This window comes from Bradyrhizobium shewense, from assembly GCF_900094605.1.
Taxonomy (GTDB): domain Bacteria; phylum Pseudomonadota; class Alphaproteobacteria; order Rhizobiales; family Xanthobacteraceae; genus Bradyrhizobium; species Bradyrhizobium shewense.
Window position 1 is genome coordinate 536,045 of record NZ_FMAI01000001.1, and the last position, 115,343, is coordinate 651,387.

Genomic DNA, 115,343 nt, shown 5'->3' on the forward strand with positions numbered 1-115,343 from the left:
CGGCGACCGCATCGACATGCTGATCGCGCGCATCGAGAAGCCCGAGACGATCGAGGCCGCGCTCGGCAGCCGCCATCGTAAGCCAGGGTAACTGCTACGCCGCGAGCCCAGTCTCCACCGGAGCAAACTCCAGCCCGAGGCTCTCCGCCACCGCCCTGTTGGTGATGCGGCCGCGATGGACGTTCAGTCCGTTGCGCAAATGCGGGTCTTCCAGTACCGCGGCAAAGCCCTTGTTCGCGAGCATCAGGCCGAACGGCAGCGTCGCATTGTTCAGCGCCTGGCTCGACGTTACCGGTACCGCGCCCGGCATATTGGCGACGCAATAGTGCACGACGCCGTCGACCTCGTAGGTCGGGTCGGTGTGCGTGGTCGCGTGCGAAGTCTCGAAGCAGCCGCCCTGATCGATCGCGACGTCGACCAGCACCGCGCCCGGCCGCATCGATTTCAGCATCGCGCGCGTGACCAGCTTGGGGGCGCTGGCGCCCGGCACCAGCACCGCACCGATCACGACATCGGCGGTGAACACCTCGTCCTCGACCGATTCGATGGTCGAGAAGCGGGTACGCACGCGTCCGGCAAAAAGATCGTCCAATTGGCGCAAGCGCGGGATCGAGCGGTCGATCACGGTAACTTCGGCACCGAGGCCTGCGGCCATGCGCGCCGCCTGCGTTCCGACCACGCCGCCGCCAAGCATGACGACGCGCGCCGGCTGCACGCCGGGCACGCCGCCCAGCAGCAGGCCGCGGCCGCCTGCCGAGCGCTTGAGCGCGGCGCCGGCGGCCTCGATGGCGAGGCGGCCGGCGACTTCGCTCATCGGGGCGAGCAGCGGGAGGTGACCGTTCGCGTCCGTGACGGTTTCATAGGCGATCGCGGTACAGCCGGAGGCAAGCAGGCCTTTGGCCTGCTCCGGATCCGGCGCAAGATGAAGATAAGTGAACAGGATCTGGCCGTCCCGGAGCTGGGCCCATTCGCTCTTCTGCGGCTCCTTTACCTTCACGATCATGTCGGACTTGGCAAAGATGTCGCGGGCGCTCTCGGCAATGGTGGCCCCTGCCCGCCGATACACCTCGTCGGACGCGCCGATGCCGCCGCCGGCGCCGGTCTCGACCGTGACCTGGTGCCCGGCCGCGACATATTCACGAACCGCGCCCGGGGTGAGCCCGACGCGATATTCCTGCACCTTGATCTCCTTGGGCACACCGACGCGCATCTTCCGGGCTCCTTTGCCACCTTGATTCTGTTCCTCATCGTAGCGACGGGGCCGGTTTGGTTTCGTGCAAATATCCGCTAGTTTCGGTTGGCCCGCGCCGGTTTCCGGCGCCAAGCTGCCCTTTCACGCTGGAAACGAAACATTGGCCCTCGACCGGAAAGACCTCACGATCCTCGCGGAACTCACGACCAATGCACGTGCCAGCCACACCGAGCTTGCCAACAAGGTGGGGCTCTCCAGCACGGCGTTGGCCCGGCGGCAGAAGGCACTGGAGGACGAGGGCTACATCCAGGCCTACCAGGCCGCACTCGATCTCTCGCAGTTCGGCCTCACCACCACCGTGTTGGTGCGCATCGCACTGGAGAGCCAGAGCGACGACGCATTGAAGGCGTTCGAGACGGAGGTGGTGAAATGCCCTTCCGTCGTGCGCTGCTTCCTGATGTCGGGAACCGACGACTACATCCTGATCGTGCTGGCCCGCGACATCCAGGATTTCGAGCGCATTCACCGCACCGAGTTGTCCCGCCTGCCGCGCGTCGCGCGCGTGCAATCGAGCTTCGCCCTGCGCGAAATCGTCAACCGCGCGGTGCCGACGGTGGTGTTCGGCGAAGCGAAGCGCTGACCTCGTCTATCCGGTCGGGAGAATCGGTCTGGAACCAAGCAACGCGTCATCCGTTGGGCGCTATCGGCCAGCGGCGGCAGCGCATTCTTGCGTCACTTCCACAATTTGCCTAGCTCGGCCTTTCCGCAAGGAATTAGGACATGGCCGACACTACGATCCCCGAACGCATTCCAATCAACCTCGTCGTCAATGGCGAAAGGCGCGCGCTCGAGGTCGTGCCGTGGACCACGCTTCTCGATGCGCTGCGTGACCGCCTGGAGTTGACCGGCACCAAGAAAGGCTGCGATCACGGCCAATGCGGCGCTTGCACCGTGCTGGTCGACGGAAGACGGGTCAATTCCTGCCTGACCCTCGCGGTCATGAAGGATGGCGCCGAGATCACGACGATCGAAGGCTTGGCCAGGGACGGCACGTTGCATCCCCTGCAACAGGCCTTCATCGACCACGATGCCTTCCAGTGCGGCTATTGCACGCCGGGACAGATTTGCTCTGCCGCGGGCTTGTTGGCCGAAGGTCGGGCGCGCGATGCCGACGAGATCCGGGAGTTGATGAGCGGAAATCTCTGCCGCTGCGGCGCATATCCCAACATCGTGGCTGCGATCGAGCAGGCAATGAGCCGGTCATGAATAATTTTCAGTATTCCCGCGCCAACGATGTCGCCGACGTGATCCGCCTTCTGGCCGCCGATCCTGGCGCAAAACTGATTGCCGGCGGGACCAATCTGATCGACCTGATGAAGGAGAACGTCGAACGCCCCTCGCGGCTGATCGACATCTCCCGCCTGCCGCTCCGCAACGTCGAGGAGACACCCGATCAGGGGCTGCGCATCGGCGCCCTGGTGCCGAATTCGGACCTCGCTTACCATCCGTTGATCGAACAGCGCTATCCCCTGCTCGCCAGCGCCATCCTCGCCGGCGCCTCCGCGCAATTGCGCAACATGGCTTCGGTCGGCGGCAATCTGATGCAACGAACGCGTTGTGCCTATTTCTATGATACGACGACGCCTTGCAACAAGCGAGAGCCCGGCAGCGGCTGCTCGGCGATCGACGGTCTCAACCGCAACCACGCGATCCTAGGCGCCAGCAATTCCTGCATCGCGACCAACCCATCCGACATGAGCGTGGCGCTGGCCGCGCTCGGCGCGCTGGTGCACATCGCAGGCCCCACCGGTGAGCGCACCATCGCGCTGACAGATTTCCATCGGATTCCAGGCGACAAACCTCACGTCGATACCAATCTCAGCACCGGCGAGATCATCACCGCGATCGGGCTGCCGCCGCGCGGCTTTGCCCGGAACTACAGCTATCTGAAGATCCGTGACCGGCTGTCGTACGCCTTCGCCTTGGTCTCGGTCGCGGCTGCGCTCGAACTGGAGGGCAACGCAATCAGCGAAGCGCGCCTGGCACTCGGCGGTGTGGCTCACAAGCCGTGGCGCAGGCTCGAAGCTGAAGCGGCGTTGCGCGGCCAGGCGGCAACGCCGGATCATTTTGGACGCGCTGCCGATCTGCTGCTGGAGGGAGCGGTCGCTGGTTCGCACAACGGCTTCAAGCTCGAACTCGCACGCCGGGCCGTCGTGCGTACGCTGATGCAGGCCGCAAGCGGCACACCACAGTCACAAGCTCACAAGAAGATCGCGTGAGGGACCGATGAACGGCTATGTCGGAACACCAACGTCCCGCGTCGATGGCCGGGCCAAAGTCACTGGCGCCGCCAAATATGCCGGCGAATTCGCGGCAGACGGCCTCCTCCATGGCTTCATCGTCGATGCAACGGTTCCGCGCGGGCGCATCACTCGGCTCGACACCAGCGACGCGCTGAAGGTGAAGGGCGTGGTCGACGTGCTCACGCATACGCATCGCGTGGCCCTCGCCGACAAGGATGAGGCCTGGAAGGACGAGGTGGCGCCGGAGAAGGGTTCACCCTTCCGCCCGCTTTATGACGACAGGGTCAAGTTCAACGGTCAGCCAATCGCGCTCGTCATCGCGGAGGACTGGGAAACTGCCAAATTCGCGGCAACGCGCGTGCGTGTCGAATACGAGCAGGAGGCGTTTGCGACCGATCTCGAAACCGAACGCGGCACATCCGCCAAGGTGGACCAGCCGCACAAGCCGCGCGGCGACGCCGCAGCGGCGCTGGCTGGGGCAGCGGTTCGCCATGAGGCCGACTACGTCCTCCCGACCGAGCACCACAACCCGATGGAGCTCTATGCGACGACAGCGGTCTGGGACGGCAGCGGCAGCCTCACGGTCTACGACAAGACGCAGGGCGTCCAGAACGTCCATAAATATCTCTGCGGCGTGTTCGACATGAAGCCGGAGGACATCCGCGTGGTCTCGCCCTATGTCGGCGGCGCCTTCGGCTCCGGCCTGCGGCCGCAGCACCAGGTGGTGCTGGCAACGCTTGCCGCCCTCGCGCTGAAGCGATCCGTTCGTGTCGTATTGACGCGGCAGCAGATGTATGGGCTCGGCTACCGGCCGATGACCATCGAGCGCGTCGCGCTCGGCGCAAAGTCGGACGGCACGCTCGATGCGGTCACGCACGAAGCCATTGCCGTCACCTCGCGCTACGAGGATTTCTCACGCAATGACACCGGCTGGGCGGAGCAGCTCTACAAGAGCCCCAACAGTCGCCTCTCCCACAAGCTCGTCCACCTCGACGTCGCCACCCCCTGCGACATGCGTGCGCCGGGCGCGGCAACCGGCGTCTGCGCACTCGAATGCGCCATGGACGAGCTGGCCGTCGCGCTCAAGCTCGATCCGATCGAGCTGCGCCTGAAGTGCTACTCGGATCGCGACCAGAGCGAAGACCTGCCTTTCAGCAGCAAGCAGCTGCGCGAATGTTACGCCCGTGGCGCGGAAGCCTTCGGCTGGGCCCGCCGCAATCCCGCGCCGCGTGCGATGCGCGATGGCAAGGACCTGGTCGGCTGGGGCATGGCGACAGGGGTGTGGGAGGCGCTGCAGATGCCGGTCGCCGTGCGCATTGTGCTGACCGCCAACGGCCACGCCGAGGTATCCTGCGCCGCGTCCGATATCGGCACCGGCACCTACACCATCATGGCGCAGGTCGCGGCCGACGCCCTCGGGCTGCCGATCGGGAATATCGACGTGAAGCTTGCCGATTCAACCCTGCCCCAAGCGCCCGTCGAGGGCGGCTCCTGGATGGCCGCTTCGAGCGCACATGCGGTCTTGGGAGCGGCCGAGGACATTCGCCAGGAGCTCGCGCGTCTGGCCAAGGCGATACCTGACTCGCCACTTGGCGGCCTCAATGCATCCGAAATGGTTCTTGTTGACGGCACGATTTCCAAGGCCGGCGACAAGAGCCGCGCCGTCGCGATCGCCGATGCGATGCGTCACGGCAAGCTCGAGCGGATCGAGAAGCAGAAGCTCAACCAGTTCGCGGAGGACAAGTCGCACGCCCGCAACACGCATTCGGCTGTCTTCGCCGAGGTGAAGGTCGACGAGGAACTCGGCGTCATTCGGGTCACGCGAGTCGTGAGCGCCGTCGCGGCCGGGCGGATCCTGAATACCAAGACAGGCCGCAGCCAGATCATGGGCAGCGTGGTCTGGGGGATCGGAATGGCGCTGCACGAGGAGACGGTGATGGACCACCGCTTCGGCCGCATCATGAACGCGAACATCGGCGAGTACCACATCCCGGTGAATGCCGATATTCACGACATCGACGTCATCTTCGTCGACGAGCCGGACGACCGAATCAACAAGCTCGGCGTCAAGGGTCTCGGCGAGATCGGCATCGTGGGCGTGCCTGCGGCAATCGCGAACGCCGTCTATCATGCCACCGGCAAGCGTGTCCGGCACTTCCCGATCACGCTGGACAAGCTGCTCGGCTGACGTGCCTTGTCATCCGAGCCATGCTTGGATCGGGCCAGTGTCATCCAGCTGTCATCGAATGTGTCGATGAGCTGTGTCTCTGGCACATTCAGGACCCGACATGGACTATTTCAAGCGCTTCAACTTCCTGTTCGCCGCACCAGTGTTCGACGCCGACGATCTCGAAGGCGTCCGCTTCAACCAGATCATCGAGGAGATCCAGCGTTCCGGCTTCGAGGTGGTCCGGGCCCGCAAGCTCGAGGATGCCGAGATGGCGGTGCAGACCGATGCCGCGATCGGCTGCATGGTGGTGGACTGGGGCAAGAAGGGCCTGGAGGGCAAGACCTCGGCGCTGATCAACCTGATGCGCCGCCGCGGCCTCGATTTCCCGATCATCCTCCTGATCCGGCGCAAGCGCTTCGAGGACCTGCCGGTCGAGGTGCTCGATTTCATCGACGGGTATGTCTTCCTGTCCGAGGAGACGCCGACCTTCATCGCCAAGAATCTGATCAGCCGGCTCAAGCAATATGCCGAAACGCTGAAGACGCCGTTCTTCGGCGCCCTGGTCGACTATGCCGAGGAAGGCAACCAGCTCTGGACCTGCCCGGGGCACAATGGCGGCGTGTTCTACAACCGCAGCCCGATCGGCCGGGTCTTCGTCGAGCACCTCGGCGAATCCGTGTTCCGCGACGACCTCGACAATTCCGTGCTCGATCTCGGCGACCTCCTCACCCATGAAGGGCCGGCGCTGAAGGCGCAGAAGGAAGCCGCGCAGATTTTTGGCGCGGAGAAGACCTATTTCGTGCTCAACGGCACCTCAACCTCGAACAAGGTCGCACTCGGCGCCCTCGTCACCGACGGCGACCTCGTGTTGTTCGACCGCAACAACCACAAGGCCGCCCATCACGGCGCCCTGATGATCAACGGCGGCGTCCCGGTTTACGTGCCGACCATCCGCAACGCCTGGGGCCTGATCGGCCCGATGCGCTGGGATGTGCTGGACGAGAAAACCTTGCGCGAGGCGATCCGCAATCACCCGCTGGTCACGGACAAGGAGGCCTGGCGCAAGGAGCGGCCGTTCCGCGTCGCCGTCGTCGAACAGTGCACCTATGATGGGACGATTCACAGCGCCGAGATGATCCTGAAGCGCGTCGGCCATCTCTGCGAGTACATCCTTTTCGACGAGGCCTGGGCCGGCTTCATGAAATTCCACCCGCTCTATGCCGGCCGCTTCGCCATGGGGCTGGCGAACCTTCCGCCGGAAGCACCGGGCATCATCGCGACGCAATCGACCCACAAGCAGCTTGCGAGCTTCTCGCAGGCCTCACAGATCCACATCAAGGACCGCCACATCCGCGGCCAGAAGCGGCGCGTCGAGCACCGCCGCTTCAACGAGAGCTTCATGCAGCACGCCTCCACCTCGCCCTTCTATCCGCTGTTCGCCTCGCTCGACGTCGGCGCCCAGATGATGAAGGGCCGCTCGGGCGAAGTGCTGTGGGACGACACGATCCGCCTCGGCATCGAGCTGCGCAAGAAGATCCGCGCGATGCGCAGGGAGTTCGAGGAGAAGGAGCAGAACGCCGATCGGCGCTGGTTCTTCGAACCCTTCGTTCCCGACCGCGTCGCCATTCCCGATGTCGGCCGCCCCGGCGCCGCCCACAACGTCGCCTGGGAAACCCTCTCCACCGATGAGCTCGCCACCAACGCCGCGCTGTGGCAGCTCTCGCCCGACACCAACTGGCACGGCTTCCCCGGCATGGCCGAAGGCTTTGCCATGACCGATCCGAACAAGCTGACGCTGCTCACCCCCGGCTTCGACCGCTCCGGTGCCTATGCCGAGCACGGCATCCCCGCCCCCGTCGTCGCGCAATATCTGCGCGAGAACCGCATCGTCCCCGAGAAGAACGACCTCAACTCCCTGCTCTTCCTGCTCACCCCTGGCGTCGAGGCGAGCAAGGCCGGCACGCTGATCTCCGGCCTCGTCGCCTTCAAGCGGCTGCACGACGACAATGCGCTGCTGTCCGACGTCATTCCGGAGTTCTACCAGCGGCGGCAGGCGCGCTATGCCGGCGTGCGCTTACGCGATCTCTGCGGCGAGATGCACCGCTTCTTCCGCGCCGCCGACGTGAGCGCGCTTCAGGCCCGGCAGTTCATGCCCGAGCACATGCCTGAGATCGCGATGTCGCCTCGCGATGCTGCCCGCTATCTGTTCAAGAACGATGTCGACTATTTGCCGATCGAGGCCATCGCAGGCCGCATCGCGACCACGCCCTTCGTGGTCTATCCGCCGGGCATCGCCACCATCGTGCCCGGGGAGCGGCTGACGGAACGGGCCAAGCCCATGGTGGATTATCTCAAGATGTTCGAAACCTGCTTCAACACATTTCCGGGCTTCGACGTCGAGATCCAGGGCGTCTACAAGGAGATCGATGCCCAGGGGCGCATCGGGCTCTATACTTACGTCGTTGCCGAGTAGGTGCGAATGAACGAAACAGCTGCGCGCGCGAGCGACGAAGCCGTCCTGGTCAGGCCGTCACGCGAGAGCGATGTCGAGGCGATGCTGGCGATCTACCGCCATCACGTCAGTAACGGCGTGGCGCGCGACATCGAGGGAACCGGCGCGCCCGAGCCGGACGATCTGCGCGACCGGCGCAAGAACCTCAAGCAGACCCGCCTGCCGCATCTGGTCGCGACCTTTCGCGGCGAGGTGGTCGGCTATGCCTATGCGGTGCTGTTCCGCAAGCGCCCGGCCTATCGCTACACGGCCAAGCACTCGATCTACGTCCACCATGAGCAGCTCGGCCGCGGGATCGGACGGCTGTTGCTGCAGGAATTGATCGATGCTTGTGCGGCTGCCGGCTTCCGCCAGATGATCGGCTATATCGACGCCGACAACGCGCCCTCGCTGGCGCTGCACGAGAAGTTTGGCTTCGCGCGCGCTGGCCTGCTTTGCGGCGTGGCCTATCGCCACGGCCGCTGGTCCGACACCGTCATGGTGCAGCGATCGCTCGGCGCGGGGACCACGGCGCCCCCACCCGTCATGGCGCCGGGCCGGTAAACCTCAGGACGGAAAGTCGGCCGCTCTCACATGGATGCGGTCGGCATGCAGCGACCAGTGATGCAGGGCCTGGTCCTTGCAGAACCTGGCCTTCGCCCGCTCCCTGGCCTCGTCCTCGTCGGAGGCGTCGATTTCCAGCGTCCCCTGGCAAATCTCGCTCTGCCGGCCGTACTCGCCGAGCACATCCTTCATGAACTTGACGACATAGGTTGACATGGGACCTCCCTGCTGCCCCGGCCGCACTCTAGTCCCATTTAAGCCGGACCGGGAAAGGAGATTTTGACGCGGATCAAGCCCGGCAAAGTTCCCGCCGCCCATTCAGGCGGCAGCCCTCATGTGGTGATGTCGAGCAGCGACTCTGTCGTTTCCGCGTAAGCCTGAGTGACTTTCGCATTGGCAATGAAGCTGTACTTGGCGGCCGCCAGTTGAACGAATTCGTTGGCGATATCGACATTCGGCGCGGCGACCAGCCCATCCTGGTTTGCGAAGGAAGCGCTTGGGTCTGATTGCGCGGTATAGCTCGGCGATACCGTCGACACCTTCGCGATCGTGCCGCCCGGCGTCGAGCCGCTCGATTGGTCGACCTGATCGACGCGCAATGGCACGTAAGCCGCGGGAAACGTCGGAGCAATGCCCGGACTGCCTGTAACGGCCGACGGGCTCGACCCGCCCGACGCCGGCAGCGGGCCGGTCGTTTGAACATTGGCGATGTTGCTCGCGGCGACGTTCACGCGCAAACTCGCCGCATAAAGTCCGGATGTCGCAATCGAGAAGATGCTCATGGACTTTCAACTACAGGACAAGTGATACGCGTTCACTTACCCGCTCGATAAGATGCGGCGCTTTGCCTTTCCGTCGTGGTAACCAATGATCAGAGCGCGCTGACCCTTCGCGCCCCTACCCCGGCGTCACCCCGAACGCCTGCTTGAAGCGCTCCGCATAACGCGGCCAGACCTCGGGATTGATGATGCGCGGCGGGCGCTTGCCGTCGAGCGTGTCCAGCACCTGCTCGGCCGCGATCCGGCCCATATTCCGCCGTGCCTCGATCGTGACGCCGGCGGTGTGCGGGCTTGCCAGCACGTTGTCGAACTGGAGCAGCGGATGCTCTGGCGGTGGAGGCTCCTTGGACCAGACGTCGAGGCCGGCACCGGCGATGCGCTTGTCGCGCAGCGCCTGGAGCAGCGCATCCTCGTCATGGATGAAGCCGCGCGCCGTGGTGATGAAATACGCATGCGGCTGCATCAGCCCGAACTCGCGCACGCTGATCATGTTGCGGCTGCCCTTGTTGAGCGGGCAGGAGATCGAGACGAAATCGGCGCGGCGCAACAGCTCGTCGAGCTCGACCTTCTCCCCGCCCCGCTCCGCCATCACCTCGGCCGTGAGGTACGGATCATAAGCCAGCACCCTCATGCCGAGCAGGCCCTTGCACAGCGCGGCAATGCGGCGGCCGACATTGCCGAGGCCGATGATGCCGACGGTCTTGTGCTCGACCTCGTTGCCGACCAGATCGTTGCGGTTGACGTCGCGCTCGCGGCGCAGTCGGCGATCGGACTGGATGATACGTTTGGACAAGGTCAGCATCATCGCCAGCGCGTGCTCGGCGACTGAATGGGCATTGCCGCCGGACTGATTGACGACGAGCACGCCCGCATCCGTGCAGGCTTCGACATCGACAGGGTCGAAGCCCGCGCCATTGCTGGAGACCAGCAGCAGGTTCGGCGTGCGCTTCAGGAAGGTGGCATCGACATGGAAATGCGGGGCGAGTTCGTCCCGGGCGGCGCCGATCTGGTAAACGTGCGCCGCATTCAGGATCGGCGCGTAGACATCTTCGGGACTCCCGTTTTCGATGCGATCGAGCCGGACGTCAGGCCGCGCCTTCAGGATGTCGACATAGATCGGATTGGCCAAATAATTGGAGTAGAAGACACGCTTGCTGTTGACGGACATTGGGACCCTTCCGGCTCTCTCGAGGAGAGACGCAAGGTCGGCGCGATGCGCGCCCGTCCGTGCCCCCTCCCGTTTTCTCGTTGTCGCCGCTTATGACATGGCGGTGCCGACCACGACAGGCCGTTCAGCGCAGATCACGGTGCGGCCCGGACATGTTGACAATCCCGCCCGCTCCGTCAAGTTCGACCGATCGCGCGACGGCCAGAACCAAGAAGCATGCGCGGCCCAAGAAAATACGCCAAGGGAGAACGCAATGGCGATTGCGGAACAGCGTACTCAGGCGGGACAGGCGTCCGGCGACAACAGCTGGCACGGCATCGTCCTGCAAACCCTGAAGCGGAACGAGATCAGCCTCATCCCTTACGTGCCCGACCGGGTGCTGACGCCCCTGATCAAGAGCCTGCACGCCGATCCCTTCTTCACCACCTTCGCCACCGCCCGCGAGGAGGAAGCCGTCGGCATCGTCTCAGGCGCCTGGATGGGTGGGCGGCGCGGCGCAGTCCTGATGCAGACCTCCGGCTTTGCCACGCTCGCCAACGTGCTCGCCTCGCTCGCAGTGCCCTACCAGATCCCGCTGATCATGTTCGTGTCCGAGCGCGGCACGCTCGGCGAGTTCAATTACGGGCAATCGCTGGTCTGCCGCACCATGCGCCCAGTGCTGGATTCGCTGGCGCTGGAGCACCACACCATCACCCGGCTCGACGAGCTCGAATTCATCACCGACCGCTCGATCAAGCAGGCCGTCACGACGCAGGCGCCGGTGGCGCTGATCCTCAACCCGCTGCTCACCGGCGGCAAGGTTTTCGACAAGTGAGCGCCACCATGAACACGCGCAATACCAAGGTGATGAACCGGTTCGATGTGACCTCGCGCCTGATCGGAAAGCTCAAGCACGAGGAAGCCGTGATCGGCGGCATCGGCAACACCAATTTCGACCTCTGGTCCGCCGGCCACCGCCCGCAGAATTTCTACATGCTGGGCAGCATGGGCCTCGCCTTCCCGATCGCGCTCGGCGTGGCGCTGGCGCAGCCCGACCGCCGCGTCTTCGCGCTCGAAGGCGACGGCTCGCTGTTGATGCAGCTCGGCGCGCTCTCGACGATCGCGACGTTGAAGCCGAAGAACCTCATCATGATCGTGATGGACAACGGCATCTACCAAATTACCGGCGCACAGCCGACGCCCGCGGCAAGCGTCGCGGACATCGTTGCCATCGCGGCAGGCTCTGGCCTTTCCAACAGCACCTGGGCCGCAGACGAGGAGGATTTCGAGCGGTTGGTCGATGCGGCGATGTCCGCCGCCGCGCCGAGCCTGATCGCGGTCCGCATCGACGACAAGCCCGGCGTCGGCACCACAAGGCGCGATCCCGTACAAATCCGGGAGCGCTTCATGCACGGGCTCGGCGTGCGCGAGCCGCTTTAACATTTTGTCATTAACTACACAGCGATCTGATGGAGGGACTGTACCGGTCCGCTGCCAATCTGTGCTAAGCGAACCGGATGTCCATTTTGATCCGTTCATTTGCCTGGCTGCTCGCTGCCGCCGTTACTTTCGCCACCCTCGGTCCCCCCGGCCTGCGACCCCATTCCGACCTCGGCCAGGACGGCGAACATGCGCTCGCCTTCATCCTGGTGGGACTGGCCTTCGGCCTCGCCTATCCGCGGCGGCGCCTGCCGGGCGCAGGAGCTGCGGTCGTCCTGATTGGCGTGCTCGAGCTGATGCAATTTTGGGCACCCGGACGCCACGCCCGGCTGGAGGACTTTCTGGTCGACGCGCTCACGGCCTGCCTCGGCTTTGCGCTCGCGGCGATCACCGATTGGGGTGTGACGCGCTTTCGCGCAAGCCCCTCTGCAGCAAGCGAAGGCCCCGCGGAGTAAAGCTCCGCAGGGCCCTTTTCTCTCCACACCTGTGGTCGGCTTGGATCAGTCGATGATCTTGACCACGCGACGCGTGCGCGGCTCGACGATCACGCGGCGATCGTTCACGACCGCATAGCGATACTCAGTGTAGTTCGGTACGGGGCGGAGCACCACGGTCGGCGGCAGCGGCTCGCCTACCACGACGCGCTCCTCGACCACGACGGAATCGCTGCGAGGAATTCCGCCAAGGACCGCATTCGGAATCTCGAGGCCGGCGCCCACGGCCGCACCAACGGTGCCGCCAACCATGGCGCCGATCGGGCCGCCAATATCGCCGCCCGCACGCGCGCCGTCCCTGGCGCCTTGTTCGGTCGTCGACTGAGCAAAGGCTGCGCTCGACGCCAGCAGCGACGCTGCAGCCAACGTAATCGCAAGACGGGTTTTCATGTTGCTTTGTCTCCAGTGATTGTCCTGCGCCTTCAACCGTGGGGCCGGAGCATTGTTCCGGTTCCCCCGAAGCGAAGACGCCTCAAAAACTGGAGACTGTTACTGCGTAACAGTTCAGGCTGCGGCGATCTCGTGGCCTGCCATCAGTTCCAGTGCCCGCACCATCGCGGAATGATCCCAGCCCTTGCCGCCATGCGCAGTGCAGGCCGAGAACAATTGCTGCGCCACCGCCGTGCTCGGCAACGACAGGCCCAGCGAGCGCGCACCTTCGAGCGCGAGATTGAGATCCTTCTGATGCAGCTCGATGCGGAAGCCGGGATCGAAATTGCGCTTCACCATGCGCTCGCCATGCACTTCGAGGATGCGCGAGGAGGCAAAGCCACCCATCAGCGCCTGCCGCACCAGCGCCGGATCGGCCCCGGCTTTCGATGCGAACAACAACGCCTCGCTCACCGCTTCGATCGTCAGCGCGACGATGATCTGGTTGGCAACCTTCGTCGTCTGCCCGTCGCCATTGGCGCCGACGCGGGTGACATTCTTGCCCATCTTGTCGAACACCGGCTTCATGGTGCCAAAGGCCCGCTCCGGCCCGCCCACCATGATGGTGAGGCTCGCCGCCTTGGCGCCGACCTCCCCGCCCGACACCGGCGCGTCGAGATAGTCCGCCCCGAGTGCCTCGATCTTCTTCGCGAACTCCTTCGTCGCCAGCGGCGAGATCGAGCTCATGTCGACGACGATCTTGCCTTTCGAGATGCCGCTCGCAACACCATCCTTGCCGAACAGCACCGCTTCGACATGCGGCGTGTCCGGGACCATGATGATGACCGCATCGGCCTCCTCGGCGACCTGCTTGCTCGACTTGCAGGCAACTCCGCCCGCAGCGATCAGCTCGGGCGCGACCGGCGCGACATCATGCAGGAGCACGCGATGGCCCGCGCTAAGGAGATGGCCGGCCATAGGCCGTCCCATGGTGCCAAGTCCGATGAAGCCGATGTCGATCATGTCTCATTCTCCAGATTTAGGCCAAGTCGATCCACAAGCTCGGTGCACCTCTCCCGCTTGCGGGGAAGGTCGGCGCGCAGCGCCAGGTGGGGGCTCTATCCGCTTGGGTCTTTCAGCGCATCTCGATCGAATCTTTTCGCGGAGATACCCCCACCCCAGCCCTCCCCCGCAAGCGGGAGAGGGAGCGCACCGCTGCTACGTCTCGAACGTCTGCGCTGCGTGCCACGAAAGCCCTTCCAGCGTCGTGGTGCGCGGCTTGTATTCGCAGCCGACCCAGCCGCGATAGCCGATTGCGTCGAGATGGCGGAACAGGAAAGGATAGTTGATCTCGCCGGTGCCGGGCTCGTGGCGACCCGGATTGTCGGCGAGCTGGATGTGGGCGATCTGGGGCAGATATTCCTGCATGGTGCGGGCGAGATCGCCCTCCATGATCTGCATGTGATAGATGTCGTACTGGACGAACAGATTGTTCGACCGCACCTCGGAGATCAGCTGTATCGCCTGCTCGGTGCCGTTGAGGAAGAAGCCGGGAATGTCGAGCGTGTTGATCGGCTCGACCAGCAGCTTGATGTTCTCACGTGCCAGCGTGGAGGCGGCAAAGCGCAAATTTCCGACCAGCGTCTCGTTGAGTTCGTGCGGATCGGCATCGGCAGGCGCAATACCCACGAGGCAGTTGAGCTGCTCGCAATCGAGCGCCTTGGCATAGTCGATGGCGCGAAACACGCCGTCGCGGAATTCAGCGGTGCGATCGGGCAGGATCGCAATGCCGCGCTCGCCCCCGGCCCAGTTTCCGGCCGGCAGATTGTGCAGCACCTGGGTCAGGCCGTGGGCTTCCAGCTGCTCGCGCAGCTGCGCCTTGTCGAAATCATAGGGGAAGAGATACTCAACCCCAGAAAAGCCCGCCGCCTTCGCCGCTGCGAAGCGGTCGAGGAACGGCATCTCGTTGAAGAGCATGGTGAGGTTGGCGGCGAATTTCGGCATGATGAGGTCCTCTCCTATTCCGCCGGCTGCAGCACGCCCGGGCGCGCCCGCTCGACCTCGTCGAGCGGAAGGTCCAGCACCTCCTCGAACTCGACGATGTTGTCGATCTCCGTGCCCATCGCGATGTTGGTGACGCGTTCGAGGATGAACTCGACCACCACGGGCACGCGGTGCTTGGCCATCAGCTCACGGGCGGTCGCGAATGCAGCCTGCGTGTCCTTCGGATCGGTGACGCGGATCGCCTTGCACCCGAGGCCTTCGGCGACCGCGACGTGGTCGACGCCGTAGACGCCGATCTCGGGCGCGTTGATGTTCTCGAAGGAGAGCTGGACGTGATAGTCCATCTCGAAGCCGCGCTGGGCCTGGCGGATCAAGCCGAGATAAGAATTGTTCACGACGACGTGGATGTAGGGCAGATTGAACTGCGCCCCGACCGCGAGCTCCTCGATCAGGAACTGGAAGTCGTAGTCGCCGGAGAGCGCGACGATGTCGCGATCCGGGCACGCGGCACGCACGCCGAGCGCGGCGGGCAGCGTCCAGCCGAGCGGACCCGCCTGCCCGGCATTGATCCAGTTGCGCGGCTTGTAGACGCCGAGGAACTGGGCGCCGGCGATCTGCGACAGGCCGATCACGGTGACGTAGCAGGTGTCGCGACCAAAGGCCTTGGTCATCTCCTCATAGACGCGCTGCGGCTTGATCGGGACGTTATCGAAATGGCTCTTGCGCAGCATCGTCTTCTTGCGATCGCGGCAGGAAGCGGGCCACGCCTGGCGCTCGCGCAGCTTGCCTGACCGGCGCCACTCCCTGGCGACGGTGACGAACAGCTCGAGCGCGGCCTTGGCGTCCGAGACGATGCCGAGATCGGGATTGAACACGCGCCCGATCTGGGTTGGCTCGATGTCGACATGCACGAAGGTGCGGCCCTTGGTGTAGGTCTCGACCGAGCCGGTGTGGCGGTTGGCCCAGCGGTTGCCGATGCCGAGCACGAAGTCGGATTCGAGCATTGTGGCGTTGCCGTAGCGGTGGCTGGTCTGAAGGCCGACCATGCCCGCCATCAGCACGTGATCGTCGGGGATCGCGCCCCACCCCATCAGCGTCGGCACCACAGGCACGTTGGCGATCTCGGCGAATTCGACCAGGAGGTCGGAAGCATCGGCATTGATGATGCCGCCCCCCGCAACGATCAGCGGCCGCTCGGCGGCGTTGAGCATCTCCAGCGCCTTCTCGACCTGCTTGCGCGTCGCTGTGGGCTTGTAGACCGGCAGCGGCTCATAGGTCTCATCGTCGAACTCGATCTCGGCCAGCTGCACGTCGAGCGGCATGTCGATCAGCACCGGCCCCGGCCGGCCCGAGCGCATGACATGAAACGCCTGGCTGAACACGCGCGGCACCAGCGCCGGCTCGCGCACGGTCACCGCCCATTTGGTCACAGGCTTTGCGATCGACTCGATGTCGACAGCCTGAAAGTCTTCCTTGTAGAGCCGCGCCCGCGGCGCCTGCCCGGTGATGCAGAGGATCGGAATGGAATCGGCGATCGCCGAGTAGAGGCCGGTGATCATGTCGGTGCCCGCCGGCCCCGAGGTTCCGATGCAGACGCCGATATTGCCGGCCTTCGCCCGCGTATAGCCCTCGGCCATGTGCGAGGCGCCCTCGACGTGGCGCGCCAGGATGTGCCGGATCGAGCCGCGCTTCTTCAGCGCCGAGTAAAGCGGATTGATCGCGGCCCCGGGAACGCCGAAGGCGGTGGAGATGCCTTCCTTCTCCAGAATTCGCACGGCAGCATCGATAGCTCGCATCTTCGCCATATCGGACCTCGCTCAAGTTGCGTCAGCGAGCGAGATCATCGGGTGCGCAGAAGCCGATCTCAACGAGATCGATTTTATTTTCCACGATGCGGCAGCCGCGGAAAAATCGTGGGCGTCTCAAGCGGTTAGATCGAGAGTCGCGTGAAAGCGGATCACTCGAACAGCGGCGCCAGTTCCATCTGCGGCACCAGCACGAGGCCCTTGTCGGTGATGCGAATTTCCGGAATGACCGATAGGGGAATCAAATTGAAGCCCATGTAGGGAATGGTGCAGCCGGCCTCGGCCCATTCCTTCTTCAACGCCTTGACCTCTTCGGCCACCTCCGTGACGCGCTTGTCAGAGAGAAGCCCCGCGATCGGTAGCGGAACCAGCGCCCTTACCTTGCCATCGGCGACGACGCAGACGCCGCCCTGCTGGTCCTTGATGGCAGCGATCGCGACTTGCATATCGGGCTCGTTGGTGCCGGCGACGATGATGTTGTGGCTGTCGTGCCCGACGCTGGAAGCGACCGCGCCGCGCTTCAGACCAAAATCCTTGAGCAGGCCATGGGCAACATTGCCGGCGGATTTGCCGTGGCGCTCGACGACGGTGACGAAACACAGACCGTAGCGCGTGAACAGCGACGGCCAATCCTTTCCTGGCTCGATCGCGACCTTCTCATGGATCAGCGTGATGCCCGGCAACGCCGTCTTGATCGCATTGACGGTGCAGGCCTTCGCCGGCAGATCCGGCGTCAGCTTGACCTTCTCCGGCAGCTTCACCGTCGCATAGGCCGCCTTGGGATATTGATAGCGCTGCGACAGCGCCTGATCGAGCAGCCCGGTGATCTTGCGGCTCTCGACCACGAGCTCGCCGCCATACCAGGTGCATTGCGGCTTGAGCTGGTCGTCCATCAGGACGAGATCGGCGCGGCGGCCGCCGCCGAGGCCACCGATGTCGCCATCCATGCCGAAGCGCGTGGCGCCATGCAGCGAGCCCATCGACCAGGCCTGCTCCGGCGACATCCCGGCCTTCACGGCTTCGCGCACCACCCAGTCGAGACCGAACATCAGGAGATCGTCGGCGTCGCGGTCATCGGTGCACACGGCCGTGCGCTTGTGCGAGGCGCCGAGCTCGGTGACGGTGCGGATCGCCTGCGGCAGCGAGTGCCAGGGCGTGGTCGGCGGGCCGCCACGCAGGAACACCCACACGCCGGCGTCGAGCAGATCGTCGGCGATGTCGCGGTCGATCGCCTCATGGGTGTCGGTGACGCCTGACGCCGCATAGGCCGCGACGAATTCACGGCCGTAAACATGGCCGGACACGGGACGACCACGCTTCAAGGCAGCCGCAAGGATGGCGTGGCTGCGCTCGTCGCCCATCGTGACCGGAACAAAATCCATCTTCTCACCCAGCCCCACGGCTTCGGGCCAGCGGTCGAACAGGCCGGCGATCTTGTCCGGTGTGAGGTCGCCGCCGGCCGTTTCCAATTCAGCCGACGTTGCCGGCACCGTGCTCGGCACCGTCAAAAAGATCGAGAGCGGCGCCTCGCGTGCGTCCTCCAGCATGGCCTCGACGCCGGCGACGTCCATGACATTTCCGATCTCATGGCTGTCGCAGAAGATCGTCGTGGTGCCGTTGAGCAGCGCAGCTTCCGCGTAGGCACAGGCCGTCACCATCGAGGATTCGATGTGGATGTGCGGATCGACCAGCCCCGGCGCGACGATGCCGCCGGCGGCATCGTAGAGCGGCACGTTGGGCCAAAGTTTCTTCGCCGCGCCCGATGGCTTCACTGCCGCGATGCGACCGCCGGTGATCCAGACCTCCCGACCAGGATGAATGCGCTCCGAATAGGTCGAGAGCACCCGCGCTCCGGTAATGACCAGATCTGGCGCGAGGCGCGCAGAAGCGACGTCGGCCAGGCGCCGGGTCATCGCATGCAGCGGGGCGACGGTGAAGCGGGTGAGTTTGGTCATCGGGACCCTCGCGCGGCGTTACGGCCCAGCGATGGTTACGCCCTGCACCAAACCGGGCAAGTGCAAATATGACGGCACGCCCTGCTTACGCCTTAGGCGCCGCGCCGCCTGCCCCCGACCTGGCAGGCCGGCGCGGGTTCCGCGTTCTTGCCGGCGGTGCAGCAATGGGCTTGACCCGAATCCGCATCGACCGGCCCTTCGGCTCATCGATCTCGAACGAATTCGTCTTCCGCACGAGGTCGCTCAGCTTGCGGAAGCCGTAGGTCCTCGGATCAAAATCGGAAGCGAGATTGGCGAGCTGCCGTCCGACTTCACCGAGCGCGACCCAGCCGTCCTCGCTCTCCATCTGGGTGATGACCTTCTTGATGATGGGCGTGGCGGCATCGGGCGGCTGAAGCGGCGCTGAGCGTGAGGATGCGTCCTGGGTGGTCGCAGTGCCGGCAAGCAGGTTCTCCGTGTAGACGAATCTGCGACAGGCCTGCCGGAAGCTTTCGGGCGTCTTCTGCTCGCCAAAGCCAAAGACATCGATGCCCTGCTCCCGGATGCGGGCGGCCAGACGGGTAAAGTCGCTGTCGGATGACACCAGGCAAAAGCCGTCGAACCGGCCGCTGTGAAGCAGGTCCATGGCGTCGATGACCAGCGTGATGTCTGATGCATTCTTTCCGGTCGTGTAGGCGAATTGCTGCTGCGGGATGATGGCGTGTTTCGACAGAATGTCGGACCATCCCTTGGACCGCGCATTGGAGAAGTCGCCGTAGATGCGGCGAACGCTGGCCTCGCCGATCTTGGCAATCTCCTCGAACAGTCCGTCCGCGATTTTTGCCGACGCATTGTCGGCATCGATCAGGACGGCGAGACGGGGCGAGCGAAGTTCTGACGGCATGGCATGTCCCTACGGATGGACGCAGCATCGAAAATGCATGCGCCGGGATGACTAATCCTCGGTCGCTTTGAACCGCCCGAGCCCCTTCAGCACAAAGGGCGCCAGCAGCGCGATCAGCGCCAGCGCCAGCAGCGTCGCCGAGATCGGGCTCTGCAACAGCGTCATGGGATCGCCGAGGCTGATCGCGAGCGCCCTGCGCAACTGGCTCTCGGCGATCGGACCGAGGATCAGGCCGACCACGACGGGCGCGATCGGAAAATCGAACCGGCGCATCAGGAAGCCGAGCACGCCGAAGCCGGCCAGCATCGACAACTCGACCACTGACGGCTTTGCGGCGATGGTGCCCATGGTCGCGAACACGAGGACGCCTGCATAGAGCCACGGCTGCGGGATCGCGAGCAACCGCACCCAGAGGCCGACCAGCGGCAGGTTCAGCACCAGCAGCATGCAATTGGCGATGAACAGGCTGGCGATCAGACCCCACACGAGGTCGGGCCGCTCGGCAAACAGCAGCGGTCCCGGGTTGAGGCCGTATTGCTGGAAGCCCGCCAGCATCATCGCGGCCGTCGCCGAGGTCGGCAATCCCAGCGTCAGCAGCGGCACCAGCGTGCCGGCGGCGGAGGCGTTGTTGGCGGCTTCCGGCCCCGCGACACCTTCGATCGCGCCCTTGCCGAACTCTTCGGGGTGTTTCGTCAGCCGCTTCTCGGTCGAATAGGACAGGAAGGTTGGGATCTCCGCACCGCCGGCCGGCAACGCGCCGATCGGAAAGCCGAACATCGTGCCGCGCAGCCACGGCTTCCACGAACGCTTCCAGTCCTCCCTGGTCATCCACAGCGAGCCGCGCACCGGCTCGAGCTTCTCCTCGCTGTGGTGGCGTCGCGACGCGACATAGAGCGCCTCGCCTACCGCGAACAGGCCGACAGCAAGCGTCGTCACCTCGACGCCGTCGAGCAATTCAGGGACGCCGAACGCCAACCGCGCTTGGCCGGTCAGCTTGTCGATGCCGACGAGACCGAGCGTCAGGCCGATGAACAGGCTGGTCAGGCCGCGGATCGGAGAATCCCCGAAGGTCGCCGATACCGTGACGAAGGCGACGCACATCAGCGCGAAATAGTCCTCCGGGCCAAAGCGCACAGCGAAATCGACCAGCCAGGGCGCGAGGAAGGCCAGACCGATGGTGGCGATGGTTCCGGCAACAAAGGAGCCGATCGCGGATGTCGCAAGCGCTGGTCCGCCGCGGCCGGCCTTGGCCATCTTGTTGCCTTCGAGCGCGGTCGCCATCGAGGCGCTCTCGCCGGGCGTGTTAATCAGGATCGCGGTGGTGGAGCCGCCATACATGCCGCCATAATAGATGCCGGCGAACATGATCAGCGAACCGCCGGGGTCGAGCTTGTAGGTGACGGGCAGCAGCAGCGCGACCGTCAACGCGGGGCCGATGCCGGGCAGCACGCCCACGGCGGTGCCGAGGAACACGCCGATCAGCGCGTAAAGCAGATTCATCGGCTGGACGGCGACCGCCATGCCGTGGGCCAACGCGGCAAAGGTGTCCATCACAGCAGTCGCTCCAGCGGGCCGGCCGGAAGGCTGAGCGTGAGCAGCCGGTCGAACGCGAGATAGATGAGGGTCGACATCACGAGAGCGATGATGCTGTCGACGAGCATGGCACGGCGCCCGAACGCGGCCGACGTCGTCACGAACAGCGCCGACGTCGCCAGGATGAAGCCGCCGCCAAATCCGATGATGGCAATCAGCAGCGCAAGGCCGACCAGGATCAAGACCACCGGCACGGGATCGGCGCTCTCGCGCGCCGGCAAATTGCCGCGCAGCGCGTCGATGAAATTGCCGATCGCAAGCAGCGCAAGGCCGCTGGCAACCACGACCGGCATCGCCTCCGGCCCCATGCCGTACATCGCGGTGGATGACAGGCCGCGTGCGTCGAAGACCAGCACCGCGGCGAGGCCAGCGAGCAGTGCAGCGATGACGATGCCGGCGCGATCGACGCGCCGCGGCGGCTGAGCCGGATCGCCTGAGGTCATGACTTGACCAGGCCGACCGATTTCAGCACGTCGGTGACCCGCACGGTTTCCTTCTTCAGGAAGTCGGCGAAGGCGTCACCGCCGAGATAGGCGTCTTCCCAGCCCTTCTGCTTGAGGATCTCCTTCCAGGCGTCCGACTTCACCATCTTCTCGACCGCATCGCTCAAGGTCTTGCGCTGCTCCGGCGTGATGCCGGGGGGCGCCACCACCGACCGCCAGTTGGCGATCACGAGGTCGATGCCCTGCTCCTTGAAGGTCGGGATGTCGCTGCCCGGGATGCGCTCCTCCGAGGTCACGCCGAGCGCGCGCAGCTTGCCGGACTTGATCTGCCCTTCATATTCGCTGAGGCCCGAGATGCCCGCGGTGACCTTGCCGCCGAGGATCGCCGCCAGCGACTCGCCGCCGCCGGAGAACGGGATGTAGTTGATCTTCTTGGCGTCGGCACCGACCGCGCCGGCGAATAACGCCGCCATCACATGGTCGACGCCGCCGGCCGAGCCGCCGGCGAAAGTCACCTTGGCGATATCGGCCTTCACCGCGGCGGCCAGATCCTGCGCAGTCTTGATCGGCGAATTCGCGGGAACCACGATCACCTGGATTTCCTCGGTGAGGCGCGCGATCGGCGTCACCTGCTCGAGCGTGACCGGCGACTTGTTCATGGCGAGCGCGCCCACCATGACGAAGCCGTTGACCATCAGCTGGTTGCCGTCACCCTTGGCACCATTGACGAACTGCGCGATGCCGACGCTGCCGCCGGCGCCGGGAACGTTGGTGACCTGCACGCTGCGCGCGACGCCCGCGGCCACCAGCGCCTGCTGCATGGAGCGCGCGGTCTGGTCCCAGCCCCCGCCCGGGGCCGCCGGCGCCATCAGTTTGAGCTCGAGTTGCTGGGCAGGGGACGGCGTCGCTGCAGCAAGGGTCAGCGCGACGGCTGCGCCGGCAAGGCGCGCGGAAAATTGAAACATGGGGACGCTCTCCAAGCTCATGCGGACGTTTGCCGCATTGTGTCGTTTGGTCGCATATCAGCCAAAACGGCCGATGCTGTCCAGCGACAGTGCCCGGGTTCCCCAGTTAGCGCGGCGCGGGCATCACCCCGCCGAGCGCGACCGTCAGCTCGCCGGCGACGTCGCGCACGATTTGGCCGATTTCCGGCAGCCTGTCGTCGGTCAGGCGGCTGGTCATGCCCGAGACGGAAATCGCCGCGAGCGGCTCGGCGCAATCATTGTAGACCACTGCGGCAATACAGCGCAGCCCCATGCAGGCCTCCTCATCGTCGAGCGCAAAACCCTGCTTGCGGATTTTTTCGAGCTCCTTGAACAGGTCGCTCGGCCGCACGATCGACTTCTCGGTCAACCGGGGCATGCCGTGATGGCGGATGACGGCGCCGACGTCCTCATCGGAATAGGTTGCGAGCACGGCCTTGCCGACGCCCGACGTCACCATGGGAACGCGGCCGCCGACCTGGGTCAGCGAACGCATGATCTCGCGGCTTTCCATGCGGGTCAGCACGATGATGAACTCGTCGTCGACCACGGCGAGATTGGCGGTCTCGCGGGTGAGATCGCGCAGCTTGCGCAAGTAAGGAATCGCCTGTGTGGAGAAATTGCGCCGCCGCGCAAAGCTCGCGCCCACCGTGAACGCGCGCGAGCCGACATGCCATTTTGATTGCGTGCGGTCGAACTGCACGAAGCGGCGGCTCTCCAGCGTTGCGAGCAGGCGATGCACCGTGGAAGCCGACAGGCCGGTGCGCACCGCGAGATCGCTGAGGCGATAGCCTTCGTCGTCCTCGGCCAGCGTTTCGAGGATCGACAGCGCGCGATCGACGGACTGCACGCCGCCGTCGCGCGTGTCGTTATCGGCCTCCGATGCCGATCGAGGCTCGAGCGATTTGCGCCGGATCACGTTCTTGCTCATCGCGACCTGCCGCTTATGCATCCGTCATTCCGGGATGGTGCGCCGGGACTGCGCGCAGCGCGGGCCTGGCGTACCAGACCCGGAATCTCGAGATCCCGGGTTCGACGCTCCGGGCCGCGCTTGCGCGGTCCCGTCGCATCGCCCCGGGATGACAGGAGAGGTAACGCTCAGAGCAGCCCTGCCCCGCGCGCCCACTTATACTTGGCGCCGAGGACCTCGACTGGCAGCTCGGTCGAGTAGGCGTAGGCCGGGATGCCGTTCTGGTAGAGATATTCGGCGGCTTCCTCGACCTCGACGTCGCCGGCGAGCGAGGCGACGATCGGCTTCACGAAGCCTTTCGCCTCCATCTCCTTCTTCACCTCGACCATGTTGCGGGCGAAGACCATCGGCGGCGTGACGATGGTGTGCCAGTAGCCGAGGATCAGCGAATGGATGCGCTCATCGGAGAGGCCGAGCTTCACCGTGTTGACGTAGGTGATCGGCGGCTCGCCACCGGTGATATCCACAGGATTTCCGGCAGCCCCGAACGGCGGGATGAACTTGCGGAAGGCCGCATCCAGATCCGCCGGCATCGACATCAGCGACAGGCCGTTGTCGACGCAGGAGTCCGACAGCAGCACGCCGGAGCCACCCGCACCAGTGATGATCAGCACGTTCTCGCCCTTCGGCGTCGGCAGCACCGGCACACCGCGGGCGAATTCGAGCAGTTGCCGCAAGCTACGAGCGCGGATCACGCCGGACTGCGCCAGGACGTCCTCGTAGATCTTGTCGTTACCGGCGAGCGCGCCGGTGTGCGACGAGGCCGCCTTGGCGCCCGCAGAGGTGCGGCCGGCCTTGAGCACGACAACCGGCTTCTTCTTGGAGACGCGTTTTGCGGCTTCCGCAAAGGCGCGGCCGTCCTTCAGGTCTTCGCAATGCTGCGCGATGATCGCCGTGTTCGGATCCTGCTCGAAGAAGGCGAGCAGATCGTCCTCGTCGATATCGGATTTGTTGCCGAGGCCGACGATCGCCGACACGCCCATTTTCGCCGAGCGCGAGAAGCCGATGATCGCCATTCCGATGCCGCCGGATTGCGACGACAGCGCCGCCGAGCCCTTGACGTCGTAGGCCGTGCAGAAGGTCGCGCAGAGATTGGCGGGCGTATAGTAGAAGCCGTAGATGTTCGGCCCCATCAGGCGGATGTCGTATTTCTTGCCGACCTCGACGATCTCGGCCTGCAGTTCCGGCGCGCCGGCCTCCGCAAAGCCCGACGGAATCAGCACCGCGCCCGGGATTTTCTTCTCGCCGCATTCGGTCAGCGCGGCCGCCACGAACTTCGCGGGGATCGCGAACACCGCCGTGTCGATCACGCCAGGCACGTCCTTGACGCTCTTATAGGCCTTGTAGCCGAGGATCTCGGTGGCTTTGGGATGAATCGGATAGATGTCGCCCTTGTAGCCGCCGTTGATGAGGTTCTTCATCACGGAGTTGCCGATCTTGCCGTCCTCGGCGGAGGCGCCGACCACGGCGACCGCCTTCGGCTGCATGATGCGGCTCATCGCCGCGACGATCTCCTCGGTCGGGCGCGGCTTCGGCTTCGGCACATAGGCGAAGTCGACGACGATGCGCACGTCGGCGGCGGTCGCGCCCTTCGCCGTCGCGAACACCGGGTTGAGGTCGAGCTCGACGATTTCAGGGAAATCGGTGACGAGCTGCGAGACCTTGACGATGACATCGGCGAGGGCGTTGCGGTTGACCGGCTCGCCGCCGCGCACGCCCTTCAGGATCTCATGCGCCTGGATGCCGTCGAGCATCGAGAGCGCGTCTTCCTTGGTCGCGGGCGCGAGGCGGAAGGTGATGTCCTTGAGCACCTCGACCAGCACGCCGCCGAGGCCGAAGGCGACCAGCTTGCCGAACGAACCGTCGGTGATCGAGCCGACGATGACTTCGGTGCCGCCGGCCAGCATCTGCTGCACCTGGACGCCGTCGATCTTGGCGTCGGCCTTGTACTTCCTGGCGTTGCCGAGAATGGTCTCGTAGGCCTTTTCGGCATCTTCGGCGGTCTTGAGGCCGACGATGACGCCGCCGGCTTCGGTCTTGTGGAGAATGTCCGGCGAGACGATCTTCATCACGACCGGGAAGCCCATCGACGAGGCCATCTTGCCGGCCTCGCCCGCCGACTTCGCCACGCCCTCCTTCGGCACCGGAATGCCATAGGCGTCGCAGACCAGCTTGCCTTCCGGGGCCGTCAGGCTGGTGCGGTTGTCCGCCTTGACCTGGTCAAGCACCTTGCGGACGGCTTCTTTGGAATTGGACATGTGGCTTCTCCCTTGACCTCAGTTCGTTCTTTTCAAAGCGCGCGCGTGGTTTTGCGGCTGCCCGTGATGCTTGCCATTCGCCGCGCTCTGCTCCATTCCGCGGAACGGAGCGGCATAAAGCGCCAGACTACTCCGCCGCCGTGGATCAAAAATGGCTGGCGATGGCATTTGGTATGCCAGAAGCCAACTTGTCAAGCTGCAGCATTGCTTAGAACGCCGCAAAAAATAGCCAGCTTGACATTCTGGCATGTGGTATGCCAAAAACTTTCCCGTTAATAATCCTGTAAAAGACGACTCCCACTGGAGGAGATTCGTCGTGTCACTGCGGAAACCAACCAAGGCGTTGCCGAACATGGCCGAGGCAGATATCGCAATCGTTCGTATTGCCCCGGAGAGCAGCTTCAAGAACAAGGCGTATGACGCCTTGAAGGAAGCCATCCTCAGGATGGACATCTATTCGACGCCCGAGCCGGTGATGCTCGACGAGCGCGCGCTGTCCGAACGTCTGGGTGTCAGCCGCACCCCGATCCGCGAAGCGATCGCAATGCTCGAGCAGGACGGCTTCGTGAAGACGGTGCCGCGCCGCGGCATCATGGTGGTGCGCCGGACCAAGAGCGAGATCGTCGACATGATCCGCGCCTGGGCAGCGCTGGAGAGCATGGCCGCGCGCCTCATCACCACCACTGCGCGCAAGAAGGACATCACGGCGCTGCGTGACTACTTCAAGGATTTCGGCAAGGACCGCCTGCCCGAGGATCACGTCGAGGAATATTCGCGCGCCAATATCGCCTTTCATCAGGCGCTGATCTCGCTGTCGGAATCGCCGGTGCTGGTCGATCTCACCAACGACCTGCTGCTGCACGTGCGCGGCTATCGCCAGCTGACCATCGGACGCAAGGACCGCACTGCGACCTCGCTGCCCGAGCATCTCGGCATGATCGAAGCACTGGAGGCGCGCGACACCGAGCTCGCCGAGAAGCGTGCCCGCGACCACACTCTCGGCCTTGCCGCTTACGTCGAAGCGCACGGCCAGGAACTGTTTACTTAACCAAGCAACGTTCACCAGAAGGGCGAACAATTCGCCCCACTATCTGAGACCAGGGAGACAAGGCCCATGCTGAATACCGCGACCAAGTCCGAGGCACCGGGCACCGAGCAGGAGCTGACGGATGGCTTCCATCTCGTCATCGACGCGCTCAAGCTGAACGGCATCACCACCATCTATAATGTGCCGGGCATCCCGATCACGGATTTGGGCCGCATGGCGCAGGCCGAGGGCATTCGCATGATCTCATTCCGCCACGAGCAGAATGCCGGTTATGCGGCGGGCATCGCCGGCTACCTCACCAAGAAGCCCGGCATCTGCCTCACCGTCTCCGCGCCCGGCTTCCTCAATGGCCTCACCGCGCTCGCCCACGCCACCACCAACTGCTATCCGATGATCCTGATCTCGGGCTCATCCGAGCGCGAGATCGTCGACCTCCAGCAGGGCGACTATGAGGAAATGGACCAGCTCGCGATCGCAAAACCGCTGTGCAAGACGGCCTATCGCGTGCTGCACGCGCAGGACATCGGCATCGGCCTGGCCCGCGCCATCCGCGCTGCTGTCTCGGGCCGTCCGGGCGGCGTCTATCTCGACCTGCCGGCCAAGCTGTTCGGCCAGGTGATGAACGCCGATGCCGGCCAGAAGTCGCTGGTCAAGGTGATTGATGCTGCGCCCGCGCAGATCCCCTCGCCCGCTTCCATCAAGCGTGCGCTCGACGTGCTCAAGGGCGCCAAGCGTCCGCTCATCATCCTCGGCAAGGGCGCGGCCTACGCGCAGGCCGACGAGGAGATCAAGACCTTCGTCGAGAAGAGCGGCATCCCCTTCCTGCCGATGAGCATGGCCAAGGGCCTCCTCTCCGACACGCATCCGCAATGCGCAGGTGCTGCCCGCTCGACGGTGCTGAAAGAGTCCGATGTCGTGCTGCTGATCGGCGCGCGGCTGAACTGGCTGCTCTCGCACGGCAAGGGCAAGAACTGGGGCGAAGCGCCCAAGAAGTTCATCCAGGTCGATATCGAGCCGCGCGAGATGGACTCCAACGTCGAGATCGTCGCGCCCGTCGTCGGCGACATCGGCTCGGTCGTCTCCGCCTTCAACCAGGCGATGGCTTCGGGCTGGACCGCACCGCCTGCCGAATGGACCAAGGCGATCTCGTCCAAGCGCGAAGAGAACGTCGCCAAGATGGCGCCGAAGCTCATGAACAACAAATCGCCGATGGACTATCACGGCGCGCTCGGCGTGCTGAAGAACGTCATCAAGGAGCATCCGGAGGCGATCCTCGTCAACGAAGGTGCCAACACGCTCGATCTCGCCCGCGGCGTCATCGACATGTACCGGCCGCGCAAGCGTCTCGACGTCGGCACCTGGGGCGTGATGGGCATCGGCATGGGCCAGGCGATCGCGGCCGCACTCGAGACCGGTCACCCCGTGCTCGCGGTGGAAGGCGACTCGGCTTTCGGCTTCTCCGGCATGGAGGTCGAGACCATCTGCCGCTACAACCTGCCGATCTGCGTCGTCATCTTCAACAATGACGGCATCTATCGCGGCACCGACGTCAACGGCGCCAACGCCGATCCCGCGACGACGGTATTCGTCAAGGGCGCGCGCTACGACAAGATGATGGAAGCCTTCGGCGGCGTCGGCGTGAACGCGACCTCGCCGGACGAGCTCAAGCGCGCCGTCAACGAAGCCATGAAGTCCGGCAAGCCGACGCTCATCAACGCGGTGATCGATCCGGCCGCGGGCTCGGAGAGCGGCCGCATCGGCAATCTCAATCCGCAGAGCGTTCTGCAGAAGAAGAAGTAAGTCCCCCCTCAACCCTTTATTCCCTGCGGTTAGCGGGGGCAGACACAGAGTACGGAGCAACACGATGACCAAAGCGCTCACGGGCGTTCGCATTCTCGACTTCACCCACGTTCAATCAGGACCGACCTGCACGCAGCTGCTCGCCTGGTTCGGCGCCGACGTGATCAAGGTGGAACGTCCGGGCGTGGGTGACATCACCCGCGGCCAGCTGCAGGACATCCCGAACGTGGACAGCCTGTATTTCACCATGCTCAACCACAACAAGCGCTCGATCACGCTCGACACCAAGAACCCCAAGGGCAAGGAAGTCCTCACCGAGCTGATCAAGAAGTGCGACGTGCTGGTGGAAAACTTCGGCCCCGGCGTGCTCGACCGCATGGGCTTCCCCTGGGAGAAGATCCAGGCCATCAACCCGAAGATGATCGTCGCCTCGATCAAGGGCTTCGGCCCCGGACCGTACGAAGACTGCAAGGTCTATGAGAACGTCGCCCAGTGCACCGGCGGCGCCGCCTCCACCACCGGCTTCCGCGACGGCCTTCCGCTGGTCACCGGCGCGCAGATCGGCGACAGCGGCACCGGCCTCCACCTCGCGCTCGGCATCGTCACCGCGCTCTATCAGCGCACCGTCACCGGCAAGGGCCAGAAGGTTACGGCTGCGATGCAGGACGGCGTACTCAACCTCGCGCGCGTAAAACTGCGCGACCAGCAGCGCCTCGCCCATGGCCCGCTGAAGGAATACAGCCAGTACGGCGAAGGCATTCCGTTCGGCGACGCCGTGCCGCGCGCCGGCAATGATTCCGGCGGCGGCCAGCCCGGCCGCATCGTCAAGTGCAAAGGCTGGGAGACCGATCCCAACGCCTACCTCTACTTCATCACCCAGGCGCCGGTCTGGGAGAAGATCTGCGACGTGATCGGCGAACCCGGCTGGAAGACCCATCCCGACTACGCCAAGCCGCCGGCCCGGCTGTCGCGCCTCAACGAGATTTTTGCGCGCATCGAGCAGTGGACGATGACCAAGACCAAGTTCGAGGCGATGGAAATTCTCAACAAGGACGACATCCCCTGCGGGCCGATCCTGTCGATGAAGGAGATCATCGAGGACCAGTCGCTGCGCGCGACCGGCACCTTGGTCGAAGTCGACCACCCCACCCGCGGCAAGTACATTTCGGTCGGCAACCCGATCAAGCTGTCGGATAGCCCGAGCGACGTCGAGCGCTCCCCGCTGCTCGGCGAGCACACCGACGAGATCCTGCGCTCCGTGCTTGGCTTCAGCGACCACCAGGTCGCCGACATCCACAAGTCCGGCGCGCTCGACCCGCCGCAGAAGCAGGCCGCGGAGTAAGCGGACCTATCAGTGAACGACGAAAGGCCGCCGGTTTCGGCGGCCTTTTTGTTCGGGCCAAGGGAACCGAACCGCAGGCTGGCCGTTATTGCTTCGACCGGCATGCTCTCAGCAGTGCGAGCGTGCCGCGTCCACGGCGAGTGACCAAGCCTCGCGCCAGACCCGCCCAACACTGAAGGATTGTCCACCCTCCCGTTCAGAGGGTGACTAATCGGCTTGCAAGCGGGAGGCTCGCGTCCGGCGCTCGCGGGCTACGCCCATTGATCGAAGTGAGGTCGAAATGTTGAGAGATCAATCCTCTGATCGGGCCAAGCGTGAAGCCAACAAGGCGTTCAAGCCTGTCAAGACGCAGAAGCCCATGAATGACTATGCGAAGGACCAGCACTCCCTCAACGAGAATCGGGAGCGGCTCAAGGCGGAGCGATTAGCCCGCGAGGCAAAGTCGAAGGAGCTGCTTGAAAAAGGCTTGCCCGAATAGGAAGCGCCCTGTCGCTGGTTACGATCTGACATCCGGCCGGTGAAGGCCGCCGAATTGGCGCCTGATCTTGAGCTAGAGCATCGAGAGAACGACGATGCCGTCTTCGAGCTCCCCGGACGCCAGCCGGGTTCGCGCGATGCGCTCGAACTCGGTGCGGTGCTTCTGAAGATAGCTGAATGCCTGTTTCTGCGTTTGGAACGTGGTCGCGAGCCGGCACATCTGTCGGCCTGCGCCAAGCGCCAGGAAAAAGGTGATTGTGCCACCGCCGTCCGACTTGGCTCTAGGCACGACCCGCACTCTTTGGCATGTGACCGGTCCTCTCCAGATTTCGTCGGCGGCGCTGCTGAAGTCGATTATTGCGGCGGCTTCTTCTTGCGCTTCGTCGGGGTTGGTGCCGGTAACGATGCGCGAAGGGTTGCATCGGCCGCTTCCTTGGCTTCGCGCAGTTCGCGAAGCCTTGCCATGTTCTTGCGAACGTCGACCGCCTGCTTTTCGGCATCCGCCATCGCGCGTGCTCCTTCCTCAGCCGCCAGGCGCTGGCGGTTGGAACGCGCGATGCCTTCGGGTGACGGTTCTGCCGATTTCCTGGCGCTCATCCTTCACCCTGCTCCGAATAGACAAAACCCGCTCAATCCTTACGATCGAGCGGGCAGCGTGGCCGTTTCAGTACATCCGTGAAACGGCCCCAAAGCGCGATGCGATCACGATGAACCGTCATCGCGCTTTTAGATTTGTTGTCTAAGCATGATCTTTCCGGAAAACCGCTGCGCACTTTTCCGGATCATGCCTTAGCGAGCTCAAGCCAGCGAGAGATTCTCAGCGCTGACTTTGCCCCGCATCTTGTCGGTCTTGGCCTCGAAGTTGACCTTTTGGCCTTCAGCGAGACCCGCAAGACCAGCCCGCTCGACCGCGCTGATGTGAACGAACACATCGCTGCCGCCGTCGTCGGGCTGAATGAATCCAAAGCCCTTCTGGCCGTTGAACCACTTCACGGTACCTGTCGTCATTTTCTTCTCCAAAGCGCGCAAGCGCACATTCCGCGTGACGCTCACGCAGAACCAATTCAATTCGTCGATGTCTATGGAAAAGGAGCCCGCGGGCGCATTCAACAAGGCACAGCGGCTGAACGAACGAATTCAGGGTATACCCCACCAACCCCAGTTGCAAGGCTTGGCCAAGCTTAATTGCACCAGGGACCTCGGCGGAACAGTCCCTGGTTTGAGGCGACTACGCGGGGCCTCCCTCTGGCGAAACGGCTTAGGCGTTGAACGAGGAACGGCTGCGGAATTGTGGCTTCCGTTGACGCGGCGTAGACATTCGGGCTGATCTTGCTGCTCGGAATGGGAGGTCACCATGTCACTACTGGGCAAGGCCGCCGTCGCGATGTGGTGGAGCGTTCGCCCCGAGCAGCGCACCGAGTTCGGCGACTGGCATTCGCATGAACACTTCCCGGAGCGGATGAGCATTCCCGGCTTCCGGCGCGGGTCGCGATGGACGAGCACGACGGACGCCGAAGGTTTCTTCGTGCTCTACGAGCTCGAGCAGTACGAGGTGCTCACGTCGAAGGGATATCTCGACCGGCTCAATGCGCCAACGCCGTGGTCGACCAGGATGATGCCGCATCATCTCGGCATGGTCCGCAGCCAATGCCGGATCGTCGCGAGCTTTGGCGGAGGTGTGGCGACCTCGCTTGCCACCATCAGGCTGTCGCCGGAAGCCGGACGGGATGCGCAATTGCAGACGCGCCTGTCGGAAACGCTTAGCGCATTGGCGCTGCAGCCGGGGCTGACAGGCGCCCACCTCCTCTTCACCGACACGCCTCGCACGAGCGCGCCCACCACCGAGCAGCAGATCCGCGGCAGGGACGGCGCTGCCGACTGGATCGTCCTGCTGTCGGGTTACGATGCCGATGTGGTTGACGCCGGGATCGCCGGCCAATTCTCGCCGTCGTCGCTTCACGCGGCGGGTGCTGGCGAGGATATCATGATCGGCCGCTACAGGCTGGCATTCACGATGACGCCACAGGATGTCGCAGCGATCTAGCAACCCGGCCAGAAGGACCGCCGACAAAAAAAACGAGATGCCATGTCGGATCGGAGGCTTCCCGGTCGTCCTCGTGACATGAATGGGCCATAGACGCCAATCTCGGGCCCATCAATCACTGAGGATAACAACCATGCCCAGCACGATCCGCCTGCACCGCGTTCTCGCCACCAGCCCGCAAAAAGTCTATCGCGCTTTCCTGGAGGCCGATGCGATGGCGAAATGGCTGCCGCCGAACGGCTTCACCTGCACCGTGCATCATTTCGAGCCCAAGGTCGGGGGCACGTTCAAGATGTCGTTCCGGAATTTCACGACGGGCAACAGCCATTCGTTCGGCGGCGAATATGTCGAGCTCGTGCCCGGCGAACGTCTCCGTTACACCGACAGGTTCGACGATCCCAACCTGCCCGGCGAAATTCAGGTCACCGTGATCCTGAAGAAGGTCTCGGTTGGCACCGAGATCGACATCACGCAGGCCGGCATCCCCGACGTGATCCCGCCGGAGGCCTGCTATCTCGGCTGGCAGGAATCGCTGCGCAATCTGGCGAAGCTCGTCGAGCCGGAGATCAATCAGTAGCGGCGGCGTTGGCGTCGTAGGGTGGGCAAAGGCGCACTTGCGCCGTGCCCACGATCTTTCCGATACGGCGACAGACGCGCGGAGAGGCTTCGCGTTGCCCACCCTACGGCACTGTTCGATCCGATGCGCCGTTCTACCCACGCCGTCATTGCGAGTGTAGCGAAGCAGAGTGTTTCCGCGGTGGGATTCTGGATTGCTTTGCTGCGCTCGCAATGACGGAGAATCGTTAAGCCCCCGCCTTCGCCTCGAGCCCGCCGCCGGCAGTCCAGCGGTCCGGGTTGGGGCTGTGCCCGATCAAGGCGAGCCCATAGGCGATCGACTCGAACTGGTCGCCCGACATCAGCCGTTCGTTGCCGAACCGCTCGGCGAACAGTTTTCGGACCGCCGGTACGAAGGACGTGCCGCCGGTCAAGAACACCTTCTCGATCTCGCGCGCGGTGATGCCGGCTTCGGCCAGCACCTTGTCGACGGTGGCCCCGAGCCGGGCGATGTCGTCGGCAATCCAGGATTCGAAATTCTTCCGCGTGATGGCCGCGCCGATGTCGACACCGCCGCCCTTGAAGCGGAAATCCACCTCGTCCTGCGCCGACAGCGCGACCTTTGCGTCGGACACCGCGCGGTACAGCGAAAAGCCGAGGTCGAGATCGACGATGGTGATGAAATCCTCCAGCAGCTTCGGCTTCAGCGCGGTGCGCGCAAGCTCCCGCAGCTCGCGCAGATCGCCGTTGCTCTTCATCATCGCGAGCTGATGCCAGCGCGCAAGGTTGGTGTAATGGCCGCTGGGGATCGGCAGCACCTTGTCGAACGAGCGGAAGCTGGAGCCCTTGCCGAGCCGCGGCGAGACGACGTGGTCGACGATGCGGTAATCGAACGTGTCGCCGGCGATGCCGATGCCGGCGTGGCCGAGCGGCTCGGCGCGAAGGCTGCCGCCCGCGCGCGAGAAACGCATCACGGAGAAATCGCTGGTGCCGCCGCCGAAATCCGCAACCAGCACGGTGGCATCGCGCTCCAGCCTTCGGGCAAAGGAGAACGCCGCGCCCACGGGCTCGTAGACATAGCGCGCATGGCCGGCGCCCAGGCGCTCGAACGCTGCGCGGTAGCGCTGCATCGCCAGCGCCTCGTCGGGATTGCCGCCGGCGAAGCGCACCGGGCGGCCGACCGTGATGGTCGAGGTCTCGAAGCCGAACCTGTCGCCGCCATGGCGCGCCAGCGTCCGCAGGAACGCCGCCAGAATGTCCTCGAACTTGAAGCGCTGCCGGAACACCTGCGTGGTGTTGAAGCTGCTGCTCGCCGCAAACGTCTTGAACGACTGCAGGAAGCGGTAGACGTGGCGTCCTTCGAGGAATTGCTCGATCGCCCAGGGGCCGCCCTCGGCTTGGGCGCCGGCGCCCGGCCGGTCCTCCCAGAAGCACAAAGCCGACACATAGACGCTGCGGCGCTGTCCGCCGTGGTCGAAGCGGATGGCCTCGACCCGGCGGTCGTCCGCCGCAAGGGCGACGACCGTATTGCTGGTCCCAAAATCGATGCCGATCGAGACGGCGGGCGAGGCGCTCGACATGAACCACTCTGACAGATGATTGGAAGGGGGCAGACCACTAGCGGCTTTGACTTGCCCTGCCAAGCCTTGCCCTGCCAAGCCTTGCCCTGCAAAGCCCCTCGCCCATTAAGGCTCGCTTTAGGTTCGCGCCGGTGGACCCCGATTTCCGCTTCAATCGAATGAATAAGCCCTTGATCGCCATTTTCGGCGTTCGAGGATGGCGTCTAAGACGGAAAAGCCTTCTTTGGGGTGCGCCATTTAAGCCCGAACCGGCCCCATTAACCCGTCATTATGCTGCGATGCGGAACTTTCTATGCTGCTATGCAAACAAACGCGTAGACAGTGGCATCTGGTATACATAGTTTCATCCCCAGACGAGACGCCAAGACTGATCGTCTCAAGAAAGGGAATTCCAATGTCCAAGACTGCTTCCGTCGCTTTCGCCCCCTCCTCCTCGCTGTTCAGCCGCTTTATGGCTGCAGTCGACCGTTTCCTGATGGCGAGCGCCGAGATCTCGAACCACAACGGCGACCTGCCGCGTTTCGGCCTGTAAGAAGGCCTCCCGCGCAGCCGAAACGGCGCGCGGCCGGCAACCGCAGACGCTACGTTTGATCAATGGCCCCCTCGTCGGGGCCATTTTCTTTTGGTCCCCGCTTCGCCCGCGAACACAACTGCGACGATTGGTCCGCCGATTTGGGCGGCCGTCCAATTGTGAGCCAGCTGGCATCTCGCATACCATTCGACAACCAAAACGATTGCACGACCAAGGTGCTGGATGGGGATGCAGAGCGCGGGACAGGAACGGCCAAGGAGATGGCACGTTTGCCAATCATGGCGGAGCCTTAGCCCAAAGGAGCGGATGTCGCGCCTTGTCCCCGCTCATAAACTTCTGGTTGGTGAGGCTGCAATGGGAGATCGACCGCAAAGGTGACCCCAAGCGTGTGAATCCAGATGGGCTGACGCGAGCTGGCAAAGAACGGCCGCGTTTCGACAGGGAGAGAAACGAGATGAAGTCATTCGTTCTGAATGTCGCTTTGGCGGCAATGGCGATGTCGTGCGCCGGCAGCACTGCAAGTTTTGCGGCCTGGGAGCCGGTTCGGCCGGTCGAATTCATCGTGCCCGCGGGCACCGGTGGCGGCGCCGATCAGATGGCACGAACCATCCAGGGCATCGTCACCAAGCATAATCTCATGAAGCAGCCGCTGGTCGTCATCAACAAGGCCGGCGGTGCAGGCGGCGAAGGCTTTCTCGACGTGAAGACGTCGTCGGGCAATCCGCACAAGATCATCATCACGCTCTCGAACTTGTTCACGACGCCGCTGGCAACGGGGATTCCGTTCAACTGGAAGGATTTGACTCCGGTCGCGATGCTGGCGCTGGATGAATTCGTGCTCTGGGTGAATGCCGAAAAGCCGTTCAACACCGTCAAGGATTACGTCGACGCCGCGAAGAAGGCACCAAGCGGCTCATTCAAGATGGGCGGCACCGGCTCCAAGCAGGAAGACCAGATCATTACGGTCGGCATCGAGAAGGCGATCGACGCGAAGTTCACCTACATCCCCTACAAGGGCGGCGGCGAGGTCGCGGTTCAGCTCGTCGGCAATCACGTCGATTCCACCGTCAACAATCCGATCGAGGCGGTCGCGCAATGGCGCGGCGGCAAGCTCCGCCCGCTCTGCGTCTTCGACGCCCAGCCGATGGCCTATGACGAGCCGATCGCCGAGGGCAAGGCCTGGAAGGACATTCCGACCTGTAAGTCGCAGGGCCTCGCGATGGAATATCTCATGCTGCGCGGCATCTTCATGTCGCCCAAGGCCACCAAGGATCAGGTCGAGTATTACGTCGAGCTGTTCAAGAAGGTTCGCGCCACGCCGGAATGGCAGGATTTCATGAAGAGCGGCGCCTTCAACACGACCTTCCTGGCTGGAGCCGACTACGCCAAATGGATCGAGGCGGAGGAGAAGCGCCACGAAGGCCTGATGAAGGATGCCGGTTTCCTCGCGCCGGGAAATTGATTCCCGAATCGATCCGCGACATCGATGACGGATGAGGACGCCGGTCGTCCTCCCGTCTGCTGCGAAACGTGCGATTCCGCCTGGAGCTCCCATGACTGAACAATCCGAATCCGGTCCGGCCCACAAGACGGTGGAGATCGGCATGGCGCTGTTGATCGGCGTCTTCGGCCTGATCGTGATCTTCGGCAGCATCAAGGCCGGCATCAACTGGGGCGCAGAGGGTCCGCGAGCCGGGTTCTTCCCGTTCTATGTCGGCGCCGTCATCGTCGGCGCGAGTGCCATCAACCTGTGGCACGCGCAGCGCGACGACGACGGCCGGCTGTTCGCGGAATGGGGACAGCTGCGCCAGGTCATGAGCGTCGTCGTGCCCACCGCGATCTATGTCGGCTCGATGCCGTTCATCGGCCTCTACATCGCCTCGATGGTCTTCATCGCCTGGTTCATGCGCTGGCTCGGCGGTTATCGCTGGCTGACGGTCATCGCGGTGGCGGTCGGCATGCCGGTGGTGACCTATCTCGTTTTCGAGCGCTGGTTCCTGGTCCCGCTTCCCAAGGGGCCGTTCGAGGAGTGGCTCGGTCTGTAAGGGCCACGCATTCATTCAATTGCTGCTGCAGGACGTATCGATATGGAAGAGTTGGCCAATCTATTTCACGGCTTCGCGGTCGCCCTGCAGCCCTACAACATCATGCTGATGATCATCGGCATCACGCTCGGGGTCATCATCGGCGTGCTGCCGGGGCTTGGGGGCGCCAACGGCGTGGCGATCCTGCTTCCCCTGACCTTCAGCATGCCGCCGACGTCGGCGATCATCATGCTGTCATGCATCTATTGGGGCGCATTGTTCGGCGGCGCCATCACCTCGATCCTGTTCAACATCCCCGGCGAGCCCTGGTCCGTGGCGACCACCTTCGACGGCTATCCCATGGCGCAGCAGGGCAAGCCCGGCGAAGCCCTGACGGCCGCCTTCACCTCCTCCTTCGTCGGCGCGCTGTTCGCCGTCATCATGATCACGCTGGTCGCGCCGCTGGTCGCGGGCTTTGCGCTGCGATTTGGTCCGGCGGAGAAGTTCGCGGTGTACTTCCTCGCCTTCTGCAGCTTCGTCGGCCTCAGCAAGGAGCCGCCGTTCAAGACCATCGCGGCAATGATGATGGGCTTTGCACTCGCAGCGGTTGGCCTCGATTCGATCACCGGGCAATTGCGACTGACCTTCGGCGTCACCGAGCTGCTCAACGGGTTCGACTTCCTGATCGCCGTGATCGGCTTGTTCGGGATCGGCGAGATTCTGCTGACCATGGAGGAAGGGCTCGCCTTCCGCGGCGGCAATGCCAGCATCAACCTTCGGGTCGTGCTTCAGACTTGGCGCGAGCTGCCCACCTACTGGATGACCTCGCTGCGCTCCTGCCTGATCGGCTGCTGGATGGGCGTCACACCCGCCGGAGCGACGCCGGCATCCTTCATGAGCTACGGCATCGCCAAGCGCCTGGCGCGGCGCGGCAACAATTTCGGCAAGGGCGAGATCGAAGGCGTGATCGCGCCGGAGACGGCCGCGCATGCGGCGGGCACCTCGGCGCTGCTGCCGATGCTGTCGCTCGGCGTGCCCGGCTCGCCGACGGCTGCCGTGCTGCTCGGCGGCCTCCTGATCTGGGGCCTGCAGCCAGGTCCGATGCTGTTCGTCGAGCAGAAGGAATTCGTCTGGGGCCTGATCGCCTCGATGTATCTCGGCAATCTCGCCGGCCTCATCGTCGTGCTCACCTGCGTGCCGCTCTTCGCCGCGATCCTGCGCGTGCCGTTCGGCATCATCGCCCCGCTCATCCTGGTGCTGTGCGCGATCGGCGCCTATTCGGTGCACAACAGCACCTTCGACGTCATGCTGATGCTGGTGTTCGGCGTACTCGGCTATCTCCTGAAGAAGTGCAACTACCCGCTCGCACCTCTCGTGCTCGCCATCGTGCTCGGCGACAAGGCGGAGGAAGCCTTCCGCCAATCGCTGCTGGGATCGCAAGGCTCGCTCGGGGTGTTCTTCTCCAACGGCCTCGTCAGCACCATCATGGCGCTCGGTCTGGTCGCCCTGTTCTGGTCCGCGATCCAGGAAGGCTACAGCAGGCTGCGCATGTCGATGGCGTGAGGCGCGCGCAGGCGCAATCGGCGTCGGCGGCCGCCAAATCCGCCGGGCGGTCGAGCTTCTGGGATATAGAATTCCAGGATTGAGCGGTCGCGGCACGGCCGCGCACCGATGTGCCCGGGGGGCAGCGCGCACCACCGACCGGAAGCTGAAAATCGCGGAGGCACGGATTCCCGCACCTGCTTGCGGCTTTCGCCACGACAAGCAAGACTTCTCACAAAATCAATGGGTTGATCGCAGGCTGGAAGCCGATTGGGCTTTACAATCGAGCAGCCATGGTGCATGTGAAGAATCCGCGATATTTCGCCGCACCCTCCAGTCCTTCGCTTGAATCTTGGCATAATGAATACCAGGATGCGAACCAGCGCACGCATAAAAATGATCGGCGCCTTCGGGAGGGTTTTTTATGACAGATATGGTGCAGTCAACAGCGGCCCCAAGCGTCGCGCGCGTCAGCGATGCCTATCGCTGGACGCAGTTGGCGGTTGGCGTCGCCGCGATGGTGATGATCGCCAACTATCAATACGGCTGGACGTTCTTCGTCCCTGACATCCAGAAGAAGTTCGGCTGGGATCGCGCGTCGATCCAATGGGCCTTTACGCTCTTCGTCCTGTTCGAGACCTGGCTGGTCCCGATCGAGGGATGGTTCGTCGACAAGTACGGTCCGCGCATCGTCGTGCTGGTCGGCGGCGTGCTCTGCGCCATCGGCTGGGCGATCAACGCGCAGGCCACCACGCTCAACGGCTTCTATCTCGGCATGATCATCGCGGGCATCGGCGCCGGCGGCGTCTACGGCACCTGCGTCGGCAACGCGCTGAAGTGGTTTCCGGACAAGCGCGGTCTTGCCGCGGGCATTACGGCCGCGGGCTTCGGTGCGGGCTCCGCGCTGACCGTCGCGCCGATCCAGGCCATGATCAAGGACAGTGGATTCCAGACCACCTTCCTCTATTTCGGCCTCGGACAGGGCATCATCATCTGCATCCTCGCCTTCTTCCTGCTCGCACCGAAAGCAGGCCAGGTGCCGAACGTGGTGGCGAATGCCAATCTGCTGCAGACCCGGCGCAACTACCAGCCGACCGAGGTGTTGCGTCAGCCGATCTTCTGGCTGATGTACTTCATGTTCGTGATCGTCGGCGCCGGCGGCTTGATGGTGACGGCCAACCTGAAGCCCATCGCGGCCGACTGGAAGGTCGACAACGTGCCCGTCACGCTGATGGCGGTGACGATGACGGCGGTGACGTTCGCGGCCACCATCGACCGCGTGCTCAACGGCCTGACGCGTCCGTTCTTCGGCTGGATCTCCGACATGATCGGCCGCGAGAACACGATGTTCATCGCCTTCGGCATGGAAGGTTTCGGCATCTGGATGCTCTACCTCTGGGGCCACGATCCCCTCTGGTTCGTGCTGCTCTCGGGCTTCGTGTTCTTCGCCTGGGGTGAGATCTACTCGCTGTTCCCCTCGACCTGCACCGACACGTTCGGCGCCAAGTTCGCGACCACCAATGCCGGCCTGCTCTACACTGCGAAGGGCACCGCCGCACTGCTGGTCCCGATCGGCAATTACATGCAGCAATCGTCGGGCACGTGGGACAGCGTGTTCATCATCGCGGCCGGCGCCAACATCCTGGCTTCGCTGCTGGCGATCGCGGTGCTCAAGCCCTGGCGCAAGGTCGTGGTCGCAAAATCGACCATCTGACACGCTCCATACAGCTCTTCATCGAGCAGACGCCCGGCCTCAAGGCCGGGCGTTGTCGTTTTGGCGACGTCTTGCAGCGCCGTTCCCGCTCCAATGGAACCGCAGATTTGTGACAATCCGCCGCAGATAGGGCTTGCATTCTGGAATATGGTATACCAAGCTCCGTGCCGCGCTTGCGACGATAAGCCACAACATTTGCGACACTGGGTCATCTTGCCATCCAAAGTCGTGATCAATCAGGCGCGTTGGGAGGTTCTTGATGATTTCCAGCACGGACGGCGCCGTCACGGCCGCGCCTCTTCGCACCGGTTTCCGTTGGCTCCAGCTCGTCATGGGCATCGTCTGCATGGCGATGATCGCCAACCTGCAATACGGCTGGACGCTGTTCGTCGATCCGATTGATGCGGCCCATCACTGGGGACGCGCCGCGATCCAGCTTGCCTTCACCGTCTTCGTCGTCACCGAGACCTGGCTGGTGCCGATCGAGGCCTGGTTCGTCGACAAATACGGCCCGCGCATCGTCGTCATGTTCGGCGGCGTAATGATCGCACTGTCCTGGATTCTCAACTCCTATGCCGACAGTCTCACTTTGCTCTACGCGGCCGCGATCATCGGCGGCATGGGCGCGGGCGCGGTGTACGGCACCTGCGTCGGCAACGCGCTGAAATGGTTTCCCGACCGCCGGGGCCTTGCCGCCGGCGCGACCGCCGCGGGCTTCGGCGCGGGCGCCGCGCTCACCATCGTGCCGATCGCGACCATGATCGCATCGAGCGGCTATCAGCACGCCTTCTTCACTTTCGGCATCGGCCAGGGCGTGATCGTGTTCGTGCTCGCCTTCTTCATCCAGCCGCCGCGGCTCTCGATCCCGCCGAAGAAGAAGCAGCTCAACCTGCCGCAAACCAAGATCGACTTCACCCCGCCCCAGGTGCTGCGCAGCCCTATTTTCTGGGTGATGTATCTCGTCTTCGTCATGGTCGCATCCGGCGGCCTGATGACCGCGGCGCAGATCGGCCCGATCGCGCACGACTTCAAGATCGCCGACACCCCGGTCACGCTGGCCGGCTTCCAGATGGCGGCACTGACCTTCGCGATCTCGCTCGACCGCATCCTCGACGGTTTCGGACGCCCCTTCTTTGGCTGGGTCTCCGACACGATCGGCCGCGAGCACACCATGTTCATCGCCTTCGGCACGGCGGCGCTGATGCTGCTGACGCTGTCGGCTTACGGTCATGTCCCGGTCGTGTTCGTGCTCGCGACCGCGGTGTATTTCGGCGTGTTCGGCGAGATCTACTCGCTGTTCCCGGCGACCTGCGGCGACACCTTCGGCTCGAAATTCGCGACCACCAACAACGGCATGCTCTACACCGCGAAAGGCACCGCCTCGCTGCTCGTCCCGCTCGCCAGCGTGATCTCGGCGACGTACGGCTGGAAGGCCGTGTTCGTGGTCGCGGTCGCCCTGAACGCGACGGCGGCGCTGACGGCGCTGTTCGTGATCAAGCCGATGCGCCGCTCCTTCATCCTCGGCAAGGAAGCCGAGAGCGCGAACACCGCAACCGGCAGCGCCGAGACCACTGCAAAGACCGAGACGGCGTAAGCGCCACGTACAAGCACGGTTCAAGAAGGGGCGCAGCGATGCGCCCCTTTCTTTTTCGCACACGGCAAACGTCAGTATTGCTGTCGCAAGATTTTTCGGATCGCCCAAACCAGCCCTTGACGATTGGCATTATGTATACCACACTTCCAGCAACATTCACCCAGGGAGGTTGCAATGCTGGTCGGAGACATTCTGCGCAAGAAGACGCCGCGCGTTGTCACGGTGCGGATGAACGAAACGGTGGGTATCGCCGCCAAGCTGATGCGCGCCAACAACATCAGCGCTCTCGTGGTCAAGGACGTGGTCCGCTCCGAGGGTAATACCGCCGTCGGCATGTTCACCGAGCGCGACGTGGTCCGCGCCGTCGCCGAGCACGGCGCGAATGCCGTCAACGTCAAGGTCTCGCAACTCGTCTCGGTGCAGCAGCTGGTGTCCTGCAGCTCCAGCGATACGATCGAGCAGGTCCGCCATCTGATGAACCGGCATCACATCCGCCATTTGCCTGTCATCGACGATTACAGCCTCGTCTCCGTCATCAGCATGCGCGACATCGCAGCTGCCATGGACGAGGCCATCAACGGCACGCCGCAAGCGGCAGCCTAAAGCGACGCACACTTCCCCTGTGACTACCGGCCGGCTCGGACACGTTCGAGCCGGACCGGATCTTTCGTCCCAAAATTCCGGTCTCCCGCGAGGATTTCATGAATATCTGCATCTACGGCGCCGGCGCAATCGGCGGATATCTCGGGGTTCAGCTTGCGCGCGCAGGCGCCGATGTCAGCCTCATCGCACGCGGCGCCCACCTTGCAGCAATGCGCGAGCGCGGCCTGACGCTGCTCGCGGGCGAGGAGAAGCACACCGTGCATCCGCGCTGCACCGACGATCCCGCCGAGCTCGGCGTGCAGGACTACATCATCATCACGTTGAAGGCGCATTCGATCACCGGCGTGATCGAGAAGATGCAGCCGCTGCTCGGCCCCCACACCCGCATCGTCACCGCCGTCAACGGCATCCCTTATTGGTACTTCTACAAGCACGGCGGCCAATACGAGAATTCGACGCTGGAGAGCATCGATCCCGGCGGGCGGCAGTGGCGCGAAATCGGCGCCGAGCGCGCCATCGGCTGCATCGTCTATCCCGCCACCGAGATCGAGGCGCCCGGCGTGATCCGCCACGTCTACGGCAACAACTTCCCGCTCGGCGAGCCCTCCGGCGAGATCACGAGCGACGTGCAGCGCCTTGCCGATCTGTTCGTCGCGGCCGGGCTGAAGGCGCCGGTGCTCGACCGCATCCGCGACGAGATCTGGCTCAAGCTGTGGGGCAATGTCTGCTTCAACCCGATCAGCGCGCTGACCCATGCAACGCTCGACGTGATCTGCACCGATCCCTCTACCCGCGCGCTGTCGCGCGCGATCATGGTGGAGACGCAAGCGATCGCCGAGACCTTCGGCGTCAAATTCCGCGTCGACGTCGAGCGCCGCATCGAGGGCGCCCGCAAGGTCGGCGCGCACAAGACCTCGATGCTGCAGGACCTCGAGCGCGGCCGCCCGATGGAGATCGACCCGCTCGTCACCGTGGTGCAGGAGATGGGCCGCCTCACCGGCATCGCAACGCCAGCGCTCGACTCGGTGCTGGCGATGGTGACCCAGCGCGCCCGCATCGCCGGCCTCTATGACGGCGTCTCGACACCTTCAGATCCCCGCGCACTGGCGGTGGCGTGATGGCGGGCGAGATGAAGCAGTGGCTGCGCTTCCGGAATAATGGCACGACCGGTTTCGGCACGCTGACGCCATCGGGCATCAGCGTGCACGAGGGCGAGATGTTCGGCCGCAACACCGCGACCGGCAAGATTCTGGCGCTGTCGGAGGTCGAGCTGCTGGCGCCTTGCGCGCCCAGCAAGATCGTCGCGCTCTGGAATAATTTTCACGCGCTCGCGGCCAAGCTGAACCAGCCCGAACCGCCGGAGCCGCTTTATCTGCTTAAGGCCACCACCACCATCACGACGCCCGGCGCCGTGATCCGCCGTCCCTCTTATTACGACGGCAAGACCACCTATGAAGGCGAGCTCGGCATCGTCATCGGCAAGACCTGCGCGCGTGTCTCCCCCAGCGAAGCCAACAGCTGCATCTTCGGCTACACCTGCGTCAACGACATCACCGCCAACGACATCCTGACCAGCGACCCCACCTTCCCGCAATGGGCCCGCGCCAAGGGCATCGACGATTACGGTCCGTTCGGCCCGGTCATCGCAACCGGCCTCGATCCGGCCAAGCTGACCGTCCGCACCATCCTCAACGGCGCGGAGCGGCAGAACTACCCGATCTCCGACATGATCTTCTCGGCGCAGGAGCTGGTCAGCAAGATCTCCCACGACATGACCCTGCTCCCCGGCGACCTCATCGCCGTCGGCACCTCGGTCGGCGTCGGCGTGATGAAGGAGCCGGTGAACACGGTCACTGTCGCGATCGACGGCATCGGTGAACTCACCAACGAGTTTCGGCTGTAGCTGCAAACACCTTCCCGTAGCCCGATTTATTCTCGCCGCAGCGCGGCAAAATTGATCCGGCGCAAATCGCGCCGGCACGGCCGCCTTATCCTTCCCGGCAGTCAATTTCTGACGCCAGGGAGGACGCCATGACGAATGCAGGTAATGCACTTTTGTGGACGGCTCTGTACTTTGCTCTCGCGTTCGGTGCGATCTTCGCGGTCTGGTTCGCCGACAAGATGCGCTCGAACTTCCTCGGGAAATGATAGCGCGCACGGCGCCGCAGTCCGGATGAGCCAAGCGACATCCGGGGACGCCTCTTCGCAGGGTCCCGCATGTCGCTCCGCTCGTGCGGGCTACTAACGCTGCTCGATCCGTCGTGGCCGGCCTTGTCCCGGCAAGCCCGGGCATGACGCGTTTGTGGGAACGTCCGGGAAAACCCGGCACTCCTCGCGCCGCCTCCACCCATAGGCCCGACGCAACCAGCCGTGGATCACGCCGCCCGAAACAGCCCACAAGCCTCCCCGCCCCTTGCGCTCGGTTCCGCTCTTGGCAATCATGGCGAAAATGTGCACCGGCGCGTGGAATTCACGATGTGGCTGTTTTTCCTGGTTGCCTGGTTCGGCCTGTTGGCCATCGTCGCGGTCGTCGCCCAGCAGGCGTTCGGTCACGACATCAGTCACCTGCCCGCCTGGTTCGCGGGCCTGCCGGTGCCGCAGCGCATCGCGACCGGAATATTCCCCGCCCTCGCGCTGACCCTGATCGGCGCTTCAGCCTGGCGGCTGTCGCGCCAGGACCGCAGCCTGAAGACGCTGCGTGACCGGCTCAAGAAAACCCGCGAGGACGTCGTCGTCGCCCACGCCCTGCAAAACCACTTGGATGCCACCGTCCAGCATTTGATCGAGAGCGACCCCAGGGAGGCGGTCTCCGCGCTGCACGACAAGCTGGGCGAGACCGAGCAGCGCGCGCTGCTCCAGCAGGGCCGCAACCAGTCCACCGACATGCACGACCAGCTCGCCGAAATCCGCAGTCGCCAGCAGCACCTGCGCGACATGGTCGGCAAGGTCGCCGAGCAGCGCCGCGCGGTCGAGCCGGTCTTCACCGAGATCCGCGACCGCCAGAATCAGCTCGAACGCTCCCTGCACGATCTCGAGACCGACGACCGCAAGAACAACCTCGCCGATCGGCAGAGGGACATCGCGCGTGACGTGGCGGCGCTTCTAGGACGGGTGAACGGCGTCCAGGAGACATTTGCGACCCTCAACCAGTACAAGGAGGATCTGGCGAAATCCCACGCCGAGCTGGTGCCGCTGCGGTCAACCGACGCCGGCATCAACGCCCTGATCGGCGAGCTCAGCCTCAGCCACGAGCGCCTTGCCAAGACCATCGACGAGCTCGAGACCGGCGGCGAGACGCCGCTTCCCACCCGCGTCGAGACGTTGTCGGAGAACAAGATCGAGATCGAGCAGCGCCTCGCCCGCATCGACGACAGCTTCAACATTCTCAAAAGCATCCGGCTCGACTTCGAGGAGCTTGGCCAGCGCCAGGCCCAGCTCGAACGCTCACTCGCCGATGTCGAGACGGACGCCAACGGCAAGACCCTTGCCGACCGCCAGAACGCGCTGAACGATTTCGTCCTGCAGTCGCGACACCGCCTCGGCGCGTTGCAGGAGACGCTGGCGACGCTGAACGTCTTCAAGGCGGAGCTGTCGAAGTCGCAAGCCGACCTCGTCCCGCTGAGGGCGCCGGTGTTCGGCATCGAGGCCCTGATCGCGGAGGTCGGCACCACCCGCGACCTCCTCGCCAAAACCGTGGGCGAGATCGAGGCCAACGGCGACGTCACCCTCGCCTCGCGCGTCGACGCGCTCACCAAGAGCAAGCGCGAGGTCGAAGACCGCCTCGCCCGCATCTTCGACAATTTCAACGCGCTCGATGCCTTGCGCAAGGACATCGGCGGCATCTTCTCGACGATCAGGAGCAGCCTCAACCGGATCGGGTGAGTTGCCGCGTAGGATGGGTAGACCGAAGCGAAACCCATCACCTCTCCTCGCGAAAATAGCCGATGGGTTTCGCTTCGCTCTACCCATCCTACGGATCACGGGCTGACTGCAGCGCCCCGGAAACATCCAGACACATCACATCTGCGCGCGTCAGACATATGCCGCCAACATGTCCCGCGCGCGCCGCAACTTGGTCGCATTCGGCCGCCCTTCTGTGAGGCGTGTCTGGGGGCACGGCATGGCCGTGTTTGGACCAAACCTTCTAGGGGTATGACTGTGAAGAAGATTGTATTTGCTCTGGGTGCTACGCTTGCTCTGGTGACGGTTGCGAACGCTGCAGATCTACCGCGCCGCCAGCCCGTGCCGGTCTATCCGGCCGAGCAGGCACCGATCGGCAAGATGCCGATTGGCAAGAGCCCGGCTGGAAAGGCCCCGATCGGCAAGGCGCCCGGCCCGGTCGCTGCGCGTTACTGAGACGCAGCGCAAGACTAGCGTAAGCGGCCGACAGTCGAGGGGCACAGCGTGACAAACAAACCTGATCGATCGGGACCCTGCATCCTTGCGGGGTTCGCCCTTGCGGCCATGATCGCGTGTACGACGCCCTCGGCTTCGGCCCACGAAGCGAACAAGCGCGTTGCCGACGCCAACGCGCTTGCCACGACCGACTCCACATCGCGGCCTCAGCCGCAAGCGGCGCGGCGCTCCGTCGCGCGCGTGGAGAAAGGTCCCTATTACGTCGACTTCCGTGCCCGCACGGCCGCGAGCTGGGGCCACGCCTTCGTCTGGTACGGCAAGACCAGCGAGAAGGCGGTCGAGGTCGCAGGCCTCACGCCCGCCGGCGACACGTTTGCATACGTGCTCGGCCACCTCACCTTCGTGCCGTCGGAGACCGGTGCGAGCTACGGCGATCTCGATCCGGAATATCTGACCGCGAGCTACCGCGTGTACCTGAACGAAGCCGACGCCAAGCGCGTGTTCGCCTACATCAAGAAACTGCAGGCGAGCTCGCCGGTCTGGAACGCCGAGACCACCAACTGCACCGGCTTCATCGGCGACATCGCCGAGTTCATGGGCCTGAAGGTCCCCTATCGCTGGCAGCGTCCGGAAAACTTCGTCAACAGCCTCAAGGACATGAACGGCGGCCGCCGGATGGTGCGGCTGTCGGCGGAGTAGCTGCGCCTGTAGCGGTGGCCTTGTAGCCCGGATGGAGCGAAAGCGAAATCCGGGACGGCCCTCGCTTGTCGCACGAGCCCCGGATTGCGCTGCGCTCCATTCGGGCTACGAGCCTCCACCACCACCTCCGGCGTCATTGCGAGGCAAGCCCTTGCGACGAAGCAATCCAGAGTGTTTCCGCGGAGGGTTTCTGGATTGCGTCGCTGTGCTCGCGATGACGGTGGTTGATGCAGCGGTGCGCATAGCGCTCCGGCCACGTTCGGAGCACCCTCGCCCGTCGGGCAAAACACCCCGCCAATTTCTCCACTCCGCTTGTCAATCCTCATCCGTCAAAATATTCCACTTTACCGAAATTCTGATTTATCGTACACACAAGCCACGCATCTTTTTCGCGCACGGACTTACGGGTGCCCGCCGGCGCCCGGCCTTCCCTGCGCCCTTGTCTTTCATGAGGGCAACGCGACGAAGCAAAGCTCGGGCGCAGATGCCGCGAGAGCGCGAAGGCGTGTCTTGATCGGGCCCGCGAGCGCAAATCTACGACCGTCACCCTGAGGTGCGCGCTCGGGGGCGCATCGCGCCACTGAGCAAGCCTCGAAGGGCGACAGCCCGACGCTCGCAGCGTGGCCGCCCATCCTTCGAGGCTCCCTGCACGTTGCTTCGCACCGTGCAGGTCGCACCTCCAGCGACAACCGCTTCGCGGTTGCGCGGGGATGACGGACGAATACTGCCCCAATTATCCGCCCCACGGAATCTCCCCACCGCTCGCATGATCGCCCCGCCCTCACCGCACGTCCCCGCAATAGACTTTTCCCGACCGCGGCGGCATCCTCCACGCATCAACGGATAGCAGAGCGCCCCGCGAGGCGCGGGGGGAAACAGGTCATGTTGCAGACACGGTTCACGAAACTCGTCGGCGTCGAGCATCCGATCGTCCAGGGCGGCATGCAATGGGTCGGCCGGGCCGAGCTGGTCGCCGCCGTGGCCAACGCCGGCGCGCTCGGCTTCATCACGGCGCTGACCCAGCCGACGCCGGAGGACCTGACCAAGGAGATCGCGCGCTGCCGCGACCTCACCGACAAGCCGTTCGGCGTCAACCTCACCATCCTGCCCGCGATCAAGCCGCCGCCTTACGCCGAATACCGCGCCGCCATTATCGACGCCGGGATCAAGGTGGTCGAGACCGCCGGCAACAAGCCGCAGGAGCATGTCGACGAGTTCAGGAAGCACGGCGTCAAGGTCGTGCACAAATGCACCAGCGTCCGCCACGCCCTCTCGGCCGAACGCATGGGCGTTGACGCCATCTCGATCGACGGCTTCGAATGCGCCGGCCATCCCGGCGAGGACGACACGCCCGGCCTGATCCTGATCCCCGCCGCCGCCAACAAGATCAAGATCCCGATGATCGCCTCAGGCGGCTTTGCCGATGCCCGCGGCCTCGTCGCCGCGCTGGCGCTGGGCGCCGACGGCATCAACATGGGCACGCGCTTCATGGCGACCAGGGAAAGCCCGATCCACCAGCTCATCAAGGAAAAGATCGTCGCCAATGACGAGCGCGAGACCGAGCTGATCTTCCGCACCATGCGCAACACCTCGCGCGTCGCCAAAAACGAGATCTCGACCAAGGTGGTCGCGATGGAGAAGGAGGGCGCGAAGTTCGAGGACATCCGCGAGCTGGTCGCGGGTGCCCGCGGCAAGATGGTCTATGCGACCGGGAATTCCGACGAAGGCATCTGGTCGGCCGGACAGGTGCAGGGCCTGATCAAGGACATCCCGACCTGCGCCGAGCTCATCTCCCGCATCGTGCGCGAGGCGGAAGCGATCATTCGTAGCCGGCTTGAAGGCATGATCGTTCAGCCGCAACGCGAAGCCGCCGAATAATCACCGCAAGAAGCGAGAGCAATCCATGAAGGCTTACGTCTACGGCCCTGAGGGCGCTAGGATTTCCGACCTCGCTCAACCAAAACCGAAGGGCACGCAGGTGCTGGTGCGCGTCCGCGCCTGCGGGATCAACCGCGCCGACACCGGTATGCGCAAGGGGCACGCCCACGGCGCGGCCGGCGGCGCCGGCACCGTGCTCGGCATGGAATGGGCCGGCGAGGTCGCCGAGCTCGGACCGGATGCCAAGGGCGTGAAGATCGGCGACCGCATCATGGGCTCGGGCGGCGCTGCGTTTGCCGAGTACACACTGGCCGATCATGGCCGGCTGTTCCGCGCGCCCTCGAACATGAACTTCGAGGAAGCCGCCACCCTCCCCGTCGCGCTCGCGACCATGCACAACGCCGTCGTCACCGTCGGCGGCGTGCAGGCGGGCCAGAGCGTGCTGATCCAGGGCGCCAGCTCCGGTGTCGGCCTGATGGCGATGCAGATTGCAAAACTCAAGGGCGCAAAGCTCGTGATCGGCTCCTCGACCGATGCCACGCGCCGCGGCCGGCTGAAGGAGTACGGCGCCGACCTCGCCGTCGACAGCTCCGATCCCAAATGGGTCGAGGAGGTCCTGAAGGCGACGAACGGCGAAGGCGTCGACCTCATCGTCGACCAGGTCTCGGGCAAGGTCGCGAGCCAGAACCTTGCGGCGACCAAAGTGAAGGGCCGCATCGTCAATGTCGGCCGGCTCGGCGGCACCCATGCCGATTTCAACTTCGACCTGCACGCCGCGCGCCGCATCGACTATGTCGGCGTCACCTTCCGCACCCGCACCATCGAAGAAGTCCGCGAGATCTTCGAGGAGGTCAGGAAGGACATCTGGGGCGCGGTGGAATCGCGAAAACTGCAGCTGCCGATCGACCGCGTGTTCGCATTCGACGACATCGACCAGGCGTTCGAGCACATGGAGGCGAACAAGCACCTGGGGAAGATCGTGGTGACGGTGCCGTAAACGCCGATCCCAAGCCTCGGTCTCGCAGGGTGGGCAAAGCGCAAGCGTGCCCACGATTTGTATCCATCACGGAGGAATGGTGGGCACGGCGCTTTGCGCCTTTGCCCACCCTACGAGGGTGAGCAAGGACAGACCGCCAGCCTTCAATTCGGAAGCATTCGCAATAGCTTCCCTCCTGCAAATCACTAGCGACTACTTCTGTGGATCGGCGCTTGATGTTCACCCATGGGCTGCTAAATCCCCGCCATGACCTCCCAGCACAACAAAACCTCGGTCGCCGCGATCTCGATCTTCGCCAGCGGCGGCATGGCGGCGGCCAAGTTCGTGGTCGGCATCGCGATCGGCTCGCTGGCGCTGATCTCCGAGGCCCTGCACTCTTCGATCGACCTGGTCGCGACCATCATCACCTGGGCGGTGGTGCGGGTGTCCGACAAGCCGGCCGACGAGGAGCACCATTACGGCCACGGCAAGCTGGAGAGCGTCTCGGCGCTCGGTGTTACCGCCCTGCTCTACGTGCTCGCCGGCGGCATCCTGGTCGAGGCATACAGCCGGCTGCGCGAGGGAACCCCGCCGCCGACCATTTCGGCCGTGCCGTTCGTCGTGCTGGTGATCGACATCGTCGTCAATCTCTGGCGCGCCCGCGCCCTGCATCGCGCCGCGCGCGAGACCAGGAGCCAGGCGCTCGCGGCCGACGCGCTGCATTTCGCCTCCGACGTGATGGGCTCGTTCGCCGTGATCATCGGCCTGATCCTCGCTGCCCTCGGCTTCTGGTGGGGTGACGCCGCGGCGGCCGCCGCGGTCGCCGTGATGATCGCGGCGCTCGGCCTTCGCATGGCCGGCTCGACCGTGCAGACGCTGGTCGACCGCGCCCCGGAGGGCGCGCAGGAGAAGGCCACGGCCGCGATCCGGAGCGTCCCAGGCGTGATCGACGTGGAGCGGCTGCGGGTGCGCATGGTCGGGGCGACCACGTTCATCGACACCATCGTCAAGGTGCCGCGGACCTATCCGATCGACCGCGTCGAGGACATCAAGCACAACGCGCAAGCCGCGGTCACCAAGGCGTTCGGCGATGCCGACCTCTCCTTCACCGCCGTTCCTGTCGCACGCGACAACGAGACCGTGCGCGACCGCATCATGGTGATCGCGCGCAATTCGGGCCTCGCCGTCCACCACGTCACGGTGCACGATCTCGGCGCCAAGCTGATCGTCAGCATCGACCTCGAGGTCGACGCCCGGATGCAACTCGACGCAGCCCACGACGTCGCCAACACGCTGGAGCGCAACATCCAGGAGGAGTTCGGCGCGGACGTCGAGGTCGACGTCCATATCGAGCCGCTGGAACCGGAACTGCCGTTCGGGGTCGATGCCGCGCCGGAACGCGTCCAGGCCATCGCCGCCGCGCTGACCGAATATGCCGCCGGCGGCGAGATCCACGACATCCATAATGTGCGTGTCCGCAACACCGACGCCGGCGAGATCGTCAATTTCCACTGCCGCGCCGCGCCGTCGATGAGCGTGATCAAGGTGCACGAGCACGTCGACGCCATCGAGCGCGCGCTGCGGCGCGCGTTCCCGAGCGTGAAGCGCGTGATCAGCCACGCCGAACCGCCGCGTGCGTGACGGAGAAATGTGCGACGAGTCAGACGTTCTCGTTTCGGACTCCTCGCGCCCGTGCGTTTGCGGACGCGCGCTGCGCAAACTGCGCATTGGATAAGAATAATTACGCGTTAACGATTCATTGACTCTCGACACCCCGCGAAAACTGGATTCAAATCGCTGTGATTCGGAAGCGATGTGGGGCTGCCTCCGAACTTCAGTTGCAAGCAGGTTTTTAGGGGGCCGAAGGCATGTCGCGTGCAGACGCCGCGAACGCGTGCGTCCAATCCGATTCGATCAAGGGATTGGCGCAATCGATCGCGAAACCTGCCTATCATCGGCTCTTGATTGCAGAGCCGGCGCTTCGTCGCGCCGTGCCGACGCTCATCATCGCGTTCCTGATCACGATCTGCCTCGGCGCGTTCGTGCAGGTCGTCGATCAGACGCGTCAGAAGCGGCTGGTGATCCGGCACGACATCTCGGCGCTGGCCGACCTGCTCGCCGAACGCATCGACCGCCTCACCTCCGCGCGACAGGAGCGGCTCAGGAACATCGAGAGCCTGCCGGCGCTGTTGCCGGACATGATCCCGGCCTGGGGCACGGCCTCGGGCCGCCACGTCATCGTCACCTCGGCCGGCGTCGATCGCCGTCTCCTCGCCCGCGTCCCGGTCGACAGTGACCCTTCCGGCAACGACCGCCTGCTCGATGCCATCACGACCGCACAATTGCTCGCGGCGCCGACGCGTGACGGCAACGTCTCCGACATGACGCTGCCGAGCGGCAACGCCGCGATGGCGACCTCGCGGCAGATCAAGTCGCTGCCCGGCTTCGTCACCGTGATCCAGGAGCGCAACGAGCCGATCTGGGGCTCGGACGCCGCGCTCTCGGTGACGCTGTCGGCGACCACCGGATTCGTCGTCCTGATCCTGGGCTTCGCCTTCCACTGGCAATCCACCCGCGCCCGCGAAGGCGACCTCATCAACGACGCCGTGCGCGGCCGGATCGACACCGCGCTCAACCGCGGCCGCTGTGGGCTGTGGGACTGGGACCTATCGCGCGGCCGGATATTCTGGTCGCAATCGATGTTCTCGATGCTCGGCCTCGACGGCCGCAACGAGCTCCTCACCTTCGGCGAGGTCAACGCGCTGGTGAAGTCCGACGACATCGACCTGTTCGCGATCGCCGACCAGCTCATCTCCGAGAAGATCGACCACATCGACCAGACCTTCCGCATGCAGCATGTCGACGGCCACTGGATCTGGCTCCGCGTCCGCTGCGAGAAGACGCGCGGGGCGACCGATTCCAGCGTGCACCTGATCGGGATCGCCGTCGACATCACCGAGCAGAAGAGCCTCGCCGAGAGGACGGTGGAAGCCGACCTCCGCCTACGCGACGCGATCGAAACCATTCCGGAGGCCTTCGTGCTGTGGGATGCGAGCGACCGCCTCGTGCTCTGCAACTCGCACTTCCAGCGCCTGCACAAGCTGCCCGACACCGCCGTGATCCCCGGCACCTCCTACGAGACCGTGCTCGAGGTCGGCCGCATGCCGGAGGTGCGCACCCGCCACAACGAGACCGCTGCCCAAGGCCCCGGCGCGCGCACCTTCGAGGCGCAGCTCGACGACGGCAGCTGGCTGCACATCAGCGAGCGCCGCACCAAGGACGGCGGCTACGTCTCGGTCGGCACCGACATCACCCGCATCAAGGAGCACGAGCAGAAGCTGGTCGACAACGATCTGCGCCTGCGCGCCACCGTCATCGACCTGAAGCGCTCGCAGGCGGCGCTGGAGCGCCAGGCGGTCGAGCTCGCCGACCTCGCCGAGAAGTACCAGCGCGAGAAGACCCGCGCCGAGGAAGCCAACCAGACCAAGTCGAAATTCCTCGCCAATATGAGCCACGAGCTGCGCACGCCGCTGAACGCCATCATCGGCTTCTCCGAGATCATGGGCTCGGGCATGTTCGGCGAGCTCGGCAGCGAAAAGTACCAGGAATACTGCCAGGACATCCTGACCAGCGGCCACTATCTGCTCGAGGTCATCAACGACATCCTCGACATGTCCAAGATCGAGGCTGGCCGCATGAAGCTCGACATGGAACAGCTCGACCTGTCGCGGACGCTGGCCGAATCCTTGCGGGTCGTCACCGGCCGTGCCGAGGACAAGCACATCACGCTCGATGCCGACATCGCAAAATCCATCTCCGTCGTCGCCGACCGCCGCGCCACCAAGCAGATCATCGTCAACCTGCTCTCCAACGCAGTGAAATTCACGCCGGACGGCGGACGCGTCGTGGTGCGCAGCCGGCAGCTCGACGACCGGATCGTGCTGATGATCGCCGACACCGGCATCGGCATCGCGCCGCATTCGCTGGCGCGGCTCGGCCGCCCGTTCGAGCAGGTGGAGAGCCAGCTCACCAAGACCTATCACGGCTCGGGACTTGGCCTCGCGATCGCCCGCTCGCTGGCGCAGCTCCATGGCGGCTCGATGCGGCTGCGCTCCAAGCTCGAGGTCGGCACCGTCGTGCGCGTGACCCTGCCACGCGACGCGATCAAGGCGGCGTCGGGCATATCGGCCGCGGCGTGATCCCTACAGCTGCAGCGACGGCGCTACTTCCCTCGCGACATTGACCAGCGCCGCGATCAGCGGCGTCATCGGATCGCGTTGCGGGATCACCATGCCGATGCTGTAATTGACGTCGGGATCGGTGATCGGGATCGAGCGCACCGTATCGGACAGGCCGAGCGTCTCGGCAAGCTTGGCGGGCATCACGCTCGCCCAGCGCCCTGTCTTCACATGCGTGAACAGCACCAGCAGCGAGTTCGAGGTCAGCGTCGGCGTCGCCTCCGCGCCGACGGAGCGTAAGGCGCGATCGATGATGCGGCGGTTCTGCATGTCGGGCGTCAGCAGGCACAACGGCACCTGCCCGACCTCCTTCCAGGTCACCGTCTCGCGGTCACCGAACATGCCGTCCGGCGCGGTCAGAAGACGGTAGCTCTCATTGTAGAGCGGAATGGTGCGCACCTTGCCGATCGGCTCGTTCTCGATATAGGTCAGCCCCGCATCGACCTCGAGATTTTCGAGCAATCCCAGCACCTCCGATGAGGTCGTTGAGCGGATGCTGAAACGCACCTCGGGATGCCGGGCGCGAAACGGCGTCGTCAGCGCTGCGACCATGCCGAGCACGGTCGGGATCGCGGCGATGCGGATCTCGCCGGAGAGCTGATGCTTCAGCCCGTTGATCTCGTCACGCATCGCGCGGGCATCGCCCACGATCCGCCGCGCCCAGTCGAGTGCGCGCTCGCCCTCGGGGGTGAACCCCTGGAAACGGGAGCCGCGCTGCACCAGCATCACGCCGAGGATCTCCTCGAGCTGCTTGAGCCCGGTCGACATCGTCGGTTGCGTCACGCCGCAGACCTCCGCCGCGCGTCCGAAATGCCGCTCCTTCGCCAGCGCCAGCAATAGTTCAAGCTTGTCGATCAACCGGGCGTCCCCTCGAATTCCATCGTGGCGTGCAAGCTAGCATGCCGGGCCTGCACCAACACGCAAAAACCGGCAGCCGATACAACTTTCATTACCAATTCGCATCGGTCGATTGCGGTTGCAAATCGATCCGAATTCGCAATCGCAGCACGGGACAGCTTTATTGATCTTCGAATGATTCCAACTAGTTTGCGCCAAGGAAACGCTCTGGTTGAGAACGAAGAATGACAGCGGTTTTTGAGCCTTGGAACGAGACGCGCGGCGCCGAGATCATCGCCGAACACGCTAACCAGGAGGGCGCGACGCTGGTCATCCTGCACGCGCTGCAGGAGGCGTTCGGCTACGTGCCGGAGGCGGCCATTCCCATGGTGGCGCAAGCGCTCAATCTGTCGCGCGCCGAAGTCCATGGCGTATTCACGTTCTATCATGATTTCCGCCACAAGCCGGCCGGCCGCCATGTGCTGAAGCTCTGCCGCGCGGAGGCCTGCCAGGCCGCGGGCGGCGATGCATTGGCGGCGCGCGCCGAGGCAAAGCTCGGCGTATCGCTCGGCAACACCACGGCCGACGATCGCGTCACGCTGGAGCCGATCTACTGCCTCGGCCTGTGCGCGACCGCACCGTCCGCGATGCTCGACGGCCGCCTCATCGGCAGGCTCGATCAGAAGCGCCTCGATGCGTTGATTGTGGAGGCACAGCGATGAGCTTGCGTCTGTTCGTCTCACGTGACGCCGGTGCAATCGCCGTCGGCGCCGATGACGTTGCTCTGGCGCTGGAGCAGGCAGCAGCCGGGCGCGGCATCGCAGTCGAGATTGTCAGGACCGGCTCGCGCGGCATGTACTGGCTGGAGCCGCTCGTCGAGGTAGCAACGCCACAGGGCCGGATCGCCTTCGGTCCGGTTACTGAAGCCGATGTGCCCTCCCTGCTCGACGCGCTCGCGAACAACACGCCGCATCTGCTGCGGCTGGGGGCGACCGACGAGCTCCCCTGGCTCAAGCGTCAGACCCGCCTCACCTTCGCCCGCTGCGGCGTGATCGATCCGCGCTCGCTCGACGACTACCGCGCCCATGGTGGCTACAAGGGACTGGAGCGCGCCCTGTCGCTTGGCTCCGACGCCATCCTCAACGAAGTCACGGCCTCGGGCTTGCGCGGCCGCGGCGGCGCCGGCTTTCCGACCGGCATCAAATGGAAGACGGTCACGCAGGCCAAAGCCGACCGCAAGTTCATCGTCTGCAACGCCGACGAAGGCGACAGCGGCACTTTCGCCGACCGCATGATCATAGAAGGCGATCCCTTCCTGGTGATCGAGGGCATGACCATCGCCGGCATCACCGTCGGCGCGACCAAGGGCTACATCTACATCCGCAGCGAATATCCGCATGCGGTGGAAGCGATGAACGCTGCGATCCAGGCTGCGAAGCGCGGCGGTTATCTCGGCGACAAGATCGGCGGATCCACCCACAGCTTCGACCTCGAAGTGCGAGTCGGCGCCGGTGCTTACGTCTGCGGCGAGGAAACTTCGCTGCTGGAGAGCCTCGAAGGCCGCCGCGGCATCGTGCGCGCCAAACCGCCGCTGCCGGCGCATCACGGCCTGTTCGGCAAGCCGACCGTCATCAACAACGTGCTGTCGTTCGCGGCCGTCCCCTTCATCCTCGCCGAAGGCGCCAAGGCCTACGCGGATTACGGCATGGGCCGTTCGCGCGGCACGATGCCGATCCAGCTTGCCGGCAACATCCGCCAGGGCGGGCTGTTCGAGACCGCCTTCGGCGTGACGCTCGCCGAGCTCGTCGACGACATCGGCGGCGGCACGTTCACGGGCCGGCCGGTCCGCGCCGTGCAGGTCGGCGGTCCGCTGGGCGCCTATTTCCCTCGCTCGCTGTTCGACACGCCGTTCGACTATGAGGCCTTCGCCGCGCGCGACGGCCTGATCGGCCATGGCGGCATCGTCGTGTTCGATGACAGCGTCGACATGCGCAGGCAGGCGCGCTTCGCGATGGAGTTCTGCGCCGTCGAATCCTGCGGCAAGTGCACGCCGTGCCGGATCGGCTCGACCCGCGGCGTCGAGACCATCGAGAAGATCATCAACGGTGAGCGCGTCAGCGAAAACCTCGCGCTGGTCGAAGACCTCTGCAACACCATGAAATTCGGCTCGCTCTGCGCGCTCGGCGGCTTCACGCCCTACCCCGTGCTCAGCGCATTGAAGCACTTCCGGGAAGATTTCGCCCCCGTACCGACCACGCTTCAGGCCGCGGAATAGGAGAACGACAATGTCTCTGATCGAAGAAATCGACTTCGGCACGCCGGCTTCCAAATCGGAAACGATGGTGACGCTGACCATCGACGGCAATGAGGTCACGGTGCCCGAGGGCACCTCGATCATGCGGGCCGCGATGGACGCGGGCCACCAGATCCCAAAGCTCTGCGCCACCGACATGGTCGACGCGTTCGGCTCCTGCCGTCTCTGCCTCGTCGAGATCGAGGGCCGCGCCGGCACGCCGGCGTCCTGCACCACGCCGGTGATGCCCGGCCTCATCGTTCACACCCAGAGCGAGCGGCTGAAGAAGCTGCGCAAGGGCGTCATGGAGCTCTACATCTCCGATCATCCGCTCGACTGCCTCACCTGCGGCGCCAATGGCGATTGCGAATTGCAGGACATGGCCGGCGCCGTGGGCCTGCGCGACGTGCGCTACGGCTATGAGGGCGAGAACCACGTCTTCGCCAAGAGCCACGGCTGCGACAACGACCATTGGATGCCGAAGGACGAGTCCAACCCCTATTTCACCTATGATCCCTCCAAGTGCATCGTCTGCTCGCGCTGCGTCCGCGCCTGCGAGGAGGTGCAAGGCACTTTCGCGCTGACCATCTCCGGCCGCGGCTTCGACAGCCGCGTCTCGCCGGGCATGAGCGAGAGCTTCCTCGGCTCGGAATGCGTCTCCTGCGGAGCCTGCGTGCAGGCCTGCCCAACTGCAACGCTGACCGAAAAGTCGGTGATCGAGATCGGCCAGCCCGAGCACTCCGTCGTCACCACCTGCGCCTATTGCGGCGTCGGCTGCACCTTCAAGGCCGAGATGCGCGGCGAGGAAGTCGTGCGCATGGTGCCCTACAAGGACGGCAAGGCCAATCGCGGCCATTCCTGCGTCAAGGGCCGCTTCGCCTGGGGCTACACCAACCACGGCGAACGCATCCTCAATCCGATGATCCGCGAACGGATCGAGGATCCCTGGCGCGAAGTGTCCTGGGATGAGGCGTTCTCGTTCGCGGCCGCCAAGATGCGCGGCATCCAGAAGACATACGGCCGCGACGCCATCGGCGGCATCACCTCGTCCCGCTGCACCAACGAAGAAACCTATCTGGTGCAGAAGCTGATCCGCGCCGGCTTCGGCAACAACAATGTCGACACCTGCGCCCGCGTCTGCCACTCGCCGACCGGCTACGGCCTCGCCACCACCTTCGGCACCTCCGCCGGTACGCAGGATTTCGACTCGGTCGAGGACACCGACGTCGTCCTTGTGATCGGTGCCAATCCGGCCTCCGCTCATCCCGTGTTCGCGTCCCGCCTGAAGAAGCGGTTGCGCCAGGGTGCCAAGCTGATCGTAATCGATCCGCGCCGCACCGAGATGGTGGAATCGCCACATGTGAAGGCGCTGCACCTGCCCCTGATGCCCGGCACCAACGTCGCGGTCATGACCGCGCTGGCGCATGTCATCGTCACCGAGGGCCTCGTCAACGAAGCCTTCGTGCGCGAGCGTTGCGACTGGAGCGAGTTCGAGGAATGGGCGGCGTTCGTCGCGCAGCCCAAGAACAGCCCGGAAGCCACCGCCATCCTCACTGGCGTCAACCCGAAGGATCTGCGCGAAGCCGCCCGCACCTACGCCACCGGCGGCAACGGTGCGATCTATTACGGCCTCGGTGTCACCGAGCACAGCCAGGGCTCGACCACCGTGATCGCGATCGCGAACCTTGCGATGGTCACTGGCAATATCGGCCGTCCCGGCGTTGGCGTGAACCCGCTTCGCGGCCAGAACAACGTGCAGGGCTCCTGCGACATGGGCTCGTTCCCGCACGAGCTGCCCGGCTACCGCCACATCTCCGGCGATGCCGTGCGTGACCAGTTCGAGGCGCTGTGGAACGTCAAGCTCAACCCCGAGCCGGGCCTGCGCATTCCCAACATGTTCGACGCCGCGGTCGAAGGCACCTTCATGGGGATCTACGTGCAGGGCGAGGACATTCTGCAGTCCGATCCCAACACCAAGCACGTGGTGGCTGCACTGTCCGCGATGGAATGCGTCATCGTCCACGATCTCTTCCTCAACGAGACCGCGAACTACGCCCATGTCTTCCTGCCCGGCTCGAGCTTCCTCGAGAAGGACGGCACCTTCACCAACGCCGAACGCCGCATCCAGCGCGTGCGCAAGGTGATGACGCCAAAGAACGGCATGGCCGACTGGGAGGTCACCATCGGCCTTGCCAAGGCGATGGGCTTCGAGATGAACTACAGCCACCCATCCGAGATCATGGACGAGATCGCGGCGCTGACGCCGACCTTCGCTGGCGTCTCCTACGCCAAGCTCGACGAGCTTGGTTCGGTGCAGTGGCCTTGCAACGAGAAGGCGCCGGAGGGTACGCCGGTGATGCATATCGACGGCTTCGTTCGCGGCAAGGGCAAGTTCGTCGTCACCGAATATGTCGCAACCGACGAGCGCACCGGCCCGCGCTATCCGCTGCTGCTCACCACGGGCCGCATCCTCAGCCAGTACAATGTCGGCGCGCAGACAAGGCGCACCGAGAACGTGGTCTGGCATGCCGAGGATCGGTTGGAGATTCATCCGCACGATGCCGAACAGCGCGGCGTGCGCGACGGCGACTGGGTGCGGCTGAAGAGCCGCGCCGGCGAGACCACGCTACGTGCGGAGATCACCGATCGCGTGGCGCCCGGCGTTGTCTACACCACCTTCCACCATCCGGACACGCAGGCCAACGTCATCACGACCGACTATTCGGACTGGGCCACCAACTGCCCCGAATACAAGGTGACGGCGGTCGAGGTCTCGCCCTCGAACGGCCCGTCCGACTGGCAGAAGGCCTATGACGCGCAGGCGCGACAGTCCCGCCGCATCGCGCCGGCCGAGGCCGCGGAGTAACCGCATGCATGTAGCTGTCCAGGCGATCGATCGCGGAATCTGGCGTAACGGCGTCGCGTCCGAAGGAACGCGGTTCATCCCGGAGGAGACGCCGCTGGCGCTGACCTATAATGGCGGCACCTATGCCGTCATGATGGGGACGCCGCAGAACCTCGAGGATTTTGCGGTCGGCTTCAGTCTCGACGAAGGCATTATCAAGTCGGTCGACGACATCAAGTCACTCGACATTGTCCGCCTCGACGACGGCATTGAGCTCAGGATGTGGCTAACGGCGGAAGATGCGACGCTCATCAGCGAGCGCCGCCGCCACGTCGCGGGGCCCACCGGCTGCGGCATCTGCGGCATCGAGTCCATCGCCGAGGCCGTGCGCCCCGCAGCGGTCGTGCCGCACGGGCAGAGCTTCACGCCGGAAGAAATCATGACGGCGATGCAGGCCATCGCGCCGCTGCAATCGATCAATCTGCAGACCCGCGCAGTTCACGCCGCCGCGTTCTGGTCCCCTGCCGGCCACATCGTCGCGCTGCGCGAGGATGTCGGACGCCACAACGCGCTGGACAAGCTCGCGGGCGCCCTGGCGCGCAGCCGGACGGATACGCGCGGCGGCATGGTGCTGCTGACGAGCCGCGTTTCGGTCGAGATGGTGCAGAAGGCCGCCGCGATCGGCGCGCCGGTGATGGTCGCGGTGTCCGCGCCCACCGCGCTCGCAGTGCGCACTGCGGAGGCCGCAGGCATCACGCTGATCGCCATTGCCCGCCAGGACGGGTTCGAAGTGTTTTCGCATGGTGACCGGGTCGCCGCTCGCCATGCCACGGAGGTTGCCGATGTCGCCTGACCGCCTGATCTACATGGCCAACCAGATCGGCAAGTTCTTTGAGAGCCAGGGCCACGGCAAGGCCGTGCCGGGGATTGCCGAGCACATCAAGAAGTTCTGGGATCCTCGGATGAAGCGCGCGATCTTCGCCCATCTCGATGCCGGCGGCGCGGGGCTGGAGCCTGACGTCCGCCAGGCGCTCAGCTCGTTGAAGGCTACGTCCCTTCCAGCAGCGCCCTGAACACGCGCCGCACCTCGCTCTGGGTCTCCTTCACGCGCGCCTCCAGCGACGAGAAATCCGGCGCATCGCCGGCACGTGCCATGACGCGCTGCAGATCCGTGCCGGCGGTTTCGGGCTTGAAGCGGTCGCTGACGCAGAGCCGCAGGATCTGCGTGAGGTCGTGATAGAGCCGCGCCGCGGCACGCAATATCTCGGTCTCCGATTGCGGGAGGACGCCGAGCCTGCATGCATTGTCGAGCACCTGCATCGTGCTGACGTCGAGAATCTCCGGCTTATCGTGCGCGTGAACGAGCTGCAGATATTGCGCGATGAAGTCGATGTCGACCATGCCGCCGGCGGCATGTTTGAGATCCCAGCAATCGGCCTCGCCCTTCTCCTGGGCGATCGCGCGCCGCATGTCGGCGACGTCGTTGGCGGTGATTCCGGAATCGCGGCGGCGGGTCAGGACGTCGCGGATGACGCGTTCGATCCGCATCCGGAATTCGGGCGAAGCCGACACCACGCGCGCCCGCGTCAGCGCCATGTGCTCCCAGGTCCAGGCCTCGTTGGCCTGGTAATCCGCGAATGAGACGAGGCTCGAGGCCACTGGACCGGCGCGCCCTGAAGGACGCAGCCGCATGTCGATCTCGTAGAGCACGCCGTAATTGGTGCGCGTCGTGAACGCGCTGATCAGGCGCTGCGTGAAGCGAGCAAAATAATGCGCGCCCTGCAGCGATTTCGCCCCATCGGAGTCCGGATTGTCGCTGTCGAAATCGTAGAGCAGGATCAGGTCGAGATCGGACGAGGCCGTCATCTCGCGGCTGCCGAGCCGGCCCATCGCGATGATCGCGGTCTCCTGTCCCTTGATCCGGCCATGCTGGGCCGCGAAGCGGTCGGCAACGAGGCCGTGCACGGTGTGGACGATGCCTTCGGCGACATCGGCAAAGGCCGTGCTGGCGTGCTGCGCCGAGACGGTGCCGGAGAGGATACGCGTGCCGATCAGGAACAGGCTCTCCTGCCCGAACAAGCGCAGGCGATCGAGGAACTCTTCGTATGAGCCGGCATCCTGCACGGTCGCAGCTAACCGTCCCGACAATTCCTGCCTGTCCGGCATGGCGCCGAAGAAGCGCGGATCGATCAGGCCGTCCATGAGCTGCGGCTGCCGCGCCAACATCTCGCCGAGCCGCGGCGCAGCGCCGAGCACCAGCGCCACCAGCGCGACGAGCTCGCGGTTCTGGCCGAGCAGCGTGATCAGCCGGCCGCCGCGCTGGAGCGCCCCAAGGAATTGATCGAACGCCACGACGGCGCGATCCGACTCCTCGGCATGGGCGAGACCGTCGATCAGGGCCGGCACGAACTCGACGAAGGCGCTGCGCGTCGCCTCATTGCGGAACACGCGATAGTCACCGGTGATCCAGTCACGCACCGTCTGCGCGACGGCGGCCGGCTTCTTGAAGCCGAGCGTTGCGAGGTGCTGGAGCAGGCGCGGATCCTCGGGGCCTGCGCTGTAGTCGAGCGCCGGCAGTTTTGCCGTGCCGGTCGGATCGTCGCCCTCGAACAGTTTTTCGTAGTGCCCCTGCACGATCTTGAGCTGCCGCAGCAGCTCGCTCGCAAAGGCCTCGCGATCCGCATAGCCGAAGAAGCGCGCAAAGCGCTCGACTGCGTCCTTGTCTTCGGGCAGCGCGTGGGTCTGCTCGTCGGCGATCATCTGGAGGCGATGCTCGACCCGGCGCAGGAATTCATACGCAACGGTCAGCTCGTCGCGCGCAGCGGGGGTGATCCAGTTACTGGACGCGAGAATGTCGAGCGCCCTCAGCGTCGACCGCACCCGCAATTCCGGATGGCGGCCGCCGGCGATCAATTGCTGGGTCTGCGCGAAGAACTCGATCTCGCGGATGCCGCCGCGGCCGACCTTGACATTGTGCCCTTCCACCGCGACCTCGCTCTGGCCGCGATAGGTCTGCATCTGCCGCTTCATGTCGTGGACGTCGGCGAGCGCGGCGAAGTCGAGATGCTTGCGCCAGACGAAAGGCGCGATCTCGGCGAGCAAAGCTTCGCCCGCGCTGGAATCGCCGGCGCAGGCACGCGCCTTGATCATCGCCGCGCGCTCCCAGGTGCGCCCTTCCCGCTCGTAGTAGTTCAGCGCGGCGTCCCTGGAGATCGCGACCTGCGTCGAGGACGGATCGGGCCTCAGGCGCAGATCGACGCGGAAGACGTAGCCGTCATAGGTGCGCTGCTGCAGGATGCGCGCCATCCCCTGCGTGACCCGAACGAAGAACGGCTGCGGCTCGATGTCCGCTGCCAGCGTTGTCGCATCAGGATCGAAGAACACGATGAGATCGATATCGCTGGAATAGTTCAGCTCGCCCGCACCCATCTTGCCCATGGCGAGCACGATCAGCCCGCAGCCTTCCTCGGGCGCCTCGGGATTGGGCGGCGAGATCTTGCCACGTGCGGCTTCCTGCCGCAGCAGGTACTGGAGCGCCGCCTGCACCGAGGACACCGCGACATCGGTCAGCGCCGCCGTCACCCGCATCACCGGCCAGACCCCGCCAATGTCGCACAGGGCAGTCAGGAGCGCGGCCTCGGCCTTCATGCGGCGGAGCAGTCGCATCACCTCGGCCTCGTCAGAGGCCGCGAGCACCGCCCCCCTCGCCTCCGCGATCAGTGCCGTCAGATGCGCATCCGGATCGCATTCGAGCAGCCGGATCAGGCGCAAGGCATCGGCGCGCACCAGATCGAACAGATAGGGCGAGAATTCCGCAATCCCCTCCAGGATGTCCCGGGCAAAGGGCTGCGCCAGCAGCGTTTCGAGACGCGCCGATTGGGCCGGCTCGAGCTCGGACAGCCAGCTTTCAAGACGTCGTTCGTCGGTTGTGGAAGCGGCAATATGGGGAGCCTCCGCAAAGCGCGCGGCCAGCCTCTCACCATGCTTGTCCGCGTTTCCCGGCGCGGAGTGGTTCATGCCACCTTCTGTGGCACATCCGGTATTGGCGGAGCAACCCTGTCGCCGGCCCCGGCGCGCGCGGGCAGCACCAGCGTGGCGACGAGACCGGGCTGGGCATCGCCCAATTTCAACTCACCGCCGTGCAATGTCGCAACAGCCGAGGCGAGGCTGAGACCAAGGCCCGAGCCCGGCAGCGTGCGGCTCGCTTCCAGGCGCACGAATCGTTCGACAGCATGCGCGCGGTCGGCCTCGGGGATGCCGGGACCGCGATCGGTGACGCTGAGCAGCACCTTGTCGCCGTCGCGTCTGGCCTCGATTGTGATCGGCCTCGCGTCCATGCTGACCACGGTTCCGCCAGTCTGCGCGACCGGCTTGCCGTATTTGATCGCATTCTCGACCAGATTGGCGAGCGCCTGGCTGATCAACTCGCGATTGGCGTGAACCGGCGTCGGCTCGGCCTTGACCTTCAAGGTCATGCCGTCATCCTCGGCGAGCGGCTCGTAAAGCTCGTGGATGCCGTTGGCGACATCGGCGGCGTCGAAATCATCCATGTTGCCGCGCGCCTGTCCGGACTCCGCGCGCGCGATCATCAGCAGCGCGTTGAAGGTGCGGATCAGACCGTCGGATTCCTCGATGGTCCGCTCCAGCGCCGCGCGGTAATCGGCTTCGCAGCCCGATTTCGCCAGCGCCTCCTCGGCGCGATTGCGCAAGCGCGTCAGCGGCGTCTTGAGGTCGTGGGCGATGTTGTCGGAGACTTCCTTCAAGCCAGCCATCAGCGCCTCGATCCGCTCCAGCATGGCATTGAGATTTTCCGCGAGACGGTCGAGTTCGTCGCCGCTACGCCCCACCGGTAGACGCCCGCTGAGATCGCCGGTCATGATGCGCTGCGCGGTCCCGGTCATCGCGTCGATGCGCCTCAGCACGCGGCGCGCGACGAAGATGCCGCCGCCGAGACCGAGCACGACGACGATCAGGATCGACCATTGCGCCGCCTTGGCGACAATGCCGAACAGGCGGCGCCGCTCGGCGAGGTCGCGGCCGATCAGAAGCCGGAAGCCATTTTCCAGTTCGGTGACGCGCACGAGCGCACGATGGTCGCGGTCGTCGGCGTCCTCGATGCGCCGGTAGGCGGTCTCCGACCAGCCGCGCGTCGCCATCACGCCGGGTGCCAGCGAGCCGACATTGCCGGCGATCGCCTGCCCTGTGGGCGTCGTCACGAGATAGAGGTTGGCGCCCGGGCGCAGCGCCCGATATTCGATCGCAAGCACCAGGCCGCGCAGGCCGCGGCGGCCGTAGATCTCGGAGATCTCCGAGGTCTCGGCATTGACCGTCTGCGTGATTTCCTCGGTGATCAGCCGCCGCGTATTCCAGGCGAAATAGGCCAGCAGCGAGGCCGCGAACATCGCGAACAGCAGCAGATAGACCAGCGTCAGCCGGAACGCCGTGGTGCGGACGAGTTTACCGAATGCCGTCACGGATCATGTACCCGGCGCCGCGGATCGTGTGCAGCAGCGGCCGCTCGAAGCCCTTGTCGATCTTGGAGCGCAGCCGCGAAATGTGCACGTCGATCACGTTGGTCTGCGGATCGAAATGATAGTCCCAGACGTTCTCGAGCAGCATCGTGCGCGTCACCACCTGGCCGGCATGCTTCATCAGATATTCGAGCAGGCGGAATTCGCGCGGCTGCAGCGTCAGTTCGTCCTTGCCGCGGGCGACGCGATGGGAGAGCCGGTCGAGCTCGAGATCGCCGACGCGGTAGAGCGTGTCCTCGGCAGGTCCCCCGCGGCGGCGCGACAGCACCTCGACCCGGGCCAGCAGCTCGGCGAAGGAATAGGGCTTCGGCAGATAGTCGTCGCCGCCGGCGCGCAGGCCCTTGATGCGGTCGTCGACCTGTCCGAGCGCGGACAGAATCAGCACCGGCGTGGTGTTGTCCTGGTCGCGCAGTGCACCGATCAGCGACAGGCCGTCGCGCTTGGGCAGCATGCGGTCGACCACCAGCACGTCGTAATCGCCGTTCTCGGCCATGGCGAGGCCTTCCTCGCCGTCGGCGGCGTGGTCGGCAATGTGTCCGACCTCGCGAAACGCCTTCACGAGGTAGTCGGCGGATTCGCGGTCGTCTTCAATGATGAGGAGGCGCATCGTGCGTTCGGCGGCGGTCAAGGAGGTCAACCTTCTCTAAACATGGCGCGAGCGGCAATCGCATGCAAGCCGAGTGGGAGACTCTGGCATCGAGAAAAAGGCGGGCGGTGAAGCTGGGGGGACCTCACCGCCCTAGGCCTTCCGACGGAGGGGGGCGTAATTCCACCGGAAGGTAGAGAGGGGAAGCGAACGTTGCGCTGCTTCCCCGAAGGGCGCCGTCGGCGGGGGCGACTGATGCCGGCGACACCCTTCATCTTGTAGGCCTCCTGAAGCCTCAGCCCTTGGCGAGGGGCACCGCGACGAAGCGCGACTGGCCGCCGCTCTTCACGCGCATCAGGACGCTGTTCTTGTTGTCGGTCCGCGCCATGTTGATGGCGTCGCGGACTTCGCCGGCGGTGGCCACGCTCTTGCCGCCGACTTCGAGAATCACGTCGCCTTCCTTGAAGCCACGCTCGGCCGCGGCGCTCTTCGGATCGACCTCGGTGACCACGACGCCTTCCTTGCCGGCGCCGGCCACCGAATTGGCGGGAGCAACGGTCATGCCGAGCTTGGGCACGTCGGTGCCCTTGCTCGCACCCTTGCCGCTGTCATTGTCGTTGTCGGCCTTGGCCTCGACCGTGTTCGGCAGCTGGCCGAGCGTCATGTTCACGACCTTGTCCTGGCCCTTGTGCAGCACGTTGAGCTTCACGGTCGCGCCGGGCGCCATGCCGCCGATGGTGCGGGCAAGCTCGCGGGCGTCCTTGACGGACTCCCCGTTGACCGCGGTGATCACGTCACCGGACTCGATGCCGGCCTTCGCGGCCGGACCGTTGGCCTGAGGTTCCGCCACCAGCGCGCCTTCAGCCTTCTTCATGCCGAGGCTGTCGGCGATGTCGGAGGTGACAGGCTGAATCTGCACGCCGATCCAGCCGCGGCTGACCGAGCCCTTGTCCTTGAGCTGGGCGACCACGCTTTTCACGGTGCTCGCGGGAATCGAGAACGCGATGCCGACGCTGCCGCCGGAGGGCGAGTAGATCGCGGTGTTGACGCCCATCACCTCACCGTTGGTGTCGAAAGCGGGACCGCCGGAATTGCCCTTGTTCACGGGCGCGTCGATCTGGATGAAATCGTCATACGGACCGTTGCCGATGTCGCGGCCGCTCGCCGAGACGATGCCGGCGGTCACGGTGCCGCCGAGACCGAAGGGATTGCCGACCGCGAGCACCCAGTCGCCGATGCGCGGCTTGGCGTCGGCGAGCTTGGCGAACGGGAAGTTCGAGCTGCCCTCGACCTTGATCAAAGCGAGGTCGGTGCGCTGGTCGGTGCCGATCACCTTGGCGGTGTAGGTCTTGCCGTCATCGGTGGTGACCTCGACCTTGTCGGCGCCGTCGACCACGTGGTTGTTGGTCACGGCAAAGCCGTCAGCCGAGATGAAGAAGCCCGAGCCCTGACCCTGCACGACGCGGCCACGGCCACCCTTCAGGCCCGGGAAACCATCCGGACCGCCGAAGCGGCGGAAGAAGCGCTCCATCGGCGAGCCCGGCTGGAACGGCGAGGACGAATCATCGCCATCATCGTTGCTCGCGGTCTTCTCCTTGATGTTGACCTTCACCGAGATCACCGACGGCTTCACACGCTCGACGATGTCGGCGAAACCGACCGGGCGTTCGACCTTGCGGACCTCGTTGTTGACCTGCGCATGCGCCGGGCTCGAGAACAGGTCGGCCGGCGAGCTCGAGGGGCTTAAGCCATAGACGGCCGCGCCGAGACCGGCGACGACAGAGGCCATCAGCGCGAACTTGCGCGCGGAAAACACCGACCGGCGCGGCTGCCGGTAGGACGGAAGGTTCGAGAGGTCGGGACGGTCGGTCATGCGGAGATCTCCAGGGCCTTGAAATCCATTTGGTGCCCGATGGCGGCACCTTACGGTCCTGAAGATGGGGACTCCCGCCTTACCGTGCGCTGGCGGCGGGGTTAAACTTTTGTAATGAAGGCGCGGGTTTGATGCGGCAGTTTAGCGCAGACCGAAAATTGTGGCCTCACAGGAACTTAAGCGAGTTCCCGTGATGGCGTCGCAGGCGCGTTTTGGCGCGCTCAGCTTGCCCTGACGCTGACGATGAACTCGTCGACCTCGCGCTTCAAGGTCGCGGCCTGCTGCGACAGGTCGACCGCGGAATCCCGCGCCTCGGCGGCCATGCGGCCGGTCTGCGCGGAGGTCGAGGTGATCTGGACGATATGGTTGGAGACGTCGAGGGTTCCGTGCGCGGCGTTCTGGGCGCTGCGCGTGATCTCCTGCGTGGCGTTGCGCTGCTGGGCGGTGTCGACCTCGATGCCGGACATGATGGACGAGATCTCCGACAGCGTCTTGGAAATGCCGTCGATCGCGCCGCGCGTCTCCGCGGTGATGCCCTGAATGCTGGCGACATGAGAGGTGATCTCCTCCGTCGCCTTGCTGGTCTGATGCGCCAGATTCTTCACCTCGGAGGCGACCACCGCAAACCCCTTGCCGGCCTCCCCTGCCCGCGCCGCCTCGATGGTGGCGTTCAGCGCCAGCAGATTGGTCTGCGATGCGATCGCCTGCACGAGCTGCACGACCTCGCCGATCTTGTCGGCGGCATCCGACAGCGTGTGGATGGTGTCGCGGCTCTTCTCCGCCTGGGACGCCGCGCCCTCGGCGCGCTGGGTCGCGTCGGTGACGCGGCGGCTGATCGTGCCGATCGAGTTCGTCATCTCCTCGGCAGAACCGGCGACCGTCTGCACGCTGGCGCTGGCCTGGCTCGCGGCGCTCGCGACCGCATTGGCCTTGGTGCTGGTGTCGTTGGCGGTCCGCGACAGCGTCTCGGCGTTGCTCTTCAGGTGCACGGCCGATGAGGCCACGCTGTCGACGACGCTCGCGACGAGTTCGTTGAAGCGCTTGATCCGGTCGTCCAGGAATTTCGATCGCTCGGCCTGGTGCTGGGCTTCGCGCAGCTGCTGCTCGGTGAGGTGGCGTCGCTCGAGCCCATTGGTCTTGAAGACCTCCAGCGCACCGGCGAGCAGGCCGATCTCGTTGGTGCGGCCGAGCCCCGGAACCGATGTCTGGAATTTCTGGTCGGCGACCTCGCGCATGGCATGCACGATCGCGGCCAGCGGACTGAGGATGCCGTTGCGCACGGTGAACCAGGTGGTGAGGCAGATTGCGACGGCGACGACGGCGATCACGCCGCAGGCCATCAGAAAATAGGAGAACGCGGTCTGCGCCTGCTGGTAGATCTGCATGGCATGGTCGCGCGCGGGGCCGCTCAGCGCGGCGAAGTCCGCCGACAGGCTGGTGATCTCGTTGTTGAGATAGAGCACCGCGATGAAGCCGGTGCCGCCGCCGATGCCCAGCAGAAACAATAATGCAGCGACGACGGCGCCGACCAGGAAGCGGATCGTGAGATTGCTGTTCGCGAACATCGGGGACTCAAAGGCTGGAATCGAATCTTGCGACAAGCTTCCAGACAAAGGTCAACAGAGCATAAACAAGCTGCGCCAAGCGGCCTAAGTATCATTACGTAGGCTAGGACGACTTCGCATCATCGGACATCAACGCGGCGAGCCGCGCCTGTTCGTCCGCAGTGAGCGGCGGAGCAGGTACGTCTGCACCACTCCGCGAGCGACGCCGGATTTGCAGCCACAGTGCCAGGCCACCGCCGATCAGAAGCAGCGGCCCGAGCAGCCACAGCAGCAGGGTCTGACGTTCGAAGCGCGGTTTCAGCAGCACGAACTCGCCATAGCGCGCGACCAGGAAGTCGAGCACCTGCGAGTTGCTGTCGCCAGCGCCGATGCGCTCGCGCACCAGGAGCCGCAGATCGCGCGCCAGCGGCGCATCGGAATCGTCGATCGACTGGTTCTGGCAGACCATGCAGCGCAGCTCGCGCGACAGCTCGCGAGCGCGAGCTTCCTTGGCGGGGTCCGGCATGATCTCGTCGGGCTGCACGGCGTGGGCCGCCGGCAAGGCCAGTAGCATTAGCAGGACGAACGCGGCCATCATCCGGCGCATCGGATCACTCCGCCGGCTGGAGGCGCTGCTTGGCCCGCGCCGGCTTCGGCGCGCCGACCCGCAGACGCCGGTCGGACAGCGACAGCACTCCGCCGAACGCCATCAGCACCGGCCCCCACCAGATCATGAGCACCATCGGCTTGTAATAGATACGCACGGCGATGGCGCCCTCGGCATTGGCCTCGCCGAGCGAAATGTAGAGCTGGCTCGCGCCGCGCGTCAGCAGCGCGGCCTCGGTGGTCGAGGAGCCGCGGGTGGTGAAGCTGCGCTTGGAGGGCGTCATGACGCTGAGCGGCTTGCCATCGAGGCTGACATTGAACTCGGCGATCATCTCGCGGTAATTCGGGCCCTGACGCTGCAGCAATCCGTCGAGCTTCACGTCGAATCCGGCGATCTGGGCGACGTCGTTCTGCTTCATGGTCGCGATATATTCGCTGTTCCAGGTGGTTTCGCAGACGATCCCGATCAGCGCGACGCCGAGGCCGGCATGCGCGAACGCCGTGCCCCAGGCCGAGCGCGGCATGCCGCGCGCCCGGTGCAGCACCGTTGCGAACGGCAGCCGCACGAGGCCGGTCCGCTCGACGATGTCGGTGACCGCGCCGCCGATGACGAAGATGCCAAGCCCGATCGCGAGCGGCGCCAGCGTGCTGCCCCCGCTCGCCCAGCCCCAGGCGATGGCGACGGCGACGAGCCCGGCGACGCCCGCCGCGAGCAGGCGCTGCGTCACGCCGAGCAGATCGCCGCGCTTCCACGCCAGCATCGGCCCGAACGGCACGGCAAGCAGCAACAGCGTAAACAGCGGCGCGAAGGTGAGGTTGTAGAAGGGCGCACCGACCGACATCTTGAAGTCGGCGAGCATTTCCATCGCGAGCGGATAGAGCGTGCCGAACAGCACGACAGCGCAAGCAACCGTGAGCAGCAGGTTGTTCAGCACCAGCGCCCCCTCGCGCGAGATCGGCGCGAACAGGCCGCCCTGCTTCAACGAGGTGGCGCGGCCCGCGAACAGGGCCAGGCTGCCGCCGATGAACAGGCAGAGGATCAGCAGAATGAACACGCCGCGGGTGGGATCGGTGGCGAAGGCGTGCACCGAGGTGATGACGCCCGAGCGCACCAGGAAAGTACCGAGCAGCGACAGCGAGAAGGTCAGGATCGACAACAGGATGGTCCAAACCTTCAGCGCGTTCCGCTTCTCCATCACCAGCGCCGAATGGAGCAGCGCGGTGCCGGAGAGCCACGGCATCAGCGAGGCGTTCTCGACCGGATCCCAGAACCACCAGCCGCCCCAGCCGAGCTCGTAATAGGCCCAGTACGAGCCCATAGCGATGCCGAGCGTCAGGAAGATCCAGGCGACCAGCGTCCACGGGCGCACCCAGCGCGCCCAGGCCGCGTCGATCCGGCCCTCCATCAGCGCCGCGATCGCGAAGGAGAACGAGATCGAGAAGCCGACATAGCCGAGATAGAGCATCGGCGGATGCACGGCGAGGCCGATGTCCTGGAGCACCGGATTGAGATCGCGGCCCTCGATCGGCGGGCTCGCGATACGCAGGAACGGGTTCGACGTCACGAGGATGAACAGATAGAAGGCGCTGGCGACCCAGGCCTGCACGGCAAGCACGTGCGCGCGCAGCGACAGCGGCAGATTGTTGCCGAACGCTGCGACCAGCCCGCCGAACAACGCGAGGATCGACACCCACAACAGCATCGAGCCTTCATGGTTTCCCCACACGCCGGTGATCTTGTAGAGCAGCGGCTTCATCGAGTGGGAGTTCTCGTAGACGTTCGCGACGGAAAAGTCCGAGTTCACGTGCAGCATCACGAGAGCTACGAACGAGGCACCGACGAACAGCAGCTGCGCCAGCGCCGTGGAGCGCGCCACATTCATCAGCGCGACATCGTTCAGGCGTGCGCCGATCAGGGGCACAATTGACTGGATCAGTGCGAGCCCAAGCGCCAGCACCAGCGCGTAATGTCCGGATTCTGCGATCACCGCATTGCTCCCTGCGGATTGCCCTGCGCGGTCGTCGCCGCGGGCGTGCCCGCGTCGGACGTCTTGCCGCTGTCAGAAGGCTTGCCGCCGTAATCGTCCTTCCAATGCCCCTGCTTCTTCAGGGCATCGGCGACATCCTTGGGCATGTAGGTCTCGTCGTGCTTGGCAAGCACCGTATCGGCCTTGAACACGCCATGGGCGTCGAGCGCGCCCTCGGCGACGACGCCCTGCCCCTCGCGGAACAGATCGGGCAGGATGCCCTTATAGGCCACCGGCAGCTTGGCATTGCCGTCGGCAACCTCGAAGGTCACCGCGAGATTGTCGCCGCGCTGGAGCGAGCCGGGCTGTACCAGCCCGCCGAGGCGAAACCGCTTGCCCGGCTCGACGTGCTTCTCGGCGACCATGGTCGGCGTCGAGAAGAACACGATGGAGTCGCGAAGTGCGTTGAGCACCAGCGCGGCCGCGAGCGCGAGCACGGCGAGCGAACCGCCGATGATGGTCATACGTCGCTGCTTGCGCGTCATGGCGTATCCGTTCTCCGCGTCTCTTGTCCCGACATCGTCATCCGCCGAGCCCGAGAGTCATGAGGCCTTCATTAAGTTGGCGCAGCCGCTCGGCGTCGCTGGCAACCGCCTGCCGGGCATCGGCCGATGCCCCCATGGCCTTGTCCCGCTCGCCCATCACGAGATAGGCGCGCACCAGGCGCAGCCATCCATCGACGTCGTCGCCGTTCTGCTTCAACCGGGTGGCCAGACGATCGACCATGCCGCGCACCATCGCGTTGCGATCGCCTTCGGCCATATCCTTGGACGCAGCAATCGTCTCGTCCGACAGCGCCGGCATCGTTCCGCCACCGACCCGCACCAGCGAGGACTGCACCAGGGCACGCCACGGCGCATCCGCGGGCGCTTTCGCAAGCAGCGCGCGCCAGATCGTGGCTGCATCGTCCTTGCGGCCGTCCTGCTCGGCGGCAAGGCCCAGGAAGTAGTTCGCCTTGGGATCGTCCGCGTTCAGGGCCTGCGCACGCTCGAACTCCGCCTTGGCCTCGACGGTCACCACACCGCCGGCCGCAGCCGAGATCGCTTCGCCGAGATCGGACCGGCGCTCCGCGCTCTCGCCATTATAGGTGAGCGAGTTGCGATAGGCGCGCACCGCATCGTCGAAACGGCCAAGCCGCTCCAACACCGGCGCGAGCACGTTCCAGCCGCGCCCGTCGGTAGGATTCTTCTCCAGATGCTGCTGGACCTGCACGACGAGATTCTCGAGCGACTGCGCGACGCCGGACCCAGATCCCCGCTCGCGCTGCGCCAGGGGAAAGTCCTGAAGCCGGGGCGAGCCGAGTGGCATGTAAATGCCAATCGCAACGAGCGGCAGGCCCGCGAGCGCCAGCACGGCCGCCGCGCGGCGCCATTTGAGATTCGACTTCGGCGCCATGGCGGGCTCGCTGGCGGCCGCGGCGAGCAGCCTGCGGCTGATCTCGACGCGCGCAGCCTCGGCGTCCGGCGCAGGAATCAGGCCTGCGGCGAGATCACGCTCGATCTCGGCCAGCTGGTCCTTGTAAACCGCGACCTCGCTGCCCTGGTCTTGCGCGCGTCCATTGCGGCCAAGCGGCCAGAGCACGGCGAAAATCGCCGCGACCGTCATCAGCGCGAACACGAACCATAGCGTCATCTGGCAAGCTTCCGGCAGCGCACGAACCGCGCCCATAGGTGGCTTTACACCACGGCCGGACGATGCGGCAATTGACAATTGTCAACTTGACGCGACCGCGTGCGGTCTCGAAACGGTGAAAATCCAACGGCTTAGCCGATATCGAAGTCCGTGCTTTGCGCGGCGTCCTCACCGTGCCCGTTGAAGGCCCTCAGGAAGTATGTTCCCGGCTTGATCGCATCGGGCAATCTGATGCGCAGCGCCCCGACCGGAACCGGGGATGCAACCCTCGTGATTGTCTCCGACAGTTGCCGACCGCTTGCCTTCTCGACCAGCACCACTTTGGCGCCGACCATCAGTCTTTGATACTTGGCAACAATGATGCGGTTTTCAATTTCGATGGAGCTGATAACGGGTTTCATGCGCCCACAAATAGAAGTTCCCCGGACTTGCACGGGGACCGTACGCAGCACCACCGGGACCGTCAACCACAAATTGTGATCACGAAAATATGCGCTTAGGCTAGCTTGCGCGCGACGATTTGCGCTCGCCGGTTGCTGCGTTCTCCGCGGCCCGGCTCATCAACGAGGCGTAATCATCGCCAAACAGCACCTGGCAGAAGCGAATCGCGGCCTGCACCTGCTGCTGCCGATAGGTGCGCACCTTGTGATCGGCGGCGCGCAGCGACTGCACCAATTGCTCGGTCGAGCGTTCGACATATTGCTGGAGGTCGGAATAGGTGCGCAGCGTCACCTCGTTGATCGCGAGCTCGCTCGCATAGTTGCGGCAGGTCGCGACGAAATCGATCAGCGCCGCCGTTTCCTCCACCTCGGTGCTATCGATCCGCGCCCCCGGCGGAATGTCTTTCTCGGGGCGCTGGCGCAGGATGCGGCGAGCGCGGCCGGGAACGCTGTCGATCTCGGATTGCAGCGCATTGGAGATGTCGGCCCGGATCGAGGTCAATTGCTTGCCCCAGGCGGAATCGTTGCGCAGGTCGAGCTCGGTGCGCAGGCCGCGCACGCCGTCGTGCAACGCCTTGAGGTTGCCGGCAACGTTGTCGAAATGGCCGCGCTTGATGTCCATGCGCAGGGTAGCGGCAACACAGGACAGGTCGTGCAGCGCGATCGTGACGGCAACGCCGTAAGGCGTCGCCGCGACGCGGATCTCGTCGTCGGACGCGGCAATCTTGATGGCGAGGCGGATGATCTGCCACGGGGCAGTCATCCGCTGCACCACGATCGACAGCGCAAAGGGCAGCATCTGCGGGGTCTGAAGCACCGGAATGTTGAGCGCCGACGTCACCGAGGCGATCTGGGGATCGCCGAAAGCGCGCAGAGTGCGCGGCAGCTTCTCGTTCAAGCCGGTGATGGCCTCCCGGACCTGAAGCACCGCTCCGATCGCGTAAAGGTCCTCGATCACGTTGGGCGCGCCGACCCGGGCCAGCGCGCGCGATTTGTCGCCGCCGCCGGGACCGGTCAGCTCGAAAATGGCATCCGCAGCCACCCCCTGGAGCTTCTGCGCGAGGGCCTCGACCTGCCCCGCACTATCGGGGGGCATCCGCGCCAGCGCGGCCTCGAACTCGTTCACCTTGTCCGGTGCGCCGTCGCGGCCAAGCCATTGCCAGATCGGCTGGAGCGAGGTGCGGCGGATCTGGCCGACCCGCAGCGGGACGCCGGCCTCGATCAGGAACGGTTCCAGCGCCTGGAACAGCAGCCGCGACAGGTCGTCCGTGCGCGGCGGCGGGGCTTCATCGGCTTCGGACTTGCGGACGATCTTGCGCAGCTGCTCGAGCACCAGGGTCGCAACGGCCGTGTCCTGGCCGCGCTCGAGCGCGCGCTCGAACTCCCGCATCAGCAGCGCCTGCGCCTGCGGCGGGAGCTGCGCGAGATATTCCCTCAGCCGCTCGATCGATGTCTGGCTCATGCGCCCGGGTAATGCACGGTAAAATGGCGGACATGGGATGGGTCCGGCGCGATCATAGGGGGCCCCCACTTAAGAAGCCGTTTAGGAAGTCGGAGCGAATCCCGCCGGTTTGCTGCGGCCGGGCGTCCAGCGAGGACGAATAACTTCGTCGGAACAATGGATTAAACGCCCGGAAGAACCAGTTCGGCGCGCAGGCCGCCGGTCGGCGCACCACTGAGCGAGAGGCTGCCGCCATAAAGCGCGGCGAGATCGACCACGATGGACAGGCCCAGTCCCGAGCCGGGCTTGGACTCGTCGAGCCGCTGGCCGCGCCTCGAGACCTGCGCACGCTCGGCTTCCGAGAGGCCGCGGCCGTCGTCATCGACGATGATCCGCAGCCGCGGGCCTACCCCCGCCTGGTGCGGCGGCTCCACCAGGACCTCGATGAAGACGCGCGAGGCCGCCCATTTGCAGGCATTGTCGACGAGATTGCCGACCATCTCTTCCAGATCCTGCCGCTCGCCGCGAAATTTTGCCGACGGATCGGCCTTGGCTTCGACCAAGATGCCGCGGTCGCGATGGATCTTCTCCATGGTCCGCCGCAATGCCTCGATGGCCGGCGCCACCTCCGTCACGGTCGCGACCACCGAGACCCGCGCCGCGATGCGCGCACGCTCCAGGTGATGAGCGACCTGGTCGCGCATCACATCCGCCTGCTCCATCACCTTGGCCGCGAAGGGATCGGTGATGTGGGCGCCGGCCTCGTTGACGATGACCGAGAGCGGCGTCTTGATCGCATGGGCGAGATTGCCGACATGGGTGCGCGCGCGCTCGACGATCTCGCGATTGGCATCGATCAGCGCGTTGGTCTCGCGTGCCAGCGGCGCGATCTCGACCGGGAATTCGCCCTCCAGCCGCTCCGCCCGCCCGGAGCGGATGTCGGCGATCGATTCCGAGATGCGCTTGAGCGGTGCGAGGCCGAAGCGGACCTGGAACACCGTCGTCAGCAGCAGCACGATGCCGAGCGCGGTGAAGGTGCCGCCGAGATAGTAGTCGAAACTGCGCGTCTCGTCGAAAATCTCGGTATCGTCGCCGGCGACGCTGACGAGGAATTTGCCGTCGGCGCCGAGATCGACGGGACGCTCGACCATGCGCAGATTCTGCCCCTCGGGCCCGTCGACATAGGCCAGCCGGATGCCGGCGGCGGTGAGTTCGGTGCCCTGCTCTTCCAGCTTCGGCAGCTTCTTGTCCCAGAGCGAGCGCGAGGAGCGCACCTCTGGCTTTTCGGTGTCGGTCCGCGTGATCTGCCAGTACCAGCCCGACAGCGGCAGCTCGAACAGCGGCTCACCGAGCGACTGGAACTGGCGGTCGGGCGGCTCGTCGGGGGTGGCGACCTCCGCGATCAGCGTGCGGAGATAGAGATTGAGCCGGCGGTCGAAGGCGCGCTCGGTGGCATTCTTGTAAACCGACGACAGCACCACGCCGGTGATGGCCAGGATCACCACGAGCCAGGCGGTCGCCGACAGGAACAGGCGGGTCGCAAGCGAACTAGCGGCCATCGGAATGATCCGGGAAGGCGCAGGGTGGCGGGCGTCAGAACTCATGTCCCGGACCAAGGCCCCTGTCAGGCTGCCCGTCAAGCCCCGGAACGCGTCAGGCGGCCGGCGGGGTCAGGAGATAGCCGAGGCCGCGGACGGTCTGGATGATGTCGACGTCGAGCTTCTTGCGAATGCGGCCGACGAACACCTCGATCGTATTCGAGTCGCGGTCGAAATCCTGGTCGTAGAGGTGCTCGACCAGCTCGGTGCGCGAGACGACGCGCCCGGAATGGTGCATCAGGTAGGCCAGAAGCCGATATTCGTGCGAGGTCATCTTGACGGGATTGCCTGACACGCTGACGCGGCCGGTCCTGGTGTCGAGCGTGACCGGGCCGCAGCTGAGCTCGCTCTGGGCATGGCCGGTCGAGCGGCGCAGCAGCGCGCGGATGCGCGCCAGCACCTCCTCCAAATGGAACGGCTTTGCGACATAGTCGTCGGCACCGGCATCGAAGCCCTGCACCTTGTCGCTCCAGCGGTCGCGCGCGGTGAGGATCAGGACCGGCATGGTGCGGCCGTTGCGGCGCCAGGCCTCCAGCACCGAGATGCCGTCCTTCTTCGGCAGGCCGATGTCAAGCACGACGGCATCATACGGCTCGTTATCGCCGAGATAGTGCCCCTCCTCTCCGTCGAAGGCGCGATCGACGACATAGCCGGCGTCGGTCAACGCCTTGGTGAGCTGGCGATTGAGATCGGGGTCGTCCTCAACAACGAGCAGGCGCACGCTTCTCTCCAGACATAGGCCGCATCAACACCGCACCAGATGAGCAATTCCGGCGTGAACTGAATATGAACGCCGGGAACCGGCCGCGTTACTTTTTGGTCATATACGATAGGTCAGCAGCCCATGCGACTGCGCCCGCCATGCGACCGGACGAGCCGGCAGCATGGCGGGCGCAGTGTGCCGCGTCCCGCGGCAGGTCGGAAGGTCCGCCCTTCCCGTGAATTCGGCGGTCAGGTCCGGAAGAACACGAACCAGATAACGGCGAGGATCAGGATCGCAAGCCCGGTCGAGATGGCGAGCAATGCGGCAACTGACGGCCCAGGTTCGCCCTGGCGCGCCTCGGTTGGTGTTTCGACGATCTGACGCTGCTCTCGCGTGGTTGCCATGATGCCCTCAATCTCTGCGTGTCGCCTCCGATGACCGCGACCTCCTCGCAGCCGTGTATGCGGAGCCAACGCCCGATCCGATATGATGTTCCGGCTTTTGCCACCCGATCGGGACAGCAACCCCACGCCCTACGGCCGGTTAACGCAGTTGGAAGATTCAACGCCCGGCCTTGCTATGATTCGCTGTTTCCCGATGGTATCCTCGTAAGTCTGTCCTTGTTGCGTTTGGAGTAGCCCATGGCCCCCCGCGCCAATTGGAAGGGTTTTCTGCGTTTGTCGCTCGTGACCTGCCCGGTCGCGCTCTATCCGGCCACTTCGGATACCGAGAAGGTCTCCTTCAACCAGATCAACCGCAAGACCGGCCACCGGATCAAGTACCTCAAGGTCGACGCCGAGACCGGCGACGAGGTGACCTCCGAGGACATCGTCAAGGGCTACAAGGTCGACACCGACACCTATATCGAGGTCACCAAGGACGAGCTCGACGACATCGCGTTGGACTCGACCCACACGATCGATATCGACGAGTTTGTACCGAAGGCCGACATCGACAACCGCTATCTGATCCGCCCCTATTATCTCGTGCCCGACGGCAAGGTCGGCCATGACGCCTACGCGGTGATCCGCGAGACCATCCGCAGCATGGACAAGGTCGCGATCGGCCGCGTGGTGCTGACCAACCGCGAGCACATCATCGCGCTCGAGCCGCTGGAAAGCGGGCTGATGGGCACGCTGCTGCGCTATCCCTATGAGGTCCGCAGCGAGACCGAATATTTCGACGAGATCCAGGACGTGAAGCTGACCAGGGACATGCTCGACCTCGCCAAGCACATCGTCGAGAAGAAGTCCGGCGCATTCGAGCCCGAGCTGTTCGAGGACCATTACGAGACCGCGCTGATCGATCTCATCAACAAGAAGCGCAGCGGCGCCCCGATCACCGCCAAGGCCGCGCCGAAGAGCGGCGGCAACATCATCAACCTGATGGACGCGCTGAAGAAGAGCATCGCGAACGAGAAGGACGCCGCGCCTGCGGCGAAGGTCGCCAACGAGACCGCGAAAGCCAAGAAGCCGAAGAAGCGCGTCGCGGGCCAGCGCGAGATGCTGCTGCCGATCGCCGGCAAAGGCGGCAAGGACGCCGCTGCGAAGACGGCGACCAGAGAAGCGACCAGGGAAACTTCGAAGAAGGCCGACAAGCCGGTGCGCGCCCCTGCTCGGGCGAAGAAGGCCGGCTAGCCGCATCCCCCCGCGATTGCGCCGTGATGCCACCCCTCGCCGATCAGGCGGCCTGACATGCCCTGGTCGACGGCGTTCGACGATCCCGTTCGCGTCAGCGACAAGCGCCAGTTGCTGACGCTTCAGGAGGCGGCCGATTACATCATGCGGCTGCCCGAGGACGTCCAGCACGAGCCGCGCTGGCAGACCGCCATCGAGACCTTGATCAATGCGGCCGAGACGGGCGGCGGCTGGATGATGTTCGCCCGCATCGCCATGTTGCGGGCGCTGAATGCGGACGACCGGCGCGGATGAGCGCCATGGTGTCCTTGCCAGCCCGTTGATAAACAGGCTCAACAATCGGTTAAGCGGCCGCACGATCGCGCCCTGACGGGCGCTGCGCCCGCGCAGCCCGGCGGAGCCCTGCCGGTATGAATCCATTTGGACGGATCGATAGAACCTTAATTTAATGAATGCCGTCGTATGAGCAGGGGCGCGTTCGCCGGGGCTTAATTCTTTTGGCGCGCATGAATACTTATTCGATCCTTTTGCAAGTCCGATAACGACGCGACCACACGTTGGATCGGATGAACGGGAGTTGGCAATGCGTCTGCTCAGGTCGTTCCTCGCCGATGAGAACGGCGCAACCGCGATCGAGTACTGCCTGATCGCCGCCGGCGTTGCGCTCGCGATCGTGACCATCGTGAACAACACGGGCGGCGCGCTCCTCAACAACAAGTTCAACTCGATCAGCTCGGCGATCAAGTAACGGCCGGCGCTGAACGAACCAGGCCGACATCGGCGATATCGCCGCCGCATTCCCTCCCCCTTCGCATCATCTCCGGACCGGCGCGCTTGCCATGACGAGCTTCGCTCGCAATGACGGAATGTGGAGAGATGACGTCGCTCTACCGACTTGCATTTCATCTGCCGACACACCTTCGCGTTCTCGCGGCGTGTCTTGCCCGAGCTTTGCTGTCTTCTTCCGCCCTCTCGAAAGCAAGGGCGCAGGGAAGGCCGGGCGCCGGCTGGCACCCGAAGTCCCGCGTGTGCGAAAAGAAGCGCGCACGGGGTGGACGACAGGTAATGCCGGTCGCCCGGCCTTCCCTGCGCGATGGTTTTCACGGTGTCCTTCGTGCTCTCCCCGGGGAGCGATGCACTATTGCCCCCGTCGCCTTGCAGATGGCTGATGCACGCGCCCGGTCGGGCCGCCACATCACCGCAAGCCTTGACGCACAGACCCCGGGCGTCAGGACCACACGACTTCTCCGTCCGCGCACATCCTCGCTGGGTTCTCCACGGCTGGCGTGCGCTCGCCGTCGAGGCCATTCGAAGACGCTGTCAGCGCCGTGTCGTATCGCGCCTGCCGCTGCTCACGGGATCTCCGCCCTGCAACTAACATGACGCGCCGACGCCGTCGCGGCCACCGCATCCCGACCCGCGTCCCGTGACGATCGCGAAACGCCCCTTGTGGCGGGCGGGATGTTTCGGCTTGTACGGCAAAACAGAATTTCTGTAAATACGAATATTTTTGCCCACCGTCATGGACCTACCGCTGGTGTGTTTTGCCCGTCGGGCAACACAAGCGATCGTAGCGCTTTGACCGCCATATGAGTCCTGATAGTCTTCAGCACTGCTGGCTCGACTAGCCATGCTGCCAATCGATGGACCGGAGCCGTTGAACGATGCGGATGAGAAGCGTGACGCTCCTGGCACTGAGCCTCTTGTTTGCTGGCGTCTGGTCGCAGGACAGCGCGAGGGGACAGACCGCGCCGCCGGTTTCGCTTGCTCCGCCCAAGGCATCGCCGCCACGGGCGAATGCCAAAAATTCCCCGGCGGCGTCGGACAGGATGTTACCGGCACCCGCGACTGGCGGACTTCCACAAGCGCCGAATTCTGCCGCCGACTATGACGGCTTCCGTGCCACCAGTGACGACAATGACACTCCGGGTCCGACGACGCGACCGATCACGTCGCGTGCCGCGAAGGGCGCCAAGTCCAATCCGGACAAGTCCAATCCGGATACGAAAGGCAACACGGCTCAGGAATTGATCGATCAGGAAGACGAGGCGTTGAAGCGCAAGCTGATGATCTGTCGGAACTGCAAGTAGGACGGCGCTTCCCGCAGCCCGAGCGCGCTGCATAGCTGACCTACACCTTCGCGTCCCGCACTTTACCCTCCCCCAATTTCCTGATCCTCTCTCCCCCAACGCCGGACCAACCGGCCTGCCCAGGGAGAGACGCCATGAAGCTCGGCACCGCCATTGCGGAAATCATGAGGCGCGAGGGAATCGATATCCTCTGCGGCTATCCGGTCAACCATCTGATCGAGCATGCGGCCAAGGCCGAGATCCGCCCGGTGATGGTGCGGCAGGAACGCGTTGGCATCCACATGGCAGACGCGATCTCGCGGGTGACGTCGGGACGCAGCATCGGCGCGTTCTGCATGCAGCATGGGCCCGGCGCGGAGAATGCGATGGGCGGCGTCGCGCAATGCTTTGGCGAATCCGTTCCGGTGCTGGTGCTACCGATGGGCTATCAGCGTAGGCTTGCGCATATCGAGCCGAACTTCAATTCCAGCGAGGCGATGAAGCCGTTTTCGAAATCGTCCGAGCCGATCATCCTCGCCACTGAGGTCGCCAACATCTTTCGCCGCGCCTTCACCAAGCTGAAGAACGGCCGCGGCGGTCCCGTGATCGTCGATATCCCCTCGGACATGTGGAACGAGGAGGTGCCGGAGCCGCTCGACTACACGCCGGTGCTGCGCACCCGCTACGGCGCCGATCCCGTGCATGTGAAGGAGGCAGCCGCCCTGCTCGTCAACGCCAAGCGTGCGGTGATCTATGCCGGCCAGGGCGTGCATTACGCGCAGGCCTGGCCGCAGCTGAAGCGGCTCGCGGAGCGGCTGGCGATCCCGGTGACCACCAGCTTAGGGGGCAAATCCTCGTTTCCGGAAACGCATCCGCTCTCGCTCGGCTCCGGCGGTCTTGCGGTCCCGCGCGCGGTGCCGAAGTTCCTTGGCGAAGCCGAAATCATCTTCGGCATCGGCTGCTCCTTCACCGAGACCAATTTCGGCATCGCGATGCCGAAGGGCAAGACCATCATCCATTCCACGCTCGATCCCAATCATCTCAACAAGGACGTGGAGGCGAAAATCGGCCTGGTCGGTGATGCCGGCCTCGTGCTCGACGCGCTGCTGGAGGAGATCGGCAAGACCGTCACTGCTGATCGCGATGCCTCCGCGGTCGCGGCCGAGATCGCGGCCTCGCACAAGGAGTGGCTGGCGAAATGGATGCCGAAGCTCACGAGCAACGACGCGCCGCTCAGCCCGTATCGCGTGCTGTGGGATCTTCAGCACACCGTCGACATCGAGAACACCATCATCACGCACGATGCCGGCAGTCCGCGCGACCAGCTCTCGCCATTCTGGAGATCGACAAAGCCCCTCACCTATCTCGGCTGGGGCAAGACGACGCAACTCGGCTATGGCCTGGGCCTTGCCATGGGCGCGAAGCTCGCAAAGCCCGACAAGCTCTGCATCAATGTCTGGGGCGATGCGGCGATCGGCTTCACCGGCATGGATTTCGAGACCGCGGTGCGCGAGCGCATCCCGATCATGTCGATCCTGCTCAACAATTTCTCGATGGCGATCGAGCTGAAGGTGATGCCGGTCTCGACCGAAAAATATCGCTCGACCGACATTTCCGGCGACTATGCCGCAATGGCGCGTGCCTTCGGCGGCTATGGCGAGCGGGTGACGAGGCCTGAGGACATCATCCCCGCGATCAAACGCGGCATCCAGAAGACGAAGGAAGGCATTCCGGTGCTGCTGGAGTTCATCACCAGCAAGGAGACGGAGGTGTCGCGGCCGGGGACGTAAGACGGGCCTCCCCCGCAAGCGCTGGCTCAGGGCGCGGAAGATGTGATAATCCGGGCAGGTGCCGCGCATGTCGCGGCATTGAGCCGGATCAGGAATGACGTCCCCTTCCAACGAAATCGAACAACTCGAGCGCCGATTGCTGTCGGCCGCAGCCGAGAACACGCAGCTGCGCAGCGCGCTGGCGACTGCGCGGGATCGCCAAAGCGCCAGCGCGGAGATCCTGCGCACCATCGCGGCCTCGCCCTCCGATGCCCGGCCGGTGTTCGAGGCGATCGCGTCGAGCTCCAAGCGCCTGCTCGACGGCTTCTCCGCCACCGTGCTTCAATTCATCGGCGACGAGCTGCACCTCGTGGCCTACACGCCGACCAGCCCGGAGGCGGACGAAGGGCTCAAGGCGTCGTTCCCGCGCAAGATCACGGAGTTTCCGACCTTTGCGCTGGTGCGCGGCGGCGAGACGATCCAGTTTCCCGACAGCGAAGCCGCCGACGTGCCGCAGCTGAACCGCGATTTGGCGCGGCTGCGCGGCTTCCGCAGCGTGCTGTTCATGCCGCTGATGAACCGGGGCACGCCGGTCGGCATGATCAGCGTCACCCGCGCCGAGCCCGGCCCGTTCGCGCCCGACCTCGTGCAGCTGCTCCAGACCTTTGCCGACCAGGCCGTGATCGCGATCGAGAATGCCCGGCTGTTCAACGCGACACAGGAGGCGCTGGAGCGCCAGACCGCCACGGCCGACATTCTGAAGGTGATGGCGGCCTCGCCGTCCGACGTGCAGCCGGTGTTCGAGGCCATCGCGGCCAACGCCAACCGGCTGATCGGCGGCTTCTCCACGGCGGTGCTGCGCTATGTCGACGGCGCTGCGCATCTTGCCGCGTTCACGCCGACCGATCCTGCCGGCGATCGCGTGCTGCAGGCCTCGTTCCCGGTGCCGTTCGCGCAATTCCCGCCCTACCAGCTCGTGGCCAAGGGTGCGGCGGCGCAACTGCCCGACACCGAGCTCGAGCCGGCCGCCCGCGACATCGCGCGCGCCCGCGGCTATCGCAGCATGCTGTTCGCGCCGCTGATGAGTGAGGGCGAAGCGATCGGCATCATCATCACGACGCGCCGTGCGACCGGCGCCTTCACTGAGCATCATGTGCGGCTGCTGCAGACCTTCGCCGACCAGGCGGTGATCGCGATCAAGAATGTCAGCCTGTTCAATGCGACGCGGGAGGCGCTGGAGCGTCAGACCGCGACCGCCGACATCCTCAAGGTGATCGCGGCTTCGCCTGCCGACGTCACGCCGGTGTTCCAGGCCATCTCCGACAGCGCCAAGACGCTGATCGGCGGACATTCGTCCACCGTCACCCGCGTGATCGACGGCAAGCTGCATCTGGCCGCCTTCACCACGGATAATGAAGCCGGCAATGCCGACCTGCTCAGCTCGTTCCCCGCACCGCTGTCGTCGTCGGGCATTCACAGCCGCGTGGCTCGAAGCGGAGAATATGCCTTCCGCAGCGACATGCAGAACGAGCCTGATCTCACCGAGGCCATGAAGGAGCTGGCGCGGACGCGGGGCTATCGCAGCATCCTCGCGGTGCCGATGTTGCGCGACGGCATCGCGATCGGCACCATCGCCGTGACGCGGCCGCAAGCCGGCCATTTCCCGGACAAGGCCATCAACCTGCTCAAGACCTTTGCCGACCAGGCCGTGATCGCGATCGAGAACACGCGCCTGTTCAACGAGGTGCAGGCGCGGACGCACGAACTCGCAGAGTCACTGGAGCAGCAGACTGCAACATCGGAGGTGCTCAGCGTCATCAGCCGATCGGCCGGGGATCTCGCGCCGGTATTCGAGGCGATGCTCAGCAAGGCAATGCAGCTCTGCGGCGCCAGTTTCGGCGTGCTCAACACCTACGACGGCGCGCAGTTCCGCACAGCCGCCACTTACGGACTGCCCCCCACCTACGATGAATATCGGCGCAAGGCGCCCCTCAACTACGGTCCGGCCACCGCGCCCGCGCGGCTTTTGAAGGGCGAACCGTTCGTCGAAATTGTCGACCTGCTGGAGTCAGACGTCTATCGCAGCGGCGAGCCGAATCGTCGGGCGCTGGTCGATCTCGGCGGCGCCCGCTGCCTGCTCGCGGTGCCGTTGCTCCAGGATGAGCGCGTGGTCGGCAACGTCATGATCTTCAGGCAGGAGAGCCGACCCTTCTCGGAGAAGCAGATCACCTTGCTGAACCAGTTCGCGGCGCAAGCCGTGATCGCCATCGAGAACGCGCGGCTGCTCGGTGAATTGCGTCAGCGTACCGAGAATTTGACCGAGTCGCTTCAACAACAGACGGCGACTGCCGACGTGCTCAAGGTTATCAGCCGTTCGGCGTTCGACTTGCAGGCCGTACTCGATACGCTGGTCGAATCGGCCGCGCGACTATGCGAAGCCGATATGGCGGCGATTACCCGCAAATCCGGCAGCACCTATTTCCGGGCGGGCTCCTACGGCTTTCCAGCCAAATTCGTCGAATATGTAAGAGATCTTCCGGTCCGGCCGGATAGGCGTACCATCACGGGCAGGACTCTGCTCGGCGACAGGGTTGTTCATGTCACCGATGTGCTCGAGGACCCCGATTACTCCTTTGAAGGCCAGGAATTGAGCGGAAATCCGCGTAGCTTCCTGGGTGTGCCCCTACTGCGCGAAGGCAGCACCGTTGGCGCTATTGTTCTCGCACGTCGCGCGATCCGGCCGTTTAGCGAAAAGCAAATCGAACTCGTTACCAGTTTCGCCGACCAAGCCGTCATCGCGATCGAGAATGTGCGCCTCTTCGACGAAGTGCAGGACCGCACCCGGGAGCTTGCGAAATCGCTCGACGATTTGCGCGCGGCACAGGACCGTCTGGTCCAGACCGAGAAGCTCGCTTCTCTCGGCCAGCTCACCGCCGGCATCGCGCATGAGATCAAGAACCCGCTCAACTTCGTCAACAATTTTGCCTCGCTGTCCGCCGAGCTGACCGACGAGCTGAACGAGGTGCTCGCGCCCGTGACGCTCGCCGGTGATGTCCGCAGCGAAGTCGACGAGCTCACCGGGCTACTGAAGGACAATCTCGGGAAAATCGTGCAGCACGGACAGCGCGCCGATTCCATCGTCAAGAACATGCTGCTGCATTCGCGCGAGGGCGGCGGCGAGCATCGGTTGAGCGACGTCAACGCCGTGGTCGAGGAGAGCCTCAACCTCGCCTATCACGGCGCGCGGGCCGAGAAGCCGCAGTTCGACGTGTCGCTCAAACGCGAGCTCGATCCGGCCGCAGGCTCGGTCGATGTGTTCCCGCAGGAGATCACGAGGGTGCTGCTGAACCTGATCGGAAACGGATTCCATGCGGTCGCCAGGCGCAAGGCGGAGACCGAGGCGGCCGGTTACGAGCCGGTCGTGACGGCCGCGACCCGCGACCGCGGCGATCACGTCGAGATCCGCATCCGCGACAACGGCACGGGCATCCCGCACGAGGTGAAGGAGAAGATGTTCAATCCGTTCTTCACCACCAAGCCGGCCGGTGAAGGCACCGGCCTCGGATTGTCGATGAGCCACGACATCGTGGTGAAGCAGCATGGCGGCACGATCGACGTCGCGACCACGCCCGGCGAGTTTACCGAATTCACGATTGTGCTGCCGCGCAAGAGCAGCTTTTCAGACAAGCCCTGAGGACAATTTCGCCCGGGAGGCGGTTTGATGAATCTGGCGCGGTTCATTCGGCGACAACTCCTCTCGCTATCCGGCGTCGGCCTCATGCTTGGCGCGCTGTTCTTCGCGGCCGCACTGACGCCGACGCTGATCCCCAGGAGCTATCTCACGCAAGGTGTCCTCGCCGGCGGCTGCTTTGCGATCGGCTATTTCGCCGGCGTGCTGTGGCGGCGGCTGTGGCACTATCTCGAGCTGCCCGAGCCTTCGGCGCGCGCCAGATCGATTGCGAATGCGCTGGCGGCAGCCGCCTGCCTGCTCGTCGTCATCGTCTTTCTGCGGCAAACAGCCGAATGGCAGAACTCGATCCGCGCCGTGATGAAGATGGCGCCGGTCGAGACCGCGCATCCGCTCAAGCTCTGCGTCATTGCCCTGATCACGTTCGTCGTGCTGCTTGTGCTGGGGCGGCTGTTCGCGCTCCTCGCCCGCTTCCTCGCTGAGCATACGAGGCGCGTCATTCCGCGGAAGGTCGCCAACGTCATCGGCGTGCTTGCCGCGGGCCTGTTGTTCTGGTCGATCGCCAGCAATGTCCTGATCCGCACGGCGTTCAACGCGCTCGACTCCTCCTTCCGCGAACTCGACGTCCTGCTCGAGCCCGAGCGCCCGCAGCCGACTGATCCCGGTCGGACCGGAAGCCCGGCATCACTGGTGAAGTGGCAAGAGCTCGGGCGCATGGGGCGCCGGTTCATTGCCTCGGGTCCGAACGCAACCGAGATCAGCGCCGTCAGCGGAAGGCCGGCGCAGGACCCGGTCCGGGTCTATGTGGGCCTCGCCGGCGGCGCCACCGCGCAGGCGCGCGCCAGGCTTGCGCTCGAGGAGCTCAAGCGCCAGCACGGTTTTGATCGCAAGATCCTGATCGTCGTCACGCCGACCGGCACCGGCTGGATCGACCCTGCTGCGATGGACACCGTCGAATATCTCCACCATGGCGACGTCGCCAGCGTCGCGATGCAGTACTCCTATCTCAACAGCCCGATGTCGCTGTTGTTTCAGCCCGAATACGGCGCGGAGGCGGCGCGCGCGCTGTTCGCGGAGATCTACGGCTACTGGACGACGCTGCCGAACGACAAGCGGCCGAAACTGTATCTGCACGGGCTCAGCCTCGGCGCCATGAACTCGGAGAAATCCGCGGAGCTGTTCGAGATGATCGGCGATCCCATTGCCGGCGCGCTATGGAGCGGGGCGCCGTTCGAGAGCCGCCTGTGGCGCTCGATCACGGCGAACCGCAATCCGGGATCGCCGGCGTGGCTGCCGGAATTCCGCGACAATCGCTTGGTGCGCTTCATGAACCAGAACGGGCCGACGGTCCCGGCGGACGCGCCGTGGGGTCCGATGCGCGTGGTCTACCTGCAATATGCCAGCGACGCGATCACGTTCTTCGCCTATCGCGATGCCTACCAGGCCCCGGCCTGGATGAGCGCGCCGCGCGGGCCGGACGTGTCACCGGAGCTGCGATGGTATCCGATCGTGACGATGCTCCAGCTCGCCCTCGACATGGCGGTCGCGACCAACACGCCGATGGGCTTTGGCCATGTCTACGCGCCCGAGCATTATGTCGATGCCTGGATCGCAGTGACCGATGTCCATGACTGGTCCGCAGAGGCGCTGGCACAGCTCAAAGAGCAGCTTGCGGCGAAAGCGCGGAAGACGGGCGCGGGCAATGCCGACGACGATCCCGATCGCGGCGGCTAGAGCATGGTCCGGAAAAGTGCGCAGCGGTTTTCCGAAAAGATCATGCTTAAACAACAACCTAAAGCGCGATGACGATTCATCCTCATCGCATCGCGCTTTAGGCGCCTACTCCGCCATCTCCACCGGCTGCGCCGTGGTGGGACCGGCCAGCGGCCGCTCCTCCATCGCGATCAGGCACAGCGCGGCAATGGTCATCAGCGCGGTGGCGGCGCCGAACACGTAGCGGAAGGCGTGGCGCATGTCCTCAGCGGGGATAGCGACGGCGCCCGCGGCGTGGTGCTCGCCGGCGAGCGGAACGTCGATGCCGAGCGCGATCAGCAGGATCGCGGCGAACGCGGCCACCGTGAACGATGACATCAGCGAGCGGAAGAAGTTCATCGCGCCGGTGATGGTGCCGACTTGCGGGCGCGCGACCGAGTTCTGCAGCGAGACCACGCAGACCGGGAAGGTGGTGCCGAGCCCGAGCGCGAACGCCGCCATCAGAGTCAGCAGCCCCCACAGCGGCAAGGTGGTGAGCGTCAGGCCGAGGCCGCACAGCGCGGCCCAGGACGTGCCGATGATGGCGACGCGCTTGTAGTGTTTTGCACGGGCCATGGTGCGGCCGGCGACGGCGGCGCCGACGGTCGAGACCGCGGCGAGCGGGATCAGCGCGAGACCGGCCTCGCTTGCGCTCAAATGGTAGACCGACTCGTAATATAGCGGCAGCTGCACGGTGAGGCCGGTGATCGCCCCGAGCCCGCAGCCGCCGGCGGTCAGCGCGAACGGCGCGACCGATCCGGTCAGCAGCTTCAACGGCAGGAACGGCTCGTCGGCCCGCCGGGCGTGCCACACGAAGCTGACCGCGAGCGCGACGGCGCCGCCCACCATCGCAAGCACGGTCGGCGACAGCCAGGGATAGCGCGTACCGCCCCAGGTCAGCACCAGCATGAAGACGACGGCGGACGCCATCAGCAGAACGCCGCCGAGCCAGTCGACCTTGCGCTTGCGGTGGAACACCGGGATCTTCTTCATCTTCGGCAGCAGCATCACGATGGCCGCGGCCGCGAGCGGCAGGTTGATCCAGAAGATCATCGACCAATGCAGATGCTCGGCGAACACGCCGCCGATGACCGGGCCCAAAATGCCGCCGACCATCCAGACGCTGGAGAAATAGGCCTGGTACTGGCCGCGCTCGCGCGGGGAGACGACGTCCGAGATCACGGTCTGCACGACAGGCATGATGCCGCCGCCGCCGAGCCCCTGAAGGCCGCGCGCCAGGATCAGCATCGGCATGTTCGGCGCGACTGCGCACAGCACCGAGCCCGCCACGAACAGGCTGAGCGAGATGATGATCATGACGCGGCGGCCGTAGATGTCGCTCAAGGTGCCGAACACCGGCGCGACCGCGGTCGAGGCGAGCAGATAGGCGGTGATGACCCAGGAAAGATTGGAGACGTCCTGGAACTGGCGCCCGATGGTCGGCAGCGCGGTCGCCACGATGGTCTGGTCGAGGGCGGCCAGGAACATCGTCAGCATCAGGCTGATGACGATGGTGCGGACCTCGTCCTGCGACAGCGGCACCGGCGGCGCGATGGAGGGCGCATCATCGACGCTGATGACTTCGCTCGGAAGCCGGGACAGCTCCTCGGCGATATCGTCAGGCAAAGTCTGGATGTCGGCAGAACTGCTCTGCCGGTCGAACTTGTTCATCTCGCTCGGACGTCGTGGGGCGGCGCAACGCCGCAAAGGATTCGTTCTATGCAGCCCAATGTAGACAGCAAAGTTCTTCCCAGGCAGACGCCGCGGCGCATGGGTGCATCCCGCCCCCGGGCCATCCCGAAGACGTGATCGCCGCGCAAGACCTGACGGCGGTTCAGTCCTTCGGACGTCGCTTCAGGCGGGCTCGCTTCGGCAGCAGGGCCGGCCATTGCACGATGTGGTCCTCGAGCTCCTCGTCCGGGATCTCGTCCTCGCTGCCTTCGACCCGGCCGCGCACGGAGACGCCGGCGTCATGCACGGTGTTGGGATCACCGGAGACCAGCGGATGCCACCAATAGAGATCGCGCCCCTCGGCGACCAGCTTGTAGCCGCAGCTCGGCGGCAGCCAGTTCAGGGTGCGGACATTGGCCGGCGTCAGGCGGACGCAGTCCGGAACCTTGTCGGAGCGATTCGGATAGTCCTTGCAGGCACAGCTGGCGCCATCGAGCAGCTTGCAGCCGATATGGGTGAAATAGATCTGCCCGGTGTCCTCGTCCTCGAGCTTGTTCAGGCAGCAGCGCCCGCAGCCGTCGCACAGGCTTTCCCATTCGCCCGCCGACATCTCTTCCAACGTCTTGGTTTTCCAGAAGAATCCTTCCTGGCCTGAAGGTCGTTTGGGAACTGCGGTCATGCGCCTCAACAAAAGTTCGAAAGAGCTACGGCTCAAGCCATCTAGGGCGTGCGGCCGGGGTGGTGCAAGCAAGGCGCCTTTGAGGCCCGTAATGAACCGGGGTCAATTAGGCCTGTTGTTCAAAATCGCGAGCCTGACCATTGGTTTATGGGCCCCGCTCGGCTAGAAGGAACAGCAAGCCCCTCGGACGCTGGCCGGGCGCCTTGGGTTTGCCGCAACATTCCCTCAAGACGTCTCGATGCCGCCCCCGGCCGGGTGCTTGAACGCTTTCGAACCAAGCCTCAAGGGGTCTAGGTGCGCCAGATCATACCACCGCATTGGAAGCAGAAGGTCCGGAATTTCTTCCTGGACCTCGATGCGCGCATCGACTCCTCGCTGTTCTCCTCGGCCAAGGGCATCCGCGAGCTCTACGAGCGCTACTCGACCTTCATGGACCGGTTCTATGTCGGACGCTGGAAGCGCTGGGTGTTCATCGAGCCGCTGTCGGAGGCCGCGACCCTCGGGCTCGGCGGCCTGGTCGTGATGCTCACCCTCGCCATCCCCGCCTTCCGCGAGACCGCGGACGAGGACTGGCTGAAGAAATCCGATCTCGCGGTGAGCTTCCTCGACCGCTATGGCAACCCGATCGGCAGCCGCGGCATCAAGCACAACGATTCGATCCCGCTGGAAGATTTTCCGGACGTGCTGATCAAGGCGACGCTGGCGACCGAGGACCGCCGCTTCTACGAGCATTTCGGCATCGACATCGCCGGCACCGCGCGCGCGCTCGTGACCAACGCCCAGGCCGGCGGCGTCCGCCAGGGCGGCTCCTCGATCACCCAGCAGCTCGCCAAGAACCTGTTCCTGAGCAACGAGCGCACCATCGAGCGCAAGGTCAACGAGGCCTTCCTCGCGGTCTGGCTGGAATGGCGCCTGACCAAGAACGAGATCCTCAAGCTGTATCTGGATCGCGCCTATATGGGCGGCGGCACTTTCGGCGTCGACGGCGCGGCGCATTTCTACTTCAACAAATCCGCGCGCGACGTGACGCTGGCGGAAGCCGCGATGCTCGCCGGCCTGTTCAAGGCGCCGACCAAATACGCCCCGCACATCAACCTGCCCGCCGCCCGCGCCCGCGCCAACGTCGTGCTCGACAACCTCGTCGATGCCGGCTTCATGACCGAGGGTCAGGTGTTCGGCGCCCGCCGCAATCCGGCCTTCGCGGTCGATCGCCGCGACGAGGCTTCGCCGAACTACTATCTCGACTACGCCTTCGACGAGATGCGCAAGCTGGTCGACACTTTCCCGAAGTCCTACACCGAGCGCGTCTTCGTGGTGCGCCTCGCCATCGACGCCAACGTGCAGAAGGCCGCCGAAGACGCGGTCGAGAACCAGCTGCGCCAGTTCGGCCGCGATTATCACGCGACGCAAGCGGCGACCGTGGTCTCCGACCTCGACGGCGGCATCCGCGCCATGGTCGGCGGCCGCGACTATGGCGCCAGCCAGTTCAACCGCGCCACCGACGCCTACCGCCAGCCGGGCTCGTCGTTCAAGCCTTACGTCTACACCACCGCGCTGCTGAACGGCTTTACGCCGAACTCGATCGTGGTCGACGGCCCGGTCTGCATCGGCAATTGGTGCCCGCAGAACTATGGCCATTCCTATTCCGGTTCGGTGACGCTGACGCAGGCGATCACGCGCTCGATCAACGTGGTGCCGGTGAAGCTGTCAATCGCGATCGGCCAGAAGGAGCAGCCGAAGGCGCCGAACCCGGCCAAGATCGGCCGCGCCAAGATCGTCGAGGTCGCGCGCCGCTTCGGCCTCAAGGCGCCGCTGCCCGACACGCCGTCGCTGCCGATCGGCTCGGACGAAGTCACCGTGCTCGAGCACGCGGTCGCCTATGCGACCTTCCCCAACCGCGGCAAGGCGGTGACGCCGCACTCGGTGCTCGAAGTGCGCACCGGCGCCGGCGACCTCGTCTGGCGCTGGGACCGTGACGGCCCGAAGCCGCGGCAGGCGATCCCCGCCTCCGTCGCCGCCGACATGGCCGGCATGATGAGCCATGTCGTCAGCGAAGGCACCGCGCGCCGCGCCGCGCTCGACGGCATTCCGACCGCGGGCAAGACCGGCACGACCAATGCGTATCGCGACGCCTGGTTCGTCGGCTACACCGGCAATTTCACCTGCGCGGTCTGGTACGGCAACGACGACTACTCGCCGACCAACCGCATGACCGGCGGCTCGCTGCCGGCGCAGACCTGGCACGACATCATGCTCGCGGCGCATCAGGGCGTCGAGGTCCGGGAGATCCCCGGCATCGGCATGGGCCAGAAGCTGCCGCCGCAGCATGTGAGCAACGCGCAGGCCAACGCGGCGCCGAAGGTGCTGGAGACCAAGCCGGGTCCGCCGCCGGTGCTGACCAAGCGCGGCGCCGACATCCTGGTGCGCGTCGAGAAGCTGCTGGATGACGCCGCCAAGACGGCGAAGAAATCGGCGGATGCCGACACCAAGGCGGCTAGGCCGCCCTCGGCGACGAGCGCGCTCGCCTTCCCGCAGAACTATGCGGAAGAGAATGCCAACGCCTCCGCCCCGCGCAAGAACTGATCGAAACAAGTGCGGCTGATCCTGATCACATTGACGGCCCTTCTGCTCGCGACGGTGGTGGGCCTCGGCGCGACCTGGATGACGACGACGCGCGGCACCGAGATCGGCGCGCTGACCATCGGCGCCTGGACCGCGCGGCCGCGCACCGGCACCGCCGACGTCGATCCCTATTCGCGCGCCACCATCGTGCGCAACGGCGAGCTGCCGATCGGCACCGGCGACGGCGTCGCCTTCACCGCCACCACCGACGACAAGAAGAAGGCGCTCGACGGCCGCTGCGACGTCATCGTCTCCGGCGTGACGCCGCCGGCGCGGTTCTGGACGCTGACGCTGTACGACCGCAAGGGCCATCTCGTCGCCAACTCGCTGGCCCGCTACGGCTTCACCAGCCAGGAGATCGTACGCCAGTCCGACGGCTCGTTCGAGATCCGCATCGCCTCGCGCTCGCGCGCCGGCAACTGGCTGCCGACCGGCGGCATCGAGCGCTATGCACTGATGCTCCGCCTCTACGACACCCCGGTCGGCGTTGCGACGCGCACCCAGCGCGATGCGCCGATGCCGACGATTTCGACGGTGGGCTGCTCATGATCCGCCTCCTGTTCACCGTCGTTGCCGGCGTGGTGCTGGGCCTCGTGGTCCACCTCGTCAGCGTGCTGGCGCTGCCGCGGATCGCGACGCAGGACGCCTATTCGCGGCTGACGCCGATGACGAAGCTCAATGGCGTCAGCCAGCTTCCCCTCGCCGATCCCAACACTTCACCGATGCCGTTCATGGACCCGGCCTTTGCGCTGGCGATCTGCCGCTACGATCTCACAAGCGGACCGATCAAGCTGACGGTGCCGGTGAGCCAGGCCTACACCTCGGTGTCGTTCTACACCCGCAACGAGATCGCCTATTACGCCATCAACGACCGCTCGGCGGGCCGCAAGGTGATTGAGCTCGACCTGATGACGGAAGCGCAGCACAACGAGCTGCCGGAGGACGAAGAGGTCACCGCGGCCGACCGCCTGATCATCGATTCCCCCAGCACCACCGGTTTGATCGTGATGAAGGCGCTCGCCGCCGAGCCCGGCCTGATGCAACAGGCGCAGGCGACGCTTGCAGCCGCGAGCTGCGGCCCGCAGACCGAACAGCCCGCCAAGGCCGAGGCACCGCGCGGCCGGCGCTGAGCGCGGCTGGTTCGGCGGCCCTCAAAACAAAAAGCTGAAAAACAACCCCATGCACAGTAGCGGGGACGTTGAGATCATTGGGCTTGTGCGTGGACTCCTAAGCACGCCCGGCGCCCAATGTCGGCTCAGTGTCCAACAGCGGCGCGAAAGTGGCCGCCACTGAACTTCGCTTTTGGGCCAGAAGGCGACATTGGCGGCCCGGACTCGATCTCTATTTGGTGCGCACCGCGGGTCAGCTCAGGCGCACCCCGGGTCAGCACAGTTGACGTTTCAACTTAGCGCATCCCCCAAACCTCAAAGCGCGTTTGGCGCTGCGCTCTGATCCGTTTAGAGTATGGTGGGTTGGTGGGGCCTGGTGCGGCCATGGTGCAAGAGCGGATCCGAGTCGAGCGAAGATTATCAGCGATCTTGGCCGCCGACGTGGCCGGCTATTCTCGGCTCATGCACAATGACGAAGAGGCGACACACGCCAAGCTGACGGCCCTTCTCGCCGGAGGTGTCGAGCCCGCAATTGCGCAGCACGGCGGCCGCATCGTGAAGAACACCGGCGACGGGTTTTTGGCTGAGTTTCCAAGTGCGGTCGAAGCGGTGCGGGCTGCCATGCAGTTTCAGTCCCGCATCAACGAACTTTCCTGCGACGACGCGGAAGACAGGCGCATTCTCTTCCGTGTGGGACTCAATATCGGTGATATCATCGTCGAAGCCCATGACATCTTTGGAGACGGCGTCAACATTGCCGCCCGGCTCGAGAGCATCGCCGAACCCGGCGGCATCTGTATCTCTCAGACTGTCTTCAATCACGCGCGCGACAAGGTGCCGTTCGACGTTGAGGAAGCGGGTGAGCAAACTCTGAAGAACATCGCCCGGCCCGTCCACGTTTACCGCATCATCATCGACCCGGGCCTGCGGACTGCGACGCCCAAACGCGAGATTCCGGCGCTCGCGTTGCCTGACAAGCCATCTGTCGCCGTGCTGCCGCTGACCAATATGAGCGGCGACCCCGAGCAGGAATTCGTCTCCGACGGTATCGCCGAAGATGTGATCACGGCGTTATCGCGTTATCCCTCATTGTTCGTCATCGCACGGAACTCGTCGTTCACTTACAAAGGGCGAGCGGTTGATGTGAGACAGGTCGGGCGCGAGCTCGGCGTCCGCTACGTGCTTGAAGGTAGCGTGCGCAAGGCCGGCAGCCGGATCCGCGTGACCGCGCAGCTCATAGAGGGGCGACCAGCAATCATGTATGGGCCGAGCGCTACGACCGCGATCTCGCAGATATTTTCGCCGTGCAGGATGAGCTCACCGAGGCGTTGACGACTGCGCTCGCCCCCGCCATTGCAGACGCCGAGCTCCGACGCGCCATGCGCAGGCCGCCGGGCAGCCTTGATGCCTGGGCCGCCTATCAGCGCGGCCTGTGGCATCTGAGCAAAGCGACCGCAGAGGACGATGAGCGCGCCGAGAAATTCTTCAGACAGGCGATCGATCTCGACCCGACCTTCAGCGGCAGCTACAGCGCGCTCGCTCTGTACCAGCTGCAAGCGGCCGCGCTCTACCAGAAGATAGGCCTGCGAGACGCGCAACATTCGGCGGAGGCCCTGGCCCGCCGGGCGGTCGCACTCGATGGTGCCGACGCCGAAGCCCGTTCGTGCCTTGGCTGGGCCTTGCAAGCACGCGGCGAGGCTGACGATGCGTTGGCGGAGATTGAGCGAGCTCTCTCGATGAGTCCAAATCTGGCGATCGCGCATGGCCATCGAGGCGCGACGCTGATCTTTGCCGGACGGCACAAGGAGGGGGTCACGTCTCTCAACGTGTGTATCAGGCTCGATCCCCGCGATCCCTATCTGGCAGTCCGCTTGTTGCACATTGCGTGCGGTTTATATTTCTGCGGCGAATATGAGGCTTCGATCGAGGCCGCAAAACGCCTGATCCGGTCGTATCCGAATTTTCCGATGATCTACCGCTGGTCCGCGGCGGCGCTGGGCCAGCTTGGCCGTACAGCGGAAGCGAAGGAAGAACTGGAAAAGGCCGTCTCGCGCGCACCGGGGGCATTGGATATGTATGTCCGCAACAGAGCTCCGTGGTTTCGTCCAGAAGACCACGCGCATCTCGTCGACGGTCTGGGTAAGGCCGGATGGAGGGGGTGAGGCTGCATTGAACTGCGGTCCATCCCTTCTGTTTGCAGCGAGCTTTTCGACGTTCCCGCACGACGTCGTTTGTCGGATTGCCAAACGTCGGCTTCAAAATGCGAAGCACTCAGGTTGAGCAAATCTGGTCCGCTCTGACGCAGTGAGCGGACCTCCGTCAGACGCGGCGCAACGTCGCTGATGGGCCATGAGCCGACGTTCGCGCGCAGATGCGCGATAGTTGAGTATCGCGTTCGGGTCGGACCGTTCGGGCCGATTAGTTCACTGAGCGTTCAGCCCCACCGTTGATGGCTCACGCGTGACCGGCGGCGGGTTCCACTTTCCAGTCATCGCTTCCGTCCTCGGGGCGTACATGCGCAAGGTCAGGTTGAACGGGCCTTTCGGCGCTGGCAGCCAATTTGCCTCTCTGTCCTTGCCTGGACTTTCATTCTGAAAATAGAGGTCGAGCGATCCATCCGAGTTGTACTTGAACGGCATCCAACTGCTCACCGCAAACCGATTAAGGGAATTCGGGACTTGATAGCCCTCGCTGTCGTAGAGCGTGACCGACCAGAACGCGTTCACCGGCGGCGTGCCGCCTTTATCGAAGTGAAGCGTAAATTTGTTGGTGCCGTCGAGGGGCCTGTCCGTCTCGTCGGCAAGGTTCATCGGATAGATGGCATCTTCAGGGACGTTCGCACCAAGTCCAACCTGGGCAACGATGGCGCGTTTCAAATAGTAGTTGCCATACACACCCATGGTGTCGGTGTTCATTGCCCAGCCGTTCGCCACCCTCGCGAGCTTTGGGTACTTCCATGCCATTAGCTGCCGCGCCTCCTCTGGAGCGCTCACTAAAGCCTTGCGAACGGCTGGATCGACCTTCTCGATATCAAAGCCCTTACCGGGCTCGATGCCGATCTTTTTCAGCTGGTCGACCATGGGTTGATCGGTGATGTGGGGTGGATTGACCTTCAGCAGCTCGGCAGCATAGGCGAAGTACTCGCTGGCGGGCATTGTGTCTACTTGATGCTTCGGTGGCGTTTTCATATCGACGGACGGATCAATCTTCACTTCCGCCCGCTTCGGGGCTTTTCCCCATTCCGAGAGCGGGGTGACCTTGTAACCCGCTTGTATCTTGTGAACCGCATCGTAGTCCGGCGGCCCATCGGTCTTCGTTCGTCCGACGATCAAGACAATGGGCGTCGGGGCTTCGATCCGCCGGGTGTCCTTCGGTAGCTTGAACTCCTCCACAAATCTATCTCGGAGGTCGGGTCTCCAGCCGGGCGGGGTAATCAGGAACGTGCCTGCCTGGGTGCCCGTGGTTCGCCAGCCGGGTGACGCAAATACATCCGTCCAAGCATCCAACATCGGCATCAAGTAATACCGTCCGCCGGTGTCCGGCACCGAGAAAACAATCGGTTCCTTGGTCATGTCGAGCCAAGCCCAAGAATACAGGGTATCGAAGTTCATTCGCACCACGCCCTTATAGTCGCCGGGCGGATAGGCGGGAAAATTAGAGAACGTGTTCATCGGGCCCTTGCCGATTTCCTTGCCGGCCTCGATGTTTGTGGACTGCTTCCGCGTCACGTCGAATGAGACGATGGGATAGAAATAGACATAAGCGTCGATGCCGATGGCGCGTGCTTCCTCTTCACTGATCGCTTGCTCGGCATTCGTCCCTTTCAGCGGAACGAACATGGCCAACAAGCTCAAAGTAAGTAGCATCATCCGGATTTTGTGCATCGGACTTCTCCACATCGGGGAATAGGCCGGTCTGCCGAGCCGAACACTTTTGCGTCAAAGTATCTGGCGAAACGCGCGGCGGCGAATAGCAACTTCGGCAAGTGGACGCCTCCGTGCATCGTGCCACGTGAGTGGAACTTTCCCTTGACTTAGATCAATGGTGGTAGGGCGAACGCATCGCTCCGGATGTCCGCTTTGGGTCAAAGGCTGCCTTCGGCAGCCAGAAGACCTTGGTCGGGTCATCTCTATGAAGCGGACATCGACGCAGCTCTGGGCTGAGATCAGCAACGGCCACAAGCTGACTCGTGCACAGCAGCAACAACTCCCCTAATCGATCACCTCGTCTGCGCGGGCGAGCAGCATCGGCGGGACAGTGATGCCCAGCGCCTTCGCGGCCTTGAGATTGATGACCAACTCGAATTTGGTCGGCTGCATAACCGGCAAGTCAGCGGCCTTGGCGCCCTGAAGAATTTTGCCGGTATAAAGTCCAATCTGCCGGTACGCGTCGGCCAGGCTGATCCCGTAGCTCATCAGGCCGCCGGCCACCACAAACTCCCGGAACTCGTAGATTGCGGGAACGGCGTAGCGCGCTGCCATTGTGACGATCTGCTGGCGGTGAGCGTTGAAGAACGGATCGGCCGCGACGAGGAGAGCGTCGGTATGGTGCTCGGCCAGGATCGCGAAGGCCCTGTCGAGTTCCGGCTCGTTGTGGGCCCTTAGAACGTGAATCTCCCGCGCGAGGGTTTGCGCAGCCGTCTTCGCTTCCGTCAACTGGCTGTCGGCGCCGGGAGTGCCCGGATTGACCAGCATGGCGATGGTCGCGGCGTTTGGCACCAGTTCGTGCAGCAGGCCCAGCCGCTTGGCTTCCAAAGAGTTGGTCATCACATAAACGCCGGTGGCGTTTCCGCCGGGTCGGTTTAGGCTGGCAACGAGGCCCAGCTCGACAGGATCAGTGGCTGAGGAAAACACGGTCGGAATTGTGGTGGTCGCAGCCTTCGCGGCTAGCGCCGAGGCGCCGCCGCCGGTCGCAACAACCACCGCAACCTGGCGCCGGACCAGATCGGCAGCCAGCGCGGGCAAACGATCATTGTGATTCTCGGCCCAGCGATATTCGATCACGAGGTTGTGGCCTTCGATAAAGCCGGCTTCCTTCAGGCCCTCGCGGAACGCGGCTACGGGGCGGGCGATCGCACCAGGCGACAAGTTGTTGAGGAATCCAATGACCGGTGTGGCCGGCTGTTGCGCGCGTGTCGAGAGCGGCGCGACGAGGATGGCCGCTCCCATTAAAGCTATAAAACACCGGCGCCCACTCATGATCGCTCTGATGGTGCATTTCCAATTTCGGCAGCGCGCGAGCTTGCCATCATAGCCGTTGAAATGGTGGATTGAAACGTTGGTGATGTCTGGTGCGGGTCACCAGCGGCCCTCGAAGTGGGCACGGCCCCGCGTCCGGTCTGCCGCGGGTAGCCGACACCACAATGGCCTCAGCCTTGTTCGGCTAAGGGCCACTTCCGGACGCCCGCATTGCAACAGGAAACCCTATGCGGTCCTCAGCGGCGCGGTGAGCGCCAGCGTCGCCACGGCATCCGCTATTCCCAGCGTATCTGCATAGGTAACCATGTGACCGGCATCCTCCACCAAGTGTAGCACGGAGCGGGGCAACGCCTCGTGCAGGCGGCGCGACTGGTCGGCCTCGATGAGCCGGTCACTCTTCCCATGCACGATCCTGACGGGACACCGGATACCCTGATACTGAAGCTGCAATTGCGCAGCAGCTGGAATAAGGAACGCGCTCTCCTCGGCTGCCGCCCTCAACTGCTTGGGCCGGAGAGCCAACGAGATCGGAAATTCATTCTTGAATTCCGGCGGAATGGCACGCGGCGCGAACAGCGTGCGCATCAGCTTCGGCGCAATAGCCCACGATATGATCGGCGAGATCGTGTAGCGCATCAGATCGCCCAGCAACGGCAGTGCCGGACCTGACATGAGCCAAAAGTCCATCCGAGAGGTTGGAAAATAGTAGCCGGACACAAGCACCAGCCCGCTCACGGCATAACCGCTTCGCAGCGCCAGCGCGATCGCCACCAGCGTTCCCCAGGAGTGGCCGAGCACCACGGGATTGCGCACCCCGAGCTGATCAAGAGCTTTCGCGAACAAGGAAGCTTGCGTTGTGGGCGTCCAGATGCGCGTGCGCGGACGGTCGCTGTAGCCAAACCCTGGCCGGTCGAAGCAAACAACGCGATAGTTGCGGGCCAGACGGTCGACCAATCCGCTGAGGACGAGATCCTGAACCATGGTGCCATTTCCGTGGAGGAGGACCACGCAAGGCGCGGCGGCATCGCCCCGTTCGATATAGTGAAGGCGCACTCCGTCGCACACGGTGAAGACGCCGATAGGCGGATTCGTTCGCTCCGCTGTCACCTGAAACGTGATGTTGCAGAGGATCAGAACGACAAGCCCTGCCAAAACGATCAGCAGAACGGCTTCAGTTGTCGACATGGTGTCAACCTCCATTCCCGATCGCGGGTCTCTCGGATTGGCGGCATCGAGCCCTCTAAGGGCTGCTGATTCCGCTCCCTCCTAGCCAAAAGAACCGTGATCGCCCCGTGCGTGGTCCGCGTTGCGTCCATCCTTTGCCGCAGCGGGTACCGCTTGCAGTTATCGTCCCGGCAGAACCGTGAGCTCTCGGGGCGGCTCGATGCGCCAGAACGGATATGCCGACAACTCTTTCGAATGCTGCCCGAACATATCGACCCGTCTGCTTGTAAACTCCATAATGACGGCGAAAAATTCAGTTGGTGACCTGATCGTCGCAAGTCTCAGGCTGAAATCGAAAGCAAATTGCACGTTGGCCTGAGCTATCTCAAGAAGCTTTTCTTGGTACGCCTGCGTGTTTGCCGTGGCTAAGGCAAAGCCTTTCATTGGATCGCTGTTAATCATTCTCCGACTGAGGTCATCTGGCAGGGCATCCACCCGAGACTCAATGACAGGAACCCCGGGTCTAGGATCGTCACGAAGCCTAGGAGGTGGTTCAATCGAGGCTGCCGCAACAGAGCGAGGTCCATTCTCTTTCGAGCTTTTAACAATGGCCTGCTTGTTCCGTTGGGCCCGCGCGGCCGTATTCGGATTGCGGGCGCGCTTTGACGCTGGTGGCAGTTTGCGTTTGCTCATCTGACGCTCCAAGAATATGGGGGGCGACCACGGTCATTTCTGAACGGACAACAGGCTTTGCGATGTGGCGTTCCAAACCCGCGCATTGTTGGAGTTCCGCATGAACTGAGATCACGCACGTTCTGCGATGTGGACGTTGATTTCAGGTAGCAACTCCAACCAACAAACGTCTAGCTGGCGATCTTCCGGCCTATACTCAATGGGCGTCGGCCTGAGAACAATTAGCTCTCCGCTCGTTGTGCTTTGCGGCGACTACGCAAACATTCATGCCTTGATCGCGAGACCTCCTCGTATCGAGGGCAGCATCGGCTGCGGCCATTGATAGGCCGCATCGCTGCAGCAATTTGAATGCTCTCGTCACTAGCAGTTCGGAAGCTCGGCGACGTGCTCGAGGACAGCCTGAGCGCCCTTGCAACCAGATTACCCACCGAGCGAATGCTCGAGGAAGAAGCGCAGCATTTCCCTCGTCGCATCCGGCCCATGTGGATCAGTGTAGGAACCGGCGGGACTGCCGCCTGACCACGCGTGTCCGGCGCCATCGATAGTCCAGTGTTCGGAGATCGCCCGACCGGCCCCGTCGGTTAGGACCGTGCGAGTATAGGCATGGCCGTGGGGTACGCGTCCGCGAAGTACCTTCGTCGTCGGCCTCGTTGCCCTGGCGGATTGCTCGATAATCTGATCGCCATTCTTTGGATGCACCGTCGTGTCGCGATCACCATGGAAAACGATGGTCGGCGGCACACAAGTTTTGCCATCCGCAATTGCCTTGGAGCCGCCCCCCTGCCGCATCGCGACGAACGCGGAGGGAAGATCGCTCGCGGCCCCACACGCCAGGCCTGAATGAATGCCGACGGCCGCGTACAGGTCGCTATATGTTGCGCCCATGATGGCAGCGGCGGCCCCACCGGCAGAGAGACCCGCGACGTATACGCGCTTCGGATCGATCGCATGGTCGCGCATGATCTGGCGGGTAATGCCGGCGATCATCGAAGGCTCGCCCCCGCCGCGGCGCTGGTCACCGGTGCGAAACCAGTTCCAGCATTTCGACTGGTTGGCTCCGCTCGGCTGCTCAGGATAGACCACGAAGCAATTCTGCTCTTCCGCCCGGAAGTTCATCCGGGTGCCGGCCGCGAAATCGTCCGGCGACTGGGTGCAGCCATGAAGCATGACGATCAGGGGAAGCCGTTGTCCCTGACAGCGGCTTGGGATGAACAGCTTGTAGGTCCGGCTTCCCGCGGCGTTACTGAAAGTACCGGCGATAAACCGTGTGCCGTCGGGCATGATGTCCGATGGGGACAGAGGAGCGCGCGTGATCGGACTTCGCAGGCCGAGCCCGGAAATATCCCGCATGCCGTCGAGCGGTGAGGAGCGTCTGCGTCCTCGATCAAAGCGGGCCGGCGAGATCTGCGGAGCCTCCCGCTCCTCGACGAAGTTGGCCGTGGCGTCGATGGTAAGCGGATCGAGCCGCGGGAGCCGAGCTTGAGCGCCGCTGCGAGACTCCGGTCTTGGAGCGCCACCGCCCTGGAGCATGCGTTGCAGGAGCGCGGTGGCCTCGACCAGTTGGCCGGCACGCGTGAGGCGGGTGGCTTCGCGGACTATGTCTTGATCCAGCATCGTTCACCTCGTTCTGTCGGCGAGAGCGGCCTTGACCGCGGGAGTGGCGTGAAGGGCCCCCAGCACCGAGATCGACGCGATTGTGGCGCGAGCCAACTCGGGAGTGACGTCCTGGGCGATGGTGGCTAAGCCCAAAACATTGATCTGCAGCATTTCGCCGGCGCGCCGCGCCGCTTCGAGATCCTCGCGAGTGTAGTTGCGCAGCCCGAGGTCCAGGTTCTTCCGGGCCGTGGATTGTCTGACGACCTCTACGTGGCGCTCGAGCTGGTTCCGGATTGCTGTCCGGATGAAATCGGTCCGATTCGAATAGAACCCTTCCTGCACCATGAGATCGACATGACCGAGGTCGACATAGCCAAGGTTGATCGTGATCTTCTCGGTGTCGGGGGCCTTGGGTCGCAGCTCGCGCACATTATCGGCCATAGCTAACATCCATTCTTACCATCCCATTGGATGGTATATGGATGTTATTTGGATACTTCAAGACGTCTTTCAAGGGCGTAGCGAAACCCCGCGCGGCCGGCGCTGAGCGGGGCTGCTTAGGCGTTCGCAAAACAAAAGCGCGAAAACAACCCCATGCAGTAGCGGATGCATCTCCTCAGATGCCGGAACTCGCCGTTTCGGCTTTCATCGCGGCCTGATGCATATCGATGACCGCCACCGCGATGAACGTAATCGCGACGCAGAACGCGATGACGGCGAAGAACACGGTCGCACCGTAGTTGAGTGCGAATGTGCCGATATACGCGCTGACAATAGCCCCCGCTCGGCCGAAGCCGGCTGCCGCACCGACACCGGTCGACCGGACGTTGGTCGGATAGATGTGGGCCGCCAGCGCATAGAGAGAGCCTTGCGCGCCGAGCAGACAGAAGCCTTCGATGCACAAGAGAGCCATGAGCAACGGCTGGGTTTCGGTCGATATCGGTATCGATGCCAGGATCACTGCGCCGATGGTCGCCGCGCCGGCAACAGTCAGGATCGCAACGCGCGTCCCATACCTGCCGATCGCCCAACCGGTGACGATGCAGCCACCGACGCCCCCGAAATTGAACAGTGCCAGACCGAAGCTCGCCGTCTGCACGTCAAAACCCTTGCCGGTCAAGAGAGTGGGAGCCCACGCGTAGAGGACGTAGACCGGCAACAAACAGAAGAAGAACGCGATCCAGAGCGCCGTCGTCGTACGACGAAATCCGGCAATGAACAGTGCGGTGAGCGAAGCACGTTCGACACCGACGTCGCGCCGGTCGATGAAGGCTTTGGAAGCGGCAGCGGCCTCGTCCAGGATCCGAACGGATTTCGCCACCTTTTCCATGTCAGCGCCACGCGCCAATAGATATTGCGGCGATTCCGGCAGTGCGAACATCAGGATCGCGGCGACGATCACCGGCAACACGCCGCTGACCACGAAGAGCATGCGCCAACCATATTCGGGCTGCAGCTGAGCGGCGATCAGGCCACCAATCATGCCTCCGATGGGGATGCAGACAATGCCCAGCATCACGGAAAGACTGCGATTTCGCCTAGGCGTGAATTCTGCGATCAGCGCGGTCGCCGCCGGAAGGGCACCGCCAAGTCCAAGGCCCGCCAGGAAACGATACAAGCCGACCTCGCCGACACCATGAGCAACCGCAATCGCAAAGGTCGCCGCACCAAACAGGAAGACGGATGCGATGAGGGCAACCTTGCGTCCGAGCCAGTCGCCGACGACGCCCCCGATCGGCGTGCCGATCGTCATGCCCACGAAGCCCAACGCGAGGGCCGGAGCGAGATCGCCGCGCGTGACGCTCCACTCCTTGATCATCGATGGTATGGCGAAGCCGAGAATTTGATTGTCCAGACCGTCGAGGACGATAGCGAGAGCGCAGAGAAGCAGCACCTGCTTTCGCGAGGCGTTCCACGTCCCCTCCTCTGCGAGTGAACCGATGTCGATAACCCGCTGCTGCGGTGTGTCCAGGACCTGTGTCGTCACGTTCGTTCTCCCCCTTTTGTAAACGCTTTCGAATATCTCTGCTCGGGCGGCCGCAACTCGGCCGCCCAATTCCCGCCAGGCACGTTCGTCTGGGGCTCCAGTCAGACAGCCGTCGTCACATTCGCCTCTTTCGCCTTCGACCGGGCGGCTTCCATTCGGGCCGCGCCCAACGTGTTGGCGAGCAGACACGCGATGGTCATCGGCCCGACGCCACCCGGGACAGGCGTGATCGCGCCGGCGACCTCAATCGCCTCGTCGAAAGCGACATCGCCGACAAGCCTCTCGGCTCCTGAACCGGACTTGATGCGAGTGATGCCGACGTCGATGACCGTTGCGCCCGGCTTGATGAAATGACCGCGGATCAAGCCTGGGACGCCGGTTGCGACAACGAGGATGTCGGCTTCCCTGCAGCGCCGTTCCAGATCGGTGGTCCGAACGTGCGCGATGGAGACCGTGCACATCTCTTGCAACAGCAGCCGCGCCATCGGCCGGCCTACGACGTTCGATGCTCCCACGACCAGTGCTCCGAAGCCGGCGATGTCGTCGTGCACCGATTTGATCAAACGCAGGATGCCTAGAGGCGTGCACGGAACCAAGGCGCCTTCCATTCCGGCGGCCGTCCGCCCCACGTTCAACGGATTGAATCCATCGACATCCTTGTCGGGCCGGATAGCCGTCACGACGCGCGCGGCATCGATCTGAGGGGGCAACGGAAACTGAACCAATATCCCGCTCACCGCGGGATCGCGGTTCAACTGCTCGATCAAGTCGAGCAACAACCGCTCCGGCGTGTCCGCAGCGAGCACGAACCGGCGTGATCGCATGCCAACAGCTTCGGTCTGCCGCACCTTGTTCGAGACATAGACGTGGCTGGCGGGGTCGTCGCCGATCAGCACGACGGCCAACTCCGGGACCGCCGCGCCGCCGGCAACCAGGGCGGCGACGCCTTTGGCCACTTCATTCCGAACCTCGGCAGCGAGCGCCCTTCCATCGATGATGCGCGCGGACATGGGCATGTCAGACCTTGGAGAGATCAGCGCGCCGGTTGTCCTTCTTGTAGGGCGCCGGCGCCACCTTCGCGCGGATCTGCTTTTGCCGACGTCCGGGCTCGCCCCAGACCACGTCGACCTCATTGCCAATCTCGGAATGATCGACGTCGATGGTGCAGAGCGACAACATTTCGCGGAAGAAGTAACTGTATCCCCGCGACGTCGTCACGCCGACGTCCTTTCCGCCACTCAGCACGCGGTCTGCGTACATGAAGCCGCGCTGGTCGCGAGGCATCTCCATGTACTGGTACGGCTCGTGCTCCTTCTGAAAGAGGGAGGCGTGAACGTCGGCCACGTCGTCTCCGTTCCAGACGAGCGTGCGGATCACGCGCTTTGGATGGGCAACTTCGTCCTCGAGCGCCGCGCGTCCGATGAACTCATGATCGAACTTGATGTTCTTGGCCCAGCCAAGCTCGACCGGGCTCCGGTACCAGTCACGGACGTCGTCCGACTGGAAGCTGCCTGCGATGTTGAAGGTCGAGGCGAACCCCGGCATCGCTGCGCGGAATTCATCCTGATACTCCTTCATGTCCTCGTCGAAGATCGCGGGCATGTAGTCGGTGACGATGGTCGGGAAGCAGGCCTCGAGATGGTTGATGAAGATCGCGCGGCCGCCGATCCGGCGCAGGCCGAACTCCTGGCCGGCAGCGACGATGGCATCGTAGACGGCCGCTGCCTGCCCCATAGGCCCCTGAAGCTCGAAGCCGATCTCGCCAGACATGCCCTGTCGCAGCGCGAGCATCTTGCAGCCGGCAATCTCGATCTCGCCCGAATGCATGAACTTGACGTCTCGCAGCGACTGCTTCGCGACCTTTTCAAGGAGCGCGAGCGATGTCGGCCCCTGGACCTGGAAATTGAACCAATCATCGGCTGCGGACGTCACCTTGTAGTCGCCGTGCCGGCGGATGTAGTCGACCCAGAATGTGCCGCGCCCGAACAACATGAACTCGTCTTCGGACAACCGCGTGAGGATGCCCTCGGCGATGACCTTTCCCTGCTTTGTCGTATGGACGACGTGCTTGGACTGACGGATGTCGAACTTCTGGAAGCTGTTGACGGAAGTATCCGAGAAAAGCTTCAGGGCATCGGGTCCCTTGAAGCGCCGTTCCCAGAGGAACGACCAGTCGCCGATCGCGCAGGTCTCCTTCCACGACATGCTCTCGTCGATCCAGTCGGTGTATTCGGGAAGGCCCCAACGCGAGGTGAAATAGCCTTCGGGTGTCTTGCGCATGCCCTTGGGGGTCAACATTGTCGTGCTCCGTTTCTCAATTAGAGAAGACGATCGTTCGATCGCCGTTGATGATGACGCGGTCCTCGAGGAAGAGGTGGACCGCGCGCGAGAGGACGCGCCGTTCGATGTCGCGCCCCTTCCGGACCAGATCGTCCGGCGTATCGCGGTGGCTGACGCGTTCGACGTCCTGTTCGATGATCGGACCTTCGTCCAGATCGCTCGTCGCGAAGTGCGCGGTGGCTCCGATGAGCTTCACGCCGCGCGCGTGCGCCTGATGATAGGGCTTTGCGCCCTTGAACCCCGGCAGAAAGCTATGGTGGATGTTGATGCAACGGCCATGGAGATGGCGCGAGAGATCATCCGAGAGGATCTGCATGTAGCGCGCGAGAACAACGAGATCGGCATTCGTCGTCGCGACAAGCGCCTTGATCTGCGCTTCCTGCTCCATCTTGGTTTCCTTCGTAACCGGAAGGTGATGGAAAGGGATGTCGCCGACGAGGCTGACGGCAAGGGCCGAACGCGGATGGTTGGAAACGATCCCGACGACGTCCATCTGGAGCTCGCCGAGCCTGTGGCGATAGAGGAGATCGCCCAGGCAGTGATCGAATTTGGAGACGAACAGGAGCACGCGCTTGCGTTCGGCCTGGGATCGGAGCTTCCACTCCATGCCGAACCTCCGGGCGATGACCTCAAGGCCTGCTCGCGCCTTCTGCGCGCCCCCTTCCGACAGTGTGACACCGACCCTCATGAAGAAGCGTTCGCTCATGATCTCGTCGACCTGCGCCGCCTCGATGATGTTGCCGCCGTTCTCGAACAGACAGCGCGAAACGTCGGCCACGATCCCGGGCACATCGCGGCATGACAGGGTCAGGATGTATTGAGAGCTTCCAGCAATTTCAGACTGCATCTACGGACGATTCCTCGCGCCACGCGCGGTCGTGCTCCGACGCACCGACGTGGTGAGCGGATGTGGAAAGGTGAGAGGCTGACTGAGGAAGGGGACCGGACCAGCCTGCACGGCCGGCGACCTACGGCTTTGATTTCACTCCCAAAGTCGCCCCTGCGGGGGCGTTGCGGAGACCATCGCGCATAAAGCCGTCATTGAAAATCCGGTATTATTCAATACAAGCTATCAATGTGATGGATATCAGACGGCTCGACCTGAACCTTCTTCTGCTGCTCGACGGGCTCTTCCGCACCCAGAACCTGTCGGCGCTCTCCCGTGAGCTCGGAATGAGCCAGCCGATGGCCAGCACGGGTCTGCGAAAGCTGCGGGATTTCTTTGACGATCCCCTGTTTCTCTCGACCGGGCGCGGCATGCGGCCAACGCCCTTCGCGGAATCAATCGCGGAAGCCGTGCGGACAGTGCTGTCCACCGTCGATCAGCAGATACTCCGCAAGCCGCGTTTCGTGCCGGAAGAGAGCGACCGCGTGTTCACGGTCACAACCTCGGATATTGGCGTCCTGATTTTCATCCCGCCGATCCTCCAACGCATTCGCACCATGGCACCCGGAGCGAGCTTGCGGTGCCTGCCGACGTCGCACGAGGATCTGGAAGACGCGCTCGAAAGCGGCGAGATCGATCTGGCGATAGGCTATTTTCCGGACCTCGTCGGTCCGAACATCGTGACAGAGGACCTGTTCGATCATCCCTTCACCAGCATCGTCCGAAAGGACCATCCAACGATTGGTGACACCCTCTCGCTCGAACAGTTTCTCGCTGCGGACCATATCGTCGTAAACCAGCAGGGTCGCAGTCAGGAGATCTTCGAAAGGCGCGTTCGCGAGCTCAAGCTGCAACGCCGCGTCGTGCTGCACCTGCCGCATTTCATGAGCGTGCCGCAATTGATTGCGACGAGCGACATGATCTCCACCGTGCCGTTCTCGCTCGGGGCCTGGTACGCGAACGCCGGGCTGAAGCTGCTACCCCCGCCGGTCTCGATACCTCTCATCGAGTTGAAGCAGCACTGGCACCGGCGGATGGACAACGAACCCGCTGTGCGCTGGCTTCAAACAATCGTGGCCGAGGAGCTCCGGGACCGCGACCCCGCGCTGGCGATGTCGGCCGATTATGCCAAGTCGCGCGCCAAAGCCGCGGCACCCACCGCCGGGCGGGCTGCGACAACGACCGCGTCACGGCGGCGGTAACGCGTCACGAAGAGTTCACCATTTGGAGGAAACCGCGCCAGTCGGCGCGTACCGGCGGCTTCGGTCGCGTTTTCCTCGACGATGGTGCCGCGGTGCATGAATTTGTAAGGCGTGATGCTTCGCGTGGCCGTCAGCTTGATCATGTGGGCGGGCGGCGCGGAACGTCCCTTTTGGCATGACCGGCATTTGAGCGAGGCTTCCAGCTTCCAGATCGGCGTATCGATGCCTACCGTGCCGGCGATATCGAGGCGATACTCGAAATGTACGCCGAAGATGCAATGGTCTACTGCGGTTGTGACGACTGACTATCACCGGCAGAGAAGGCCTCCGAGCAGACTGGGCCGCTCGTATGCGGAAACACCCCGCTGCCGAGCTGGACGATCTTTAGTCTTCGCACGGTGGGACATGATCTCGTACATCAGCGGGGAAAATGTAGTGAACGCGGTCTTGGCATTTAACGCTGCTGGAAAGATCAAGTCCTGAGCTGTGGTCCGCCAGGCCCAACTCATGCGTCATGTCGTCTTTGACGCGGTGCCTTTCAATGAGCGGCGCCGGCGACCATTTCATCCATATTCCGGTGCCAGACGCCAGTTCGCGGTGCGGATGCCCGGCTCGTCGACCCAGGCTTCCCTCGCGAACCACGCGTGATCGGTGCGGCAGATCGGACACCGGGTGCGGGAGAAAAACACCGCGCGGCGTCCAAAGCTCTCGCGATCAGTCTTGATGCCGGTGGGAATCGCGTGTCCGGTTTGTGGACATTTGACCATGACCATTCCCATGTTGCCCTCCCTTGCGATTTGTCTTTGTTGTAGTTTGCAGAAAAGTACCGGCCGGTTGGAATGCGCCTCTCGTCGTGCGGGGCCTAGAGGCATCGCGCACCTTGTTGGTCGAGCATGGGGCAGTGGGGCGTGCTCGCTCAGTTGGGCGTGTTCCAACCAGCCGGATCTGCTCTTCAAGCGAATCCGAGTGTGAAATTGAACGCGCTTTTAGCCGCCTGGGTGGAGGACCCTGGTGAAATGCTTCCTGATCGGCTCACCTGTTTCCGTCGCGACCTTCTGTGCAAGCGCCCATAATTCCCTGTTCTGGTCTGAGGCGGTGTCGAAAGCCTTGCGCGCGTGCGCCGCCGACAATGTATAGGCATCGGTCGCGGACTTGCTGCCGAAGAGATGGACGAAGAAATCGAGCGCAGAAGCGGCATTGGCGTTTGAGATTTCGAACACCTTGAGCCCGTAGTCGGTCGTGCATCTCGCATTGCTCGAATAGGTCTCACGCAGCGTCTGCGTCATCTCTTCCGATGCGGCCTTGATCTTCTCGCAGCCTTCCCGTGCGCGGGCGAGGCCCTGCTCGGCAAGCTCGCGCCCCACGCCGGGCAACACGACCTTCGAGAAATCCAACCATGGCATCCCGAAAACGTTCGTTCCGTTCGGCGGCAGTTTCGTTTGGCTTTCAGTCACGCAACATTTCCTTTCTCAAGCGAAAGCATTCCTCGCAACGCGCGCTTGCGTCACGAGAGCTCACGCTCTGTGTTCGATCAGATTTTGGATGAGCCTTGATCTAGCCCCGACCCGGCACGACTTTGTGCTGCGAGAAGCGGGAAGTCGGTTCGGTTTGTGACTCTCGCTCAAACTTTTTTTGGGATTGTCAACACAGACGAAGGTATGTCGGGGAGTAACGGTGCATAACAGGGATATCGCAAGGGGCGGGAAGTTCCTTCCTTAGCGCAAGCATTGCAAAGGAGCCCCGCGCTAGCTGAGTTGGGGTGCGCTACGTTTGCGCAAGAACGGACATCACGCGACGTTGCCGGCGATGGTAGCTCGCAAGCCTCAAGCCGCCTGCCCCGCGCTCCGGAATTGGAACCCCTATGGTGTTACCCATACGCATTTTGCAATTGTGCCACATAGCGCTTGAATCTAAGTCCTGAATGATGGCGTAAGACAAAACGTCGCCTCAGCGGCGCGTGTGTTCGGAGTTTTATTTTTGAAATTGAGAGCTTCCGCGGCTGAATTGGATTTCGGAGCGCGAAGCGTACGCGGTTTCAAACAAAGTTCGAGTTTGCCGTCCTATGCCGCTCGAAATGCGGTTCGCGGTGGGCTACGGTGACGCATCCCAGCGGAATTGGTAACCGACTTCTCGCAGCCCTACCGGTGGCAGATCTCGGTCTGCTAGCATCCGAGCTGGAGATGGTCGCGCTCGATCGCGACGCGGTCATCTCACGGACGGGGGACCAGACCGAGCACGTCCTCTTCCCTCATAGTGGGGCCATTTCGGTGATGATCGACATGGCGAACGGGCAGACGGTCGCCAGCGTTGCGATAGGGCGCGAGGGAGCAGTAGGCACCCTTTCCGTGCTGGGGCCGTCCCCTGCGGCCGTTACCGCCATCGTTCATGCCGCCGGCACCGCCTCGCGGATTCCCGTATCGCGATTCCACGCGGCTTTTAGCCGTAGCCCCGCGATCCGCCACGCTGTCCAGCTTCACTTCAAGGCGATGCTGATACAGCTACAAATCGGCGGAGCCTGCAATGCGCTGCATCCGGTCCAAGCCCGCATGGCACGCTGGCTGCTCCATCTTCACGACCGCGTCGACCACGACGTCCTCCCGCTCACCCAGGAGACGCTTTCGCAAATACTGGGTGTGCGACGGACGACGGTGACGCTCCTGATGCGCAATCTGCGTGCTTCCGGAGCGATCAGATCTGAACGGCGAGGCGAAATCGAGATCGACCCATCGCGGCTCGCAGCGGCGGCGTGCGAATGCCGCGACACCATGCGTCTCGAAGTCGACGATATCTTTTCTATCGATCCAGCCTGAACTCGCGTTTGGTTCTGCCGAGGCACATTTGACCGTGACGATGACCGGTTTAGCCCGAAGTGCCGACGCCAAAGCGAGAATAGACAGGCCAGAGGTCGACAAGCCGCGCGGGCTGTTGTCGTCGCAGCGTCTGACTATCTCTCCTCGGTCGGATGCACCCATTTGTAGGGCGTGATGCTTTGCGTTGCGGTCAGCTTGATCATGTGGACGGGCGGCGCGGAACGTCCCTTTCGGCATGACCGGCACTTGAGCGAGGCTTCCAGCTTCCAGATCGGCGTATCGCGGGGACGGCGGATTGCGTCGAGCGGCAGGCTCGCACGCGCCTTGCACCTGTTGCACTCGACCTCGAGCCAGCCCATGCCGCCGTTGAGGCATTGGCCGATCGTCGGCGAGGGCTGCGAGGGGCCGCCGTAACCTTCCATGCGTACCGACCAGGCTTCGGCTTCAGCGCGGTCGGCCTCGCGAACGGCCTTTTTGGCCTCTTCGCGTGCGTGCTTGGCCGAAATTTCCGCACCCAGAATCCGGCCGCTCCAGATGACCTCGCGTGATTTGGTGCTCATGCCGTCATCAAAGCTGCGCCCGATGGGGCTGGCAAATTATCGATCGCTAGTAGGTTGGATCCGCAATTCGATACTGCGGGTCGTGGGTGTGGAAAACTGACGCTGCAGATCCCCTCGCGAAGCCGCAGCACCCAAGGCTTAGCGTGGCACCGAAGGCTTGGCATGGCAGCAGCTGTCAGGCGACAGTAGGACGCAACTTCAAATCGTTTGCGCCGTTGAAGCCGCGCGTCTCGCGAGTTATCGATCCACGAAACCCGCCCTTCATCGGAGGAACGCATGAGCACCATCACCGGCGGCTGTCACTGCGGCGCAATCCGTTACGAGGTCGAGGGCGACGTGATCGTGCATGCGCTGTGCCATTGCCGCGATTGCCGGCTCCACGCCGGCGCTCCGATCGTCGGCTGGACGATGTATCCGGAGAGCGCTCTCAAGGTGACCAAGGGCGAGCCGAAGATCTACAATTCCTCGGAACATGGCCGGCGGCACTTTTGCGGCCATTGCGGCACCGGCCTGTTCTATATCAATGCCGACATGCTGCCAGGGGTCATCGACATCCAGAGCGCGACCTACGATGATCCCGAGGCCGTGCCGGCGACGATGCACATCCAGGTCGCCGAGCGGCTTCGCTGGATGGAGCATGCGCACGAACTGCCGACGTTCGAGCGCTATCCTCCCCAGCCGTAGCGGCGAGAGGCGATGCCGGCATAGCCTCGCATCAGCTCTTCGTGCTTGCGGTCTTGTCGAGCGCGGCACGCAGGCCATTCGCCAGCTTGATCGCGTCGTCGTTGGCCCAGAAGTGCATGAAGAACAGGCGCGGCTGCTCGTCCAGCATGTGGCTGTGCAGCGCCGTCACCTCGATGCCGTGCGTGCGCAGCGCCACGATGACCGGGTTCACCTCGTCGCTGGTCAGGACGAAATCGCCGGTGATGGCGGCCTTGCCTGCTCCGGTCGGCTGGAAGTTGATGGCGATCGCAACGCCCATCGCACCGACAGGGGTGAGCAGCATGCCGTCCTCCGTGATCGGGTCGCGCCGCTTGACGTTGAACTGGTAGACGCCGCCGTTGGCCTGCCCCTTGACGCCGATGACCTGATCGAGCTTTGCGGTGTCGA

Annotated in this window: 102 protein-coding genes (2 of these 102 running past the window's edge); 52 read left to right on the forward strand and 50 right to left on the reverse strand. The window is 64.3% G+C overall.

Going from position 1 to position 115,343, the window contains the following annotated elements; all coding sequences use genetic code 11:
* A protein-coding gene (locus GA0061098_RS02265) for a 2-hydroxychromene-2-carboxylate isomerase (RefSeq protein ID WP_091952972.1) crosses the window boundary here: on the forward strand, positions 1-91 show its final stretch. 545 nt of this gene lie to the left of the window's left edge; 91 of the gene's 636 nt are visible here — the last part of the coding sequence; the start codon falls outside the window, past its left edge; it ends in the stop codon at positions 89-91.
* 3 nt (positions 92-94) lie between these two features.
* On the opposite strand, the gene ald is transcribed toward GA0061098_RS02265, so the two are convergent.
* A complete protein-coding gene (gene ald, locus GA0061098_RS02270) occupies positions 95-1,210 on the reverse strand; it encodes an alanine dehydrogenase (protein WP_091952974.1) in 1,116 nt (371 codons plus the stop codon).
* Between the two features lie 142 nt (positions 1,211-1,352).
* On the opposite strand from ald, the gene GA0061098_RS02275 reads away from it, so the two are divergent.
* The 6 genes from GA0061098_RS02275 (at position 1,353) to GA0061098_RS02300 (ending at position 8,720) form a co-directional block, all read left to right on the forward strand.
* Entirely contained in the window at positions 1,353-1,832 is a 480-nt protein-coding gene (locus GA0061098_RS02275; RefSeq protein ID WP_165637102.1) for an Lrp/AsnC family transcriptional regulator, read from the forward strand.
* Positions 1,833-1,972: 140 nt separating this feature from the next.
* The gene (locus GA0061098_RS02280) at positions 1,973-2,458 is read left to right on the forward strand and encodes a (2Fe-2S)-binding protein (protein WP_091952978.1); all 486 of its coding nucleotides are present in this window, start codon (positions 1,973-1,975) and stop codon (positions 2,456-2,458) included.
* Positions 2,455-3,471 (forward strand): FAD binding domain-containing protein, encoded by a 1,017-nt coding sequence (locus tag GA0061098_RS02285; protein ID WP_091952981.1) that lies wholly within the window; start codon positions 2,455-2,457, stop codon positions 3,469-3,471. The genes GA0061098_RS02280 and GA0061098_RS02285 overlap by 4 nt, the downstream gene beginning before the upstream one ends.
* Before the next feature lie 7 nt (positions 3,472-3,478).
* Positions 3,479-5,683: a xanthine dehydrogenase family protein molybdopterin-binding subunit gene (locus GA0061098_RS02290; protein ID WP_091952984.1), complete on the forward strand. Its 2,205-nt coding sequence runs from the start codon at positions 3,479-3,481 to the stop codon at positions 5,681-5,683.
* 100 nt (positions 5,684-5,783) lie between these two features.
* A complete protein-coding gene (locus tag GA0061098_RS02295) occupies positions 5,784-8,138 on the forward strand; it encodes an Orn/Lys/Arg family decarboxylase (protein WP_091952987.1) in 2,355 nt (784 codons plus the stop codon).
* Between the two features lie 6 nt (positions 8,139-8,144).
* Entirely contained in the window at positions 8,145-8,720 is a 576-nt protein-coding gene (locus GA0061098_RS02300) for a GNAT family N-acetyltransferase (RefSeq protein ID WP_165637103.1), read from the forward strand.
* A 3-nt stretch (positions 8,721-8,723) separates the two neighbouring features.
* Here the strand turns inward: GA0061098_RS02300 and GA0061098_RS44705 are convergent, their stop codons facing one another.
* The 3 genes from GA0061098_RS44705 to GA0061098_RS02315 form a co-directional block, all read right to left on the reverse strand.
* Positions 8,724-8,936, reverse strand: a complete 213-nt coding sequence (locus tag GA0061098_RS44705) for a hypothetical protein (protein ID WP_018315882.1) — start codon at positions 8,934-8,936, stop codon at positions 8,724-8,726.
* Positions 8,937-9,052: 116 nt separating this feature from the next.
* On the reverse strand, positions 9,053-9,502 hold the full coding sequence (locus tag GA0061098_RS02310; protein WP_091952992.1) for a flagellar basal body rod protein FlgC: 450 nt from the start codon (positions 9,500-9,502) through the stop codon (positions 9,053-9,055).
* A 115-nt stretch (positions 9,503-9,617) separates the two neighbouring features.
* Entirely contained in the window at positions 9,618-10,667 is a 1,050-nt protein-coding gene (locus GA0061098_RS02315) for a hydroxyacid dehydrogenase (RefSeq protein ID WP_091952994.1), read from the reverse strand.
* A gap of 253 nt (positions 10,668-10,920) precedes the next feature.
* Between GA0061098_RS02315 and GA0061098_RS02320 the strand changes: the two genes are divergently transcribed.
* From GA0061098_RS02320 to GA0061098_RS02330, 3 genes are all read left to right on the forward strand, one after another.
* A complete protein-coding gene (locus tag GA0061098_RS02320) occupies positions 10,921-11,481 on the forward strand; it encodes a thiamine pyrophosphate-binding protein (RefSeq protein ID WP_091953903.1) in 561 nt (186 codons plus the stop codon).
* An 8-nt stretch (positions 11,482-11,489) separates the two neighbouring features.
* On the forward strand, positions 11,490-12,086 hold the full coding sequence (locus GA0061098_RS02325) for a thiamine pyrophosphate-dependent enzyme (RefSeq protein ID WP_165637104.1): 597 nt from the start codon (positions 11,490-11,492) through the stop codon (positions 12,084-12,086).
* Positions 12,087-12,163: 77 nt separating this feature from the next.
* Positions 12,164-12,541 (forward strand): VanZ family protein, encoded by a 378-nt coding sequence (locus GA0061098_RS02330; protein WP_091952998.1) that lies wholly within the window; start codon positions 12,164-12,166, stop codon positions 12,539-12,541.
* Positions 12,542-12,586: 45 nt separating this feature from the next.
* Here GA0061098_RS02330 and GA0061098_RS02335 read toward each other — a convergent pair whose 3' ends face one another.
* The 11 genes from GA0061098_RS02335 to GA0061098_RS02385 all read right to left on the reverse strand — a co-directional run bounded on the left by GA0061098_RS02335 (position 12,587) and on the right by GA0061098_RS02385 (position 25,843).
* Positions 12,587-12,970 (reverse strand): DUF1236 domain-containing protein, encoded by a 384-nt coding sequence (locus GA0061098_RS02335; protein ID WP_018315876.1) that lies wholly within the window; start codon positions 12,968-12,970, stop codon positions 12,587-12,589.
* A gap of 114 nt (positions 12,971-13,084) precedes the next feature.
* The gene (locus GA0061098_RS02340) at positions 13,085-13,972 is read right to left on the reverse strand and encodes a 2-hydroxy-3-oxopropionate reductase (RefSeq protein WP_091953000.1); all 888 of its coding nucleotides are present in this window, start codon (positions 13,970-13,972) and stop codon (positions 13,085-13,087) included.
* A gap of 195 nt (positions 13,973-14,167) precedes the next feature.
* Entirely contained in the window at positions 14,168-14,953 is a 786-nt protein-coding gene (gene hyi, locus GA0061098_RS02345) for a hydroxypyruvate isomerase (RefSeq protein WP_091953003.1), read from the reverse strand.
* A 14-nt stretch (positions 14,954-14,967) separates the two neighbouring features.
* Complete coding sequence (gene gcl / locus GA0061098_RS02350; protein ID WP_091953005.1) at positions 14,968-16,758, reverse strand: glyoxylate carboligase; 1,791 nt, start codon at positions 16,756-16,758, stop codon at positions 14,968-14,970.
* A 152-nt stretch (positions 16,759-16,910) separates the two neighbouring features.
* On the reverse strand, positions 16,911-18,713 hold the full coding sequence (locus GA0061098_RS02355; protein WP_091953008.1) for an adenine deaminase: 1,803 nt from the start codon (positions 18,711-18,713) through the stop codon (positions 16,911-16,913).
* A gap of 85 nt (positions 18,714-18,798) precedes the next feature.
* Entirely contained in the window at positions 18,799-19,596 is a 798-nt protein-coding gene (locus GA0061098_RS02360) for an NYN domain-containing protein (protein WP_091953011.1), read from the reverse strand.
* Positions 19,597-19,647: 51 nt separating this feature from the next.
* Positions 19,648-21,147 carry a tripartite tricarboxylate transporter permease gene (locus GA0061098_RS02365; RefSeq protein WP_091953013.1) on the reverse strand — a complete coding sequence of 500 codons (1,500 nt, stop codon included), beginning with the start codon at positions 21,145-21,147 and terminating at the stop codon, positions 19,648-19,650.
* A complete protein-coding gene (locus GA0061098_RS02370) occupies positions 21,147-21,632 on the reverse strand; it encodes a tripartite tricarboxylate transporter TctB family protein (protein ID WP_091953016.1) in 486 nt (161 codons plus the stop codon). The genes GA0061098_RS02365 and GA0061098_RS02370 overlap by 1 nt, the downstream gene beginning before the upstream one ends.
* Positions 21,629-22,597 (reverse strand): Bug family tripartite tricarboxylate transporter substrate binding protein, encoded by a 969-nt coding sequence (locus GA0061098_RS02375; protein WP_091953019.1) that lies wholly within the window; start codon positions 22,595-22,597, stop codon positions 21,629-21,631. The genes GA0061098_RS02370 and GA0061098_RS02375 overlap by 4 nt, the downstream gene beginning before the upstream one ends.
* Before the next feature lie 106 nt (positions 22,598-22,703).
* Positions 22,704-23,546, reverse strand: a complete 843-nt coding sequence (locus GA0061098_RS02380) for an IclR family transcriptional regulator (RefSeq protein WP_165637147.1) — start codon at positions 23,544-23,546, stop codon at positions 22,704-22,706.
* 167 nt (positions 23,547-23,713) lie between these two features.
* Positions 23,714-25,843 carry an acetate--CoA ligase family protein gene (locus GA0061098_RS02385; RefSeq protein WP_091953023.1) on the reverse strand — a complete coding sequence of 710 codons (2,130 nt, stop codon included), beginning with the start codon at positions 25,841-25,843 and terminating at the stop codon, positions 23,714-23,716.
* 352 nt (positions 25,844-26,195) lie between these two features.
* Here GA0061098_RS02385 and GA0061098_RS02390 point away from each other — a divergent pair, with 352 nt between their 5' ends.
* The 4 genes from GA0061098_RS02390 (at position 26,196) to GA0061098_RS02405 (ending at position 30,511) form a co-directional block, all read left to right on the forward strand.
* The gene (locus GA0061098_RS02390) at positions 26,196-26,891 is read left to right on the forward strand and encodes a GntR family transcriptional regulator (protein ID WP_161966556.1); all 696 of its coding nucleotides are present in this window, start codon (positions 26,196-26,198) and stop codon (positions 26,889-26,891) included.
* 66 nt (positions 26,892-26,957) lie between these two features.
* Positions 26,958-28,691, forward strand: coding sequence for an oxalyl-CoA decarboxylase (oxc, locus tag GA0061098_RS02395; protein WP_091953025.1), 1,734 nt, complete (start codon positions 26,958-26,960; stop codon positions 28,689-28,691).
* A 64-nt stretch (positions 28,692-28,755) separates the two neighbouring features.
* Positions 28,756-30,033 (forward strand): formyl-CoA transferase, encoded by a 1,278-nt coding sequence (gene frc, locus GA0061098_RS02400; protein WP_018315863.1) that lies wholly within the window; start codon positions 28,756-28,758, stop codon positions 30,031-30,033.
* A gap of 280 nt (positions 30,034-30,313) precedes the next feature.
* Positions 30,314-30,511 carry a hypothetical protein gene (locus tag GA0061098_RS02405; protein WP_091953027.1) on the forward strand — a complete coding sequence of 66 codons (198 nt, stop codon included), beginning with the start codon at positions 30,314-30,316 and terminating at the stop codon, positions 30,509-30,511.
* 72 nt (positions 30,512-30,583) lie between these two features.
* Here the strand turns inward: GA0061098_RS02405 and GA0061098_RS02410 are convergent, their stop codons facing one another.
* The 3 genes from GA0061098_RS02410 to GA0061098_RS02420 all read right to left on the reverse strand — a co-directional run bounded on the left by GA0061098_RS02410 (position 30,584) and on the right by GA0061098_RS02420 (position 31,518).
* Positions 30,584-30,808, reverse strand: coding sequence for a hypothetical protein (locus GA0061098_RS02410; protein WP_018315861.1), 225 nt, complete (start codon positions 30,806-30,808; stop codon positions 30,584-30,586).
* A 56-nt stretch (positions 30,809-30,864) separates the two neighbouring features.
* Positions 30,865-31,107, reverse strand: a complete 243-nt coding sequence (locus GA0061098_RS02415) for a hypothetical protein (protein ID WP_018315860.1) — start codon at positions 31,105-31,107, stop codon at positions 30,865-30,867.
* A gap of 201 nt (positions 31,108-31,308) precedes the next feature.
* Positions 31,309-31,518 carry a cold-shock protein gene (locus GA0061098_RS02420; RefSeq protein ID WP_091953905.1) on the reverse strand — a complete coding sequence of 70 codons (210 nt, stop codon included), beginning with the start codon at positions 31,516-31,518 and terminating at the stop codon, positions 31,309-31,311.
* Between the two features lie 346 nt (positions 31,519-31,864).
* Here GA0061098_RS02420 and GA0061098_RS02425 point away from each other — a divergent pair, with 346 nt between their 5' ends.
* Entirely contained in the window at positions 31,865-32,554 is a 690-nt protein-coding gene (locus tag GA0061098_RS02425; protein WP_091953029.1) for a hypothetical protein, read from the forward strand.
* 133 nt (positions 32,555-32,687) lie between these two features.
* Positions 32,688-33,131: an SRPBCC family protein gene (locus GA0061098_RS02430; RefSeq protein WP_091953031.1), complete on the forward strand. Its 444-nt coding sequence runs from the start codon at positions 32,688-32,690 to the stop codon at positions 33,129-33,131.
* A gap of 226 nt (positions 33,132-33,357) precedes the next feature.
* Here GA0061098_RS02430 and GA0061098_RS02435 read toward each other — a convergent pair whose 3' ends face one another.
* Complete coding sequence (locus GA0061098_RS02435) at positions 33,358-34,689, reverse strand: Hsp70 family protein (protein WP_091953033.1); 1,332 nt, start codon at positions 34,687-34,689, stop codon at positions 33,358-33,360.
* Positions 34,690-35,083: 394 nt separating this feature from the next.
* Between GA0061098_RS02435 and GA0061098_RS44710 the strand changes: the two genes are divergently transcribed.
* From GA0061098_RS44710 to GA0061098_RS02515, 16 genes are all read left to right on the forward strand, one after another.
* The gene (locus GA0061098_RS44710; protein ID WP_162832240.1) at positions 35,084-35,221 is read left to right on the forward strand and encodes a hypothetical protein; all 138 of its coding nucleotides are present in this window, start codon (positions 35,084-35,086) and stop codon (positions 35,219-35,221) included.
* Positions 35,222-35,675: 454 nt separating this feature from the next.
* Positions 35,676-36,683 carry a Bug family tripartite tricarboxylate transporter substrate binding protein gene (locus tag GA0061098_RS02445; protein ID WP_091953036.1) on the forward strand — a complete coding sequence of 336 codons (1,008 nt, stop codon included), beginning with the start codon at positions 35,676-35,678 and terminating at the stop codon, positions 36,681-36,683.
* A gap of 91 nt (positions 36,684-36,774) precedes the next feature.
* Complete coding sequence (locus GA0061098_RS02450; protein WP_091953039.1) at positions 36,775-37,266, forward strand: tripartite tricarboxylate transporter TctB family protein; 492 nt, start codon at positions 36,775-36,777, stop codon at positions 37,264-37,266.
* A 42-nt stretch (positions 37,267-37,308) separates the two neighbouring features.
* Positions 37,309-38,808: a tripartite tricarboxylate transporter permease gene (locus GA0061098_RS02455; RefSeq protein ID WP_028143032.1), complete on the forward strand. Its 1,500-nt coding sequence runs from the start codon at positions 37,309-37,311 to the stop codon at positions 38,806-38,808.
* Between the two features lie 403 nt (positions 38,809-39,211).
* A complete protein-coding gene (gene oxlT, locus GA0061098_RS02460) occupies positions 39,212-40,501 on the forward strand; it encodes an oxalate/formate MFS antiporter (RefSeq protein ID WP_091953041.1) in 1,290 nt (429 codons plus the stop codon).
* Positions 40,502-40,760: 259 nt separating this feature from the next.
* Positions 40,761-42,095, forward strand: coding sequence for an oxalate/formate MFS antiporter (gene oxlT / locus GA0061098_RS02465; RefSeq protein ID WP_091953043.1), 1,335 nt, complete (start codon positions 40,761-40,763; stop codon positions 42,093-42,095).
* 174 nt (positions 42,096-42,269) lie between these two features.
* Positions 42,270-42,698: a CBS domain-containing protein gene (locus tag GA0061098_RS02470; protein ID WP_091953045.1), complete on the forward strand. Its 429-nt coding sequence runs from the start codon at positions 42,270-42,272 to the stop codon at positions 42,696-42,698.
* Between the two features lie 98 nt (positions 42,699-42,796).
* A complete protein-coding gene (locus tag GA0061098_RS02475; RefSeq protein ID WP_091953048.1) occupies positions 42,797-43,816 on the forward strand; it encodes a 2-dehydropantoate 2-reductase in 1,020 nt (339 codons plus the stop codon).
* 11 nt (positions 43,817-43,827) lie between these two features.
* Positions 43,828-44,601 carry a fumarylacetoacetate hydrolase family protein gene (locus GA0061098_RS02480; RefSeq protein ID WP_245323139.1) on the forward strand — a complete coding sequence of 258 codons (774 nt, stop codon included), beginning with the start codon at positions 43,828-43,830 and terminating at the stop codon, positions 44,599-44,601.
* A 572-nt stretch (positions 44,602-45,173) separates the two neighbouring features.
* Positions 45,174-46,580, forward strand: coding sequence for a hypothetical protein (locus tag GA0061098_RS02485; RefSeq protein WP_165637106.1), 1,407 nt, complete (start codon positions 45,174-45,176; stop codon positions 46,578-46,580).
* Between the two features lie 270 nt (positions 46,581-46,850).
* Positions 46,851-47,054, forward strand: coding sequence for a hypothetical protein (locus GA0061098_RS02490; RefSeq protein WP_091953056.1), 204 nt, complete (start codon positions 46,851-46,853; stop codon positions 47,052-47,054).
* A gap of 48 nt (positions 47,055-47,102) precedes the next feature.
* Positions 47,103-47,753, forward strand: coding sequence for a hypothetical protein (locus tag GA0061098_RS02495; protein WP_091953058.1), 651 nt, complete (start codon positions 47,103-47,105; stop codon positions 47,751-47,753).
* Positions 47,754-48,635: 882 nt separating this feature from the next.
* The gene (locus tag GA0061098_RS02500) at positions 48,636-49,631 is read left to right on the forward strand and encodes an NAD(P)H-dependent flavin oxidoreductase (protein ID WP_091953060.1); all 996 of its coding nucleotides are present in this window, start codon (positions 48,636-48,638) and stop codon (positions 49,629-49,631) included.
* 25 nt (positions 49,632-49,656) lie between these two features.
* Positions 49,657-50,628 (forward strand): quinone oxidoreductase family protein, encoded by a 972-nt coding sequence (locus tag GA0061098_RS02505; RefSeq protein ID WP_091953062.1) that lies wholly within the window; start codon positions 49,657-49,659, stop codon positions 50,626-50,628.
* Between the two features lie 246 nt (positions 50,629-50,874).
* The gene (locus GA0061098_RS02510; RefSeq protein WP_091953064.1) at positions 50,875-52,248 is read left to right on the forward strand and encodes a cation-efflux pump; all 1,374 of its coding nucleotides are present in this window, start codon (positions 50,875-50,877) and stop codon (positions 52,246-52,248) included.
* Between the two features lie 227 nt (positions 52,249-52,475).
* Positions 52,476-54,806, forward strand: coding sequence for a PAS domain-containing sensor histidine kinase (locus GA0061098_RS02515; RefSeq protein WP_091953067.1), 2,331 nt, complete (start codon positions 52,476-52,478; stop codon positions 54,804-54,806).
* A gap of 3 nt (positions 54,807-54,809) precedes the next feature.
* Here GA0061098_RS02515 and GA0061098_RS02520 read toward each other — a convergent pair whose 3' ends face one another.
* Positions 54,810-55,703, reverse strand: coding sequence for a LysR family transcriptional regulator (locus GA0061098_RS02520; protein WP_091953069.1), 894 nt, complete (start codon positions 55,701-55,703; stop codon positions 54,810-54,812).
* Between the two features lie 224 nt (positions 55,704-55,927).
* Between GA0061098_RS02520 and GA0061098_RS02525 the strand changes: the two genes are divergently transcribed.
* The 5 genes from GA0061098_RS02525 to GA0061098_RS02545 are packed head-to-tail and all read left to right on the forward strand — an operon-like array spanning position 55,928 to position 61,893.
* A complete protein-coding gene (locus GA0061098_RS02525) occupies positions 55,928-56,404 on the forward strand; it encodes a formate dehydrogenase subunit gamma (protein ID WP_018315838.1) in 477 nt (158 codons plus the stop codon).
* Positions 56,401-57,957, forward strand: coding sequence for a formate dehydrogenase beta subunit (locus GA0061098_RS02530; protein ID WP_091953071.1), 1,557 nt, complete (start codon positions 56,401-56,403; stop codon positions 57,955-57,957). The genes GA0061098_RS02525 and GA0061098_RS02530 overlap by 4 nt, the downstream gene beginning before the upstream one ends.
* 10 nt (positions 57,958-57,967) lie before the next feature.
* A complete protein-coding gene (gene fdhF / locus GA0061098_RS02535) occupies positions 57,968-60,841 on the forward strand; it encodes a formate dehydrogenase subunit alpha (RefSeq protein ID WP_091953073.1) in 2,874 nt (957 codons plus the stop codon).
* 4 nt (positions 60,842-60,845) lie between these two features.
* Positions 60,846-61,673 carry a formate dehydrogenase accessory sulfurtransferase FdhD gene (fdhD, locus tag GA0061098_RS02540; protein WP_091953075.1) on the forward strand — a complete coding sequence of 276 codons (828 nt, stop codon included), beginning with the start codon at positions 60,846-60,848 and terminating at the stop codon, positions 61,671-61,673.
* Positions 61,663-61,893: a formate dehydrogenase subunit delta gene (locus GA0061098_RS02545; RefSeq protein WP_028143015.1), complete on the forward strand. Its 231-nt coding sequence runs from the start codon at positions 61,663-61,665 to the stop codon at positions 61,891-61,893. The genes fdhD and GA0061098_RS02545 overlap by 11 nt, the downstream gene beginning before the upstream one ends.
* Here GA0061098_RS02545 and GA0061098_RS02550 read toward each other — a convergent pair.
* The 14 genes from GA0061098_RS02550 to GA0061098_RS44715 all read right to left on the reverse strand — a co-directional run bounded on the left by GA0061098_RS02550 (position 61,868) and on the right by GA0061098_RS44715 (position 79,205).
* Positions 61,868-64,837, reverse strand: coding sequence for a bifunctional [glutamine synthetase] adenylyltransferase/[glutamine synthetase]-adenylyl-L-tyrosine phosphorylase (locus GA0061098_RS02550; RefSeq protein ID WP_091953077.1), 2,970 nt, complete (start codon positions 64,835-64,837; stop codon positions 61,868-61,870). The two genes, GA0061098_RS02545 and GA0061098_RS02550, sit on opposite strands and share 26 nt — an antisense overlap.
* Positions 64,834-66,294, reverse strand: a complete 1,461-nt coding sequence (locus GA0061098_RS02555; RefSeq protein WP_091953079.1) for a sensor histidine kinase — start codon at positions 66,292-66,294, stop codon at positions 64,834-64,836. The genes GA0061098_RS02550 and GA0061098_RS02555 overlap by 4 nt, the downstream gene beginning before the upstream one ends.
* The gene (locus GA0061098_RS02560) at positions 66,278-66,958 is read right to left on the reverse strand and encodes a response regulator transcription factor (RefSeq protein ID WP_038947105.1); all 681 of its coding nucleotides are present in this window, start codon (positions 66,956-66,958) and stop codon (positions 66,278-66,280) included. Before GA0061098_RS02560 ends, GA0061098_RS02555 begins: the two co-directional genes overlap by 17 nt.
* 274 nt (positions 66,959-67,232) lie before the next feature.
* Positions 67,233-68,810 (reverse strand): Do family serine endopeptidase, encoded by a 1,578-nt coding sequence (locus tag GA0061098_RS02565; protein WP_091953081.1) that lies wholly within the window; start codon positions 68,808-68,810, stop codon positions 67,233-67,235.
* Between the two features lie 221 nt (positions 68,811-69,031).
* Positions 69,032-70,375: a methyl-accepting chemotaxis protein gene (locus GA0061098_RS02570; RefSeq protein WP_091953083.1), complete on the reverse strand. Its 1,344-nt coding sequence runs from the start codon at positions 70,373-70,375 to the stop codon at positions 69,032-69,034.
* 103 nt (positions 70,376-70,478) lie between these two features.
* On the reverse strand, positions 70,479-70,961 hold the full coding sequence (locus tag GA0061098_RS02575) for a cytochrome c-type biogenesis protein (RefSeq protein WP_028143010.1): 483 nt from the start codon (positions 70,959-70,961) through the stop codon (positions 70,479-70,481).
* A gap of 4 nt (positions 70,962-70,965) precedes the next feature.
* Positions 70,966-72,948, reverse strand: coding sequence for a heme lyase CcmF/NrfE family subunit (locus tag GA0061098_RS02580; protein WP_091953085.1), 1,983 nt, complete (start codon positions 72,946-72,948; stop codon positions 70,966-70,968).
* Positions 72,945-73,472, reverse strand: coding sequence for a cytochrome c maturation protein CcmE (gene ccmE, locus GA0061098_RS02585; protein ID WP_091953087.1), 528 nt, complete (start codon positions 73,470-73,472; stop codon positions 72,945-72,947). Before ccmE ends, GA0061098_RS02580 begins: the two co-directional genes overlap by 4 nt.
* A gap of 37 nt (positions 73,473-73,509) precedes the next feature.
* Positions 73,510-74,619 (reverse strand): c-type cytochrome biogenesis protein CcmI, encoded by a 1,110-nt coding sequence (ccmI, locus tag GA0061098_RS02590; RefSeq protein WP_091953907.1) that lies wholly within the window; start codon positions 74,617-74,619, stop codon positions 73,510-73,512.
* A gap of 131 nt (positions 74,620-74,750) precedes the next feature.
* Positions 74,751-75,020, reverse strand: coding sequence for a hypothetical protein (locus GA0061098_RS02595; protein ID WP_091953090.1), 270 nt, complete (start codon positions 75,018-75,020; stop codon positions 74,751-74,753).
* Positions 75,021-75,120: 100 nt separating this feature from the next.
* Positions 75,121-76,521: a hypothetical protein gene (locus GA0061098_RS02600; RefSeq protein ID WP_091953092.1), complete on the reverse strand. Its 1,401-nt coding sequence runs from the start codon at positions 76,519-76,521 to the stop codon at positions 75,121-75,123.
* A 161-nt stretch (positions 76,522-76,682) separates the two neighbouring features.
* Entirely contained in the window at positions 76,683-78,059 is a 1,377-nt protein-coding gene (locus GA0061098_RS02605) for a sensor histidine kinase (protein WP_091953094.1), read from the reverse strand.
* Between the two features lie 94 nt (positions 78,060-78,153).
* Entirely contained in the window at positions 78,154-78,819 is a 666-nt protein-coding gene (locus GA0061098_RS02610) for a response regulator transcription factor (RefSeq protein WP_018315821.1), read from the reverse strand.
* Positions 78,820-79,049: 230 nt separating this feature from the next.
* Positions 79,050-79,205: a hypothetical protein gene (locus GA0061098_RS44715; protein WP_018315820.1), complete on the reverse strand. Its 156-nt coding sequence runs from the start codon at positions 79,203-79,205 to the stop codon at positions 79,050-79,052.
* Positions 79,206-79,442: 237 nt separating this feature from the next.
* Between GA0061098_RS44715 and ku the strand changes: the two genes are divergently transcribed.
* The 7 genes from ku (at position 79,443) to GA0061098_RS02650 (ending at position 89,698) form a co-directional block, all read left to right on the forward strand.
* The gene (gene ku, locus GA0061098_RS02615; protein ID WP_091953097.1) at positions 79,443-80,438 is read left to right on the forward strand and encodes a non-homologous end joining protein Ku; all 996 of its coding nucleotides are present in this window, start codon (positions 79,443-79,445) and stop codon (positions 80,436-80,438) included.
* Between the two features lie 57 nt (positions 80,439-80,495).
* Positions 80,496-80,732 carry a hypothetical protein gene (locus tag GA0061098_RS02620; protein WP_091953100.1) on the forward strand — a complete coding sequence of 79 codons (237 nt, stop codon included), beginning with the start codon at positions 80,496-80,498 and terminating at the stop codon, positions 80,730-80,732.
* A 289-nt stretch (positions 80,733-81,021) separates the two neighbouring features.
* Positions 81,022-81,186 (forward strand): Flp family type IVb pilin, encoded by a 165-nt coding sequence (locus GA0061098_RS02625; protein ID WP_091953103.1) that lies wholly within the window; start codon positions 81,022-81,024, stop codon positions 81,184-81,186.
* Between the two features lie 1,081 nt (positions 81,187-82,267).
* Positions 82,268-82,528, forward strand: coding sequence for a hypothetical protein (locus GA0061098_RS47180; RefSeq protein WP_347337517.1), 261 nt, complete (start codon positions 82,268-82,270; stop codon positions 82,526-82,528).
* An 83-nt stretch (positions 82,529-82,611) separates the two neighbouring features.
* Complete coding sequence (locus GA0061098_RS02640; protein ID WP_283807980.1) at positions 82,612-84,297, forward strand: thiamine pyrophosphate-requiring protein; 1,686 nt, start codon at positions 82,612-82,614, stop codon at positions 84,295-84,297.
* A gap of 94 nt (positions 84,298-84,391) precedes the next feature.
* Positions 84,392-87,970: a GAF domain-containing protein gene (locus tag GA0061098_RS02645; RefSeq protein ID WP_091953110.1), complete on the forward strand. Its 3,579-nt coding sequence runs from the start codon at positions 84,392-84,394 to the stop codon at positions 87,968-87,970.
* 27 nt (positions 87,971-87,997) lie between these two features.
* On the forward strand, positions 87,998-89,698 hold the full coding sequence (locus GA0061098_RS02650) for an alpha/beta hydrolase (protein WP_165637107.1): 1,701 nt from the start codon (positions 87,998-88,000) through the stop codon (positions 89,696-89,698).
* 105 nt (positions 89,699-89,803) lie between these two features.
* On the opposite strand, the gene GA0061098_RS02655 is transcribed toward GA0061098_RS02650, so the two are convergent.
* Positions 89,804-91,387 carry an MDR family MFS transporter gene (locus tag GA0061098_RS02655; protein ID WP_091953113.1) on the reverse strand — a complete coding sequence of 528 codons (1,584 nt, stop codon included), beginning with the start codon at positions 91,385-91,387 and terminating at the stop codon, positions 89,804-89,806.
* 163 nt (positions 91,388-91,550) lie between these two features.
* Positions 91,551-92,066 carry a YcgN family cysteine cluster protein gene (locus GA0061098_RS02660; RefSeq protein WP_091953116.1) on the reverse strand — a complete coding sequence of 172 codons (516 nt, stop codon included), beginning with the start codon at positions 92,064-92,066 and terminating at the stop codon, positions 91,551-91,553.
* Positions 92,067-92,360: 294 nt separating this feature from the next.
* Between GA0061098_RS02660 and GA0061098_RS02665 the strand changes: the two genes are divergently transcribed.
* From GA0061098_RS02665 to GA0061098_RS02685, 5 genes are all read left to right on the forward strand, one after another.
* Positions 92,361-94,649: a transglycosylase domain-containing protein gene (locus tag GA0061098_RS02665; protein WP_091953118.1), complete on the forward strand. Its 2,289-nt coding sequence runs from the start codon at positions 92,361-92,363 to the stop codon at positions 94,647-94,649.
* A 9-nt stretch (positions 94,650-94,658) separates the two neighbouring features.
* Entirely contained in the window at positions 94,659-95,237 is a 579-nt protein-coding gene (locus GA0061098_RS02670; protein ID WP_018315808.1) for a DUF1214 domain-containing protein, read from the forward strand.
* Positions 95,234-95,818: a DUF1254 domain-containing protein gene (locus tag GA0061098_RS02675; protein WP_091953120.1), complete on the forward strand. Its 585-nt coding sequence runs from the start codon at positions 95,234-95,236 to the stop codon at positions 95,816-95,818. Before GA0061098_RS02670 ends, GA0061098_RS02675 begins: the two co-directional genes overlap by 4 nt.
* 408 nt (positions 95,819-96,226) lie before the next feature.
* Entirely contained in the window at positions 96,227-97,129 is a 903-nt protein-coding gene (locus GA0061098_RS02680; RefSeq protein ID WP_165637108.1) for an adenylate/guanylate cyclase domain-containing protein, read from the forward strand.
* Positions 97,102-97,959, forward strand: a complete 858-nt coding sequence (locus GA0061098_RS02685) for a tetratricopeptide repeat protein (protein ID WP_091953124.1) — start codon at positions 97,102-97,104, stop codon at positions 97,957-97,959. The genes GA0061098_RS02680 and GA0061098_RS02685 overlap by 28 nt, the downstream gene beginning before the upstream one ends.
* 261 nt (positions 97,960-98,220) lie before the next feature.
* Here GA0061098_RS02685 and GA0061098_RS02690 read toward each other — a convergent pair whose 3' ends face one another.
* From GA0061098_RS02690 to purU, 10 genes are all read right to left on the reverse strand, one after another.
* The gene (locus GA0061098_RS02690; RefSeq protein WP_091953127.1) at positions 98,221-99,681 is read right to left on the reverse strand and encodes a DUF1254 domain-containing protein; all 1,461 of its coding nucleotides are present in this window, start codon (positions 99,679-99,681) and stop codon (positions 98,221-98,223) included.
* A gap of 327 nt (positions 99,682-100,008) precedes the next feature.
* A complete protein-coding gene (locus GA0061098_RS02695; protein ID WP_165637109.1) occupies positions 100,009-100,965 on the reverse strand; it encodes an ABC transporter substrate-binding protein in 957 nt (318 codons plus the stop codon).
* Between the two features lie 255 nt (positions 100,966-101,220).
* Positions 101,221-102,180 (reverse strand): alpha/beta fold hydrolase, encoded by a 960-nt coding sequence (locus GA0061098_RS02700; RefSeq protein WP_165637110.1) that lies wholly within the window; start codon positions 102,178-102,180, stop codon positions 101,221-101,223.
* Positions 102,181-102,339: 159 nt separating this feature from the next.
* Complete coding sequence (locus GA0061098_RS02705; protein WP_091953134.1) at positions 102,340-102,852, reverse strand: phasin family protein; 513 nt, start codon at positions 102,850-102,852, stop codon at positions 102,340-102,342.
* Positions 102,853-103,272: 420 nt separating this feature from the next.
* Complete coding sequence (locus GA0061098_RS02710; protein WP_091953137.1) at positions 103,273-104,466, reverse strand: extracellular catalytic domain type 1 short-chain-length polyhydroxyalkanoate depolymerase; 1,194 nt, start codon at positions 104,464-104,466, stop codon at positions 103,273-103,275.
* A 3-nt stretch (positions 104,467-104,469) separates the two neighbouring features.
* Positions 104,470-104,889, reverse strand: a complete 420-nt coding sequence (locus GA0061098_RS02715; RefSeq protein ID WP_091953913.1) for a CopG family transcriptional regulator — start codon at positions 104,887-104,889, stop codon at positions 104,470-104,472.
* A gap of 175 nt (positions 104,890-105,064) precedes the next feature.
* Positions 105,065-106,624 carry an MFS transporter gene (locus GA0061098_RS02720; RefSeq protein ID WP_091953140.1) on the reverse strand — a complete coding sequence of 520 codons (1,560 nt, stop codon included), beginning with the start codon at positions 106,622-106,624 and terminating at the stop codon, positions 105,065-105,067.
* Positions 106,537-107,445: a bifunctional 5,10-methylenetetrahydrofolate dehydrogenase/5,10-methenyltetrahydrofolate cyclohydrolase gene (locus GA0061098_RS02725; protein ID WP_091953916.1), complete on the reverse strand. Its 909-nt coding sequence runs from the start codon at positions 107,443-107,445 to the stop codon at positions 106,537-106,539. The genes GA0061098_RS02720 and GA0061098_RS02725 overlap by 88 nt, the downstream gene beginning before the upstream one ends.
* Positions 107,446-107,452: 7 nt before the next feature.
* Positions 107,453-108,733 (reverse strand): glycine cleavage T C-terminal barrel domain-containing protein, encoded by a 1,281-nt coding sequence (locus GA0061098_RS02730; RefSeq protein WP_245323140.1) that lies wholly within the window; start codon positions 108,731-108,733, stop codon positions 107,453-107,455.
* A gap of 16 nt (positions 108,734-108,749) precedes the next feature.
* Complete coding sequence (gene purU, locus GA0061098_RS02735) at positions 108,750-109,622, reverse strand: formyltetrahydrofolate deformylase (RefSeq protein WP_091953143.1); 873 nt, start codon at positions 109,620-109,622, stop codon at positions 108,750-108,752.
* 233 nt (positions 109,623-109,855) lie between these two features.
* Between purU and GA0061098_RS02740 the strand changes: the two genes are divergently transcribed.
* Positions 109,856-110,863 carry a LysR family transcriptional regulator gene (locus tag GA0061098_RS02740; protein ID WP_091953146.1) on the forward strand — a complete coding sequence of 336 codons (1,008 nt, stop codon included), beginning with the start codon at positions 109,856-109,858 and terminating at the stop codon, positions 110,861-110,863.
* 563 nt (positions 110,864-111,426) lie between these two features.
* Here GA0061098_RS02740 and GA0061098_RS02755 read toward each other — a convergent pair.
* Both GA0061098_RS02755 and GA0061098_RS02760 read right to left on the reverse strand, forming a co-directional pair.
* The gene (locus GA0061098_RS02755) at positions 111,427-111,642 is read right to left on the reverse strand and encodes a hypothetical protein (protein ID WP_091953148.1); all 216 of its coding nucleotides are present in this window, start codon (positions 111,640-111,642) and stop codon (positions 111,427-111,429) included.
* Between the two features lie 207 nt (positions 111,643-111,849).
* A complete protein-coding gene (locus tag GA0061098_RS02760; RefSeq protein ID WP_245323141.1) occupies positions 111,850-112,317 on the reverse strand; it encodes a phasin family protein in 468 nt (155 codons plus the stop codon).
* Positions 112,318-112,959: 642 nt separating this feature from the next.
* On the opposite strand from GA0061098_RS02760, the gene GA0061098_RS02765 reads away from it, so the two are divergent.
* Entirely contained in the window at positions 112,960-113,673 is a 714-nt protein-coding gene (locus tag GA0061098_RS02765; protein ID WP_091953153.1) for a Crp/Fnr family transcriptional regulator, read from the forward strand.
* A 134-nt stretch (positions 113,674-113,807) separates the two neighbouring features.
* Here GA0061098_RS02765 and GA0061098_RS02770 read toward each other — a convergent pair whose 3' ends face one another.
* The gene (locus GA0061098_RS02770) at positions 113,808-114,233 is read right to left on the reverse strand and encodes a hypothetical protein (protein ID WP_091953155.1); all 426 of its coding nucleotides are present in this window, start codon (positions 114,231-114,233) and stop codon (positions 113,808-113,810) included.
* 276 nt (positions 114,234-114,509) lie between these two features.
* On the opposite strand from GA0061098_RS02770, the gene GA0061098_RS02775 reads away from it, so the two are divergent.
* The gene (locus tag GA0061098_RS02775; RefSeq protein ID WP_091953158.1) at positions 114,510-114,917 is read left to right on the forward strand and encodes a GFA family protein; all 408 of its coding nucleotides are present in this window, start codon (positions 114,510-114,512) and stop codon (positions 114,915-114,917) included.
* A gap of 31 nt (positions 114,918-114,948) precedes the next feature.
* Here GA0061098_RS02775 and GA0061098_RS02780 read toward each other — a convergent pair whose 3' ends face one another.
* Positions 114,949-115,343, reverse strand: partial view of a DUF1259 domain-containing protein gene (locus tag GA0061098_RS02780; RefSeq protein WP_091953161.1) — the 3' portion only. It continues 493 nt past the right edge of the window; 395 of the gene's 888 nt are visible here — the last part of the coding sequence; its start codon lies off the right edge, out of view; the stop codon is at positions 114,949-114,951.

Coding starts and splice junctions, on each gene's coding strand:
- GA0061098_RS44715 (WP_018315820.1), bottom strand. CDS start 79,205: ATGGCAACCACGCGAGAGCAGCGTCAGATCGTCGAAACACCAACCGAG.
- GA0061098_RS02385 (WP_091953023.1), bottom strand. CDS start 25,843: ATGTCCAATTCCAAAGAAGCCGTCCGCAAGGTGCTTGACCAGGTCAAG.
- GA0061098_RS02710 (WP_091953137.1), bottom strand. CDS start 104,466: ATGCTGGATCAAGACATAGTCCGCGAAGCCACCCGCCTCACGCGTGCC.
- GA0061098_RS02550 (WP_091953077.1), bottom strand. CDS start 64,837: ATGAACCACTCCGCGCCGGGAAACGCGGACAAGCATGGTGAGAGGCTG.
- GA0061098_RS02295 (WP_091952987.1), top strand. CDS start 5,784: ATGGACTATTTCAAGCGCTTCAACTTCCTGTTCGCCGCACCAGTGTTC.
- GA0061098_RS02770 (WP_091953155.1), bottom strand. CDS start 114,233: ATGAGCACCAAATCACGCGAGGTCATCTGGAGCGGCCGGATTCTGGGT.
- GA0061098_RS02340 (WP_091953000.1), bottom strand. CDS start 13,972: ATGATCGACATCGGCTTCATCGGACTTGGCACCATGGGACGGCCTATG.
- GA0061098_RS02480 (WP_245323139.1), top strand. CDS start 43,828: ATGAAGCAGTGGCTGCGCTTCCGGAATAATGGCACGACCGGTTTCGGC.
- GA0061098_RS02530 (WP_091953071.1), top strand. CDS start 56,401: ATGAGCTTGCGTCTGTTCGTCTCACGTGACGCCGGTGCAATCGCCGTC.
- oxc (WP_091953025.1), top strand. CDS start 26,958: ATGCTGAATACCGCGACCAAGTCCGAGGCACCGGGCACCGAGCAGGAG.
- GA0061098_RS02445 (WP_091953036.1), top strand. CDS start 35,676: ATGAAGTCATTCGTTCTGAATGTCGCTTTGGCGGCAATGGCGATGTCG.
- GA0061098_RS02425 (WP_091953029.1), top strand. CDS start 31,865: ATGTCACTACTGGGCAAGGCCGCCGTCGCGATGTGGTGGAGCGTTCGC.
- GA0061098_RS02660 (WP_091953116.1), bottom strand. CDS start 92,066: ATGACCGCAGTTCCCAAACGACCTTCAGGCCAGGAAGGATTCTTCTGG.
- GA0061098_RS02485 (WP_165637106.1), top strand. CDS start 45,174: ATGTGGCTGTTTTTCCTGGTTGCCTGGTTCGGCCTGTTGGCCATCGTC.
- GA0061098_RS02705 (WP_091953134.1), bottom strand. CDS start 102,852: ATGAGCAAACGCAAACTGCCACCAGCGTCAAAGCGCGCCCGCAATCCG.
- GA0061098_RS02450 (WP_091953039.1), top strand. CDS start 36,775: ATGACTGAACAATCCGAATCCGGTCCGGCCCACAAGACGGTGGAGATC.
- hyi (WP_091953003.1), bottom strand. CDS start 14,953: ATGCCGAAATTCGCCGCCAACCTCACCATGCTCTTCAACGAGATGCCG.
- GA0061098_RS02475 (WP_091953048.1), top strand. CDS start 42,797: ATGAATATCTGCATCTACGGCGCCGGCGCAATCGGCGGATATCTCGGG.
- GA0061098_RS47180 (WP_347337517.1), top strand. CDS start 82,268: ATGTTACCGGCACCCGCGACTGGCGGACTTCCACAAGCGCCGAATTCT.
- GA0061098_RS02405 (WP_091953027.1), top strand. CDS start 30,314: ATGTTGAGAGATCAATCCTCTGATCGGGCCAAGCGTGAAGCCAACAAG.
- GA0061098_RS44710 (WP_162832240.1), top strand. CDS start 35,084: ATGTCCAAGACTGCTTCCGTCGCTTTCGCCCCCTCCTCCTCGCTGTTC.
- ald (WP_091952974.1), bottom strand. CDS start 1,210: ATGCGCGTCGGTGTGCCCAAGGAGATCAAGGTGCAGGAATATCGCGTC.
- GA0061098_RS02290 (WP_091952984.1), top strand. CDS start 3,479: ATGAACGGCTATGTCGGAACACCAACGTCCCGCGTCGATGGCCGGGCC.
- GA0061098_RS02655 (WP_091953113.1), bottom strand. CDS start 91,387: ATGAACAAGTTCGACCGGCAGAGCAGTTCTGCCGACATCCAGACTTTG.
- GA0061098_RS02515 (WP_091953067.1), top strand. CDS start 52,476: ATGTCGCGTGCAGACGCCGCGAACGCGTGCGTCCAATCCGATTCGATC.
- GA0061098_RS02435 (WP_091953033.1), bottom strand. CDS start 34,689: ATGTCGAGCGCCTCGCCCGCCGTCTCGATCGGCATCGATTTTGGGACC.
- GA0061098_RS02325 (WP_165637104.1), top strand. CDS start 11,490: ATGAACACGCGCAATACCAAGGTGATGAACCGGTTCGATGTGACCTCG.
- GA0061098_RS02500 (WP_091953060.1), top strand. CDS start 48,636: ATGTTGCAGACACGGTTCACGAAACTCGTCGGCGTCGAGCATCCGATC.
- GA0061098_RS02420 (WP_091953905.1), bottom strand. CDS start 31,518: ATGACGACAGGTACCGTGAAGTGGTTCAACGGCCAGAAGGGCTTTGGA.
- GA0061098_RS02725 (WP_091953916.1), bottom strand. CDS start 107,445: ATGTCCGCGCGCATCATCGATGGAAGGGCGCTCGCTGCCGAGGTTCGG.
- GA0061098_RS02360 (WP_091953011.1), bottom strand. CDS start 19,596: ATGCCGTCAGAACTTCGCTCGCCCCGTCTCGCCGTCCTGATCGATGCC.
- GA0061098_RS02560 (WP_038947105.1), bottom strand. CDS start 66,958: ATGCGCCTCCTCATCATTGAAGACGACCGCGAATCCGCCGACTACCTC.
- GA0061098_RS02390 (WP_161966556.1), top strand. CDS start 26,196: ATGGCCGAGGCAGATATCGCAATCGTTCGTATTGCCCCGGAGAGCAGC.
- GA0061098_RS02675 (WP_091953120.1), top strand. CDS start 95,234: ATGATCCGCCTCCTGTTCACCGTCGTTGCCGGCGTGGTGCTGGGCCTC.
- GA0061098_RS02575 (WP_028143010.1), bottom strand. CDS start 70,961: ATGCGCCGGATGATGGCCGCGTTCGTCCTGCTAATGCTACTGGCCTTG.
- GA0061098_RS02545 (WP_028143015.1), top strand. CDS start 61,663: ATGTCGCCTGACCGCCTGATCTACATGGCCAACCAGATCGGCAAGTTC.
- GA0061098_RS02755 (WP_091953148.1), bottom strand. CDS start 111,642: ATGGGAATGGTCATGGTCAAATGTCCACAAACCGGACACGCGATTCCC.
- GA0061098_RS02285 (WP_091952981.1), top strand. CDS start 2,455: ATGAATAATTTTCAGTATTCCCGCGCCAACGATGTCGCCGACGTGATC.
- GA0061098_RS02690 (WP_091953127.1), bottom strand. CDS start 99,681: ATGCACAAAATCCGGATGATGCTACTTACTTTGAGCTTGTTGGCCATG.
- oxlT (WP_091953041.1), top strand. CDS start 39,212: ATGACAGATATGGTGCAGTCAACAGCGGCCCCAAGCGTCGCGCGCGTC.
- GA0061098_RS02300 (WP_165637103.1), top strand. CDS start 8,145: ATGAACGAAACAGCTGCGCGCGCGAGCGACGAAGCCGTCCTGGTCAGG.
- GA0061098_RS02370 (WP_091953016.1), bottom strand. CDS start 21,632: ATGACCTCAGGCGATCCGGCTCAGCCGCCGCGGCGCGTCGATCGCGCC.
- GA0061098_RS02365 (WP_091953013.1), bottom strand. CDS start 21,147: ATGGACACCTTTGCCGCGTTGGCCCACGGCATGGCGGTCGCCGTCCAG.
- GA0061098_RS02375 (WP_091953019.1), bottom strand. CDS start 22,597: ATGTTTCAATTTTCCGCGCGCCTTGCCGGCGCAGCCGTCGCGCTGACC.
- GA0061098_RS02650 (WP_165637107.1), top strand. CDS start 87,998: ATGAATCTGGCGCGGTTCATTCGGCGACAACTCCTCTCGCTATCCGGC.
- GA0061098_RS02505 (WP_091953062.1), top strand. CDS start 49,657: ATGAAGGCTTACGTCTACGGCCCTGAGGGCGCTAGGATTTCCGACCTC.
- GA0061098_RS02320 (WP_091953903.1), top strand. CDS start 10,921: ATGGCGATTGCGGAACAGCGTACTCAGGCGGGACAGGCGTCCGGCGAC.
- GA0061098_RS44705 (WP_018315882.1), bottom strand. CDS start 8,936: ATGTCAACCTATGTCGTCAAGTTCATGAAGGATGTGCTCGGCGAGTAC.
- GA0061098_RS02335 (WP_018315876.1), bottom strand. CDS start 12,970: ATGAAAACCCGTCTTGCGATTACGTTGGCTGCAGCGTCGCTGCTGGCG.
- GA0061098_RS02565 (WP_091953081.1), bottom strand. CDS start 68,810: ATGACCGACCGTCCCGACCTCTCGAACCTTCCGTCCTACCGGCAGCCG.
- GA0061098_RS02415 (WP_018315860.1), bottom strand. CDS start 31,107: ATGAGCGCCAGGAAATCGGCAGAACCGTCACCCGAAGGCATCGCGCGT.
- GA0061098_RS02525 (WP_018315838.1), top strand. CDS start 55,928: ATGACAGCGGTTTTTGAGCCTTGGAACGAGACGCGCGGCGCCGAGATC.
- GA0061098_RS02730 (WP_245323140.1), bottom strand. CDS start 108,733: ATGTTGACCCCCAAGGGCATGCGCAAGACACCCGAAGGCTATTTCACC.
- GA0061098_RS02695 (WP_165637109.1), bottom strand. CDS start 100,965: ATGGGAGCGGCCATCCTCGTCGCGCCGCTCTCGACACGCGCGCAACAG.
- GA0061098_RS02330 (WP_091952998.1), top strand. CDS start 12,164: ATGTCCATTTTGATCCGTTCATTTGCCTGGCTGCTCGCTGCCGCCGTT.
- frc (WP_018315863.1), top strand. CDS start 28,756: ATGACCAAAGCGCTCACGGGCGTTCGCATTCTCGACTTCACCCACGTT.
- GA0061098_RS02775 (WP_091953158.1), top strand. CDS start 114,510: ATGAGCACCATCACCGGCGGCTGTCACTGCGGCGCAATCCGTTACGAG.
- GA0061098_RS02470 (WP_091953045.1), top strand. CDS start 42,270: ATGCTGGTCGGAGACATTCTGCGCAAGAAGACGCCGCGCGTTGTCACG.
- GA0061098_RS02310 (WP_091952992.1), bottom strand. CDS start 9,502: ATGAGCATCTTCTCGATTGCGACATCCGGACTTTATGCGGCGAGTTTG.
- ku (WP_091953097.1), top strand. CDS start 79,443: ATGGCCCCCCGCGCCAATTGGAAGGGTTTTCTGCGTTTGTCGCTCGTG.
- GA0061098_RS02510 (WP_091953064.1), top strand. CDS start 50,875: ATGACCTCCCAGCACAACAAAACCTCGGTCGCCGCGATCTCGATCTTC.
- gcl (WP_091953005.1), bottom strand. CDS start 16,758: ATGGCGAAGATGCGAGCTATCGATGCTGCCGTGCGAATTCTGGAGAAG.
- GA0061098_RS02595 (WP_091953090.1), bottom strand. CDS start 75,020: ATGAAACCCGTTATCAGCTCCATCGAAATTGAAAACCGCATCATTGTT.
- GA0061098_RS02570 (WP_091953083.1), bottom strand. CDS start 70,375: ATGTTCGCGAACAGCAATCTCACGATCCGCTTCCTGGTCGGCGCCGTC.
- purU (WP_091953143.1), bottom strand. CDS start 109,622: ATGCAGTCTGAAATTGCTGGAAGCTCTCAATACATCCTGACCCTGTCA.
- GA0061098_RS02380 (WP_165637147.1), bottom strand. CDS start 23,546: ATGAGCAAGAACGTGATCCGGCGCAAATCGCTCGAGCCTCGATCGGCA.
- GA0061098_RS02490 (WP_091953056.1), top strand. CDS start 46,851: ATGACTGTGAAGAAGATTGTATTTGCTCTGGGTGCTACGCTTGCTCTG.
- fdhD (WP_091953075.1), top strand. CDS start 60,846: ATGCATGTAGCTGTCCAGGCGATCGATCGCGGAATCTGGCGTAACGGC.
- GA0061098_RS02355 (WP_091953008.1), bottom strand. CDS start 18,713: ATGACCAAACTCACCCGCTTCACCGTCGCCCCGCTGCATGCGATGACC.
- GA0061098_RS02715 (WP_091953913.1), bottom strand. CDS start 104,889: ATGGCCGATAATGTGCGCGAGCTGCGACCCAAGGCCCCCGACACCGAG.
- GA0061098_RS02605 (WP_091953094.1), bottom strand. CDS start 78,059: ATGGCCGCTAGTTCGCTTGCGACCCGCCTGTTCCTGTCGGCGACCGCC.
- fdhF (WP_091953073.1), top strand. CDS start 57,968: ATGTCTCTGATCGAAGAAATCGACTTCGGCACGCCGGCTTCCAAATCG.
- GA0061098_RS02430 (WP_091953031.1), top strand. CDS start 32,688: ATGCCCAGCACGATCCGCCTGCACCGCGTTCTCGCCACCAGCCCGCAA.
- GA0061098_RS02645 (WP_091953110.1), top strand. CDS start 84,392: ATGACGTCCCCTTCCAACGAAATCGAACAACTCGAGCGCCGATTGCTG.
- oxlT (WP_091953043.1), top strand. CDS start 40,761: ATGATTTCCAGCACGGACGGCGCCGTCACGGCCGCGCCTCTTCGCACC.
- ccmI (WP_091953907.1), bottom strand. CDS start 74,619: ATGACGCTATGGTTCGTGTTCGCGCTGATGACGGTCGCGGCGATTTTC.
- GA0061098_RS02700 (WP_165637110.1), bottom strand. CDS start 102,180: ATGTCGACAACTGAAGCCGTTCTGCTGATCGTTTTGGCAGGGCTTGTC.
- GA0061098_RS02620 (WP_091953100.1), top strand. CDS start 80,496: ATGCCCTGGTCGACGGCGTTCGACGATCCCGTTCGCGTCAGCGACAAG.
- ccmE (WP_091953087.1), bottom strand. CDS start 73,472: ATGACGCGCAAGCAGCGACGTATGACCATCATCGGCGGTTCGCTCGCC.
- GA0061098_RS02740 (WP_091953146.1), top strand. CDS start 109,856: ATGGATATCAGACGGCTCGACCTGAACCTTCTTCTGCTGCTCGACGGG.
- GA0061098_RS02625 (WP_091953103.1), top strand. CDS start 81,022: ATGCGTCTGCTCAGGTCGTTCCTCGCCGATGAGAACGGCGCAACCGCG.
- GA0061098_RS02315 (WP_091952994.1), bottom strand. CDS start 10,667: ATGTCCGTCAACAGCAAGCGTGTCTTCTACTCCAATTATTTGGCCAAT.
- GA0061098_RS02280 (WP_091952978.1), top strand. CDS start 1,973: ATGGCCGACACTACGATCCCCGAACGCATTCCAATCAACCTCGTCGTC.
- GA0061098_RS02455 (WP_028143032.1), top strand. CDS start 37,309: ATGGAAGAGTTGGCCAATCTATTTCACGGCTTCGCGGTCGCCCTGCAG.
- GA0061098_RS02600 (WP_091953092.1), bottom strand. CDS start 76,521: ATGAGCCAGACATCGATCGAGCGGCTGAGGGAATATCTCGCGCAGCTC.